This is a genomic window from Rhodoferax sp. GW821-FHT10B06, assembly GCF_059415605.1.
The window spans coordinates 1-114,654 of sequence record NZ_JBWKNO010000005.1; the positions used below are offsets into that span (position 1 = coordinate 1).

Genomic DNA, 114,654 nt, shown 5'->3' on the forward strand with positions numbered 1-114,654 from the left:
ACCGCACCGGGGCAGATTACGGTGCATGCTTCGCAGAAGGTGTTTGAGGGGCCGGGGCGGGTGGGGTATCCGCTGCCAAGCTTGCCGCAAGGCGAACTCGAATTGCACGAAGGCGCGCATTTCTCGCTCTGAGTTAGCACACAGGCGCAGTGAACTTCCGATAACTGTATCTTGCCAAATTGAATCAATATGCTTATAAGCCCTCCATTTCTGATTGCCCAAGCTGCAAATCAGACTGAACACGACTGGATAAATACTTGCATGGCCGGCGGCGCATTTGGAGATGGCGGCTTCCCTGTTAGCGCATATCTCGGCTGGCACGGCGGTCTACATCTGGATGCACCAATGAATGGCAACGTGGCCGAACAAGTACGTGCCATCGCAGACGGAACCATCGTCTACGTGCGCCAACCTACTGGACGACCCGACGATACCGTGACACCACACCCACAGATGTACCGAGGTCAATGGACAGACAACGGCTTAATCATCATCCGGCACGACACAGAAATTGGTGAAGGCGACAACGGCAAAGTCAGTTTCTTTTCCATTTACATGCACCTACGGCATATTGAGAGCACCGTAGCGGCTGGCCGCAACACATACCGGAAAGCGGTTATCGGGGACGCTGGCCACATTTATGGTGTACAAAACAAAATCCATTTTGAAATTGTCTGTGACGACGCCAACTTGGCACGCCTAACTGGCCGAGCCAATGGCGATCTTGCGCTAACAACCAACGGACGTACCGATGCCATCTATGGCCAGATGTATTTCCACTTGCCTGCAGGAACACCCGTCTTTGCAGAAAAACCACTTGACAACAATGCCAGTGCAATGCACCAGCCGCCTACGCCACACGGCCAGCCCAAACCACCAGCAGTAGCGCTCCAAGCCTCGTACACCAGCACCGAAGCGCTGATCGTAGGTCTGCGTTATGCACAAGGCCAAGGTGACGCAAACAACAGAGGCTCGGCCTACCTATGCACGTTTCAGCTTGATGGCTCCGTTATTGGCCCGGCATCTAACAGCAACGCGGCTGCCCCCGACGAAGCTACCGCTGCACTGGTGGAGGCAGACGCGGAATACAAGCTCTACACCAGGGCAACCCAAATCAGCGAAGCCTACCCCACAGGCGCTCGACCGGCGCCCAGCGCGGTCTATGAGCTACTACGATTCGGCAGGGTCATTGGCCCAGACGCACTGACACCTGCCACCGTTCCCCATTGGCGAGAGGTTCGTTACCCAGGCGGACAAGGCTGGGTCAACCTCAATGCAGCCAATATCCATAAATTCAGCGATGCAGACTTTCCGCACTGGAAAGACTGGAAACACATTGCCGACGACACAGACCCAGATTGCCGTTGCGATTCAGCCCTGCTGAAAGGCCTGTTACGAAACACGCCCAATGAGCAATTGACAGACGCTGAACTCCGAGCTCGTGCCGCCTTGCCAGCCAAAGCTGCAAAGCTCAAGAAGACCATCTGCAAATTTCCTACGGAGTGGGATGCAAGCACTGTTGATGTGCGGTGGGGATGGCTAAAAACCGTGGACGCCAACCCGCTGAGTGACGACGATTTTGAAGTGCTCCGCGCGCACATTACCGCTATGGCGTTCTGGCAAGCCGCCAGTCCAAGACTGATTGGACCACCCGGTGCAAACAATGCCCCGGGCACGCCTCTGCCTGCTATGCACTGGCACTTTGAGCCAAGGGAGTTTATTAGGCACTTTCGGATGTGTGGGTGGTTGAGCAGAGATGAATTGAAACGCATTTATCCTGACGCGAAATTTCCGACGCGAGCGCTAACAACTGAAGGGCTAGGGAGAAATCCAAATTCCGTACGAGATATGTACCGGCTAGAAATAAACAAAGTCATACGAAAATACTTAATTAATTCACCTATTCGCATGACCCATTTTTTTGGCCAAGGCGCAGTTGAATCCATGTATCTATGCTTAATGGTAGAGGGATCGGCAAACTTCAGTCGCAACCCCACGCACGCAAGTTTTCAACCGGAAACAAACGGATATTACAACCCTGCGCAGCCAAATTATTTATTTTATCTAGAAAACAGATTAGGCAATATCGAAACCGGAGATGGTCCGAAATTCAGAGGGCGAGGAATGAAGCAACTTACTGGCAGAGATAATTACAGTAAATATTGGGTATATAGAGGCTGGCTCAATCCAGATTCATTCAGAAAACCCTGGTGGAACCCGGCAAGACCAAATATCGCACCAAACATAAATCATCCTGAAAATTTATCATTAAACTCATTTAATGCAATAGATGCAGGTGGATGGTATTGGGAAGCAGGAGCATCGAGCAACGGGTTCAGATCTATAAATTCAATTATTACAAGTCCTACAATCGACCGAACATCAGTTCGAGAAGTAGCTAGAGCCATTAACGGAATTAATCGTTCGACAGGGGATCCAAACGGTCTAGCCGATCGACTAACCGCAACAGAAGAAATAGCAAAAATAATTACGGATACGCCATGAAAAAAATATTCACCCATATCTACTACATACCGTTTTTGCTTTCATGCAATTTAGTGCACTCAGAAACAATTCTTGAGAATCCTAGATTTTCCATCGAAAAAATAGAGGTCAATGATTTATTGGTAAAAAATAAAAAATACAATTCAGATTACACCAGCACCCAATGTATTCAATTTTTCCAAAAATCAAACCAAAAATATATGGGTGATATGTGCCTAAGCAGCAATCTTGATTTCTTGAAAGACATGGGTATAGAAAATAATATCAATGACTCCAATCCACCCGAAGAAAAATATACAATATCAACAGGCACATCTCAATACCCCATGAATGCCTCCAGCAATTCCTCGAAGAAATTATTCAGCGCTTTAATAGATTGCGATATAAAAAATGGCGTCATCTATCGCCCAACAGCAACTTGCTGGGCCACGCTTTACCCCCTAAACAAAGAGACATATATTTATAGTAATTTTTATACAAAAAATGAAATTACCAAAAAAACAATAACACCAGAATCGACAATTATTGAAATTTGGAAAAAACTAAAAGTAATCGACAAAACCCCGTGAACTACGTGACTCGAAAAATAAAATGGGCCGTTCCAATCTTAGGAGCAGTAATTTTATTATCCAGCATAGTAAATGCAGAAACAACCTCTCAAACATTGTGTTTTGCGAGTCAGAAGAACAAGCGCATAGAACTTGTTTTGCGGAAATATCTCGACACAGATATTCAACAAGAAGTTGGCGCACTTGTAAAATACAGCACATCAAAGAACACGATCCCACTTGTCTACATTGATGACAGTACAACTGATGAGTTCATGGACTACGAATTGCACTGGCTAGAGTTATTTGATGAGAAAATAACTGGCGAATATCGTCTTTTGAAACCTAAAAATGCAACTATTTTTGGGGCTTACGTGATATATAAAAATATCAAAACCGGGAAAGAGGTTGTTTTTTCCCCTTCAGGCAAATCGGACAGCGACTGCGTTGCAATGCTTAGATAACGTACCACTTTTATACAATTTCCAATACATTTGTAATACCGGCGATTAGCCAAGCATGTGACTCAGGTCCATCACAGCCAGCGCAGTTGCTGGAAAGGCCTCAGCACCGTGCGTCCCGGCATCCGCTTCGCCGGCATAGGCAGTCCATACCAAGACAGCGCCAGCAAAGACCCGGAACTGCTCGCACTCTGCGTCACCATCATCGGCATTAACAGCCTGTCCCGCCCGGCCCAGGAAGCCCTGGCCGAACTATTCGGCCTTATAGACCAGTTGCTACTGCAGCTGTGGGATGAGTTGCTGCAGCAACTAGCGGTGCAAAACACAAGCGCCGAATTGGCCACTGGCGCAGGTAGTGCCGGCGTCAACTGCTGCAAATTTCATAGCGAATGCACGCCATTCCACGGGGATCTGATCCCCACGCCAGCCCCCATCGCCTGGTTGGGGGTTAAGCATTCTCTGCATAAATGCGCCTTGCATCCCATCCCGATCCGCACCACCACATCCCCACCAAAGTTATGCAGGGCATCCTTAACTATTCACCCGCTTCTTCAGCCATCGCATCAAGCCACCCACCACGGGCAGCTTTTCGTACAGCTCCTCGGCCGCATCCCAGTAGTCGCGGTGTAGGGTGATGCGGCCGTCCGGCCCCAGCTGCAGGTGCGATCCGCCGTGGATGGTCTGGGTGACGGTGGGGCTGAAGCTTTTGAAGCGGAACTGGAAGTCCCAGGTCAGGAAGCACTGCGGGCCGCTGCTGATACGCTCTAGCACCACGAAGCGCGGCCCATCCAGGGTGTCGAACATATGGCGGTAGATGCCCTGGATGGCGGGTAGGCCTTGCACGTCTTTGAACGGGTCCTTGAAGCGCGCGTCGGCGGCGTAGATGTCGCCGCAGCGCGCCACCGAGGTGGGGGTCAGCGTCTCGAAGAAATCGACGATGGTCTGGAGGGGCGACTTAGTGTTGCACATGGCGCATAGTGGTGGCCTTAGGGGCCGGGTTGTGGTTCCTAAAATCCTCGCCAAATAACCTCTTGGCCCAATGCGTAAATACGGCATTTCACTTTGCTAGATTTTTGGCACCTGGCCAGGGCTCTTTCCTGGATGTCTTGGGGATCGCCAGGTTTCACCTGATCGCTTGCGGAGGCGGCTCCCCACGTACCAAAAGGACCTAGAGCGAATGCCCGGGGCGACGTGCTCGTCACAAAGCTGCGGTACCCAGCGGTGCCATCGGGGCCGAGCCCTGGCACCGTAGACGCGTCGGCAATATGGGGAAGAGTAAATGCCTCCGGTGCAGGCATGCGGATGGTTGCCACATCTAGAACCCTGTCTTCCCGCATTGTTTCCAGAATCTTTTTCAAAGCCTCATCGGCGACCTGGCCCATGAGTTCTGGTGTGTCTATACGGCCATTGGTTGCTACGCCGGAACTCCAAAGCAAGCCAGCTTTACGGCTGTAAAGCTCTGCTGCCAGCACGAGGTGGTGCACGCTGGAGTTGTACCTGTATTTTTCCTCGCGAATGCGTAGAACGTAGCCGCAGCAATCAAACGCCGAAGCCAACAAGGATGCGTTCGGTTTAATTTCCAACTCGATTCGCATGGTGGGTATCTGAATACCATTTTCCAAAAAGATGGGCTTGATGCGTTGCTCCAGAATTGGAAAGAGCATGCGGGAGTAGCTATTCGCACGCTCAACTTCGTGGGCATCTCCCTCTTGAAAGCTAGCGCGTTGAAAGTAGACAGCCATGCGCTGGATAGGCTCACCGGGGGTCTTTGCAGACCTGGTGGTAACAGTGGCAACGTTGGTGGTACTGCATGCGCTGAGCAGAACCGTAAGGACAAGCAAGCTGACCGCAATGCTTCGATGCAAGAAGTGCTTCATAGAATAAATACGTGGAAAACGATGGAATTTCAGAAAGCAGGTTTTTTTGAGCTTAACCAGCAACCGGAAAGATAGCGCCAGCGTCCATGCAAAGCGGCGCTGAAGCTAGAAAGATCCGCCGTGTGCGGTTTTAAAGCCCCGTCATGCCGCGTACTGCCCGAAAGTAGGCGCTGTAGGGTAGCAGGCGCAGGGCCTTCATCCACAGGGTGAAGCGTTTCGGGAAGTGGATTTCAAACGCGCCTCTTGCCCAGCCGGCCAGCATGGCGGTGGCGGCCTGCTCGGGGGTGATCAGGGCTGGCATCTGGAAGTCGTTCTGCGCGGTCAGCGGGGTTTTGACGAAGCCGGGGCAGACCAGGCTCACGCCTATGCCTTGGTCATGCAGGTCCAGGTACAGGGTCTCGGCCAGGTTGATCAGCGCGGCCTTGGTCGGGCCGTAAGCCAGGCTTTGCGGCAGGCCGCTGTAGCCGGCCACGCTGGCGACCAGGCTGATGTGGCCGCTGCCCTGGCGCAGCAGTACGGGCAGCACTGCGTCGAGCATGTGCAGCACGCCCACGTAGTTGACCTGCAGGTGCTGCTGCATCTGCGCCAGGTCGAAGGCGGTAGCGCGTTGGGCGCGGTAGTAGCCGGCGCAGTAGACCACGGCGTCGATACGCCCCAGTTGGCCCAGGCTGAGCGCGGCGGCCTGCAGAGCGGCGTGGTCGGCCGTGTCCAGCGGCAGGGCACGAGCGCCCGGGTGCTGGTCCACGAAGCGCTGCAGTGCGTCCGCCTGGCGGGCCGACACCACCACCTGGGCGCCCTGGCCGTGCAGCGCCTGCGCCGTGGCCAGGCCGATGCCGCTGGAGGCGCCGATCAGCCACACGGTTTTGCCGTGCCAGTCGGTGATGCGAGGGTTGAGTGACATGCTGCCTACTATGGTTTTGATAGCTGCCTGCGCAGGTTATGTGTGCGCTAGCGGCCGATTTGGCTTAACGTTTCGTGAAGGACAAAGTTACGTCGCCCAGGTGAATGCCGAGCTTGGACATGCGGGCCTTGTTCAGCATCACGCGCTCGGTGACCAGGTACATCCAGTCGTCCATTTGCACGTTGTAGACCGAGCCGTCCACCGGCAGCGCCAGGGTGTAGTTCCAGTGGAAGGCGTTGCCGTTTTCTTCGCCCAGGGCCGCGCCCACCACGTCGTCGGCCCGGCCGCTATACCTGACAGTACCGTGGCCATCGGCCTCGCGGTGCAGCCGCCAGATGCGCTTTTGCGTGCTGCCGTCGGAGTAGCTGAAGGTTTCGTCCAGCATGCCGTCGTCGCCGCTCCAGCTGCACGCCATGACCACGGTGAAGCGCTTCACCACCTTGCCGGATCGGTCTGTGAACACGCCGTAGGCGTCCAGCGTGCCGTTGAAGTAGCTGCGCAGGTCCAGCTTCGGTGTTTGGCCCGCGTAGTCGGCCACCTGGGGGCCCGCGCAGCCGGCCAGGGCGGTGATAGCGGTGGCGGCGAGTAGAAGACGGCGTTTCATGGGGATACCTCGGGGGTTGGACGGACGATGAGCCAATACAGAGCGGCGGCGGCCAGGGCTTTCAACACGCAGGGCAGCAGGCAGTAGACGGCGCTGAGGGCGCGCAGGGCGGGCGCGTCCTGCGCGCCGGGTGTGTAGCCGGCCAGGGCCAGCAGCGGCAGGGCCAGGCCGGCGGCCAGCGCCAGGTTCAGCTTGGTGGCGAAGTTCCACCAGCCAAAGTACAGGCCGGTGGCATTGCTGCCAACGCCGCCATGCTGGGCATCTTTGACCACGCCCGCCAGCAGCGCGCTGGGCAGGGCCAGGTCGGTGCCCAGCGCAGCACCCGAGGCCACGCAGACCAGTAGAAAAGCGGTGCTGTCGCCCGAACCCAGCAGGCTGGCGCCGATGAAGGTGGCCACCGACAAGCCCATGCCGACCAGCCAGGTGCGCGCCAGGCCCAGGCGCTCCACCACCTTCAGCCAGAGCGGAATGGACAGCGCCGCGCAGATGAAATAGGTGGCTAGAAACAGCGGCTGTAGGGCGGCTGCGGCCTGCAGCCGGTCTTGCACAAAAAACAGCACCAGGGTGGCAGGCACGGCGCTGGCAATGCCGTTCAGCAGAAACACCGCCAGCAGCCGGCGAAACGCCGGGTTGCGCCAGGGTTGCCACAGCGCTGCGGGGCTGGCGTGCGCAGCCGCTGCGTGGGTGGAGGGCGCAACCGAGCGGCTCCAGGCCCACCAGCCGGCAGCCAGGCCCAGCACCAGCAGACCCACGGTCGCGGGCAGGCCCAGCAGCACCGGGGCTACGCTGGCCGTGACCACGCCCACCAGGCCCAGGCCTTCGCGCCAGGCCACGATGCGGCTGCGCTCGGCCTCGCTGCCACCCAGCAGCGCGGCCCATGACTGGTGCAGCACGCCGAGAGTGCTGTAGGCGGTATAGGTCAGCACCAGCAGCGCGCCGGCCCACAGCAGCAGGCCCTGCGGTGTGCTGGCCCTGGGAAAAAACAGGCCGGTAAAACCCAGCGCCATCAGCAGTGCGGCGCCCGCCGCCACCGCCAGCACGGCACGGTGCGAGGTGGCAAACAGCCGGTCGCCCCAGCGGCCCAGCAGTGGGTCCACCACGCCGTCCAGCAGCCTGGCTGCCAGCAGCAAGGGGCCCAGCAGGGCCAGGGGCACGCCCAGGGTGGTGGCGTAGTGGTTGGGTAGCACCACGTACAGGGGCAGCGCCACAAAGGCCAGGGGCAGGCCCATCAGGCCGTAGAGCAGGCCGTTGCGCGGGGTGAAAGCGGCGGAGGATGTCACGGCGTGGCGGTCAGCAAGGCCTTGCGCATGGCCGGCTCGGAGGTCTGGGGTGACAGCCAGATGCCGAAGAACAGCGCGGCAAAGTTGCCGTCGCGGATTTCGCCGGTGGGCTGGCCATTGGTCAGGAAGTGCGCGGTCTGCGTTTGCGGCTCGTAAATGCCCAGGATGCGGTCGCCCTTTTTGACATCCGGGAAGGCAGCCTCCAGCTTTTGCTGCCAGGCCTGGGCCTGGGCGTCGGGAATGCTGGCGCTGCGGCGCATCTCGCCTATCGAGCGGCGGGCGATGTCGGCGCGGCTGAAATCACGCAGGTAGCGCAGCTCCAGAGCGAAGGGCGTGTCGGCATAGCGCGCGGCCTGGAAGCCGGGCGCCACCCAGAGCTGGGCGTCATACACCTCAAAGCCCCACACGCGTAGGCGCGTGCTGCCGCTGAGCGTGGCTTGCGGTACGGCCTGGGCCACCGGTGCGGGCAGGTCTGCCGCCCACAGATTCAAGCAAAAAAGGCCTGCGGCGCAGGCAATACCTGCGCAGGAAGCTACTTTTTTAATAGCGTGTACTGAACTAGATTGATGTTGCCCTTGTCGAAGGCGGCTTCGCAGTAGGCCAGGTAGAACTCCCATAAGCGCATAAACCTTTCGTCAAAACCCAGTTGCAGCACCTCGGTGCGGGCGGCCAGAAACTTGTCGCGCCAGCGGCGCAGGGTCTCGGCGTAGTCGGGGCCGAAGGCGAACTCGTCCACCACCTCCAGCCCGGCCGCGGTGGCTTCGCGCTTGAACTCGCGCGGGCACGGCAGGCAGCCGCCGGGGAAGATGTACTGCTGGATGAAGTCGGTGCTGCTGATGTAGCGCTCGAACAGGCTGTCGTCGATGACGATGCTCTGGATGCAGGCGCGGCCGCCGGGCTTGAGCAGGCGGGCCACGGTCTGGAAGTAGGTGGGCCAGTATTCGCGGCCCACGGCTTCCACCATCTCGATGGAGCAGATGGCGTCAAACGGCGCGTCGGCGATGTCGCGGTAGTCCTGCAGGCGCAGGTCGGTGCGGCTGCCTAAGCCCAAGCGCTCGCCCAGCTGGTGCATGCGCTGGTTGGCAAAGGCCAGTTGCTCGGTGCTGAGGGTGACGCCTGTGACGCTGGCCTTGAATTCCACCGTGCCCATCTCGGCCAGCGCGCCCCAGCCGCAGCCTATCTCCAGCACGCGGTCGCCCTTTTGTACGTTGGCCATGCGCAGGGCGCGGCGCACCTTGGCGTTTTGCGCCAAGCGCAGCGGCTGGTCCAGCGCGCCCTCGAACCAGGCGGACGAGTAGTTCATGCTGTCGTCCAGCCACAGGCTGTAGAAGGCATTGCCCAGGTCGTAGTGGGCGTGGATGTTCTTCTGGCTGTTTGCCTTGGTATTGCGGTTCAGCAAGTGCTTGATGCGGTACCACAGCCGGCCTATCCAGTGGCCGTAGACCACGTCCTCAATCTCTTGCCGGTTGCAGATGAAGACGGTCAGCAGGTCGGTCAGGTTGGGCGTGGTCCAGTCGCCAGCGATATAGGTTTCGGCCACGCCGATGTCGCCAGACTTGAGGGCTGCCGCGCAGACGTTCCAGTTCTTCAACGTCATGGCCGCGGTGGGGGCGTCGCCGTGCTGCTGGTGGTTGCCGAAGACCTGCATGCTGCCGTCGGGCAGCTGCATGGTCAGGCTGCCATGGCGCAGGCGCTGCAGCAGCTGCAGGGCGCTGCGGGCGGCGGCCGGCGCGTCGGAGGGAATGGCGAAGCGTGGGGCGGTGGTGCTGATGGGCATGGGCTCTATCTCGTCACAAAATCTTGGGGTGGCTGGGGCTTGCGGAAGAAGGGCACGCGCTGGCGCCACAGCTTGAAGGCTTGCCAGTGGATGCGGGCCATGACGCCCAGGGTCATGGCCGGGTAGCGCCACAGGGCGCGGCGCATGCTCGCGGCCGTCAAGGGTTCCAGCGTGCCGCTGACGCTGGTCTCGATCAGCGCGCCCTGCACGTCGTCGTAGTCCACCCGGGCCACGGTCTTGTCGCCGGCCCGCATGAAGCGGAAGCGGTAGCCGCCTTCCACCGGGCAGAACGGCGAGACGTGGAACACCTTGGCGGCGTTCAGCTCTAGGCCATAGCGGGGCTGGTCCAGCACATAGCAGTGGCGTTCGCCAAAGGTGTTGTTGACCTCGACCACGATGGCGCGCAAGGCTCCATCGGCGCGGTGGCAGTACCAGAAGCTCACCGGCTTGAAGGTGTAGCCGAACACACGCGGGTAACAGTGCAGCCAGATTTCGCCATCGGCGTCTGCAATGCCTTCGCGCTGCAGCAGCGCTTCGACCCAGGCCAGCGCACTGCCTTGACCGTCGCCGTGGTCGGCGTCATAAAAGCTCAAGGCCGCGCGGCGGTTGATGGCCAGCGGGCTGCCGGCCAGCGAGCGCATGGGCAGCATCAAAAAATAGGTGGGGTAGGCAAAGGCATGGCGCACCGGCCGTAACCGGGTATGCCGCACTTGGCCAAAGCCGATCAATGGTGCCCCCACGCTTCTCACTGCGTGTAGTGCGCTGCCCCCCGAGGGGGTCGTGCCTGTGGCGTTCATACCCTCGCCTTGATCTGCTCGGCCACGGCCAGCCCGGCTTTCAGGCCGTCTTCATGGAAGCCGTAGCCCATCCAGGCGCCGCAGAAATAGGTGTTCTGCTGGCCCTGCAGCGCCGGCATGCGTTTTTGCGCCGCGATGGCGGCCAGGTCCAGTACCGGGTGTGCGTAGTCGTAAGTGCCCATGACATGGGTACGCGCGATCTCGCGGATTGGATTCAAGGAAACCACCACCGGCTGTTCCCACGGCAAGGGTTGCAGCTTGTTCAGCCAGTAGTGCAGGCACACGCGGGATGCTTCGGTCTCGGTGGCCGGCGCGCGCTCGTAGTTCCAGGCGGCCCAGGCCACCGGGTTGCGCGGCAGCACCGAGGCGTCGGTGTGCAGCACCGCCTGGTTGGCGTGGTAATGGATGGCGCCCAGGGTGGCGGCCTCGGCCTGCGTGGGCTGGTCCAGCAGGGCCAGGGCCTGGTCGGAATGGGTGGCCAGCACCACCTTGTCGAAGCGGTCGCTGCGTTGGAAGCCGTGTTCCTGGCTGGCGATGAACACGCCGTCGGCGCGGCGTTCTATGCGCTGCACGGGGCTGTGCAGGCGCTTGTCTTGGATGCGGGCCGTGATCTTGTCCACATAGTGGCGCGCGCCGCCGGTCACGCTCCACCACTGGGGCCGGTTCAGCACCTGCAGCAGGCCGTGGTTATGGCAGAAGCGCACCATGGTGGCCACCGGAAACTGCAGCATTTGCTCCGTGGGGCAGCTCCAGATGCAGCCCATCATGGGCAGAAAGTACCAATCGCGGAAGGCGCTGCCAAAGCGGTGCTGGGCCAGGAAGTCGCCCAGTGGTTGCGCCAAAGCTGCATCGTTGTTGCCCAAAGCCAGCTGGGTGCAGAGCTTGTTGAAGCGCAGCAAGTCGCGCAACATGCCCCAGAAGCGCGGGTTCCACAAATTGCTGCGCTGGGCGAACACGCTGGACAGGCGGCTACCGCTCCATTCCAGATGCTGTGGCCCGGGGATCTGGGCCGAGAAAGACATATCGGTCTTGCTGGTGGCCACCTCCAGCTGCTGGAACAGCGCAATCAGGTTCGGGTAAGTGCGTTCGTTGAACACCAGAAAGCCAGTGTCCACCCCATGTGTGACCGGCCCCTGCGGCGTGGGCAGGGTCAGGTCCACCGTGTGGGTATGGCCGCCAAAGTAGCTGCCCGCTTCGAACAGGGTGATGTCGGCGTGGTCGTGCAGGGCATGGGCCACGGCCAGGCCGGAGATGCCGGAGCCGACGATGGCCAGTCGCATGCGCGCTGTCATGGCCGACCGCCAGCAATGAGGGTGAGGAAAGTGGCCGCGAAGCACCCCGGAGCGAACAAGGGAGTGAGGGAGGAGGAGAACCGCCCTGGGGCATCGTGTCCACGCGCAGAGCGCGGACTGCTTCGCTGCCAATAAAAACAGGTTGCGCGCATAGCGGCAACACGGGTAGTGACAGCGGCTGGGGCTAAAAAGTTCCCCCAAGCGTACCGGGCTGGCGACATTGCGGGAAATAGGACTGTGGATCGCATGGTGCGATAATATACCAATCAGTCACATTGCGACCAGTAAGTTATATTTAAGTCGTTACAGGTTTGTTTACTTGATGGTTTTGAGAATAAATGTCATCTGCACCGCCTAGAATGAAACCAGCTATGAAGGACTGCCATGCTCTACCCTGAACTTTTCAAGCAACTCGAAGCTGTACGCTGGAATATGGAAAAGGATGTTCCCTGGGCCGACTTCGATCCGGCGCTGCTGACCGAAGAGCAGGCCCAGACCATCAAGATGAACGCCATCACCGAATGGGCGGCCTTGCCGGCTACCGAGATGTTCCTGCGCGACAACCAGGACGACAGCGACTTCTCGGCATTCATGTCGATCTGGTTCTTTGAAGAGCAAAAGCATTCGCTGGTGCTGATGGAGTACCTGCGCCGCTTCCGCCCGGACCTGGTGCCCACCGAAGAAGAGCTGCACGACGTGCGTTTCGAGTTCGACCGGGCCCCGCCGCTGGAAACCCTGATGCTGCATTTCTGCGGCGAGATCCGCCTGAACCACTGGTACCGCCGCGCCAGCGAATGGCATTCCGAGCCGGTCATCAAGAACATCTACACCAAGCTCAGCCAGGACGAGGCCCGCCACGGTGGCGCCTATCTGCGCTACATGAAGCGCGCCATCGCCAATGTGGGCAACGAGGCGCGCACCGCCTTCACCAAGGTGGGTGTGCTGATGGCCAGCGCCCGCCGCACCGCCCAGGCCCTGCACCCAACCAATCTGCATGTGAACGAGAGCCTGTTCCCGCGCGACACCATCCAGAGCCGCCTGCCCAACCCCGAGTGGCTGGAGCACTGGCTGGACACGCAGATCAAGTTCGACGCGGTGTGGGAAGGCAAGGTGGTGGACCGCATCCTGCACAACCTGAGCCTGCTGATGGACCGCAGCTTCAAGACCGTGCAGGAGCTGAACCGCTACCGCAAGGAAATCACCCGGGAACTGGCCGAAGCCACCCCTCCCGTAGCATCAGCCTAGCGTCGAGGCGAGCTATTATCTTTCCAGAGATACCGCAGAACCGGCTCCGCCGGGCTGCTGGTATCGCCCCCTGCAAGGGGGTTGGCGAAGACACGCAGTGCGTAGCCTGGGGGTGTTCTATATCAGCGCCAGCAGCTTGTGCAGCTGCACTTGCACCCGCACGTCGCGGTGCAGCACATGGGCCACGATCTTGTAGTTGGGGGTGTTGGTCTCGCGCACGATCAGCTCGCCGGTGGGCATGCCTTCGCGGTTCACCAGCACGGCCACGCGGGGGGCCGTGGTATTGGCGCTGCGGCGTATGACCGCCGCGATTTCACCATTCGCCAGGCGCACGAAGACCCCGGGTGAATACACGCCCACGGCCTTGATGATGGCCGCGCCCGCCTCGTCCACGTTCTTTTCCTCGTCGTAATAGCAGGCCTGCATGGCCGTGGTTGGCGGTATGGAGTCGCGCCCCACGCGCGGCGACAGCCGCGCAATGAAAGAGTCGGCGCGCTGGATCAGCCGGGACATGCGCAAGGCCACGGTCTTGGCGTCCAGCGGGCCGGGGGCGCGGTCATGGTGGTGGCGCACGGCCAGCAACCAGTCTTCGTTGTCCACGCCCAGGGCCAGCAGCATGGTGAAGGCGCGCTGCGGGTGTTGCTCCACCATCTCGATCTGTTGCGCCGTCATGGCTTGGTTTTGCACCGCCAACTGGTCTTGCAGTGCGGTCATGGCGATGTTCATGGTCAGCACGGCCCGGCCCAGCGTGGCGTCATGCTCGGGCGGCCAGTTCAGCACATCGCGCGCGGCCATGCTGCACACCACGTACACCAGCATGGCGTGGGTGGCGCTGTACATGTGCACCTCGGTGGCGGCCAGGTGCATCAGCGCGCACAGGGTGGCGTCGGGGTGCAGCTGCACCAGGTTGTGCAGCTCGTTGTACAGCTTGTCCAGCCGGGGCAGGAAGTTTTCGGCCTGCGGGTCGCGCAGCAAGGTGTTGGCACGCATCTGCAGCGCCGTCCAGTCCGGAATGCCCGAGGCTTCTGTGGGCTCGACCGGCGCCAGGTCGTCGGCACCCAGCTGCATTTCGGCGATGTGGCCCAGCGTGGTGTCTGTGCGCACCATGTCGTACAGCTTGCCCACATAGGCCCGGTGGTTGTCGGCTGCGTCCACGTCCACGCACAGCGTCATGCCGCGCGATGTCCAGTAGGTAATCTCCTCGCGGCGGGTGATGGTGTAGCCCTTGTTGGCCAGCAGCACGCCGTTTTCATTGCGCAGGGTGAATGGCAGCGGCTGCCCCAGGCGCAGGGTGCTGAGGTTGACGGGAATGAGGTTCATGGTGGCAATGCCTGGGTGTGCGCGGTCAAATCAGTTCCAGCAGTTGCTCCATGGGCACAGCGGCGCGTACATCGCGGCGCGCCACATGGCCGGTAATCTTGTAGCTGGACTGCTGGGTGTCGCGCACGATCCACTCGCCGGTAGGGAAGCCCTGCCGGTTGATCAGTACCGCGACCTGCGGTGTGGTGTTGTGGATGCCGCGCCGTATCACGGCCGCAATCTCCTGGCTGGCCAGCCGGACCAACGTGCCCGGTGCGTACAGGCCCACGGTCTTGACCAGGGCGGCGCCGGCTTCATCGGACTGCGCGGCCGCCACCGGTGGCAGACATAGCCGGCCCAGGCGCGGCGACAGGCGCGCCGCATAGATGTCGGCGCGCTGTATCAGGCGGGCGATGTGCAACGCCTCGCTGGCCGGCGGGCCGGGCGTGCGGTCGTGGTGGTGGCGTACGGCTTGTAGCCAGTTCTCATCGCTCACGCCCATGCTGCGCAGCATGCTGCAGGAGCGTTCGGCATGCTGTTCCACCGCTTCCATCTGGGCCACGCTCAGCGGCTTGGTCTGCAGCACCAGGTCGTCCTGCAGGGCCGACATGCTGATGTTCATGGTCAACGCGGCCTTACCCAGGGTGGCATCGCGCTCGGACGACCAGTTCAGGGTTTCGCTGGCGGCCAGGCTGCACACCACGTAGACCAGCATCGCGTGGGTGGCGCTGTAGCTGCGCATCTCGGTGGCCGAAAGGTGGATCAGCGCAAACAGCGTGGCATCCGGATACTGCTGCACCAACCCATGCAGCTCCTGATAGAGCTGCTCCAGCCGCGGCAGGAACTGCGCGCTCTGGGTGTCGCGCAACAAGGCATGGGCCTTTTGCTGCAGGGCTGCCCAGTCGGGCAGATAGGTGGGAGATGGCGGCATGGTGGCAAAGATTATCTATTCAGGTATCGACAAATCAACTCTCCTCTTGAGCAGGTACTGAGCCTGCTAGCATTTGACCATGACGTCAATGCTCGCTGTACCTGCTTTCTTGCAAAAAATATGCCCCCGGGAAGATGCGCAGGCCCAATTGGCCCGCCTGCCCCGCCCCTGGGTGTTCACCAACGGGGTGTTTGACATCCTGCACCGCGGCCACGCCACCTACCTGGCCCAGGCCCGGGCACTCGGCGGCAGCCTGGTGGTGGCGCTGAACAGCGACGCCTCGGCGCGCCGCCTGGGCAAGGGCCCGGACCGTCCGCTGAACAACGAGACCGACCGCGCCGTGATGATGGCCGCGCTGGAGTCGGTCAGCCTGGTGACCTGGTTCGATGAAAACACCCCGCTGGAGCTGATCACCGAGCTGCGCCCCGACATCCTGGTCAAGGGCGGCGACTACGACATGCAAAAGCTGGCCGAGACCGCCGTGGTGCAAGCCTATGGCGGCACGGCGCTGGCCATACCCTTTGTAGACGGCTACTCCACCACCGCGCTGGTACGCAAGATCAAGCAGCCGCATGGCGCCTGAGCCGCTGCTGCAGCGCGTCTGGCAGACGCTGCGTAACGACACTTTTCTGCAGATCCTGTTGCTGGCCCTGGTGGGCCTGAGCTGGGCCACCCGCACGCCCTTGCGCACCTACCCGACCCTGGTGGACTGGCCCACCATCGCCGCCCTCACCGGCCTGCTGGCCTTGACCAAGGGCGTGGAAAGCAGTGGCGCGCTATACCGCCTGGGCCACTGGCTGGTCGGCTACATGACCAGCGAACGCGCCGCCGCCCTGTGTCTGGTGACCGCCGCCGCCGCGCTGTCTACCGTGCTGACCAACGACGTGGCGCTGTTCGTCATCGTGCCGCTGACCCTGGGCATCTGCCGCATCACCCCGCTGCCCACGACCCGCCTGGTGGTGTTCGAGGCGCTGGCCGTCAACGCCGGCTCGGCCCTTACGCCCATCGGCAATCCGCAAAACCTGTTCCTGTGGCAGCTCTCGGGCAGCTCCTTTGGCCAGTTCGTCTGGCACATGCTGCCGCTGGTGGCCATCCTGATGTTGCTGCTATGGGCGGTGACGGCGCTGGCCTTCTCTGGCCGCGAACTCAAAACCAGCGACCCCGAGTCCGAGCACGCGCTCAGCCGTCCGCTGCTGGCCGTGTCCCTGCTGCTATACCCGGTGTTCCTGGTGCTGACCGATATGCACTACGCCCCCTGGGCCTTGCTGGCCGTGCTGCTGTGCCTGGGCCTGCTGCGCTGGCGCGTGCTGGCGCAGATCGACTGGGGGCTGCTGCTGGTCTTCGTGCTGATGTTCATCGACCTGCGCCTGCTGGCCGGGCTGGACCTGGTGCAGCACGCACTCGCCGGCTGGGGGCTGCAGCAGCCCATGCACCTGTTCTGGGCTGGCATTGCTGCCTCGCAGGTGGTCAGCAACGTGCCGGCGGCCATCGCCCTGGCCGAGTTTTCGAAGGACTGGAAGGTGCTGGCCTACGCCGTCAATATCGGCGGCTTCGGCCTGATGGTCGGCTCGCTGGCCAACCTGATCGCCCTGCGCATGGCGCCAGACAAACGCGCCTGGATCAGCTTCCACGTCTGGTCCATCCCTTTCCTGGTGGCCGGTGCGGCCTTGGGCTGGCTACTGCTGTTTGCTATATAAAAGGTAGCTACTGGCGCAGGTGGAATCTGCGCTAGCGGCCATTTTTATTCAAATGACCGCCGGGGTTCTTCAGCCCTCTGCTACTTCGGGTGGTTGCAGCCGCGTGCTGATGCCATACAGCGTCAGCAAGCCCAGCACATGGCCAATCGCCACGCCCGGCTCGCCGGACTCCACGCGGGCAATGGTCTGCACGTGCACGCCCAGCCGGGCCGCCGCTGCCGCCTGCCCTTCGCCTGCGGCGACGCGGGCCTGCTTGGCTGCCGCGCCCATGTCCTTGATGGCCTGCACCGCGTCGTCAGGGATGTGGGGAGAGATTCGTTTGCCTTGGGTCATGGCTGGATTGTCTACTCAGAGCGCAGCACCGCCCCGGCCCGTTCAATAGCCGGGTACGAACACCATGGCAATGCTGACCCACACGCCGAAGCTGAAGTACGGCGTTAGCCACAGTGCGTCGGCCCGCCATGCCGCCCAGTTGCCACTGGGCACACGGCGCTGCCAGGCGTCGCGCGCGCCCTGGCCCAGGCGCATATAGGCCAGGCCGTGGGCGCGGCCATGCTGGTAGCGGCGCCAGTACATCGGCACGTCCACGCACAGCACATAGGCCACGAAAGACAGCGCGCCCAAGATGCCGGCGATGGCCAGCGCCTGCACCCAGCCGCTGCTGCCCAGGGCCACGGCGCCCAGCAGCGTCGCCATCCACGCAAAGCCCGCTGCCCACAGCGAGGACTCGACCGCCTGGGTAATGTGGTTCAGCGTCAGCACGCTGTGCCAGCAGAAGCCCTGGGCCACCGCCATGAACACCGGTATCGCCCAGGCCGCAGTCTGCACCCAGGCGATGCCGGCATGCAGGCCCAGCTGGTGCACCAGCAGCCCCAGCTGCAGCGCAAAGCACACCTCCGCCACCGTGGCCGCGCTGCGGCCCAGGAAGATGCTGGACAGCCGCGTGTCCACCACCACCAGCCGCTCCAGGTCCACCCGCGGCAGCACCGAGCGGTAGGCGCACACCAGCACGTAGACGCCAGACAAGGCCAGCTGCAGCCCGGCGTAGATACCGCTGCCCGGCCCCATTTGCAGCACGGCCAGCCACAGGCACACATTCAGTACCGCAATCGCACACAGCGCCCGCCACCAGGATAGAACCCCTATATCTGCTTCGATGGGGACTAGCGAAAAAGTGTGGCGGTTTGATGACATGGGAGCCAGGGTAACCGGGAGGGGGTTGGCGAGGCAAGCGCTTTTGCTTTAGGCGGTGGGCGTAGGCGCGCAAATTAGTTTCTTACTTGAGGTTAAAGAGGGCCCTTGGTACTCATACATCAAGATGTTTCTGAACAGAGCACTTAATGACGGCGGTAAGATGACGCTCTGAGTACAGCTTGGCGAAACTGCGGAGTTGTTGGGTATAAAAAAGCAGGTTGGCTGAGGATTACAGATATGTATGAAGAAGTTTGCTACGGGAAGTCATTTCTGAAGCAGGTGGTAGTCAGGATCGATTTCGCTGCCCCACTTGAGAAGTTGGACAAGGGACCACCGACTCGACTCGTCAATCCAATAGCCAAGAACTTTCCCATCATCGAACCTGCTGATGTCGTGACGCAGGAGGTTGCTGTCAACACCGACGGCATTGCCCATCGTCAAATTACGGAACGCCAGTGGAACTATTTCAGCCGCGAACGGGACAGGCAACTGACGTTATCGTCATCGGCTGCGTTTATCCAGTACACGAAGTACACGACATACGAGGAAACCAAGGAACAGTTTGGCGCGTTGGTTGATGCCCTTGGTGCAGTATTTCCAGGGACCATGATTGCCCGTTTTGGGCTGCGTTACATCAACCAGATCGATGGGCTGGTTGAGGACGCAACGAGGTGGAGCGACTACATCAATGATGAACTTGTAGCAGCCCGTGGTTTTTTCTCTGATGATGAGGCTTTGACTCGCCTAGTTTCTATCAGCGAACTGAAATACGGACAGGTTGGTATTCGCTTTCAGTACGGGATGCCAAATCCGGACTTTCCCGCGCCCATCAAGCGGCCTCTGTTCGTAATCGACATCGACGCGAGTGTGGCTGAGGCGCACGAGCTGAACCACACAATGGCCTACATGGACGAAGCACACACTCGAGTGCAGTCACTCTTCGAGCGAAGTATAAAAAGGACCTTGCGGGAGAAGATGAATGGCCAGCAACCCGTTCAGTAGTGACTATGTCGCGTCCCCAGTGACCCAAGCCGCCCTTGCGCAACCTGCCCCTGTTCACGCGCCTGAAGTTACGGGAGCTATCGAGCAGTCTATAAGTGTTGACATATCGTCAGGGTTCAAGATGACGCCAATTCCGATGGTGAGCGGAAAGCCAAAGCGAGTTATCCTTCGAGGAAAGGTTACGCGTGACTAACATAGTCGTTCAAAAACGGCGACTGTCACGAATCTCGCAGGGCGACATATTCCGTGACGTTGAATGCATCGAGTACGCTGTGGAGAAGCGGGGTATCGTTGAGGTCAGCAAAATCATCTTTCCGCTCGTTGTAGTGCTTACACAGGATTGCGACCTTGAACAAGACTTCAACGGACGAACCAAGGAAAGACAGGGTAACAAACTGCTCTCGGTACTCGTTGTACCGCTCTACAACGCTGAGCACGTTTTCACTGGTGAGCACCTAAGCGATCTCCAAATAACCGGCACGACCATCAACAGGAAAGCCACGGAAGGCAAGACTCTGATGCAGAACGAGCGGCCGAGATATCACTACATCGATTTCCCTGCTCACGTGCCAGCGGTAGCGTCAATTGCGGACTTCAAGCACTATTTTTCGGTGCAGACCGCGTACCTAGAAAAGATCCGGAAAAGGACTTTCGTTTGCCGATTGGACGACCTTTTTCGAGAGGACCTGTCCCAGCGCTTTGCGGCGTATCTCGGTCGGATCGGATTACCTTCCGTGGTGTCTTAGCTGAAACATCCATGCATGCACTCGCCAGGCTGGCCGCATCCGTTTCTATAGGATAAACAGCCCCATGTGCAAGCCCGCTGGAACGCCTAGTCCGGAACCATTGCCGCTTGAAACAGATCGCCTCATTCTGCGTCCCTGGCGCGGCAGTGATCGTGAACCTTTCGCGGCGATGTCATCTGATCCCGAGGTGATGGCATATTTGCTCCCCTTTGCTTCACCAGAGGCTGTGGACAGCTGGATCGCTCGGCAGCAAGCGCATCTGGCGACGCACGGTTTTTGCCTGTGGGCCATAGAGTCCCGAGATACCGGCGAATTCATGGGGGCGGCTGGTCTGCTCCGCATTGGTTACCAGGCCCATTTCGCTCCCGCTGTGGAAGTGGGCTGGCGTTTGGCTCGCCGATTTTGGGGCAAGGGATATGCCCCAGAGGCTGCTAGCGCGGCCATCAACTTCGGGTTCGATCGTCTCGGACTTCAGGAGATTGTGGCCAACACTGTGCCAAACAACAGCAACTCACGCCGGGTCATGGAAAAGCTGGGTATGGCATACGACCCCGCGGATGATTTCGACCATCCATTGGTGCCCGCAGATAGCCCGCTGCGTAGGCAAGTGCTGTACCGCCTGTCACGCGAACGCTGGGCTAGGCTTTCGGAGATAGGCATTTAAATCGGCCCAGCAGCTTCCGGCCGATACGCAAACCTAACGCAGATGCCCCGGCACCCGCTTCTCCAACAGCGCCACCAGCTCCGGCTGCATGAACTGGTAGTTGTCCGGTATATCCAAACACACCACCTTCTTTCCGCCCAGGTGCCGCTTGAACCGCTGGACCAGTTGCGTGCGGTGCCGCTTCTCCATCACGCAGATGATGTCGGCCCACTCGACCTGGTCCGCGCTCAGCGGGCAGTCTGCGTCGGGCGCCAGGCCGGCGGAGTCGGTTTCCACGCCAGGTACGGTGGAGAAAACTTGCTCGGCCGTGGGGCTGCGCAATCTGTTGCGGCTGCAGATGAAGAGTACGCGTGGCATGGCTGGCGCTGTATCCCTGGTTTAAACGGAAAAGGCCGCTAGCGCAGGAATTACCTGCGCCAGCAGCTCTTATTACGATAGCGCCTTGGGCTGTGGCGCCGGGGGCAGCTGGGCAGGCCCCGGGGCGGGTTTGCTGCGCAGCTTCGCACCCATGCGCCGGAACCAGTGCTCCAGGTCGTCGATGTAGGTGAACACGGCCGGCACCACCAGCAGGCTCAGCACCGTGGAGGTGATGAGGCCGCCGATGACGGCCACCGACATGGGGCTGCGGAAGCTGCTGTCGGCGGCGCCCCAGCCCAGTGCGATGGGCAGCATGCCGGCGCCCATGGCCAGGGTGGTCATGATGATGGGGCGGGCGCGTTTGTGGCAGGCGTCCAGCAGGGCTTCTACGCGCGTCATGCCGTGGTCGCGGCGCGCCACGATGGCGTATTCGACCAGCAGGATGGAGTTCTTGGTGGCGATGCCCATCAGCATCACCAGGCCGATCAGCGAGGGCATGGAGAAGCTCTTTTGCGCGATCAGCAGGCCCACGAAGGCGCCGCCCAGCGACAGCGGCAGCGCGCACAGGATGGTGACGGGGTGCAGAAAGTCCTTGAACAGCAGCACCAGCACGATGTAGATGCACAGCACGCCGGTCAGCATGGCCAGGCCGAAGCTGGCGAACAGCTCGCCCATCACTTCTGCGTCGCCCACCTCCACCACTTTCACACTGGGCGGTAGCTGCTGGATGGAGGGCAGCTTTTGCACGGCGGCGGTCACGTCGCCCAGCGGCAGGCCGGACAGCTCGATTTCAAAATTGACGTTGCGCGTGCGGTCGTAGCGGCTGATGACGGCCGGGCCGCCGGTGGTCTGTAGCGTGGCGACCTGGCCCAGCATCACCGGGCCTTTGCTACCCGGCACGGCCAGGCGTTCCAGCACGGCCAGGTCTTTGCGCGCGGCGTCGTCCAGCTTCACCAGGATGGGCACCTGGCGCTGCGACAGGTTGAGCTTGGGCAGGGATGTGTCGTAGTCGCCCACGGTGGCGATGCGCAGGGTTTCGCCGATGGCGTTGCTGGTGACGCCCAGGTCGGCGGCGCGCGCGAAGTCGGGGCGCACGGCGATTTCCGGGCGTATCAGGCTGGCGGTGGAGGCCACGCTGCCCAGGCCGGGAATGGTGCGCAAATCCTTGCCCACGGCCATGGCGGCCTCTTGCAGGGCCACCGGGTCTTCGCCGCTGAGCACCAGTACATACTTCTCGCCCGAGCCGCCCAGGCCCACCTTGCTGCGCACGCCGGGCAGGGCTTCCAGCGTGGCGCGCATGCGGTTTTCAATCACCTGTTTGCGCGGCCGTGCGCCGCGGTCGGTCAGGGTGATGGTCAGCGTGGCCTTGCGGGTTTCGGCGGTGCCGGCGGGGGCAAACGGGTCGCCGCCCACACTGCCGCCACCCACGGTGGTGTAGATGCTTTTCACATCCTCCAGTTGGGCCAGTAGCAGGCGCGCCTGCTCGGCGACCGCACTGGTTTGCGCCAGGGTGGAGCCGGGTGGCAGCTCCAGCGTGACTTGGGTTTGCGAGTTGTCGTCGGGCGGGATGAAGCCGGTGGGCAGCAGCGGGATCAGCATCACCGAGCCGATGAAAAACAGCGTGGCGCCGACCATGGTCAGCACCCGGTGCTTCAGGCACCAGGCGGCCCAGCGCATGTAGACGCGCAGCCAGCCGGGCTCCTTCTCGGCGGTGACGATGGGCTTGAGGATGTAGGCCGACATCATCGGCGTCAGCACCCGCGCCACCACCAGTGAGGCCACCACGGCGAGCGCGGCGGTCCAGCCAAACTGCTTGAAGAACTTGCCGGCAATGCCGCTCATGAAGGCCGTGGGCAGGAACACCGCCACCAGGGTGAAGGTGGTGGCGATGACGGCCAGGCCGATCTCGTCCGCTGCCTCCATGGCCGCCTGGTAGGGTGTCTTGCCCATGCGCAGATGGCGCACGATGTTCTCTACCTCGACGATGGCATCGTCCACCAGAATGCCCACCACCAGCGACAGCGCCAGCAGCGTGATGACGTTGACCGAGAAGCCCAGCCAGGCCATGCCGATGAAGGCCGGAATGACCGACAGCGGCAGCGCCACGGCCGACACAAAAGTGGCGCGCCAGTCGCGCAAGAACAGCCACACCACCACCACGGCGAGGATGGCGCCCTCGTACAGCAGATGCATGGAGCCGGTGTATTCCTCTTGCACCGGCGCCACGAAGTTGAAGGACTCGGTGAGCGTGACGTCGGGGTGCTGGGCCTTGAGTTCATCCAGCGCCTTTTCTACCGCTGCACCGACGGACACCTCGCTTTCGCCCCGGCTGCGCGAGACTTCAAAACCGACTACCGGCTTGCCGTTGAGCAAGGCGGCGGAGCGTTGCTCGGCGGTGCTGTCGCTCACGGTGGCCACCTGGTCCAGGCGGATGCGGCGGCCGTCGCTCAGCGCCAGCTGCAGCTGGCCCAGCTCCTGCGCAGTCTGTACCGTGGCCAGGGTGCGCACGGGTTGCTCGCCACTGCCCAGGTCGGCACGGCCGCCAGCGCTGTCCAGCTGCACCAGGCGCAGCTGGCGCGAGATGTCGGCGGCGGTGGCGCCCAGGGCCTGCAATTTGAGCGGGTCCAGCGACACGCGCACCTCGCGCGTCACGCCGCCCACGCGGCTCACCGCGCCGACACCGCGCACGGCCAACAGCTTGCGCGTGACGTCGTTGTCGACAAACCAGGACAGGGCTTCGTCATCCATCTTGGGGCTGGTGATGGTGAAGGCCAGCACCGGCTGGGCCGCCATGTCCATCTTGGCGACGATGGGGTCGCGCACATCGGCGGGCAGGTCGCTGCGCACCGTGGCCACGGCGGAGCGCACATCGTCCACCGCTTCTTGCACCGGCTTCTCCAGCCGGAACTCGGCGGTGACGACCACGCCGCCATCCTTCACCGAGGTGTAGATGTGCTTCAGGCCCTGCACGGTGGCGATGGAGTTCTCGATCTTGCGGGCCACCTCGGTTTCCAGCTGCGCCGGCGCGGCGCCGGGCAGGGACGCGGTGACGGTGACCGTGGGCAGGTCGATGTCTGGGAAGTTCTGCACCTTCATCGCGTTGAAGGACAGCAGGCCGGCAAAGGTCAGCATCACGAAGAGCATGACCGCCGGAATGGGGTTCTTGATGGACCAGGCGGAGACATTCATAAATGCTCCTTATTTGCTAGCTGCTACCGCAGGAGCTGCCTGCGCTGCGGTCGTATTGGGCTTAGAAGGCTCCAGCACGCGCACCAGGTCGCCGTCGTTCAGGAAACCGGCGCCGCTGGCCACCAGCTGTACGTCGGGCGGCAGCGGGCTGAGCAGCTCGACCCGGTCGCCGATTTGCCGGCCGGTTTGCACCTTGATTTGCGTGACGCGCTTGTCGGCGTTCAGCCGGTAGACGTAGCTGAAGGCGTCGCGCACCACCACGGTGGTTTGCGGTACGGTCAGCGCATTCGTCTGGCCCAGCTCGAACGCGCCCTTGGCGAACATGCCGGCTTTCAGGGCATTGCCCGCAGGCAGGTCCACATAGACCAGGCCGGCGCGGGTTTGCGTATCCACCGTGGGGGCGACCATGCGCACCTTGCCTTTGACCGGCGTGCCGTTGGCCGTGCTGACCTGCACGTTGGTGCCCGCGCGTATGCGTTCCAGCTCGCTGGATGTGACCTCGGCGCGCCACTCCAGCCGGCCCTGGCGCACCATGCGGAACAGCTCGGTGCCGCTGCCCAGCACGGCGCCTACGGTGGCGCTGCGCGCGCTGATGACGCCGCTGTCGGGGGCCAGCACCGTGGTGTTTTTCATGCGCTGCTGCTGCACCACTACCGTGGCCTTGGCGGCCTCGACGCGGGCCTTGGCGACCTGCTCGGTGGTCAGGTACTGGTTGATCTGCTGCTCGCTCAGGGCGCCGGTGCTTTGCAGGGTGCGGGCGCGGGCGGCGTTGCCGGCGGCGTCCAGCGCATTGGCCTGGGCTTCCAGCAGATTGGCCTTGGCCTGGGCCAGGTCGGCCTGCACGCTCTCGGCGGCGAAGGTGGCCAGCACCTGGCCGGCACGCACTACGTCGCCTACATTGGCGCGCACCTCCTGCAGGCGCAGGCCGGCGGCTTCGCTGCCGATGCTGGCCTCCTGCCAGGCGGCGACGTTGCCGTTGGCGCTGAGCTGCAGCGGCCAAGCCAGTGCCTGTGGCTGCACGGTGGTGACGCTGAGCGCCGGCTTGGGCTGGGCCTGGGGCTTGTCATCCGCCGCTTGGGAATTGATAGAAAAAAGGCCTGCAGCGCAGATAGACAGTGCGCAAGCAGCTGCGAAAACGATAGCGTTGGGTTTGAAAGTCATGCTGTGTCCAAAGGGATGTCAGGGCTGGCGGGCGGTGGTGGTGCTGGCGGCGGCATCCGGGCCGGCCCAGCCGCCGCCGACGGCGCGGTACAGGGAGACCCAGGCCAGCAGGCGCTCGCGCTGCAGGGCGATGACGTTGGTGTCGGCGGCCAGGGCGTTGCGGCGCGCGTCTTCGAGTTCGGGCAGGCTGGCCAGGCCTGCTTTGTAGCGGGCCTGGGTGGCCTCGTACGAGGCCTGGTAGCCGGCGGCGGCGGTCTGGGTGTCGGCCATGCGCTCGTCGCTGCTGCGCAGGTTGACCAGGGCCTCCTCTACCTCGCGCACGGCCTGGCGCACCTTGGCCCGGTACAGGGCCACGGCCTCGGTGTAGCGGGCCTGGGCGGCCTCGGTATTGGCGCTGCGCACGCCGCCGTCCAACAGCGGCAGCGACAGGCTCAAGGGGCCTATGGACCAGGTGTTCATGTCCACATTGCCGCCGCCGGTGCGGTAGCTCAGGGCGCCGATGTTGCCGCTTAAGGCCAGGCGCGGGTAGCGTTGGCCCTGGGCGTTGCCCACGTCGAAGCTGGCGGCAGCTACGTCGCGCTCGGCGCTGAATACATCGGGCCGCTGGGCCAGTGCCTGGGCCGGGATGGACGCTATGGAAAACAGGGCTATCTGCGCAGAAGGTGCGGGCGCTGCAGCCAGTTTTTGTGCCAAGTCTGCCTCGGGCAGCGCGGTCAGCGCCACCATGGCTTTCAGGTACAGATCGCACTGCGTGAGCTGCTGGTTGAGTCGGTTATTCGCCTCGGCGGCACTGGCGCGGGCCAGTGCGTCCACCGCCGGAGCGGTGAAGCCGGCGCGGGTGCTCAGGTTGGAGAGGCGGGCCGTCTCCTGGCGCGAGCGGGCGTCTTCACCGGCCAGGCCGCGCAGCAGGGCGCAGGCGCGCACATTGACGTACTGGTTGGCCACCTCGGCGGCCACCGACACGCGGGCGTCATGCCACAGCGCCTGGGCGCCCTGCTGGCGTGCCTGGGCGGCGTTCAACGCGGCACGCTGGGTGCCAAACAGGTCGATCTCCCAGGCGGCCTGCAAGCCGCCTTGCAGCGTGGTGGCCACCGGCGTGGCGGGTTGTGAAATACCCCGGCTGGCGCTGGCCGATGCGTCCAGCGTGGGGCCCAGCGCGGCGCCTGCGCCCACGGCGGTGGCGCGGGCCTGGGTGATGCGCGAGGCGGCCGAGGCCACCGTGGGGCTGACGTTTTGCGCGGCTTCAATCAACTGCACCAGCAGCGGGTCGTCCAGCCGCTGCCACCAACTGGCCAGGTCACCCAAGTCGCCGTGGTGCGCCACATTGGAAGGGAGTGGTGCCTGCCACTGCGCGGGGGCCAGGGCCGCGACGCTGGGGGCTGGCGGCGGCGCGCTGGCACAGGCTGCGAGCCATAGCGGTAGAGCGCACAAGAGAAACCAACGGGGCACATGCATGCAGAAAGCTCCTGGGGGATGGGGGGCCATCGTCTATCGTAATGGGGGGAACCTGGCTTGTAGAAAGCCTGGCTGGCATATGTCCGCCAAGGGGTGGACGCCGCGCCGCCATGGTGCCAGAGACGGCGCTTGGTGTTTTCGCAGCCGCGTATCGGATTGTGTCGATTTATGTCAAAACCACAGGTTCTCAGGCGGCCGGGGGGCCCACCTGGTCGCGGTGGCAGACGCGGTTGCGGCCCAGGTTCTTGGCGGCGTAGAGCGCTTCGTCGGCCTGTATCCGCAACAGGTTGGCGTCGCCGCGCTGGCCGGTTTCGCAGGTGGCGATGCCGATGCTGAATGTCAGGTAGCGGTCGGTGGGCGAGCTGTCGTGCGGCAGGGCCATTGCCGCCAGGGCCAGCATGCATTTGTCTGCCATGGCGATGGCGCCCGCCGCATCGGTTTCGGGCAGCAGCAGGGCGAACTCTTCGCCGCCTATGCGGGCCGGCAGGTCTTGCTGGCGGCAGAGGTCTTTCAGCAGCGTGCCGACTTTTTGCAGGGCCACATCGCCCATGGGGTGGCCATACAGGTCGTTGTAGCGTTTGAAGTGGTCCACGTCCAGCACCAGCAAGGACAAGGGGGCGGGCCGGCGCGCCAGGCGCACGATCTCGTAGGCCAGGCGCTCGTCGAACTGGCGGCGGTTGGCGATGCCGGTGAGCGCATCGGTACTGGACAGTGTCTCCAGCGCATCCACCTGGCTGTGCAGCACCTGCAGCAGGGCGTTCACCCCCTGGGTCAGGGCGCCGATTTCATCGGGCCGCTTGGCGGTGAGTATGCTGTCCCAGCGCCGTGAGGAGGTCATCATGGCCAGATCGGCCTGCAGCTGGCGGATGGGGCGCACCAGCCAGTGGTGTATGGCCAGCAGCAACACCAGGCCGGTGACCAGGGCCAGCGCGGCGAGCTGCCAGGCCACCTCTTGCAGGATGCGCTGGGCCTGCAGGGCCAGATTGCGCGCCAGGTTCATGTGCACGGTGGAAAGGGGCCTGTCTTCCAGGTCGCGCAGCAGGTAGTGCAAGGTGATGTTCTGGGGCTCGTAGGTGGCGTGCACCTGGCGGTTGCTGAAGTATTTGAACTTGGGCAGCTCCCAGGCCAGCTCGACCGCGCTGGGGCTGTTGGGCTCCTCGGCGTGCGGTTCTATGGAAAAGGCGGCGCCGGCGTTTTGCGCGATGACGGCCATGGCGCCGTCGTCCAGCTCCTGCACCATCACCACCAGGCCGGCGGCAGCGCCCTGGCCGTCGCTGTGCACGATGGGCGTCCAGCACACGGCGGACAGGATCTTGCCGGCCTGCGTCAGCCCGCATTCGGTGGGCCTGGACTGCCAGAGATGGGCGGCCCAGCGGCGCTGCAGGGGGGCCAACACCTGCTCTGCATGCACCAGGCTGCCGTCACTCTGGGGGCGCCTGCCCATACCAACCAGCTGGCCCTGCTGGTCTACCAGCAGCACGGCGTTCAGATGCGAGGTCAGCATGGCGGCATCGCTGAGGTTGCTGTCTTCAAAGGCTTTGCTGCGCTGCTGCATGTGGCTGTACAGCTCGTCCCAGAAAGCCCAGTCGTGGTTGAGGATGCTGAGGGCTGCGAGCTGCTCGTCAAAGCCGCTGGCCACGCGCTTGACGCTGTCCTGGGCAAAGTGTTTTTCGATGGCGTCGAAGGCGGGCAGCAGCTTGCTTTGCATCAGCATCAGGCCCAGCCCGCCCATCAGCCCGAATACCAGCACAAACAGGGCGACGATGCGCGGACCTATACCAAGCCCGCTCTGGGCCAGCCGAGCAAGCGGACCTTGTCTCAATGGGCCCATGGCGCAAACGCGAAGGTATGCATAGCGGCACAGCTTAGCGCTGTATCGGGGGCATAGCAATGCGGACAAAAATCTGGCGGGAGGGGCCGCCGGACTCAGGGCTCAGAGGTCTTAAACGGTGCTTGGCCAAACACCGCATGCCACAGCGCCAGCACCGCGTAGAAGCGCTGGTGCGGATCGCTTGGGCCGAGCACGCAGCGTGCGCGCGTCATCCGGTATGGATGCTATGAAAAACGGAGCTATCTGCGCAGAAGCTGCGGGCGTTGCAGCCAGTTTTTGTGCAAGGTCCGCCTCGTGCAGCGCCACCATGGCTTTCAGGTACAGGTCGCACTGCGTCAGCTGCGGTTGAGTCGGTTATTCACCTCGGCGGCACGGGTGCTCAGGGCTGACAGGCGGGCCGTATTCCGCCCTTTGGGTTGGGCTGCAATTGGGTGTGTAGCGTGCACCATCCAATGTGTGAACGGTCTGACGGTGACAAAACTCAATAAACGTGCGGAGCTTCGGGTGAGACCAAGCGGTCAGCTGCCGTTTCCAGGATCAGTCCAGTGTCAGGACCACTTTCACGCTGGCGTCGGCATCGGCCTTGTCGATGTAGCCCACCAGCTTGGGGTCGGCGGCGACCGCTTTCTTGACAGCGGCGGCGTCGGACACTTCCTTGGGTGGCATGCCCCTGCCACTGAAGACTATGCGCGACCATGCGGCCTTTACCTGTGCGGCGTCGCGCTCGGTGGCCTTCTTGTAGAAGTGATCGCGGGTGGCATTGCCTTCGGGCAGATCGAGCGGATGCAGCTCGGCCGAACGGCCCAGGTAGATGTTGGCGATCTGCTCCTTGCTGAGCGGGCTGGCGCTGGGCGCCATGACGACTGCCACTTGGGCATGGGTCGAGCTGCAAAACAGGCTAGCCAATGCGAGGATCAGCGCAAGTTCAACGGATGATGGTTTCATGGTGTTCTCTCGGCGGTGGCGTCAGAACACGAAGTCGATAGCGACACTGACGAGGTTCAGCTTGCCGCCGGGCTGGTAGCTGGATGATCTGTTGACCAGTTGGCCAAATGAATTCGATCCAAGGTCGATGTGGTCGTACTGCAGCTTGGCGGCGGCGTTTTTCATGAAGTCCCAACGCAGGCCCAAAGTGATGCTCTTTTGTGTCGGGGCCGGGACGCTGTTCGCCAGGCCGATCACGCCGCCGTTGAGTGCGGTGGCGCCGGCAGCCAGCTGAGGCGGCAGTCCTGCGGTGGATATCCCGGATTCATTGAGCTGGGGCGTTCGGGTTGCCGCGAGCGTGGCATAGGGTGTCCACGCGCCGACCCGATAGCCCGCGGTGACGTAGCCGGAGTTGGAGTTGCCGAATGCGTCACCGGCAATGAGGCGCACGTACTCGCCCGCGAAAAACCAGCGACCAGTGTCGTGCGAAACGCCAATGGCCAAGGTCTGCCGGGACAAGTCCTTGAGGCGGTACTTCTGCGCCAATGCATAGGCCTGCGCACCCGCTGCCTGGATGCTCGGGACGGGGATGGCCGAGGCCGAGGCGCCGAAGCCGTTCAGCCCATCCTGCAGCTGTTGCACCGACGACGAATCGATGTCTGCCTTGACCAAGACATAGCTGACACGCACGCTCGTCGCGCCCATCTCGAGCGTGTTGTTGATGCCCCAGCTCGATTTGGCCCTGGCAGTGACGTCGAGGGGTAACTTGGCCGTGCTGCTGCCGTAGAACGCGGACAGGCTGTTCACCGCGTCGCCAAAGTGCGACACATGGGTTGCGTCCACGCCGTCGTTGCTGGTGAGCGTGTTGATGAGGTAGACCTCTTCCGGCGGGCGCACCGAGGGGTTTGCGTAACCCACGAGGCGTGTTTCCGACACCATGAAGCTTGGCATCGCGATGCGGCCCACACGCACACGCAGCGCGGGCGAGAACTGGTACTGGACATTGGCCCACTCGACCTGCGGTGTCCAGCTGTTGTCGTACTGGTGCTGGGCCACGACCTGCACCACGGACGACAATTCGGACGTGAGCCTGGCCGTGACCTGGCCGCCCAATCTGCTGTCCGGGCCGAAGCTGGTGGCCTGGGTGCGGCCCGCGCCACTGGGCTGCTGGTTGCTGCCTACGAAATCGGCCTCACGCTCACTTGAATGCACGGCTGCGAGCGTGCCGAAGCCGCTGAACGACCAGATCGAGGGGTCGCCTTCGGCGGCCTGGGCCGCCCCGGCCAATGCCAGCGACAGCGCGGCCACAAGCGGCCGCAACCGAATATTCGTCATATGGTCTTCCCAAGAACCCTGGTATACCCCCCGGTATCGGTATGGGGTAAATAATTTCAGGTGCTTTGTACTTCGCCTGAGGATACACGCGCTTCCGCCTCAAGGATGCCGCATAGACCTTTCGGTCGCCGCCGGGTTATCCTGACGCGACATCATCGCTGGGGCCGAGGCCCAATAGGTCTGGGAGGTATTTGGAGACTGCAATGAAACTAAAGATACGCAGCGTTGCGCAGGCGCTTGTCTGGCTCCGCGCCGCCGGTGCTACGGCCAGGTTGCGGCGTTACCTGGCGCGGGTTACCGAGCCGGCCATGCTGTTTCCGGCGATCACGATTTTGGTTCTGGGCGTTGTCTGGGGCACGACCCTGAATCTGGTCAAGGTCGAGCGTGCGGCCGCCGAACATGCCGCGGCCGTATCGAGCGACGAACTGGCTGAAACCTACGAAGCGCAGGTGGTGCGCGCATTGCGCGAAATCGACCTTACGCTGAAGTTCGTCAAGTATGCGTATGAACTCAGGGGCAGACAGGCCGTATTGCAAGAGCTGAAGGACAAGTCGTTGTTGCCGCCCGCACTGTTGTTTGTCGTCAGCATTGCGGACAGCACGGGCAATGTTGTGGCGAGCACCAAGCCGTCCACGGCGGTCAATATCGCCGATCAGGACTACTTTCAGATCCCGCGCCAGGTCGATACCCTCTCGATCGGTCAGCCGCCGCACGGCCCAAGCGTCGGCGAAGGCAAACTGCATTTCAGCCGCCGGCTCGACACAGCGGACGGACGGTTCGCCGGCATCGTGACGATTGCCGTGGACGCAGCCTACTTCGTCAGCGGCTACGAGACGTCCAAGCTGGGCGAGCATGGCGTGCTCGGCATTCTGGGAATCGACGGCGTGTTCCGTGCCCGGCGTACCGGAGAAGCAGTCTCTGCCGGCGACACGCGCGGCTATACCGCTGTGCTGCCGGCCGCGAATCAGGCAAGCCGCGAAGCGGAACTGTCCACCAACGCCTGGGATGGCGTGCTGCGCTACACCAGCGTGCGCCAGCTCTACGAGTTTCCGCTCGCCGTGATCGTCGGGCTATCGGTGGACGAACAGCTTATCGCCACGCGCCAGAGCCTGCACACCTACCTGTGGCGGGCTGCCGCCGCCAGCTTCATACTGATCCTGATCGCCGCCGTGTTAAGCCGCATGGGCCGCCAATTGGCGGCCAGCCGCTTGCGTGTCGTCGAAGAGCAGCTGGCCCACGCCGCGCGCGTCGAGCACCTTGCGTACCACGACAGCCTCACGGCGCTGCCGAATCGAAGCCTGTTCAGCAAGCTATTGGGCCAGAGCATCAACCAGGCGCATCGCTACAACAAGCGGCTGGCGGTGATGTTTCTCGATCTGGACCGCTTCAAACAGATCAACGACACCCTGGGGCACGAGGCCGGTGATCAGCTGCTGCAGGAGGTTGCGGCCAGGCTCAAGGCTTGCCTGCGCGACAGCGACACGGTCGCCCGGCTGGGCGGCGACGAGTTCGTCGTGCTGCTGCCGGAATTGGCGGAGGAAGCGTACGTCGCTACCGTGGCGCAGAAGATTCTTTCCGCCGTGGCGCGACCGTTCGTGCTGCTCGGCCAGGAGTTTCGCATCACCGCCAGCATCGGCATCAGCGCCTACCCGCAAGACGGCCTGGACGAGCAAACCCTGACGAAGAATGCCGACATCGCGATGTACCAGGCCAAGGAAGAAGGCAAGAACAATTTCCAGTTTTATTCCGAGGCACTGAACGTCAACTCGCTCGAACGGCTCACGCTGGAGTCAAGCTTGCGACACGCCCTGGAACGCAGCGAGTTCGAGCTGCATTACCAGGCCAAGCGCGACATCCGCAGTGGCCGCATCACCGGCATGGAAGCTTTGTTGCGCTGGCAGCATCCCGACCTGGGCGTCATCGCGCCGATGCAGTTTATTCCGGTCGCGGAAGAAACTGGTCTGATCGTCCCTATCGGGAAATGGGTGCTCAAAACCGCCTGCCTGCAAAACATGGCTTGGCAGACGCAGGGCCTGCCGCAGCTGAGTATGGCCATTAACCTGACGGCACGGCAGTTCTTTGACGACGGTCTGCTGCCCGACCTGGCGACGGTGCTCGCGGCTACCGGCATGGACGCACATCTGCTGGAGCTGGAAATCGCCGAGAGCCTTCTGATGCGCGATGTCGAAAGAAGCCTCGGCATCCTAGCCGGACTCAAGGGCATGGGCATACGGATCGCCATCGACGACTTCGGCGTCGGTTACTCGTCGCTCGCGACGCTCCAGCAATTCCCGCTCGACACCATCAAGATCGATCGCTCCTTCATCCGCGACGTTGCCAGCCTCGACGAGGACAAGGCGCTGACCGAGGCGATCATCGCGATGGGCCGCACGCTGAGCCTGACCGTCGTGGCCCAGGGCGTGGAAACGAAGGCGCAGGCCGACTTCTTGCGCCTGAACGCCTGTGACGAATTCCAGGGCTTTTATTTCGATGTGCCCATGCCGGCGGATCAGACATCGATGTTGCTGCAAACACAGAAGGATGTTGCAAGCGGTGAGGCCAGGTAGGCAGTCTGACCAGGCTCTTCGGCGTCTTACTGTAACTGCCGATGCCTTGAATCGAACCTAACCAAAAACGGTCGACCACAGCGCCAGCACTGCGTCCCGCTCGGCCTGCAACGGCTCGGGGGCGACCTGGGTGGGGGTTTCATTCAGGCGTGCGTGGTGCTGTACCTTGCGCAGCACGCGGTAGGCATTGGCGGCCGCCACGCCTACGCCCGGGGGCAGCAGGCCCACGGTTTCGGCGCGCTGCAGCAGGGCGATATTGCCCACGTTGTCTTGCAGTGCCGGGTGTTGGGCCGCGTGGGCCAGCACCAGGTACTGCACGGCGAATTCGGCGTCCACCATGGCGCCGGGGCTGTGCTTCACGTCGAAGTTTCCGCCGCGCACCGGGTGGGCGCCACGTACCTTGTTGCGCATGGCCACGATCTCGGCCTGCAGCGCAGGCAGGTCGCGCGGCGCGGTGATGACGGCCTGGCGCACGGCGTCGAAGCGCTGGCGCATATCGGCCGGGCCGAGCACGCAGCGCGCGCGCGTCATGGCCTGGTGCTCCCAGGTCCAGGCGGTGTTGCTGCCACGGCCTTGCTGGTAGCTGGCGTAGGCGTTCAAGGTGGTGACCAGCAGGCCGGAGTTGCCGTTGGGGCGCAGCGCGGTGTCGATCTCGAACAGGTCGCCCTCGGCGGTCTTTACGCTCAGCCAGTTGATCAGCTTGCGCACCAGGTTGGCATAGGCCTCGGGGGCGCGGTCGTCTTCGTCCTCGTAGACAAAAACAATGTCCAGGTCGCTGCCGTAGCCCAGTTCCTTGCCGCCCAGCTTGCCGTAGCCGATGACGGCAAAGCGCGGTTCGTCCAGGTGGCGGTTTTTCAGGCGCTGCCAGCACCAGCGGGCGGTGACGCGCAGCACCACATCGGCCAGCGCGCTCAGGTCGTCGGCCACCTGTTCCACGCTGGTGCGGCCTTCCACGTCGCGCGCCAGAGTGCGGAACAGCTCGGCATGGTGGGCGCGGCGCAGCAGGTTGAGCAGGGTTTCGTCGTCGTCTTCCTGGGTGGACTGCAGGGCGGCGCGGCGGGCTTCGAGTTCGGCCTCGAATTCGGCGGGCACAAAGCGCTCGGACAGCATGGTGTCCGCGGCCAGTTCGTCGATCACGCCCGGGTGTTGTTGCAGGTAGCGGGCCGGCCAGCGGGCCGCGCCCAGTAGGCGCAGCAGGCGCTGGTGGATGGCCGGGCGCTCCAGCAGCAGGGCCAGGTAGCTTTCACGGCGCAGCAGGGATTCGATCCAGTCCATCCAGCGCAACGCGCCTTCTTCGCTGGCCGTGCCGTCGCGCAGCCAGCCGGCGGTGCGCTGCACCAGGCGCGACAGGCGGGCGCGGGGAGCGTCACGCAGCGCCTGGATGCGGCTGTTTTCGGCCCATTGCAGCAGGCGCGCGCGCAGAGGTTCTTGCAACTGTTCAGCCAGGGTGGCCAGGTCCGGGACATTGCCCAGGTCGTTACTGCCCATGCTCTTGGCGCCTTTGCAGCTGCCGCCCTTGCATTCTTTATTGCCCGCGCCGCCCAGCAGGGTGTCGAACTCTTGCGCCACGCGTTCACGGTGGCTGTCCAGCTCGCACAGGAAGGCGCAGCAGTCGGGGTAGCCCATGGTGTGGGCGATCCAGGCCAGGTCTTCGTCGGCGGTGGGCAGCACATGGGTTTGCTGGTCGTCCAGGTACTGGATGCGGTGCTCCACCCGGCGTAAGAAGGAATAGGCCTGGGCCAGTGCGTCGGCCGTGGCCTGGGGCATCAGGCCGGCGCGGGCCAGGCGCTGCAGCGCGTCCAGCGTGGGGCGGGTGCGCAGCTCGGGGAACTGGCCGCCGCGCACCACCTGCAGCAGCTGCACGGTGAATTCGATCTCGCGTATGCCGCCACGCGACAGCTTCACGTCGTTCGCGCGTTCGGGCCTGCCGGCGCTACGTCGTGCCGAGTGTTCGCGGATCTGCTGGTGCAGGTTGCGCAGGGCGTCGAACACGCTGTAGTCCAGGTAGCGGCGGAACACAAAGGGCAGCACCACGCCGCGCAGCGCGCAGGCGTCCTGGATGCATGCGCGCGGCGCCACCACCCGGCTTTTCAGCCAGGCAAAGCGCTCCCATTCGCGCCCTTGCTGCTGCAGATAGTCTTCCAGCGCGTCCAGCGACAAGGCCACCGGGCCGGAGTTGCCATGCGGACGCAGCGCCAGGTCCACGCGGAACACAAAGCCGTGCTCGGTGGTGTCACCCACCAGGGCGTAAATGGTCTTGACCGCTTTGCCGAAGTACTCATGGTTGGAGATGCGGCCCCGGCCCTCGGGTGTGCCGGCGGTTTCGCCCTCGGTGTTGTAGATGTAGATCAGGTCGATGTCGCTGGACACATTCAGCTCGCGCGCCCCCAGCTTGCCCATGCCGATGACCCACAGCTGGGCGCGCTGGCCGTCCGGGCCCAGGGGCATGCCGTGCTGGGCGTCCAGGGTCTGCTGTGCGTAGGTGCAGGCGGCGTCCAGGGCGATTTCGGCCAGCACGGTGACCGCGTGTGTCACCACGGCCAGCGGAGCCTGTTCGTCACAGTCCAGGCTGACCAGGCGCTCCATCACCAGCTGGCGCAGGCTGCGCAGGGCGGCGCCGAGTTCCAGGCCCTGGGCCAACAGGGCAGCCAGGGTGGACTGCATGGTTTCAAACACCGGCGGCCCAGGCGGCAGCAGATCCAGCTGGTCGGCATAGCGGCGGCGCAGGCGCTGCACAAAGCGCGAATGCTCCGACAGAGGGGAGGTGGGGGGCTGGCTTATTAACAAAACTTCACCGTTTCGCTGAGGCTGCGCCACAGGGGGGCGAAGCATGGGAGTGATAATTCTTGTTGCATCCATGTGTCCAATGACTGAATCTAAGCCCCAACCTACGCGTCTGCTGCGACTGGCTGCCAAGGCAGCGCCCTGGGGCCTGGGCCTGGTAGCGGCGGCGTGGTTGGTGTTGGCCATCGCTTGGGGGGCCTTGCACGGCTGGATTGTGCCGCGAATCGGCGAGTTTCGCCCGCAGCTGGAAGCGCAGGCCAGCCTGGCTGTGGGGTTGCCAGTGCGCATAGGCTCGATTTCTGCACATTCCACGGGCTGGATACCGTCGGTGGAGCTGCACGACGTGGCCATACTGGACCCGCAGGGCCGTGAAGCCTTGCGCTTGCCGCGCGTGTTGGCTGCCTTGTCGCCCGCCTCGCTGCTGAAGCTGGGGTTTGAACAACTGGTGATAGACCAGCCCGAACTGGATGTGCGCCGCAGCGCCGATGGTCGCCTGCTGGTGGCCGGGCTGGATGTGTCGCGCGGCGACAGCCAGGACACCCGGGCGCTGGACTGGTTGTTTTCCCAGACCGAGCTGGTGGTGCGCGGTGGCACTGTGCGCTGGACCGACGAGCAGCGCGGCGCCCCACCGCTGGCTTTGAGCGCGGTGGACTTTGTGATGCGCAACAAGGGCCTGCGCCACAGCCTGCGCCTGGACGCGTCGCCGCCGGCCGAATGGGGTGAGCGCTTCAGCGCCATGGCCCAATTCCGTCAGCCGCTGTTGAGTGTGCACCGGGGCCGTTGGAAGGAATGGGATGGCCCGGTGTACGCCAGCCTGCCCCGGGTGGATGTGTCGCAGCTGCGGCAATACACCGACCTGGGCCTGGACGTGGCTCAGGGTGTGGGGGCTTTGCGGCTATGGGCCGAGTTGCAGCACGGCAAGCTGCAGGCCGTCACGGCCGACGTGGCCCTGGCCAATGTGCGCGTTCAACTGGGGGCCGATCTGCAGCCCCTGGCCTTGCAGCAGCTGCAGGGCCGCCTGGCCGGGCGCCCCCTGGCTGGCGGCGTCGAGTTCAGCACCGAGGGTCTGCAGTTCACTACCGACGCGGGCGTGCAGTGGTCCGGCGGCAACGTGTTTGCCCGGGTGCAAAAAAATCAGGGCCAGCTGCGCGCCGACCGCCTGGACCTGGCGACCCTGGCGCAGATTGCCGAGCGCCTGCCGCTGGGCCCGGATGTCCATACGGCGCTGGATACCTATGCCCCCAAAGGCCTGGTTGAGCGCATCGAGGCCAGCTGGCAGGGCGATGTGGCGGCGCCCACGCAGTTCCAGGCCAAGGGCCGCGCGACGAACTTGGACGTGGGTGGTGCTGCGGTGCTGGGCGTGCGTGGCGCCACTCTGGACTTTGACGTGAACCAGGCCGCAGGCAAGGCCAGTCTGCAGATCGCCCAGGGCGCACTGGAGCTACCCGGCGTGTTTGAAGAACCCGTGCTGCCGGTGGACCAGTTGTCGGCCGGCCTGGCCTGGAAGATCGATGGCAAGGCGTTGTCTGTGCAGGTGAGCGATATGCGTTTTGCCAACCCCGACCTGGAAGGCACGCTGCAGGCCAGCTGGCACACCAGCGACCCGGCGCGCTCCGGCAGCCGTTCGCGCTTCCCCGGCGTGCTGGACCTGCAAGGCCAGCTGAGCCGGGCCGAGGGTGCACGCGTGCACCGCTACCTGCCGCTGTCACTGCCCGAGACGCGCCACTACCTGCGCGAAGCCCTGGTGGCGGGCAGTTCGGACCGGGTGAAGTTCCGCGTCAAGGGAGATCTGCACGACTTCCCCTTTCTGAAGCCACAGCAGGGCGAGTTCCGTGTGGTGGCCGAGGTAAAGAACGCCACTTACGCCTACTCGCCGCCCAGCCTGCACCCCGCGGGCAGCCTGCCCTGGCCGGCGCTGGAACAGTTGTCGGGCGAGCTGGTGCTGGACCGCAGCTCTCTGCAGGTTAACCGTGCCACCGCCGTGCTGGCCGGTGCACCGAACCTGCGCATCAGCCAGGCCGAGGTGCAGATTGCCGACGTGGAGCATGCCGTGGTGGTGTTCAAGGGCCAGGGGCGCGGCCCCCTACCCGATATGCTGGGCGCCATGGCGCGTTCCCCGCTGGCGGCGCTGACCGAGCATGCGCTGGACCGCGCCAGCGGCACCGGCATGGCCGATATCCGCCTGCAGCTGCAGCTGCCGATAGACAAGATCGAGCAGAGCAAGATCCAGGGCAGCCTGGTGCTGAATGGCAACGACTTGCTGGTGGTGCCAGGCACCGTGGGCCTGGAGAAGGTGCGTGGCGTGGTGAACTTCACCGAGTCGGGCTTTACCGTGGCGGGCGGCCAGGCACGTTTGCTCGGGGGCGAGGTGCGTATTGACGGCGGCACGCGGGCGCCGGTGGCGACTAACAACCCGACTGCCGCTGTGGCCTCGCGCGACGTGGGCCTGCAATTCCGCGTGCAGGGCGTGGCCACGGCCGACGGCCTGCGCCAGGCCCCGGGGCTGGGTAGCTTGTCGCGCTTGACTGCTCGCATCAGCGGCAGCGCAGCCTATTCCGCGGTGCTGGGCTTGCGCCAGCAGGTGCTGGAAGTGGCCGTCAACAGCACGCTGCAAGGCATGGCCCTGGACCTGCCTGCGCCCTATAAAAAGTCGGCCGAGGTTGCCATGCCCTTACGGTTTGAGAACGCCCTGCTGCCCAGCCCGGCTGGCACGCTGCGCGACCGCCTGTCGCTGGACCTGGCCGGTATCGGCAGTGTGGCCTATGTGCGTGATGTGAGCGGACCCGAGCCCCGCGTGCTGCGCGGCAGCATGGCCGTGGGCCTGCCAGCGGGCGAGACGGTGGCCATGCCGGAAGAAGGCGTGGCCGCGAACATCCGCGTGGACAGCATCAACACCGATGCCTGGGACCGTATTTTGGCTTCCACCCCTGGCGCCACCGGCCTGGCTGCGGTGGACCCGAACGCGATCGCCTACCTGCCCACCGTCTTGAACTTGCGCGCCAATACGCTCACCGCCCATGGCCGCACCCTGCACCGCCTGGTGCTGGATAGCACCCGCCAGGGCACGACCTGGCATGGGAATGTGGATGCCGAGGAGCTCAATGGCTATGTGGAATTTCGCCAGCCTGGCGGCGGTAGCCCCGGCCGCGTCTACGCCCGCCTGGCCCGCCTGACCCTGACGCCCAGCGCCAGCACCGAGGTCAACACCCTGTTCGACGAGCCCACCGAGAGCGTGCCGGCGCTGGACATCGTGGTGGATGAGCTGGAGCTCAAGGGCAAGAAGCTGGGCCGGGTGGAGGTGGATGCGGTCAACCGCGGCATGCGCGACTGGCGGCTGAACAAGCTCATCATCACCACCCCGGAGGCCCAGCTTAGCGCCACCGGCAACTGGACGGCGCTGGCCAGCGCGGCCCTGCCCGCGGCGCCGGGCCTGGCATCCGGCTATATGCCGCACCGCTCGGTAATGAACTTCAAGCTGGACATCAATGATGCCGGTGCCCTGCTCACCCGCCTGGGCATGGCCGGTGTGATCCGGCGTGGCAAGGGGCAGATGGAGGGCCAGGTGGCCTGGGTAGGCTCGCCCCTGTCGCTGGACTACCCCTCGTTGGGTGGGCAGTTCAATCTGGAGGTGGAAAACGGCCAGTTCCTCAAGGCCGACCCCGGCCTGGCCAAGCTGCTGGGCGTGCTGAACCTGCAGGCCCTGCCGCGCCGGTTGACGCTGGACTTCCGCGATGTGTTCAGCGAAGGCTTTGCGTTCGACTTCATCCGTGGCGATGTGCGCATAGACCAGGGCACGGCCAGCACCAACAACCTGCAGATGAAGGGCGTGAACGCCGCCGTGCTGATGGAAGGCAGCGCCAGCATCCCGAACGAAACGCAGAACCTGAAGGTGGTGGTGGTGCCCGAGATCAACGCCGGCACGGCTTCGCTGGTGGCCACCGTCATCAACCCGGCCATCGGCATAGGGTCCTTCCTGGCCCAGTGGTTCCTGCGCCGCCCCCTGACCGAGGCCGCCACGCAGGAGTTCCATATCGACGGCACCTGGGCCGACCCGAAAATCACCAAGGTGCCGCATAAGGTCTCGGAAAGCAAAGCCGATCTGCCACCCAAGCCAGGAACCACGCCATGAAAGTTGCCGCCATCCAGATGGTCTCCAGCACCAGCCTGACGGCGAACCTGGAGCGTGCCGGCCAGCTGCTGGCCGAGGCGGCCGCAGGCGGCGCGGAGCTGGCTGTGCTGCCCGAGTACTTCTGCCTGCTGGGCCGCAAGGACACCGACAAGCTGCAGATCCAGGAAGCCTATGGCAGCGGTCCCATCCAGGACTTTCTGGCCCGCAGCGCGCGCCAGCTGGGCATGTGCATCGTCGGCGGCACGCTGCCGCTGACCGTGGGCGATGGCAGTCGCGTGCGCAACAGCAGCCTGGTGTTTGACGCCAGCGGCGCCTGTGTGGCGCGCTACGACAAGATCCACCTGTTCCGCTTCGACAACGGGCAGGAGCGCTTTGACGAGTCGCGCGTGCTGGAGCCCGGCAGCGAGCCTGTGTTGTTCGAGCTGGTGGCGCGCGACGGCCAGCGCTGGCGCATCGGCTTGAGCGTGTGCTACGACCTGCGCTTTCCCGAGCTGTACCGGCGCTACGCTGCCCAGGGCGCGGATGTGCTGCTGGTGCCCAGCGCCTTCACCCACACCACCGGCCAGGCCCACTGGGAGCTGCTGCTGCGCACCCGCGCGGTGGAAAACCTGGCCTATGTGCTAGCCCCGGCCCAGGGCGGCCTGCACGAGAACGGCCGCCGCACCTGGGGCCATAGCATGCTGGTGGACCCTTGGGGAACCGTGCTGGCCCAGCATGCCGAGGGTGACGCCGTGGTGGCCGGCCTGCTGGACGCCGCGCAACGCGACAGCTACCGCCGCCAGCTGCCGGCGCTGGAGCACCGGGTTCTGTGAAAACCCTGCGCTGGCCACGCGGCCCGGCGGGACACCGCTGGTTTTTGTGGGGGCTGCTGCTGGGCTTGATGCTGCTGCTGCTGGTCACCCTGGTGTGGCTGGCCGGGCGCTTTGAAGCCAGCCAGGTGCAGGAAAAGCTGGAGCGCGACGCCGCCGATGTGGTCAACGACATCCGCAGCGGCCTCACGCGCAATGTGCAAAGCCTGCAGGCCCTGCATGCGCGCGACCCCTCACCGAGTATCTGGACCGACAACGCCACCCAGTTCATGGGCGAGCACCGCGAGCTGCTGCGCGTGGAGTGGCGCACCCCGGCGATGGACACCCTGGCCGCGGTGGATTCGCCGTTTCGTCCGCCCGCGTTCGACATGCTGGGCCGTGGCTATGCCCAGGCCGATGTAGCCCTGGGCTGCGCCACGGCCCGCCGCTTCAATGGCGCGGCCTATTCCACGAATTACTTTTTGCCGCAAAAGGACGGCCTGGGCATGGAGGTGATGGAGGTCTGCCTGCCCTTGGCCTCGGGCGGTGGTATCACCGGTTATGTGGTGGCGACCTATTCGCTGCCGGAGATTCTGGCCGGCCTGGTGGGCCGGCAGCTGACGCGCAGCCAGGAGGTGTCGTTTGCCGAGGCTGACGGCGCGCGCCTGGCGCTGAACGGCGTGGCGCGGCGTGGCACGCCGGTGTTCACCGCCCGCCAGCTGCTGGACCTGCCGGGCAACACCCTGGTGGTGCGGCTGGACAGCTGGCGCGGCGCGCCCGGCGTGTTCCCCAACCTGATGATGGCCCTGGTGACGCTGATGTCGCTGGCGCTGATCACCGTCACCGTGCTGCTGGCGCGCGACACGCGGCTGCGCCAGCGGGCCGAGCGCGGCCTGGCCGAGGCCCTGGCGTTTCGCAAGGCCATGGAGGATTCGCTGCTCACCGGGCTGCGCGCGCGCGACCTGCAGGGCCGCATCACCTACGTCAACCCGGCGTTTTGCCAGATGGTGGGCTTCAGCGTGGAAGAGCTGGCCAACCATGCCATGCCCGCGCCTTACTGGCCGCCCGACCTGGCCGAGGAATACCAGCAGCGCCAGGAAGTGCGCCTGGCCGGCAACGCGCCGCCGCGCGAGGGCTTCAGCTCGGTCTTCATGCGCAAGGACGGCACCCGCTTCCCGGTGCTGATCATCGAGGCCGCCCTGATCGACGCCCAGGGCACGCAAACCGGCTGGATGAGCGCGGTGGTGGACCTGACCGAGCAGCGCCGGATCGAAGAGCTGTCGCGCACCAGCCAGGACCGGCTGCAGGCCACGGCCCGCCTGGCCACCGTGGGCGAGATGGCCTCCCTGCTCAGCCACGAGCTGAACCAGCCGCTGGCCGCCATCTCCAGCTACGCCACCGGCTCGTTGAATTTGCTGCAGGCCGACGCGCTGGACGGCGCCGATCTGGCCATGGCCATGCGCCGCATTGCCGAGCAGGCCGAGCGCGCCGGCAAGGTGATACGCAGCGTGCACGACTTCGTGCGCCGCCGTGCCGAGTCGCGCGAGGCCGTGGCACCGCAGACCTTGCTGGACGCCATCATGCCCCTGGTCGAGCTGCAGGCCCGCAAGCTGGGCGTGCAGGTGCAGACCGAGCTGCCGGCCCATCTGCCGGCCGTGCTGTGCGACCGCACCATGGTCGAGCAGGTGCTGCTGAATCTGGCCCGCAACGCCATGCAGGCCATGGACCAGCCGAACATTACCCAGCGCCTGCTGGTGCTGCGCGTCAGCCTGGCCGGGGCCAGTTTGCGCGCCTCTCAGCCCAGCGGCTGGCTGGAGTTCGCCGTGCTGGACCAGGGCGACGGCATACCCGAAGACGTGGCCCAGCGCCTGTTCACACCCTTCTTCACCACCAAGCTGGAAGGCATGGGCCTGGGCCTGAGCCTGTGCCGCACGGTGGTCGAGCAGCATGGGGGATTTTTGGGATTCGAGGCCAACTATCCGCGTGGTACCGTGTTCCGATTCACCCTGCCCACGGTGAAGTAAAGCGAGTCCCCATGCAACCCATACAAGACGCCACCGTATTCATCGTGGACGACGACGCCAGCGTGCGCGACGCGCTGTCCTGGCTGCTGCGCTCGCGCCGCCTGTTCAGCGAGAGTTTTCCCAGCGCCGAAGTGTTCGACGCCATGCTGGGCCCCGACTTCACGCCGCGCCAGGCCTGCTGCGTGCTGCTGGACGTGCGCATGCCCGGCATGAGCGGCCTAGCCTTGTTCGACAAGCTGGTGGTGCGCGGACTGCATAACGCCATGCCGGTGATCTTCCTGACTGGCCATGCCGATGTCCCTACGGCCGTGGATGCGGTGAAGCGTGGGGCCTTTGACTTCTGCGAAAAGCCGTTTTCCGACAACGCGCTGGTGGACCGCATCGAGCAGGCGCTGCAGCAGTCGGCCCAGCATCTGCAGCGGCTGCACAGCCGCAGCCAGCTGCAGACCCGGGTGGACGAGCTGACCGAGCGCGAGCGCGACGTGATGCGCCTGGTGGTGCAGGGCCTGCCGAACAAGCTGGTGGCCGATCAGTTGGACATCAGCGTGCGCACGGTGGAGGTGCACCGCGCCCGGGTATTCGACAAGATGGAAGTGAAGTCGGCCGTCGAATTGGCCAACTTGCTACAGAAGATGTAGCTGCTTGCGCAGATTATTCCTGCGCTGGAGGCCTTTTTTCCTCAGAGTCCTTGGGCTCGCTGGGGGGCTGGATAATCTCCCTTATTTCCCCATTGCTGCGGCCCGAGAACATGGTCCACCAGACTATCAGCACCAGTAACAAGCCCGCCCCTAGCGCTTCAAGCAATAGCAACACCATGAACCGACTCCTTCAGCAATCTGTGATGGCCGCGATTGTAGGAACCCTGGCCGCCTGCGCCACCCGCATGCCCGACTACACCCCCGAGCCCAGCCCGCCCGCCACCCCGACTGCGCCTGAAGCGCCGCCCTTCGTGGTACCGGGCGACACCGGCCCGCTGCCCGCGCCCATCGTGCAGGGCAAGAGCCGCTGGACCCCCGTGCGCTGGGCCGAGCTGCCCGGCTTCGCCCAAGACCCGCTGCATGAAGCCTGGAACGCCTGGATCAAAAGCTGTGAGCGCCCCAGCCCAGTACACGCCGCGCTGTGCAAGGACGTGCGCCGCCTCAGCATAGGCACGGGCGACGAGCAGCGCGCCTGGATGGTGGCCCGCTTCCAGCCCTACCGCGTGGAGCCCCTGCAGGGCAGCGCCGAGGGCCTGCTGACCAGCTACTACGAACCGCTGATGGACGCCACGCGCAACCCCACCAGCGCCTCTGCCGTGCCTCTGTACCGCCCGCCCGCCACCCTGGGCCAGCGCAAGCCCTGGTACACCCGGCAAGAGATGGACACCCTGCCCGAGGCCAAGGCCCAACTGGCCGGCCGTGCCATCGCCTGGCTGGCCGACCCGGTGGACGCGCTGGTGCTGCAGATCCAGGGCTCCGGCCGCCTGCGCATCACCGAGGCCGACGGCAGCCAGCGCCTGGTGCGCCTGGCCTATGCCGGCACCAACGACCAGCCCTACAAAAGCGTGGGCCGCTGGCTGCTGGACCAGGGCCTGGTGCGCGACGCCACCTGGCCCGGCATCAAGGCCTGGATCGCCCAGAACCCGCAGCGTGTCAACGAGCTGCTGTGGAGCAACCCGCGCATGGTGTTCTTCCGCGAAGAGGTGTTGTCTGAATTTGACGCGGCTTTTGGTCCGCGCGGCGCCCAGGGCGTGGCGTTGACCCCAGGCCGATCCATCGCGGTGGACCCGGCCAGCATCCCCTACGGCACCCCCGTGTGGCTGGCCTCCAGCGGCCCCAACGTGCAGCTGCAAAAGCTGGTGCTGGCCCAGGACACCGGCAGCGCCATCGTCGGCGCCGTGCGTGCCGACTACTTCGCGGGCTGGGGGCCCGAGGCGGGCGAATTGGCCGGCCGCCTGAAGCAGCCGCTGAAGCTATGGGTGCTGTGGCCTAAGTAGGTCGGTGCGTTGCAACCGCCGCGCTGCGTTCGGGGGCTCATAGTTCACACCCCTGCCGCAGGCGGAGTGTTTTGCGCCAGCCAGGTATCAAAAGCCTCCTTGGCGTTGCGGCGCAGGGCCAGTTCGTAGGTGTCTTTGTCGCTCAGGTAGAGGCAGTGGCGGATCACGGTGTAGGGGTTGAACTTGAGGCTGTCATTGCGGTCCTCGAAATACAGCTTGTACTTCTTCACCGTCCCGATCTGGTGGCGCACGATGGAGTTGAATTCGCTGCGGTTGATCTTGGGCGACCAGGACTTGATGCTCTCCACGAAGCTGTCCACCTTGGCCGGCTCAAAGCTAAAGTCTTTGAAGAAGTGGTTCACGATTTTCAGAAAGGTGAAGGCGTTGAGCTCGCTCTGCGCATGGCCGTCGCGTGCGGTGGTGCGGGTGTCGGGGGTTGCTTCCGCCACGGCCGATTCATCCGGTGCGGACTGCAGGCCGGCTTCCGTTTCATCGCGGATCTGCCGAAACTCGCGGTCAGCCAGTTCGAATAATGCCGCCAACACATTGATGCGCCGCTTGAGCGGGCTGGGGATAGACTTTTTGTACTTGATCTGGTGGTCCAGCACGCTCCAGGAGTCCTGGATGATGGTGCGCACCTGCAACTCAAACTGCCTGATATGCAGCGTGGCGTCGGGCGTCAGGCCCACATCCTCGGCCCGAAAACCCAGGTCCAGGTGCAGGCCCTTGTAGCCGAAGGAATCGTCGGTGCCCTCCACCTTGGCGATCTTGTCGGAGATTTCGATCACGCTGAAACTTGGCCGTATCTGTTCTGCAATCTTCCAGATTTCGTCCTCGTACAGGCACACGACGCGGATGCCAATCAGGTCCGTCAGATGGTCCTGGATCGCATAGGGCTGGTTGGCTTCTTCCAACGCATAACGGTATTTGTTGGTGAATTTGCGCAGGCACTCATCGCGGTCTTTGATCCGCCCCTCCACCTTGACCCCCGCGACACCGCCAGCACCGCCCAGCAACTCGGCGATACGACTTTGCAAGCTCTGGCACATGGTGTCGAGCAGGGACGCCTGGTTGGAATAGAACGCCGTGAAGAGCTGCTCTTCCTGGTCAAATTGGAGTGATGCCATGGTCAAGAAATGGGAACGTGGTGGTCACCGTCAGGTGTATTGTGGATGCGTGCCCGCATCATAGAACCCATGGCTTCGCCCCCCGTACCTGGCGCTGCATGGTGCAGGGGACGGATCGATAATTGCTCTTAAATTAATAGCTGATTGCGCAGGTATATTCTGCGCTAGCGGTCGATTGGGTTTGTAGGCGCTGCTTGACTTGTGGACGCCATAGGTATCCCTGGCCGGGATATGCGGCCAGGGATCGCATGGACGTCAGAAGCATCCACATCACCTCAAACCGCATAGAAATATCTGGAAGAAAAAGAGGCCTCCAGCGCAGGTTCCATCTGCGCTGGAGGCCCATTTTTGACAACGCGGCGAGCCGCTCAGAACTTGTAAGTCACACCCACGCCCAGGCGCGATGCGTCCAGCGTAGCGCTGCCGTCTGCGCGATCCACTTTCAGCTTGCGGTAGGCGGTGTACAGCCGGGTGCTTTTGGACAGATCGTAGGTGCCCATCAGGCTCAGGCCGCTGGCGTCCACTACCTTCTGGCCTGTGCCGTTATCGGTCACGGCGCTGGCGTAGCCTATGGCCACGGTGGCTGCGCCAAACGGGGCGTCCAGGCCCAGCTGCCATTCCCTGGACTTTTGCGTGCCGGTGACGCGCTCGTCGCTTTGGCGCTGCATGGCGCCGACCAGGCGGGCCGGGCCGAAGTTGTAGTGGCCGGCGACCAGGTGGAATTTGTTGGCGCCAGTGGTGTAGTGCTCCAGCTGGCGCGCATAGCCTATGCGCAGCGGGCCGGATGCGTATTCCACATGGCCGGTGAGCATGCGGGGCGCATCGGTGGCGGTGGTGGCGCCTTCGGGGGCGCTGTAGCTCAGTGAGCCCTTGACCGGGCCGATGAAGGGGCTGGCGTAGTAGACCGTGTTGTTGCCGCGCGCCAGGTAGTCGCTGCCGGTCACGGCGGGCAGGCCGTTGGCGGCGGTGCTGCCCGCACCCCAGACCTGGCCGGTCGAGGCAAAGCCCGACGAGTCGTACAGCTGGTTGGTGGAGCCGCGCAGTGCGTCAAACGCGGTCAGCATGCGGCCCAGGCGCAGCTCGCCAAAGTCACCGGCCAGGCCCACGTAGGACGCGCGGTTAAAGCCGTTGTCCGAGTTGGAGACCTTGCTGACGCTGCCATTGTCGATGCTGATGCCTTGCTCCAGCACGAACCTGGCCTGCAGGCCGCCGCCCAGGTCTTCGGAGCCGCGCAGGCCCCAGCGGCTGGCCTGCGCGCCGCCGCTGTCCACCACCGAGCCCGTGCCGGGCGGTGTGGCGCCTACCTTGTGGTTTGTCTGGCCCACCCAGGCATCGACGATGCCGTACAAGGTGACGCTGGATTGGGCCGAGGCGGCGCCGGCGAGGCTGGCGAGGGCCAGGGAGGCGAGTAATTTGGGTTGCATGGACGGTGTCTCCGATGGATAAAGTTATTAAATTAGTAGTACGTCAGTCGTCAGATGACTTGGGCGATACTAAAAACCGGAACAACAATCTGCCATCGGTGAAAACCCTTGAGGTCAGGCGTCTTGGCGGCCTGCGCGCCGCCTGCGGGTGGGGTTCGTCCGCTCAGCCCTGGCTGGGCGAGCTGCTGCGCATGCGCTCGCGGCTATTGCTCAGGTGCATGAACATGGCGGCGCGGGCGGCAGCGGCATCGCCGCGGGCGATGGCGTCATAAATGGCCTCATGCTCGCGCTGGGTGATGGCTTTGCCGCTTTCCAGCAGGGGTTGGGCCTCGCCGAAGCGGGCCGCGGTCTTGTCGACATTTGTACTGTTGGTCGCCACCGCCCCGTCGGACGGGTTGCGGCGGATGGTGGCATTGCCCAGGCTGCACAGCACTTCTTCAAAGTATTCGTTGCCGGTGGCGGCGGCAATCTGCACGTGGAACTGGAAGTCGTGTTCGGTGGTGCTGCCGCCAACGCGGCGTTGCGCATCGAAGGCGTCCAGCGCGGCGCGCATGGCCTGCAGGTGCTCGTCACGGCGGCGCATGGCGGCCAGGCTGGCGGCCTCGGACTCCAGGCTGATGCGCAGCTCCAGCATGGCCAGTTTCTGGCGCACCTGCACGTCGGGGGATGCGATGGCCAGCAGCGGCTCGGGGGCGGGCGTGGCCAGTACAAAAGTGCCCACGCCTTGCCGGGTTTCGACCAGGCCGCGCGCCTGCAGGCGCGACATGGCTTCGCGTACCACCGTGCGGCTCACGTTGAATTCGCGCATCAGGCTGGGCTCGGGCGGCACCCGGTCGCCTGGCTTCAGGGCGCCGCTGTGGATGCGCTCGGACACGCCGTCCACCACACGCTGGGGTTGGCTTTTGGCACGCAGAGGTTGTTCTTGCAGCAGGGTGCTCATGGACGGGCGTTCGGGTGGATAGCTGGCAACTATAACGCTGCCGTGTGGCTCGCCTGACGACTGATGCACAAGCCCCAAGAGCAGGTTTTACAGAGAGACCAAGGGTTTGTACCAGGAATACACGTCAGACGTGTTGCCTAGAATTATGCAAAGTCTGACGACTGATGAATAAAAAGGATGGATATGAAAATCGTAAGCGTGCACGGCACGGAGTTCAGCTTCCCCACCCGCCGTTCGGTGGATTCCGCGGGCCATTCCCATCCCGGCCCCGAAGGCTTGGGCAAGATGGCCATGCTGACCATCACCACCGATGAAGGCCATAGCGGCTACGCGTTCGCGCCACCCGAAGTGATTCGCCCCCATGTGCTCGAAGCCTTTGTGCGCAAGGTGCTGATCGGCCAGAACGCTTTCAAGCGTGAATACCTGTGGCAGGGCCTGGAGCACTGGCAACGCGGCAGCGCCGGCCAGCTGACCGACCGCGCCCTGGCCGCCGTGGACCAGGCGCTATGGGACCTGGCCGGCCGTGCGCTGGGCCAGCCGGTGTACCGCCTGATCGGCGGCTACCGCGACAAGGTGCCGGCCTATGGCAGCACCATGTGCGGTGACGAGCTGGAAGGCGGCCTGTCCACCCCCGATGAATACGCGGCCTTTGCCGAGAAGCTGGTGGCACGCGGCTACAAGGCGCTGAAGCTGCACACCTGGATGCCGCCGGTGTCGTTCGCGCCCAGCGTGGCGATGGACATCAAGGCCTGCGCCGCGGTGCGCGAAGCCGTGGGCCCGCATATCCCGCTGATGCTGGATGGCTACCATGACTACAGCCGCATGGACGCACTCACCATCGGCCGCGCGTTGGAGAAGCTCAACTTCACCTGGTTCGAGGAAATGATGAACGAGCAAAGCATGGCCTCGTATGCCTGGCTGGCCGACCAGCTGGACATCCCCATCGTTGGCCCGGAAAGCCTGTCCGGCAAGCACCACAGCCGTGCCGACTGGGTCAAGGCCGGAGCCTGCGACATACTGCGCGCCGGCGTGCCGGGCGTGGGCGGCATCTCGCCCACGCTGAAGGTGGCGCACCTGGCCGAATCGTTTGGCATGCAGTGCGAGGTGCACGGCAACGGCGCGGCCAACCTAGCGGTGTGCGCGGCTATCAAGAACTGCCGCTGGTACGAGCGCGGCCTGCTGCACCCCTTCCTGGACTACGACGAAGTGCCGGCCTATCTGAACACCCTGGCAGACCCGATGGACGCCGAGGGCTATGTGCATTTGTCGCAGCTGCCGGGCCTGGGCGAAGACATCAACTTCGACTACATCGAAGCCCATACACGCCTGAAGTATTGACGCGGCGCCGGCCCGTCAATCCCGAGGAGACAAGTCAATGCATAACAATAAATGGTGGTGCCCCGCAGCGCTGGCGCTGTGCCTGCTGGCCACCGGCGCCGGGGCGAAAACGCCGGTGGACCAGCTGATCGTCGGCTTCAGCATGAACAATCTGCTGTCGCTGGACCCGGCCGCCGCCACCGGCAACGACGTGGTGGAAATCAACACCAATCTGTACGACTACCTGATCGAGCTGGACGCCAACAACGTGGGCCAGATCCAGCCCGGCCTGGCCGAGCGCTGGACGGTCGCGCCCGACCGGCGCAGCATCACCCTGAATCTGCGCTCCGGCGTCAAGTTCCAGTCGGGCAATGCGCTGACCGCCGCAGACGCGGCTTGGTCGCTGCAGCGCGTGCTCAAGCTGAACCTGGCCATGGCCTCGCCCTGGAAGAGCTATGGCTTCAGCGCCAAGAATGTGGAGAAGATGGTGCGCTCCACCGACGCGCAAACCCTGGTGATCGACCTGCCCAAGCCCACCGACCCGAAGATGGTGCTGTTCACCCTGGCCACCTCGGTCAGCGCCGTGGTGCTGGACCGCCAAGCCGTCATGGCCCACGAGGTGAACGGCGATATGGGCGCGGCCTGGCTGACCACGCACGCCGCCGGCTCCGGCCCGTTCTCCTTGTCCGAATGGCGCGCCAAGGACACGCTGATCATGAAGCGCTTTGACGGCTACTGGCGCGGCCCGGCCAAGATGAAGCGGGTGGTCATGCGCCACATGACCGAATCGCAGTCGCTGCGCCTGATGCTGCAGCGCGGTGACCTGGACGTGGCCTCGGGCATGTCGGTGCCCGACCTGGAGGCCATGAGGCACAACCCCGACGCGGTGGTGCAGGCCATGCGCCGCGGCACGCTGTACTACGTGGCCGTGAGCATGAAGGACGCCAAGTTTGCCGACCAACGTGTGCGCCTGGCGCTGCGCAAGCTGATCGACTACGACGGCATCAACAGTGCCGTCATGCCCAACTATGGCGTGCCCAACCAGCGCCCGGTGCAGCTGGGCCTGGCCGCCACATTGCCCAGCCCGGCCTATGTGCTGGACGTGGCCGGCGCGAAGAAGCTGCTGGCCGAGGCCGGCTTCCCCAACGGCTTCAAGACCAGCATCCGCGTGCTGGCCGACCCGCCCTTCATCAACATCGCCACCAGCCTGCAGTCCACGCTGGCGCAGGCCGGCATTGATGCCAGCGTGCTGTCGGGCACCGGCAACCAGGTCTACGGCGCCATGCGCGACCGCAAGTTTGAAATTCTGGTGGGGCGCGGCGGCGGCGGTGTGGAGCCGCACCCGCACGGCAGCCTGCGCGCCCTGGTGCTCAACCCCGACAACAGCGACGCGGCAAAGCTCACCAACTTCCAGGGCTGGCGCACATCGTTCTTCAACCCCGAGCTGAACGCACTGATCGCCAAGGCCGAGGTCGAGCCCGACGAAGCCAAGCAGACCGCCGAGTACGAAAAGGTGCAGCGGCTGTACGAAACCGAGGTCGGTGCCATCCAGCCCATCTCGCAAATGGTGGACACCGTGGTGGTGCGCAAGGATTTGCGCAACTACCAGGGCCATCCATCGGCGACGACACGCTTGCGTGACGTCTACAAGCAGCGTTGAGCCCAGCCCCCTTATTCCGGAGACATGCTCTTGTCCTCTTCCAAAACTTCCAAGCTCTTGCGGGCGCTAGGCCAGCGCGCCTTCAGCGTGGTGCTGACGCTGCTCGGCCTGCTGCTGCTGACCTTTGTGATTGGCCGGGTCATGCCACTGGACCCGGTGCTGTCCATCGTCGGCCCCGATGCCGATAAATCCACCTATGAGCAGGTCTACAAACAGCTGGGGCTGGACCGGCCGCTGACCGTGCAGTTCGGCTACTACCTGCGCGACCTGCTGCATGGCGACCTGGGCAAGGCCATGCTCACCGGCCACAAGGTCACCGAAGACCTGGTGCGGGTGCTGCCCGCCACCGTGGAGTTGGCCACCATGGCCATTCTGCTGGGCGCCTGCATAGGCATTCCGCTGGGTGTGTACGCCGCCACCCGGCGTGGCCAACTGGCCGACCATGTGGTGCGTGTGATCAGCCTGTTTGGCTACTCCACACCGGTGTTCTGGTTCGGCATGATGGGCCTGCTGGTGTTCTATGCCTGGCTGGACTGGGCTGGCGGCGCGGGCCGGGTGGACCTGGCTTTTGACGGCATCGTGCCCACGCGCAGCGGCCTGCTGCTGGTCGACTCGGCCCTGGCCGGCGACTGGGAGGTGTTCCGCAGCGGGCTCAAGTTCCTGATCCTGCCGGCCAGCATTCTGGGCCTGCACTCCATGGCCTATATCAGCCGCATGACGCGCAGCTTCATGCTGGCCCAGCTGTCGCAGGAGTACATCACCACGGCGCGGGTCAAGGGCCTGTCCGAGCGCGGCGTGGTCTGGCGCCATGCGTTTCGCAACATCCTGGTGCAGCTGCTGACCATCGTGGCCCTGGCCTATGGCGGCTTGCTGGAGGGTGCGGTGCTGATAGAGACCGTGTTCGCCTGGCCCGGCTTCGGCCAGTACCTGACCAGCAGCCTGCTGCTGGGCGACATGAATGCCGTGATGGGCTGCGTGCTGGTAGTGGGAGTGATCTTCGTCACCCTGAACCTGGTCTCCGACGCCCTGTACCAAGTCTTTGACCCGAGAACACGCTGATGGCCACGCTTACCTACGACCCCACACATAACGCGACGCCGCAATCCGCCGCCCAGGCGATGCGGCAGAACCTGGCCCGCGGCACCCGCCGGCTGCTGCGCAACCCCATGACCGTCGCCGGCATGGTGGTGGTGGCCCTGCTGCTGCTGGTGGCGCTGTTTGCACCGGTCATCGCCACGCACAACCCTTTGCTACAAGATTTGAAGAAAGCGCTGCAGGCGCCGTCTGCGGCGCACTGGTTTGGCACCGATGAATACGGGCGCGACATCTTCAGCCGTCTGGTGCACGGCTCGCGCATCTCGCTCTACATCATCCTGCTGGTGACGGTGATCGTTGGCCCGGTCGGCCTGGCCGTGGGCAGTATGGCCGGCTATTTTGGCGGCTGGGTGGACAACCTGTTCATGCGCATCACCGACATCTTCATCTCCTTCCCCAGCCTGGTGTTGGCCCTGGCCTTCGTGGCCGCGCTGGGCCCTGGGCTGGACCACGCGGTGATCGCCATCGCGCTCACCGCGTGGCCGCCGATTGCCCGGCTGGCGCGGGCTGAAACCCTGTCGCTGCGCCATGCCGATTACGTGGTGGCGGCGCAGCTGCAAGGCGCCTCCAGCAGCCGCATCCTGCTGCGCTATATCGCGCCCATGCTGATGTCGTCGGTGGTGGTGCGCCTCACCATGAACATGGCCAGCGTGATCCTTACCGCTGCCGGCCTGGGTTTTCTGGGCCTGGGCGCGCAGCCGCCGCTGCCCGAATGGGGCGCGATGATCTCCAGCGGCCGCCGCTACATGATCGAATGCTGGTGGCTGGTCGCCGCACCGGGCGCCGCCATCATGCTGGTGAGCCTGGCCTTCAACCTGCTGGGTGACGGCCTGCGCGATGTACTCGACCCGCGCAGCGAATAAGGACCATGCATATGTACAACCCCCCTGCCGCCGCACTGTCCGTGGCCCCCAAGCTGCAGGTTGAAGACCTGCACATCCACTTCGCCACGCCCGAAGGCCCCATGCACGCGGTACGCGGTGTGTCCTTCAACCTGTCGCGCGAAAAGCTGGCCATCGTGGGCGAGTCCGGCTCGGGCAAGTCCACCGTGGGCCGCGCCCTGCTCAAGCTGCATCCGCGCAGCGCGCGCATCGAAGCACGTAAGCTGGCCTTCGACGGCGTGGATCTGCTGAACGCCAGCCCCAAGACCATGCAGGGCATACGCGGCCAGCGCATGTCCATGATCATGCAAGACCCCAAGTACTCACTGAACCCGGTGGTGCGCGTGGGCCAGCAAATCGCCGAGGCCTATCTGGCCCACCACAAGGTGCCGCGCGTTGAAGCCTATGAGCGTGCGCTGGCCATGCTCGAATCGGTGCATATCCGCGAGCCGCAGCGTGTCTTCAACCTGTACCCGCACGAGGTTTCGGGCGGCATGGGCCAGCGCATCATGATCGCCATGATGCTCATCACCGAGCCCGAGATCTTGATTGCCGACGAGCCCACCTCGGCGCTGGATGTGTCGGTGCGCTTGCAGGTGCTGGCGGTGCTGGACGAGCTGGTCAGCCAGCGCGGCCTGGGCTTGCTGTTCATCAGCCACGACCTGAACCTGGTGCGCCACTTCTGCGACCGCGTGCTGGTGATGTATGCCGGCCGCGTGGTCGAAAGCATTGCCGCCGCCGACCTGGACCGCGCCGAACACCCCTACACCCGCGGCCTGCTGGGCGCTCTGCCCAGCCTGGAGCAACGCCGCCCCCGCCTGCCCGTGCTGCAACGCGACCCGGCCTGGCTCACCACCTGAACCGGCAAGCAAAGGAAACTTCCATGGCCATGATCGACGTCAACGGACTGCACCTTGCCTTTGGTGCGGTGAATGTGCTCAACGATGTGCAGCTGCAGGTACGCCAGGGCCAGTCTTTCGGCCTGGTGGGCGAATCCGGCTCGGGCAAGACCACGGTGCTGCGCTGCCTGGCGGGGCAGTACAGCCACTGGACCGGCAGCGCCCGCATCGGCAACCATGCGCTGGACCACAAGCTGGGCCGCGCCCAAAAGCTGGCCCAATGCCGCGAGGTGCAGATGGTGTTCCAGGACCCCTATGGTTCGCTGCACCCGCGCCACACCATCCACACCGTGCTGGCCGAGCCCCTGCGCATCCACGACATGGACCGGGAGCGTGAGCGCATCGACAGCATCTTGGCCAAGGTGGGGCTGAACAGCAGCTTCCGCTTCCGCTACCCGCACCAGTTGTCGGGTGGCCAGCGCCAGCGCGTGGCGATAGCCCGCGCGCTGATCCTGGAGCCGCGTGTGCTGCTGCTGGACGAACCCACCTCGGCGCTCGACGTGTCCGTGCAGGCCGAAATCCTGAACCTGCTGGCCGACCTGCGCGAGCGCGATGGCCTGACCTACCTGATGGTGACGCACGACCTGGGCGTGGTGGCCCATCTGTGCGACCAGGTGGCGGTGATGCAGCACGGCCGCATCGTCGAATCGCTGAGCGTGGATGCACTCTGCAGCGGCGCCGCCCAGCACCCCTACACCCGCATGCTGGTGGAAGCCAGCCACTCGTACAGCCGTAACGCGGCAGACGCACTGGCTGCTGCAGCGTGAGACAAGGAAGCCACTGGTGTTGAACCGCCGCCATGTTCTTGCCGCCTCCTTGGTGGGGTCGCTGGCCGTTTGGTTTGTATGCGGTTCTCGGTAACCCCGCGCGCAAGGCCATGGGGTCAGATCCGAATTGCGCTCAGTCCGCTTATCGGAGTCCACGACGTCTATCCGCATTTCGGCTCTGACCCCAGGGGTGGGTAGACGCCCACTCTCAAATTGATAGCTGGTGACGCAGGTATTTCATGCGCTAGCGGCCGATTGGGTTTAACCTTTTAAAAAGGTTGATGCCTTTGGTATCCCCTGCCGGGCGCACATCCCGGCCGGGGATCGCAGAGACGCCCACAGCGATCCGCGCCACACTACGCAGCATAAAAATCTTCAAATCAAAAGACGCACTCAGCGCAAACTCCACAAGCACAAGAAGCTACAGAAAGTAGAGCGCTTTGCAGCTGCATATCTGACGAAAACCAGGGCCTGCGTTCAGCCAATGTCCTGGTGGACGCAAAGATAGTTGCCCTCGGTGTCCTTGAACCAGGCTGCCTTCTCCGCACCCAGCACGCACACGTGGTCCACGGTCTTGAAGCCGGGCAGGTCGTAGTCCTCGAACACCACGCCGGCCTTCTTCAGCCCCGCCACGCTGATGGCAATGTCTGGCACCTGGAAGCTGATCGCCGTGTGCTCCGCCTTGGTGCCGTCCGGCCGGGGAAACAGCGCCAGCGTGCTACCGCCCACCTGGTAGATGAACTTGCCGTCGGGTTGGAAACCACTGGGCGTCAATCCCAGGCAGCGTTCGTAAAACGCTCGCGCCCGCTCCATGTCGATCACCGGGAGCATGGTTGACACAGAAGCATTGGCTAGCATATGCAGTCCTTTCGCTCTAGCGGCTGGCGCTGGTGCAAGGCGATCAGCGCTTTCTTAGCATAGGCGCCAAGTTGGCAAACTACCAGTCGGCGGTGCAGCTTGGGTGCTGGTCAGTACGCGCAAGTGGACGTACATCCCGGCCAGGCATCGCATGGACGCCAAGCGCCATCCGCACCCTTTCATTCAGGATAGAAAGCTTCAAATAAAAACAGTCTCCAGCGCAAATAGCACCTGCGCGAGAAGCTATGAAAAATGCAGCGCCGGGCTATAGTGCTTCATCGCTTGCACCGGGCAATACACGCCCTTTGTATAGACCCACATCCACCCCCCATGCCCAAACTGAATCTCAGCGCAGAGGCCAGTCGTCTGCCCATTCCCTGGCGGTCCACCGTGCTCGGCAGCGCCGCCGGCGCCAACGTCAAAGTGCTGCGCATGGACGCCACGGCCTATCCACCCGAAACCCACCCCTTCGTCGAAGCCCTGCTGGTCGTGGACGGCCACATGAACCTGGAAATCGACGGCCAGCTCATCTGCGTGCAAGCCGGCGAGGTCTTCCTGGTGCCCGCCGGCCAACCCCACGCCGTGGCAGCAGGCAGCCAGGGCACGCTGGTCATCATTGACCAGTGATGGCTCTTTCTGCATATCGGAGACTTCAAATGAAAATGGCTTTGACGCAGATTCCATTTGCGTGAGAGGCTATGAAAAACAGAGCGAATCTATCCTTTTCTTCTGAACAAATGCATTTGGAGGATGGACTAGTTAAAAGCGATGCCGGGCTATAGTGGGTTATTTTTTTGGCGGTGCTCATTTCGGGCTTTGGTGCTTGTACGAAAAGCAGGTTCGCCCTTGCAAACAATAAAACTGAAAATCACGCTTTCGCTATGTCCACAGAGCATCCACCAGAAACAATCCGAACGCTGATGTCACCAAAAATCTGGCTCGGTCCATACGCAATCGTGGTTGCAGCGCTGTACCTAGGAGGATATTGGGGAGCGTTTCATATCAACGCGCTCGAATACGTCACCCTTACCGAAGTTGTCAAAGCCACTGTCTATCCAATTGCTTCTGCATTTGCAGCGTTTGCAATTGGTGCGGTAATTGGCGAATTCCTTGCCCCGATCCATCAATTACCACCTGGCGGCGGTGTAAACACAAAAACCGGAAAGGTGCTTCGCAAAATCATGCCGGTAGTTGCCATAGCTTACACCGCGGGAATTGCGCTTTACCTCATCTTTGGGCCTGTAGAAAAGTGGCGATTCATCTATATTCTTTTTGCAATCACTGTGTATTTGCCTCTTAGGGCCACCGAATTGTTGGCTCAGGAACTAAAAAATGACGGAGCGCGTTCTATAGCAATCTTTCTCTTGGCTGCGCTTCCTCCATTTGCATATGGTCGCGGTGTTCTTGAGGCTAATGATGTGTTGTCTGGCCTAAGCTATGCAACTGTCATCTCCGAGGTTCCGGGTCATGAAGTAGCTTCTGGAACCAAGCCGAGCGATCGGCTCCGGTATATCGGGAGGCTAAATGATCGCTACATACTTTTCGATCCAGTTGCTGAATCAACTCTCTTCGTGGCGGCGTCCGAATTGAAAATACTCACTCTTAAGCAGAAGCAAACTACGGACACCATGCATGTCGCATCACCGTCGAGCAACGCTGAAAGTGCGTCTATTCATCTGTCGACTAGGAGTTCGGGATTGGCAGCAGAACCAGATAGCACTGCTGGTCAAAATCCAAAATGACTATCGAAACGATGACTGCCAGACCTTAAGCCTTGCACACTGGAGATTTTTGGCCTACACCTTTTAAGCTCTTCATTCGGCGGTCATAAACTTAGGGACATGCATTTTTATTTCCTGTCCCGTGCCCTCGGAACCCTCCCATGATCGTCCGAGACCGCCCCTCTGGCCTGCGCCTGTTCCTGTTGCTGCGGGGTTCGGTGCTGCCGCGCATCCTGCCTTCGTTGCTGGTCAACACCGTGATCGCCATCGTGGTGACGCTCACGCACGGTGATCTGTTCACGCACAAGATCACGCTGACCACCATCCCGTTCACGCTGATCGGCCTGCCGATTGCGATTTTTTTGGGCTTTCGCAATACGGCGGCCTACGACCGGTATTGGGAAGGCCGCAAGCTGTGGGGCGAGATCCTGCTGCGTAGTCGCAACCTGGCCCGGCAGTGCACCAGCTTGCTGGCCTATCCGCAGCCTGTGCAGGCCAGTAACGGCCTGGACGACCTGCGAGTGCGCATGGTCTACCGCTGCATTGCCTATGCGCATGCGCTGCGCCACTACCTGCGCGGCAGCAGCGCGGTGGACGACACGCGGCGCTTCCTGCTGCCTGCCGAGTCGCAGAAGATGGGCGCGTCGTCCAACCCGCCCGACTACCTGATGCAGCGCATGGGTCTGGACCTGCAGCAAGGCCTGCAAGAGGGGCGTATCGATCCCTGTCTGGCCGCGTCTATCGACGCCACGGTATCGGCCATGGCCGGTGCGGGCGCGTCCTGCGAGCGCATCAAGGGCACGCCCATTCCGTTCTCCTACACGCTGCTGCTGCACCGCACGGCCTATCTGTACTGCTTCTTGCTGCCCTTTGGCCTGGTGGATTCGATCGGCTTCATGACGCCGCTGGTAGTGGCCATCGTGACCTATACCTTCTTTGGCCTGGACGCGCTGGGCGACGAGATCGAAGAACCGTTTGGTTTGGAGCCCAACGACCTGCCGCTGGACGCCATCTGCCGCAGCCTGGAAATCAATCTGCGCGAGTCGCTGGACGACGTAGATATTCCCCCGGCGTTGCAGCCGGTGGACTTCCGTTTGAGCTGATATGCTCTGCTTTTTATAGCTTCCAGTGCAGATAATACCTGCGCCAGAGGGCGATTCAGCATATAGCCCTCGGGGCCCTATTTACTGCACAGCCCCCGAGCTCCCCCCCAGCGCCAGCACCAGCGTGGCGTGGTTCACATACTGGTTCAAACGGTTTTCGGCCACGGCGATCTCGGCCGTGCGGCGGCTGTCTTGCGCATCCAGCCAGGGGCGCAGGGCGACGGAACCGGCGCGGTAGCGGACTTCGTACAGGCGCTCGGCCTGGATGGCGGCGTCCAGCGCTTGTTGTAGCAAGACGGCTTGCTTGCGGTACTGCTGGCGGGCGGACAGGGCGTTGTCCACATCGCCCAGGGCGGTGTACAGCGTCTGGCGGAAGTTGACCACGGCCTGGTCGCGTTGGGCCTGGGCGACCTGGATGCTCAGGTCCATGGTCTGCTGGTTCAGGAACGGTAGGCTCAGCGCTGCGCCCAAGCTGCCAAACGGGTTTTGCAGGATGTTCGCCAGCGAAGCGCTGGAGGTGCCCAGCGCGCCGGTGAGTGTCAGCGCCGGGTAGTAGCTGGCGCGGGTGGCGTCGATCTGCACATGGGCTTCGCGCAGGCGCAGCTCGGCGGCGCGCAGGTCGGGGCGGCGCGCCAGCAGCTCGGCAGGCAGGCCGGCGGCCACCTCGGGCAGCGGGCTGTTGGGCAGGGTCTGCAGGGTTTGTAGCGAGGCAGGTACCGGCGCAGCATCGAACAGCAGGGCCAGGGCGGTGTTGGCGGTGACCACGTTTTGCTGCAGCGTGGTCTGGGTGGCCTGCAGGTTCAGCAGGCTTTGCCGGGCCTCGGCCAGCTCCAGCCCGCTGGTGGCGCCCGCGCTGGCCTGGGCTTGCACCAGGGTCAGGGTCTTCTGCGCATTGGCAATGCTTTGCAGATTGGCGGCCAGGCGCTGCTGGGCATAGCCCAGTTGCCAGTACAGCTGGGCGGTGGTGGCCACCAGGGTCAGCGCGGTGCTGGCGCGGTCTTGCGCGGTGGCGCGGGCTTCCCACAGGGCCACGTCGCGCTGGCTACCCAGCTTGTTCCACAGGTCTAGCTCGTAGCTGACGCCCAGGCTGGTGCCACTGCTATGGGTGACTTGCTGCGGGTTGTTCAGTGTGCGGGTGGCCGTGCCGCTGAGGCTGCCGCTGAAGACTGGGCGGTTCTCTGCCAGGCCGGCCTGCAGTTGGGCTTCGCGCAGCTTGATGGTGGCGGCGGCCAGGTTGTTGTTGCGCGCCAGGGCCTGGGCGATCAGCTGGTCCAGCACCGGGTCGTTGAAGGCTTTCCACCAGGCGTCGTTGCTGACGGCCTGGCTGGCGTCCGCGTACTTCCATTGGCTGGAGACCGTGGTGGCGGGCGGCGTGTAGGCGGCCTGCTGGGTGGCGCAGCCGGCCAGCAGCAGGGCGCACAGCAAGGCGGGAGGGAAGGGACGGGTTTTCATTCGCGGGCCAGTGCTTCGACGGGGTTGAGCTGAGAGGCGTTGCTGGCCGGCAAAAAGCCGAACACGATGCCGATGAGGGTGGAGCAGACAAACGCGGCCACCATGGAGGCGGTGGAGTAGACCATCTGGAAGCTGGTGCCGGCCATGCTGAAGCCCCAGCCTATGGCCAGCGACAGGCCTATGCCCAGCACGCCGCCCACCAGGCAGACCAGCACGGCTTCGATCAGGAACTGCTGGCGGATATCGCTCTGCCGCGCGCCCACGGCCATGCGCACGCCGATCTCACCGGTGCGCTCAGTGACCGACACCAGCATGATGTTCATCACACCAATGCCGCCCACCACTAGCGATATCAGCGCGATGGCGGACACCAGCAGGGTCAGCACCTGGGTGGTGCTTTCAATGGTCTGGCGGATGGTGTCGGTGTTCAGCACATAGAAGTCCACCACGCCGTGGCGTTTTTTGAGCAGGCTGTTGATGCCGGCCTCGGCAGCCTTGGTGGAGACATCGTCGCTGACCCGCACGGTAATGGAGCGCAGATAGCTCTGGCCCAGCACCCGGCGCAGGGCGGCGGTGTAGGGGATGTAGACGTTCAGCGCCTCGGCGTTGCCAAAGCCGGACTCGGCCTTCTTCGCCACGCCGACCACCTGGAAGGGCACGCTGCCCAGCAGGATCACCTGGCCCACCGGGTTGGGGTCGGTGGGGAACAGCTGTTTGCGGGTGTTGTCGTCTATCACCACCTCTTGCGCCAGGTTAGTGATGCTGGCGGGGTTGAAGAAGCGGCCCTGCGCCAGCTGCACGCCCTTGACGCGGAAGTACTGCTCGCCCACGCCGTTGATATTGCCGGTCACGGCCACGTTGCCAAAGCGCAGCGTGGCCGAGCTGGAGGCCGTGGGCGTGACGCTGTCGGCATACACCTGCTGGGCCAGCGCGTCGGCGTCGCCCGGCACCAGGGTGCGCACGCGCGCCGCGCGCTGGTCGCCAAAGCCGGCGCCGGAAAAGATTTCAATCGTGTTCGTCCCTATGGAGCTGATGTTCTTCAGCACCTGCTGGCGCGAGCCCTCACCCAGCGCCACCACCGACACCACGGAGGCGATGCCGATGATGATGCCCAGCATGGTTAGAAAGCTGCGCAGCGGGTGCGAGCGCAGCGCCAGCACGGCCATGCGGAAGGCCTCGGTGAAGCGGCCCCACACCGCGCCCCAGCCGGCGCCGCCCGCGGGGGGCGCGGCCAGCACGGGCGCCACGCTGGCGGGCCGCACTTGGCGGTCGGCAATGATCTCGCCGTCGCTGATCTCGATGATGCGCTGGGCGTGTTCGGCCACCTGCATGTCGTGCGTCACCAGAATGATGGTGTGGCCCTCGGCGTGCAGCTCCTGCAGGATCTTCATCACCTCGGCGCCGCTATGGCTGTCCAGCGCGCCGGTGGGTTCGTCGGCCAGGATCACGCTGCCGCCGTTCATCAGCGCGCGCGCAATGCTCACGCGCTGCTGCTGCCCGCCGGATAGTTGGCCGGGCTTGTGGCGCATGCGGTCGGCCATGCCCAGGCGGGTCAAGAGTGCAGCGGCGCGGTCATGGCGCGCGGTGCTGTCTTTGCCGGCGTAGACGGCGGGCACTTCCACATTGCCCAGCGCGTTCAGGTCGCCCAGCAGGTGGTAGCGCTGGAAGATGAAGCCAAAGTGTTCGCGCCGCAGTTCGGCCAGCGCGTCGGGCTCCAGCTGGCCGGTCTCGCGCCCAGCCACCCGGTAAGAGCCGGTGGTGGGCCGGTCCAGGCAGCCCAGGATGTTCATCAAGGTGGATTTGCCCGAGCCGGACGCGCCCACGATGGCGATCATCTCGCCCGCGTGGATTTGCAGGTTCAGGTCTTTCAGGACGGTGATGGTCTCTTCGCCCGCGGGGAACTCGCGCCGCAAGGCGGTGAGCTCCAGCAGCGGGCTGGCAATTGCTCCGGTAATTGCGCCGGCATGTGCGCCGGTGTGGTTGCTGGCCATGCCTACATGCCCATGGGGGGACGCATGCGGGGAGCGCCAGTGCTACCAGCAGCAGCTTCGCTGACCACCACCTGGTCGCCGGCCTTCAGGCCTTCCAGAATCTGCGCGTGGATGTTGTTGTTCAAACCAACCTTCACGGCACGCGGTGTGGCCTGGCCGTCCGGGCCCAGCACGCGCACCATGGTGCGGCCCTGCTTGTCGCGCTCACCCAGCGCGGCCGAAGGGATGCTGAGCACCTGCTTGGCCTCGTCCAGCACGATGTTGACCTGGGCCGTCATGGAGATGCGCAGCTGGCCGTCGGGGTTGGGCACGTCCAGCAGGCCGTTGTAGTAGATGGCGGTGGCGCTGGTGGTGGTCGAGGTGCTGCTGCTGGTGGTGGTGTCGGTCAGGATGGAGTCGGGCGCGGGCTCCACTGTGCGCAAGGTGGTGCTGTAGCGCTTGTCGGGTGCGCCGAGGATGGTGAAGTAGACCTTCTGCCCGGGCTTGACGCGCACCACGTCGGCCTCTGAGATTTGCGCCTTCACGGTGATGGTGTCCAGCCGCGCCAGCTTGATGATGGTGGGCGTGCTCTGGTTGGCGTTCACGGTTTGCCCTTCGAGTGCCACCAGGGCGACCACCACGCCGTCCATGGGCGCCAGGATCTGGGTGTAGCCCAGGTTCAGCTGGGCGGTGTTGACGGCGATCTGGGCCTGGGTGATTTGCGCCTGCTGCGCGCTCACATCGGCGCGGGCGGTGTGCAGCGCAGCATCGGCGGTTTCAAAGTCGGCACGCGAGCCTGCGTCGGCCGCCAGCAGGGTTTGGGCGCGCTGGAAGGCCAGCTCGGCCTGCTTCTGCGTGGCCTGTTTGTAGAGCAGCTGGGACTGCACATTGGCCAGCGCGGCCTGGGCGGTGCGCAGGCTGTTTTGCTGGGTCAGCGAGTCGATCTCGGCCACCAGCTGGCCTTTTTTGACCACGTCACCCAGGGCTACTTTCAGCGACTTGATCTGGCCGGATGCCTGCGCACCCACGCTGACCTGCTTGAAGGCCTGCAGCGTGCCCGAGGCCAGCACCGCCTGCTCGATGTCGGCCAGGCCGGCGGTGGCGGTCACGTAGTCGGGCTTTTTGGCGCTGGGGAAGAAGACCAGTTTGGCGGCGACGGCCAGCACCAGCAGAAAAATGGCGGCCAGCGCGTAGCGCAGAAGTCGGGACTTGGGCATGGAGTGAGGGTGTGTGGTAGCAGCGGCTTACTTTACATAAGCCCCGTCACATGCCTGCCAAGCCCCGGCAAAGCCTTTGTAAAGCAAAGGCCGGAGGTTTGCCCCGGCGCGCTTGAGCTTGCTACTGCGCTATGGTTTTTGCGAAAAATTCATACAAGAAAATAACCCACTAGCGCAGGTATAACCTGCGCTGGCAGCTATCAAAAAAGTACTGATTTTTGATAACTTATGCGTTTGCAAACCGATCACGCCACCATCGTTTTTGGTGATCATCACCTTGGCCGGGCCAGTGGCCCTTGTACTGGCTGGGGTCGCTGATGTTGGCGGTGTTCTCATCCGGGTGTTGGATGTTGATGAACAAGGCCTTGCCATCGGGCGACTCGGCCGGCTATGCGGTTTTTGCGTGTGACGCCTTGTGCCTGCGTCGGGCCTGCTGCCAGGCGCGCTTGATGGCTGGGCTGAGCCACAGTGCCTGCATGGCTCCGTAGGCCGTAAGCGCCAAGGCGGCGCCCAGCAGCGGCAGACCCACCAGCAGCGGCCAGCCCATGGCCTGCACCCAGCCCAGCAGGCCCTGCATCCAGTCGGCGGCGCCATCGCCCATGCTGGGCAGTGGCGGCAGGGTTTGCGTGCCGGGCAGCACCCACTGGCCGATCTGAAAGGCCAGCAGGTACAGCGGCACGATGGTCAGCGGGTTGGTGTAGCAGGTGGCCAGGGCACCGGCAATCGCATTGCCGCGCAGCCAGGCGCAAGCGGCAAAGGTGGCGGGCACCTGCAGCGGGCCGGGGATCAGCCCGCAGAACATGCCTATGGCCACGCCCAGGGCCAGTGGGCGGCGGTTGAAGTTGAACACCTCGCGCCGGTCCAGCCAGGGCCGCATGCGCTGCAGCAGCGGCCCGTGCAGATGGGCCAGCACCCGGGGCTCCAGGCCACGCAGCCAATGGCGCAGGGTGTGCGCGTAACTGGCCATCAGTGCGCCGGCGGGCTGGGTTTGCGCGAGGTGATGAGCGAGGCCACGATGGACGCGGCAATCAGCAGCGCCGTCACCAGCAGGGCGTAGCCGATCGGGATCTTCACCAGGTCGATCAGTAGCATCTTGCCGCCGATGAATACCAGCACCAGGGCCAGGCCATAGGCCAGCAGGTGGAAGCGGTCCGCCAGGTCGGCCAGCAGAAAGTACAGCGCGCGCAGGCCCAGGATGGCGAAGATGTTGGCGGTCAGCACGATGAACGGGTCGCTGGTAATGGCGAAGATAGCGGGGATGCTGTCCACCGCAAAAATCACGTCGGTGGTACCTATCAGCACCAGCACCACGAACAGCGGCGTGTAGTACTTGACGCCGTTGACCTGGGTGGACAGCTTCTCGCCGTCAAACGCGTCGCTGATCTTCATGCGGCCGCGCAGAAAGCGCAGCACCGGGTTTTGTGCAATATCCGGCTCCTTGCCGGCCGCCAGCCACATCTTGGTGCCGGTGAACACCAGGAAGGCGCCGAACACATACAGCAGCCAGTGGAAGGTGGCCAGCAGCCAGGCGCCCGCCAAAATCAGGATGGCGCGCAGCACGATCGCGCCGATGATGCCGGTGATCAGCGCGCGCTTCTGGTATTGGGCTGGCACGCCGAAGTAGCTGAAGATCATCAGGAACACAAAGATGTTGTCCACCGACAGGCTCTTTTCCACCAGGTAGCCGGTAATGAACTGCATGGACACGGTATTGGCCACCGTGCGGCTCTGGCTGTAGTCCAGGTAGGTCCACAGCAGGCCCACGAACACAAAGGCCAGCGAGAACCACAGCACACTCCAGCCGGCGGCTTCTTTCATGGTGACCTGGTGCGCGCCCTGGCGCTCCATCACCCAGAGGTCGATGCCAATGGCCACCACCACAAAGACGGCAAAGCCGACCCACATCCACCAGGTTCCGATTGTTTCCATGCCGCTGCTTCCTTTCTTCGTATGCCAGACCCCGTGCAGATCTGCCGGGCGCCAGGGCGTAAGTCTAGGGGTAGACTACTTCCGAGAAAACATGCTTAAACCATAGCGTATCTTCGGAAATTACGAAATGTGCGGCCGGCACCGCCTGGTGGTTTGCCCCGCTTATGCGGCTACGGTGCGCCGGCTGGTCCACCAGCCTTCCAGGCTGTACACCACCAGCGCGGCCCAAATCATGCCAAAGCCCGCCAGACGCGATAACTCGAAGGGCTCGTGGAACAGCCACACGCCGGTGGCGAACTGCAGGCTGGGTGAGATGTATTGCAGGATGCCCATGGTGGACATCGGGATCAGGCGCGCGCCAGCGGCAAACAGCAGCAGGGGCACGGCCGTCATGGGCCCGGCAAACACCAGCAGGGCGATGGTGGCACTGTCGCCCTGCGCCAGCACGCCCTGGCCTTGCCAGGTTGCCCAACCCAGCATGACGGCAGCTATTGGCGCCAGCAGCATGGTCTCCAGCGCCAGGCCTTCCAGCGCGCCCAGGTGAGCCACCTTGCGCAGCAGGCCGTAGAAGCCAAAGGTCAGCGCCAGCACCAGCGAGATCCAGGGCAGGTGCCCGGTCTGTACCGTCAGCCACAGCACGCCACCGGCGGCCACCGCCACCGCCAGCCACTGGCCGGGCCGGGGCCGTTCACCCAGAAACACAAAGCCCAGCGCCACGCTGACCAGCGGCAGGATGAAGTAGCCCAGGCTGGCGTCCACGATGTGCTGGTGCTGCACCGCCCAGACATAGACCAGCCAGTTGCCCGACAGCAGCAGCGCCGACAGCGTAAATGCTCCCAGCACCTTGGGTTGGCCGCGCAGCGCGCGCATCCAGGACCAGCGCTTGAGCACGCCCAGCAGCAGCAGCACAAACACCAGCGACCACAGCGTGCGGTGCAGCACCATCTCCAGCGCTGGCACCTGGTTCAGGTGGTGGAAGTACAGCGGGAACAGGCCCCAGGCCGCGTAAGCCAGGGTGGCGTAAAGGATTCCGGGATGCATGGCGAAGGGGGGTAAAAGACGGTGGGCAGCGTGGCTACCCAAAATGACTGGCCCGCAGACCACTACATAAATTGTAGCTACCTGCGCAGTATTTATCTGCGCTGGGGGCTTGCTTCTTACACAGATTGGATGGTGACGAACTTGCGCACCGGGCTGGACAGCACCAGGGACGAGGTCACCGCACCATGTACCGCCAGCGCATCCACCACGCGCTGCAGGTCCTTTTTGTCGAATTGCATCGGGGTTTCCGATGGGCCATCGGCCTGCTGTTTGAGCGTCGGCCCACCTCCGTATCAGCTCCAGCAGATCAAGCCTGGGGTCTTAGCTCAACCGGGTTGGCACCGCCTGCCCGTGCCGGCGCCGGAAGGTGTCTGATGGCCGCTCGCCAAACAGCGCACGGTAGTCGTTGGCAAAGTGGCCGAAATGCCAGAAACCAAAGCGCGTGGCCGCCTCGGTTACCGAATCGGCCTCGCCCATGATCTGGCGTACGCGGTTCAGCCGCTCGGCGCGCAGGTAGGACACCGGGTTCAGGCCCAGCGCATCCTGGAAGGCGTACTGCAGGCAGCGCCGGCTGACACCGAGCAGGGCCACCAGCTCGGCCACCGACAGCGGGCAGTCGCGGGCCGATTGCTCTATGTGCGAGCGCGCTGCCTGGGCCAGGCGCCAGTTGCGGTTGGCGCTGGGCGGAGTGGCCGATTCCCGCAGCGGCTCGGTCTCCAGCAGATCCAGCAGGCCATAGACCAGCGACTTCTCGAAGGCTTCGCAGACCTGCGGGCTGTCCAGTAAATCCGGGTCTTTGCCCACCGCGTCAAGCATGGCGCGCAGCAGCTGGCGCAGCGCGTCCATGCGTTCGCCGGGCATGTCCAGCACGGTGGCCCGCACACCCAGCTTGCCGGCAATGCAGGCCAGGGCCTCGCGCAGTGCCGGGTTGGCAAAACGCTGCGGATAGAACTCGATATCCACCACCACATGCTTTTCGGGCGAGCGGAACTCGAAGCCGTCGGCCCCCGAGAACACATGCAGGCCGTTGAGATGGCTGCGCTGGCCGCACAGCAGCGAATGCCCTTCTAGCTGCAAAGGCACGCCGATGGCCACGCAGCCGGGCGACAGTGCACCACGTTGCAGCACCGCACGGTTCAGGTGTTCGACCACGATGTGCACCGCCCCGGTGTCGATGGCGGTCACGCTGCCATCGAAGGCGCCGGGCGACAGCTGGCAGTAGGACTGGTTCCAGCCGTGCAGCACCGCCGCCTGCTCGTCGGTGTCGCGGCAGCGGAAAACCTGGAAGTGCGGGGTGGCAGCGGGGTGCATGGGTGCGAAAGAAGTGGCCTAAAAGATTAAGCAAGTCTTTTGCCAATTCGGGATAGTGCCATCGCCACGGAATTTTTAGACTGGGGCGAACCAGCATTCCATTCGACTTAAAGGAGTTATTCCATGGCAGGCAGATTGGCGGGCAAGACGGCCCTTATTTCCGGTGGCGCTACCGGCGCGGGCGGTGCGGCATCCAAGTTGTTCGCGGCAGAAGGCGCGCGCGTGGCGGTGGTCGACATCAACGTCGCCGCCGGCGAAGCGGTGGTGGCCGAGATCATCGCTGCAGGTGGCGAGGCCGCATTCTTTGCCGCCGATGTATCGCGGCGCGACCAGGTGGAGATCGCCGTGGCGGCCGCCAGCGCGCGCTTCGGCACCATCTCCGTGCTGTTCAACCACGCCGGCACCATCACCGTGAAGCCGTTTCTGGACACTACGGACGAAGACTACGACCGCTTGATGGACATCAATGTGAAGAGCATGTTCATGGTGACCCGCGCCGTGCTGCCGCAGATGCTGGCCGCCGGCAAAGGCAGCATCGTTTGCACCGCATCCATCTCGTCGGTGGCGGCCACGCCGCTGGAGGTGCTGTACTGCATGACCAAGGGCGCTTGCGCGATGCTGGCGCGCGCAGTAGCGGTGGAGTACCGCGACCGCGGCATACGCTGCAATGCGGTCTGCCCCGGCTTCATCGACACGCCGCACGGCCAGCGCGAGATCAAGGCCCTGGCCGCGCACGGCTTCGACGCCTCGGTCGAGGCCTTGTCGGTTCAGCAAGGCCGCCTGTGCCAGCCCGAAGAGGTGGCCAAGGCCGCGCTGTTTCTGGCAAGCGACGACGCGAGCTTCGTCAACGGCGCGCACCTGTTCGTCGACAACTGCTTCACCGCTGCTTAATTTTTTTCATTCCACTGCAGAAAGGTAGGTTCATATGAGTGCCATCTCTCCTCCCGCCATGGATGCGGACGTCAAACTCCTGCATGAAATGGGCTATGCCCAAGAGCTGTCGCGCCGCATGGGGCGCTTCTCCAACTTCGCTGTGTCGTTCTCTTTGATCTGCATCTTGTCGGGCGGCATCACGTCCTTCCAGATGGGCCTGTCGGCCGCTGGTGGCGCGTCCATTGGCTTGGGCTGGCCGTTGGGCGGCCTGTTCGCCATGGTGGTGGCCGCGTCTATGGCGCAGATCGCTTCGGCCTACCCCACCGCTGGCGGCCTGTACCACTGGGGCTCCATCCTGGGCGGCAAGGCCTGGGGCTGGATCACCGCCTGGTTCAACTTGCTGGGCCTGGTGTTCGTGGTGGCGGCGATCAACTTCGGCACCTACGACCCGTTCTTCAAGACCTTGATTGCGCCGATGTTTGGCGTAGCACCCGAGTCGCTGGGCTGGGTGCACCAGACGATCTTTTTGAGCGTCATCACCGGCCTGCAGGCGCTGCTGAACCACCGCTTCATCAAGCTGGCTAGCCGCATCACCGACCTGTCGGGCTACCTGATTTTTGTGGTCACGGTGGTGCTGGTGGTGTCGCTGGTCGCCTATGCGCCCGGCAAGCTGGACTTCAGCCGCCTGTACACCTTCACCAACCTCACCGGTACGGATGGCAGCGCCTGGCCGCAGCAGACGCTGGTGATGGCCTTCTTGTCCGGCCTGCTGCTGACGGCCTACACCATCACCGGGTTTGACGCCTCGGCCCATACCGCCGAAGAAACCCGCGACGCCGCCAAGAACGTGCCCAAGGGCATCATCAGCTCGGTGCTGTGGTCGGTGCTGTTTGGCTATGTGATGGTGTGCAGCTTCGTGCTGGTCATGCCCGACCTGACGGCGGGTATGAAGATGGGCACTGGCTTCTTCGAGGCCATCCTGGCGCCTATTCCCACCGCGCTGCGCGTCACCATCGAGGTGCTGATGTTCTTCATCAACTTCGTCTGCGGCCTGGCTGCCGTCACTTCCTGCTCGCGGATGATGTATGCCTTCGCCCGCGACGGCGGCCTGCCCGGCTCGCGCTGGCTCAAACAAGTGCACCATGTGCAGCGCACGCCCGGCACTGCCATTTGGGTCACCGCCGTGCTGGCGATTTCCATCACGCTGTATGGCGATGCCTTCACCGTGCTGAGCGCCGGCAGCGCCGTGTTCCTGTTCATCTCCTACGCAATGCCTATCGCCGCTGGCGTGTTCGCCGAGGGCAAGACCTGGACCAAAAAAGGCCCGTTCAATCTGGGTGCCTGGTCCAAACCCTTCGCCCTGCTAGGCACCGTGGGTGCACTGGTGCTGGCCTATGTGGGCATGCAACCGCCGAACGAAAAGGTGGCCTATGTGACCGTGGCCTTGTTGGTCGCGCTGCTGCTGATCTGGTTCGTCTTCGGCGTGCGCAAGCACTTCGCCGGCCCACCCATCGGCAAACGCATCGCCGAGCGCCAGTCCCACATGGGCGAGATCGAAGCCGAGTTCGCCACGCAGGAGAGTAGAGGCTATTTTGCTATATTAAAGTAGCTGCTAACGCAGGTATTCACTGCGCTAGCAGCCAAAATGATGTACATGAAAAACGCGCCCTAGGGCGCGTTTTTATTGGGGGCTCTTAGGCTCAGGGCGCAGTGCTTGCCGCCAAGGGTTTGGCTGCTGCATCGTCTTCTTTTTTCCAGACGACGACGCCATTGATGGCATACAGGTGGCAGGGTTCGGTACTGATGCGGTTGCAGTTCGCCATCACCCGCTCAGCCGGATCTTGCAGTGGGCCGCCGTCAACGGAGCGCATGCCATTGGCCCAGGCATATTTGCCAGACATGGACAGCGCAAAGGCGCGCGGTGCAGACTTCTTCAACCACTCCCGGTACTGTTCACGCGCCTTGTCGTCAATGTAGGGAATGGCGTCTACGTCGTCGATGTTGGCGAAGCCACTCCCCAGGTAGGCAATGCCCGTCATCTTGGTCGCGGGGGCAGCAGCAGTGTCCGATGCCGCGGGTTTGGCCGCGATCACCAGGCTTTGTTGCGCACGTACCGTCGATTTGTCCAGGTCCGCCGTTTTGGTATTGCCCGTGAGCTCGTTCAGCGTGAGCTCGGCAAACTTTTCGTACATCCAGTTCATGCGCATGCTGTCTTGCCCGCCGCCCCAGCCGCCTAAACCGTAGGAGGCATTGACCTTGAATGCGTGCAGCTGGCGTCCGGCGGCATCCACGATCTGCACCCGCCCACTCATGGAGTCGGTGCCTGCCAGGATGCCCAGCAGCACCGCCGATACGGCCGAGCGCACCCGGAAGTCCTCGATGGTGATATTGATTCTGTAAGGCGCGTCGCTGCGCAGCAGGTTGTTGGCGTCCAGGCGGGTTTCTATATACCGGCCCAACTCCTTGGTGCTGAATTGCGGGTTGTCGGCCTGCAGCTTGCGGGCATCTTCCGTCAGCGCCAGTTCCACGTGGTTGTAGCTCAGCCCCAGCATGCTGCCCGGGGCTGTGGTCTTGCCGCCTTCCCGCTGCACCGTGCCTGCGCACCCGGTGAGCAGAGCTGCCAGCGCAAGCAAAAGGCCCGCGCACCATTTCGTATTCAACATGCCATCTCCCTTGTTTTGTATGTCCACGTGGTTTTATTTTCGGCACTAAACGTTGCGGCCGGATGTAAAAAACGCGCCCGAGGGCGCGTTTTTCTTGGGGGCTGAGAAGCCGATTACTTGGCCACGACGCGGGCCATTTCCAACACTTTGTTGGAGTAACCCCATTCGTTGTCGTACCAGCTGACCAGCTTGACGAAGGTGCCGTCCAGGGCGATGGAGGCTTCAGCGTCGTAGATCGAGGTACGGCTGTCACCACGGAAGTCGGTCGCAACGACCTTGTCTTCGGTGTAACCCAGAATGCCCTTCAGCGCGCCTTCGGATTGCGCCTTCAGCTCGGCATTGATCTCGGCGATGGTGGCCGAGGTGTTCAGCTCCACCGTCAAGTCCACCACCGACACGTCGCTGGTGGGCACGCGGAAGGCCATGCCGGTTAGCTTCTTGTTCAGCTCAGGAATCACCACGCCCACGGCCTTGGCAGCGCCAGTGCTGGAAGGAATGATGTTTTCCAGAATACCGCGGCCGCCGCGCCAGTCTTTGTTCGAAGGGCCGTCCACGGTCTTTTGCGTGGCGGTGGCGGCGTGCACGGTGGTCATCAGGCCGCGCTTGATGCCGAACTTGTCGTTGATTACCTTGGCCAGCGGGGCCAGGCAGTTGGTGGTGCAGGACGCGTTGGAGATGATGGCCTGGCCAGCGTAGCTCTTGTCGTTCACGCCAAACACGAACATGGGGGTGTCGTCCTTGGAAGGAGCGGACAGGATGACCTTCTTGGCACCTGCGTCAATGTGCTTTTGTGCGGTTTCCTTGGTCAGGAACAGGCCGGTGGATTCAACCACGATGTCGGCGCCGACTTCGGCCCACTTCAGGTTCGCGGGGTCGCGTTCTTGCGTCAGGCGGATCGTCCGGCCATTGACGATGAGCACGCCGTTGTCCACCGAGACTTCACCCTTGAAGCGGCCGTGCACGCTGTCGTACTGCAGCATGTACGCCAGGTAGTCGGGCTCCAGCAGGTCGTTAATGCCAACGATTTCCACGTCGTGGAAGTTTTGGATGGCGGCACGGAACACCATGCGCCCGATACGGCCGAAACCGTTGATACCAATCTTGATTGTCATTGTCTTATCTCCAGTAGTTAAATCTCAACCCAGCGATGGTAGGCCCGGTGTGCACCGGGCCTACGCCGTTTACTTCTTCTTACGCAGGACTTTTTCGACCGTCATCGCCACGTTCTCGGAGGTGAAGCCGAAGTGCTTGAACAGCACTGGTGCGGGGGCCGATTCGCCGTAGGTGTCGATGCCGACCACGGCTGCGCAGCCGTATTTCCACCAGCCGTCGGTGACGCCCATTTCGACCGCGATGCGGGGCAGATTGGCCGGCAGCACTTCGGTTTTGTAGGCTTCGGATTGGCGGTCAAAAACCGTGTTGCTGGGCATAGAGACTACGCGGACAGCTATGCCTTTGGTAGCAAGCAGGGCCTGGGCAGCGATTGCCAATTGCACTTCGGAGCCGGTGGCGATGATGACGGCCTGGGCCTTCTTCTTGATGCCGACGGCTGCGGGTTCGGACAGCACATAGGCACCGCGGCTGATCTCGCCCAGATCCGCCTTGGCGGCGTAAGCGATGTTCTGGCGGCTCAGCAACAAGGCCGAAGGACGGTTCTTGTTTTCCAGGGCCACGGCCCAGGCCACGGCGGTTTCGGCCGTGTCGCCCGGACGCCAGACGTCCAGGTTCGGGATCAGGCGCAGGCTGGCGGCATGCTCGACCGACTGGTGCGTCGGGCCGTCTTCGCCCAGACCGATGGAGTCGTGGGTGAACACGTGGACCACACGCAGCTTCATCAGCGCAGCCATGCGGATGGCATTGCGGCTGTAGTCGCTGAAGGTCAGGAAGGTGCCGCCGTAGGGAATGAAGCCACCGTGCAGGGCCACGCCGTTCATGATGGCGGCCATGCCGAATTCGCGCACGCCGTAGTTGATGTGGCGGCCACCGTTGCCGACGCCGGTGTGGCTGTCGAAACGCAGGCTGGGCGTGCTCTTGGTGTTGGTCAGGTTCGAACCGGTCAAATCGGCCGAACCGCCCAGCAGTTCAGGCAGGGCCGCGGTGAAGGCTTCCAGCGCCAGCTGCGATGCCTTGCGGGAGGCCACGGTTTCGCCCTTGGTGTGGGCGCCGATGACGGTGTCCACGGCGGTCTGGGCAAAGTTCTTCGGCAGATCGCCCTTCATGCGGCGCAGCAGTTCCTTGGCTTCAGCGGGGAAGGCGGCCTTGTACGCAGCAAACTGGGTGTTCCAGGCGGCTTCGCGGGCGGCACCGGCGCTCTTGGCGTCCCAGGCGGCAGCGATGTCCTTGGGGATGGTGAACGGGGCGTAAGGCCAGTTCAGCACTTCGCGGGTCAGCTTGATTTCCTCGGCGCCCAGCGGTTCGCCGTGCGCCTTGGAGGTGTTGGCGCGGTTCGGGCTGCCCTTGCCGATGTGGGTCTTGCAGATGATCAGCGTGGGCTTGTCGGCCGATTTCTTGGCATCGGCGATGGCTTGCGATACGGCGGCGGTGTCGTGGCCGTCGATCGGGCCCAGCACGTTCCAGCCGTAGGCCACAAAGCGCAGGGCGCTGTTGTCGATAAACCAGGGGGCGACCTGGCCGTCGATGGAGATGCCGTTGTCGTCGTACAGCGCGACCAGCTTGTTCAGCTTCCAGGCGCCGGCCAGGGCGGCGGCTTCGTGGCTGATCCCTTCCATCAGGCAACCGTCGCCCAGGAAGGCGTAGGTGTGGTGGTCGACGATGGCATGGCCTTCGCGGTTGAACTCTTGCGCCAGCAGCTTTTCCGCCAGTGCAAAGCCGACGGCATTGGTGATGCCTTGGCCCAGCGGGCCGGTGGTGGTTTCCACGCCAGGCGTGTAGCCGAATTCGGGGTGGCCTGGGGTCTTGCTGTGCAGCTGGCGGAAGTTCTTCAGCTCAGCTATCGGCAGCTTGTAGCCGGTCAGGTGCAGCAGCGCGTACAGCAGCATGGAGCCGTGGCCGTTGGACAGGATGAAGCGGTCGCGGTTCAGCCAGTTCGGGTTCTTGGGGTTGTGTTGCAGATGCTCGTCCCACAGGGCGACAGCCATGTCGGCCATGCCCATGGGCGCGCCGGGGTGGCCGGAGTTGGCCTGTTGCACCGCGTCCATGGCCAGCGCGCGGATGGCGTTGGCCATGGCGGTGGTGGGCTTTGCAGCAGCCGGAGCCGCAGCAGGAAGAACCGCCACTTCGGGGGTGTTTTCGTTCAGGGGGGTGTCGGCCATCGAGGTCAGCTCCGGAGAAAGTTCGGGGTGGATATTCTGGTAAGCCCGTTATTTTACGGGGCTGACACCTTGCGCCTTGTGCTGCCCTGGTAACCCGGAGCGGGTGCGGCAAAGACAGCACAATAGACAACCCCTCGCCCACACACCCATAACCGCCATGCCGCTTGCCAAAATTGAAGTCCGCCGCAGCCGTCCTGCTGCCGAAGTTGCCGCGCTGATGGAGGCGGTCTACCTGTCCATGCGCGAAGCCCTGAAAGTGCCGGAAGACGACCGCCAGGTGCGCTACATCGAGCACCGCCCCGAGCACTTCTGGGTGGCACCCGGCAAGACCGAAAACTACACCCTGGTCGAGGTGATGATGTTCCCCGGCCGCAGCATCGATGCCAAGCGCACGCTGTACCAGGGCATCGTGCAGCGCTTGGGCACACTCGGCATTGCGCCGCTGGACGTGTTGGTGGTGCTGACCGAGCCAGTCAAGGAAAGCTGGGGCGTGCTGGGTGTACCGGCCTCAGACACCACACCCAAGGTTTAAGCCTTTTAGGCCGCTAGCGCAATAACCATCTGCGGCAGCAGCTATTTATTCAATAGCAAATGCAGCCGTAGCATGACCCGCCCGATAATCCACACCATGCCCGCCCACCCCCTGATTACCCATGCCATCGTGCTCGCCGCAGGCCGCGGCGAGCGCATGCGCCCGCTGACCGACCACACGCCCAAGCCGCTGTTGCCCGTACAAGGCAAACCGCTGATCGTCTGGCACCTAGAAGCGCTGGCGGCAGCTGGTGTGCGCTTCGTCGTCATCAACACCGCCTGGCTGGAAGAGCAGATCCCCGCCGCGCTGGGCGATGGCTCGCGCTGGGGCCTGCAGATCAGCTATTCCATGGAAGGCCGCGACCACGGCGGTGCACTAGAAACCGCCGGTGGCATCCGCAAGGCGTTGCCGCAGTTGGGAGATGCTTTCTGGGTGGTGGCCGGCGATATCTATGCGCCAACCTTCCGCTATGAGGCCAGCGCCGCCAATGACTTCGCCCGCAGCAGCGCCCTGGCCCAGCTGTGGATGGTGCCGAACCCGCCCTACCACCCGCGCGGCGACTTCGGCATTGCCGACAACGGTCTGGCGCTGGACGGCCCCGGCCCCGACGGCCAGCGCTGGACCTATAGCAGCCTGGCCCTGGTGCGCGCCGAACTGTGCCGCGCCGTGCCCCTGGGCAGCAAGGCCGCGCTGGGCCCGCTGCTGTTTGACGCGATACGCCAGCAGCGCATCACCGCATCCCGTTTTGACGGCCCCTGGCACAACGTGGGCACCCCCGAACAACTGGCCGAACTCCACTGAAGCGACACACCATGAGCACCCACATCTACGCCCAACGCCGCGCCCAACTGGCCCGTGAAATCGGTCCCGGCGGCATCGCCATCGTCCCCACCGCGCCCGAGCAGCAGCGCAACCGCGACAGCGACTTTCTGTACCGTGCCGACAGCTATTTCTACTACCTGAGCGGCTTCACCGAGCCAAATGCCTGGCTGGTGGTGACCGGCGAAGGCCAGTCCACCCTGTTCTGCGCACCAAAAGATCTGGAGCGCGAAATCTGGGACGGTTTCCGGCTCGGACCGGATGCAGCGCCCGCAGTGCTTGCGGTGGATGCTGCGTTTTCCGTAGCAGACCTGGACACCCAGCTGCCCCGCCTGCTGGAAAACCGCAGTGCCGTCTGGACCCCGTTCGCCACCCACAAGGGGCTGGAAGGCCGTGTCGATGGCTGGTTGAACAAGGTGCGCGCGCGGGTCCGCTACGGCGCCTTGTGCCCGGATACCCAGCGCGACCTGTGCAGCGTGCTGGACGAGATGCGCATGTTCAAGGACGCCAGCGAGCAGGACACGATGCGCCGCGCCGCACAGATCAGCGCCGGCGCCCACATCCGCGCCATGCAGCTGTCGGCCCGCATGCTGCGCGCCGGCCAGGACGTGTTTGAGTACCACCTGGACGCCGAACTGCTGCACGAATTCCGCCGCCAGGGCTCGCAGTACCCGGCCTACGGCTCCATCGTTGCCGCGGGCGCGAATGCCTGCGTGCTGCACTACCGCGCCGACAAGGCCCCGGTGCGCGACGGCGAGCTGGTGCTGATCGACGCGGGTTGCGAGCTGGACGGCTATGCCAGCGACATCACCCGCACCTTCCCGGCCAACGGCAAGTTCAGAGGCCCGCAGCGCACGCTGTACGAGCTGGTGCTGGCCAGCCAGGATGCGGCCGTCGCCGCCACCAAGCCCGGCGCCCGCTTCACCGACCCGCACGACGCCACCGTGAAAGTGCTGGCCCAGGGCATGCTGGACGTAGGCCTGCTGGACAAGAACAAGGTCGGCACCGTGGACGACGTGATCGCCAGCCGTGCCTACTTTGCCTACTACATGCACCGCACCGGCCACTGGATCGGCATGGACGTACACGACTGCGGCAGCTATGTGGAGGCGTCGGAAGTCGGCGCCAGCAGCCAGCGCAAGGACCCGCTGAGCGGCGAAACCATCACCAACCGGCCGAGTCGCATCCTGCAACCCGGCATGGCGCTGACCATCGAGCCCGGCATCTATGTGCGCCCCGGACCCGGCGTGCCCGAGGCCTTCCACAACATCGGCATCCGCATCGAGGACGACGCCATCGTCACCGCCACCGGCTGCGAACTGATCAGCCGCGGCGTGCCGGTCGATCCGGACGCGATCGAGGCTCTGATGCGGGATTAAGCAGCTTTTACGGCTCTACGCTATAATAATGATCTCGGTAGATGGGCTTCGCCATGGAGCTCCGCGATGCAACCCAACACATCGCACCACCACGCCGAGCCTGCACCCCCGAGTTTGTCCGCACCCTGTCATGCTGTGCGGACCCAGGGCTCCAAGTGCTTTGCGCGCAAAACCCCTCCCCACCGGGTGCTGCGCAAGACCTGCCTCCAGTGCAATTCCATCGGAAGCCTGTCTAAAACCCGCAGTGTGACAAGACGTATTTCTGGCGCGCCCATTAGTAAGGCCGCCTTGTTTTCCATAATGAATAAAAATAATTCGATTGCTGCCGGCAAATATTTGCTCTCGCCGCTGACCCGTGAACAGGCCGATGGCCGTTTCGGCTCCTCCGTGTCGATCCGTAATGGCTCGCACGACCGCGTCATGCGTTTCGTGGCCCTGTTCGACGATGCCACAACCGCGACACAATACGCAGTTGAGCAAGGTTTGCAGTGGGTGCGTGCGCGCCACTCCAATCCAAGCGCTGCACACGCTTAAAAATTAGTTAGTTACTTAGATACTGTCTCATCCTCAAGGAATTTATCCATGGCAAAAGAAGAACTGATCGAAATGAAGGGCCTTGTGTCCGAAGTCTTGCCCGACTCGCGCTTTCGCGTGACGCTGGAAAACGGCCACGTACTCATCGCTTATACCGCCGGCAAGATGCGCAAGAACCACATTCGTATCCTGGCGGGTGACCATGTGTCGCTGGAACTGTCGCCTTACGATTTGTCCAAGGGCCGCATCACCTTCCGTCACATTGCCGGCCGCGCTCCGACGTCTACGCGTTTCGCCTGATACCGGCGTACGCAAAACCCCGTACGGAGGCCGTCGTTGGACGGCCCCTACAATCGCAGTCCCTTTGACACAGTGACTGCCCGGCATATTTCCAGTCGGCGGCCATGGCAGGAGACGCCAGATGAGCAATACCACGGTGAATGCCGAAGAAAAACGCGCTGAGTTACGGCGTGCAGCCCTTGAATACCACCAGTTTCCTAGCCCCGGAAAAATAGCCATTGCGGCGACCAAGCAGTTGGTCAACCAGCATGATCTGGCGCTGGCCTACTCGCCCGGTGTGGCGGCTCCTTGCGAGGAAATCGTCAAGGACCCGAACAACGCGTTCAAGTACACCAGCCGGGGCAACCTGGTCGCCGTGATCAGCAACGGTACGGCCGTGCTGGGTCTGGGCGACATAGGGCCACTGGCGTCCAAGCCGGTGATGGAGGGCAAGGGCGTGCTGTTCAAGAAGTTCGCCGGCATCGACGTGTTTGACATCGAAATCGATGAAAAGCACGACCTCGACAAGCTGGTGGACATCATCGCTTCGCTGGAGCCCACCTTCGGCGGCATCAACCTCGAAGATATCAAGGCCCCGGACTGCTTCTACGTCGAGCGCAAGCTGCGCGAACGCATGAAGATCCCCGTGTTCCATGACGATCAGCACGGCACGGCGATCTGCGTGGGCGCGGCCCTGCTAAACGGCCTGAAGGTGGTCGGCAAAGACCCCAAAGACGTTAAGCTGGTGACCTCTGGCGCCGGTGCTGCTGCACTGGCCTGTCTGGGCTTGTTGGTCAAGCTGGGTATACGCCGCGAAAACATTTACGTGACCGACTTGGCCGGCGTGGTCTATGAGGGCCGTACCGAGCTGATGGATGAAGACAAGATCATCTACGCCCAGAACACTTCGGCGCGCACCCTGTCTGAGATCATCGAAGGAGCCGACGTGTTCCTGGGACTGTCGGCTGGTGGTGTGCTGAAAAAAGAAATGGTTGCCAAGATGGCGGCCAAGCCTGTGATTTTTGCGTTGGCCAACCCCAACCCCGAAATCACCCCTGAAGACGTGAAGTCTGTGCGTAGCGATGCCATCATCGCCACCGGTCGCACCGATTACCCGAACCAGGTCAACAACGTCCTGTGCTTCCCCTACATCTTCCGAGGTGCTTTGGATGCGGGTGCCTCCACCATCACGTTGGAGATGGAAATTGCCGCCGTGCATGCGATTGCCGAGTTGGCCCAGGCCGAGCAAAGCGAAGTGGTGGCCGCCGCCTATGCCGGCGAACAGCTGGCGTTTGGCCCCGAATACATCATCCCCAAGCCGTTTGATCCGCGGCTGATGATCAAGATTGCGCCTGCCGTTGCCAAGGCCGCTGCAGACAGCGGCGTGGCTCTGCGTCCCATTGAGGACATGGACGCCTACCGCAACCGGCTGCAAAGCTTTGTCTACGCTTCCGGCACGACCATGAAGCCGATCTATGACGCGGCCAAAAATGCAGCCAAGAAACGCGTCTGCTACGCCGAAGGTGAAGAAGAGCGCGTGTTGCGGGCCGCCCAGATCGTGGTGGACGAAGGTCTGGCCCGCCCCACGCTGATCGGGCGTCCGGCCGTGATCGCCGAGCGGATCAAGAAATTTGGCCTGCGTCTGCGCGAAGAACTGGATTACGACGTGGTGAACGTCGAGCAAGACCACCGTTACCGCGATTTCTGGCAGACCTACCACCGCATGACCGAACGCAAGGGCGTGACGGCACAAATGGCCAAAATCGAAATGCGCCGTCGCTTGACGCTGATTGGCAGCATGCTGCTGCACAAGGGCGAAGTGGATGGCATGATTTGTGGCACCTGGGGCCACACCTCCATCCATTTGCACTACATCGACCAGGTGATCGGCAAGCGCGCAGGCGGTTGCCCCAGCACTCCACAAGATGTGCCCATCTATGCCTGCATGAACGGCCTGATGCTGCCGGGCCGCCAGGTGTTCCTGGTGGATACCCACGTCAACTACGACCCCACGGCGGAAGAGTTGACGGAGATCACGGTCATGGCGGCCGAAGAAATGTTGCGCTTTGGTCTCAAACCCAAAGCTGCGTTGTTATCGCATAGCAACTACGGCCAAAGTAATCAGCCCAGCGCGGTCAAGATGCGCCGTGTTCTGGAGCTTTTGCAGACAGAGGCTCCATGGCTGGAGGTGGACGGTGAAATGCACGGCGATATCGCGCTGGATGGTGCAGCCCGCGCCGCTACTATGCCGAACAGCCCGCTGGTAGGTGACGCCAACTTGCTGGTATTCCCGAATATCGACGCGGCCAATATTGCCTACAACCTGTTGAAAATGGCGGCGGGCGGCAATATTGCGATTGGCCCCGTGCTGTTGGGAGCGGCTAAACCCGTGCATATTCTGACCGCCAGTACCACTGTGCGCCGTATCGTGAATATGACGGCTTTGACGGTAGCCGACGCTAACGTGGTTCGATAAAGCCTAATTCGCCAGCAAGTGCTAACTTTGTTGGTGTAAAGACTTGTGAGGGGCTGCCCAAATTTTGGGCAGCCCCTTGCTTTTTTGGTGCACATACGGCACACTTACGCCTTGAAATTTACGGGTTAACCCGAAGTTCTCCAAAGGCTCATTCCCGCATGGTTCTAAATGTCCGTGGCTCTGCATGCAGGCGTGTTTTTGCTTTCCTGCTATTGGCTGTTTCTGTCTTGTGCACCCCATTGGGGCATGCGCGTCAGGCTGCTCCGCAGGAAATTGGTGAGGTCATCGGACTCTCGGCACTACCCTCGCAAGGCCAGGCAACATATGCGCTGATCAAGCAGGGCGGTCCGTTTCCTTTTGATAAGGATGGCGTGGTCTTTGGGAACCGTGAACGTATTTTGCCGCTCCAGAAGCGTGGATATTACCGGGAGTACACCGTGAAAACGGTGGGTGCCGGTAACCGGGGTGCTAAGCGAATTGTTTGTGGCGGGCCTGCCAGAACGCCAGATGCATGTTTTTATACCAGTGACCATTACGCCAGCTTTCGTCGCATTGTCGAATAGAGCGTAAGAGGCTGCTCCCTCAGAATTTTGAAGCCGGGGTAAATTAGATGATTGAAAAGAAAGCGGAGACGGATATGCCTCTTCGCAATGTAAGAACCAATATCGTGCAGTCTATTCGTGCCTTCAGGGTGCAAGATTTGCAAGATGCTGCTTTGGGTCTGGGCCAGCATTTCCTGTACGCGAACCTGGCGAACGCCCAGAGCAAGCAGGATGTGTTGGACATGATCGCCCAGCAGTTCACCTTTCCGACCCATTTCGGCAAGAATTTTGATGCGCTGTACGACTGCATGACAGACCCGTTGCATAAATCGGGCCCACAGCCTGGATTTGTGGTGGTGCTGGAGCAAATTCCTGCGCACGCCAAGTTTGACAAGGAAGCCCGTGAGCAACTGCTCGACATTTTCCGCGATGCCGCAGACTATTGGGGGGACCGGAAGATTCCGTTCCGATGCTTCTATTCTTTTCTGTAGCCCGTTCTGCACAAAACAGCCAAGCAGAACGGGCGAACGAGGCAGGCAGCGATGCCGTCTCGGGCATTGAATTGAACAGTGAATCCGGCGAGAAGATGCCTACCGACAAGTTGGTAGATGTGTCGCCTCTGGCCTTGCGTATGAGCAGCCCGTTTAATGCGGGTTACTGGCTGGCCGCAGCCTGATTCGGAGGCGCGTTGCATGCTGTAAGCTGCAGTCGCTTCCATCAAAAAAGCCCGTCTATGACGGGCTTTTTTTATGTGTGTGCCAGGCTGCTTGCCAGTGTCACATATTCCTCCACCGGGACTTCTTCGGCGCGGCGTTTGACGTCGAAGCTGCCGCTGAAGGCCTTGGTTTCCAGCCATTGTCCCAGGGTGTGGCGCATGATTTTGCGGCGCTGGCTGAACGCCACCTGAACGATCTCACTCAGCAACTGCACGTCCACGGATGCGGGCTTGGTCAGGGGCACCATGCGCACCACGGCGCTGTCTACGCGCGGTGGCGGATCGAAGGATTCGGGTGGTACAAACAGCACGTTTTCCATCGCGTAGCGCCATTGCAACATGACGCTGAGGCGGCCATAGGCGGCGGTGCTGGGACGCGCTACCATGCGGTCGATGACTTCTTTTTGCAGCATGAAGTGCTGGTCTTCGACGACATGGACCGCATCCAGCAGGTGGAATAGGATGGGGGTGGAGATGTTGTAGGGCAAGTTGCCGACTACCCTGACTTTTTTCGCCGGGTTTGCTATGGAATCCGTAGCTGCTACCGCAGGTAGAAACTGCGTAAAGTCCACTTTCAATACGTCAGATTCCACCACCGTCAGCTGGGGGTGCTGGCGCAGGCGCTGGGCCAGATCTCGGTCTAGCTCCACCACCGTCAGATGGCCTAGCCGTTCGACCAAGGGCTGGGTCAGTGCCGCCAGGCCGGGGCCGATCTCCACCATATTGTCGCCAGGCTGGGGGGCAATCGCATCGACGATGGCGTCGATGATGCCGTTGTCGGACAGGAAGTGCTGGCCGAAGCGTTTACGGGGGATGTGCTTCACGGCGTATTCATGGTCATTGCGGGGATTCGCGGTATTCGACGTAGGCACGTGAGCGCAGCTCGTCGATCCAGCGGGCGTAGGCCTCGTCCAATTTCTTCTCGCGCACTAGGCCACGGACCATTTCGCGCTGTTCACGCTGCGACAGTGTGGCGGTGCGGCGTTCCAGCAGCTGCACCAGGTGCACGCCAAAGCGGGACACAAAGGGCGGGGCAATCTGGCCGGGCGTCAGGTTGTTGAGCACCTCTTCAAATTCCGGCACGAATTGGCCGGGACTGGCCCAGCCCAGGTCGCCCCCCTGTGCGGCGCTGCCATCGGCTGAGTTTTCCTTGGCCAGCTGGGCAAAATCGGCCTGCTTGTTCTGGATACGTCTTTTGAAGTCGTTCAGGCGTTCAAGGGCTGCGGCCTCGGTCAGCCGTGGGCCGGTGCGCAGCAGGATGTGTCGGGCATGTTGCTGGACGACGGCCGTGGCCACGCCACCCTGGCGCTTGTCGAGCACCTTGAGCACGTGGAAGCCTGCGCCAGAGCGCAGCACCGGGCTGATGGCGCCGGTATCCAGGCCTTGCACAGCGTTGACGAACAGCTCCGGGTAGCGATCTGCACTGCGCAGGCCGAGTACGCCACTGTTCTTGGCATGGTCAGGGGCGTCCGACAGTTCGCGGGCCAGGGCGGTGAAGTCTTCGCCTGCCAGCGCACGTTCGCGGATTTTTTCGGCCTTGGCCTGCAGTGTTGCGACTTGTTCGGGAGTTGCGTTTTCAGGTACTTCCACCAGCACCATGCCCAGATTGAGCTCCAGGGCTGACGCGTCGGTTTTGCCTTGCTGGTCACGCAGGTATTGGTCCACCTCGGCGTCGCTCACGCGCTGGCGGCTGTCCAGTTCGCGGTCTCGCAGACGGGTGATCAGGATCTGGTTGCGCAGCTCCTCGCGGAACTGGGTGGGGACCATGCCGTCCTGCACCAAGCGGCGGCGCAGCTCGGTCACGCTCAGCTGGTTTTGGCGTGCCACGTTCTCTTCTGCCGCGTCAACGGCCGAATCATCGACCTTCACACCGGTTTCACGCGCCAGCTGCAGCTGGGCTTTTTCAACGATCAACCGTTCCAATACTTGGCGGACCAGTTCGGGTGTTGGGTTGGCGGCTTCACCTTGTTGCGACATCTGCTGCAAGGCGCGGCCCACCCGGACGCGGACTTCGTTATTGGTAATGGGCTCGGAGTTCACCACGGCAACAATGAAATCGGCCTGACGGGGGCCTTCGGGTGCACGGGCCGTCAGGGGGACGCTGCTGCTGCCGGTCAATCCGGTGCCGGATGGCGACGCAGGGCGCAGACCTTGGGCAGATACGGACAAGGCCGCCAGTGCCGCCAAGCCCAGGAGCGTCGTGCGAAATAAACGGTGGTTCATGGTTGGGGTGGAAGTGAGTGGACTTGCTTCGCGGAGAAGGCGTGGCCTTCCTCTGCTGGTGCAGGTCGGTGGTTAGTCGTATTGGCTGAAGCGGCTGGGGGTGGTGATCTGCTCGCGCAGATACTGGTAACGGGGAATGTTTTCCTTCAGGACCGACAAGGGGTTGTTGCCAACGCCCAGGCGTGTAAAGCCGACAAACTCCAGCTGGAAGGAAATTTTCTGGGTGGATGTGGTGGTGCTGGTCTGGGTTCTGTCTAGCACCACGCGGCCAACCCAGCAACCGGCATCATATTCAAAGCCCATGACCGCGTTGACCATCTTGCGGTCATACATGCTGTAGTTCAGGCGACCCACGCTGTACCAGCGCCCCTCAGTCTGTCCGGAGCTGTTCTTGCCGTTCCACAAATCGCTGATCGGCCATTGCCAGCCCAGGTCGATCTGTTCGCTGCCATCGGTGGCCGTTGACGTGGAATTGCGTTGGTACCGGTAATTGGCGCTGATCACGCGGAAATCGCCCGGATTCCAGCGTCCGCCAATGGTGGAGCGCTCGGAGCGGCGGGTCTGCGGGTTGTACTGTACGGTGCTGTCGAAAGCCCAGCGCTTGTCCCAATTCAACTGGGTGCCGACCAGGAAGTCGCTCCAGCGGTCGGTTACGGTGGAGCCACCGGGCAGTGTGACTTTTTGATCCTTGAAGCGTAGCCGCTGGGCGAAGCTGAAGCGGGCCAGCTCTTCGCTGGTGTCGGGCTCCAGGAAGCGGGTGGTCACACCCAGGGTCAGCAGATTGTTGTCGGCAATGCGGTCATTGCCGGAAAACGAGTTTTCTGTATAGACCGTGGCGAAGTTGAAGTCGTTCAGGCCGGTGTCGTAGACCGGCAGCATGCTCTGGTCGCGGTAGGGCGTGTTCACATAGAACGCGCGCGGCTCCAGGGTCTGGGTGAGTGCCTTGCCCCAGAAATTGGCGGAGCGTTCGAACACCAGGCCGCTGTCCAGGCTGAAGGTAGGAACCGTGCTGCTGGCCGAGGTGGCGCCGTTGCTACTCAACGCGGTATCAAACTGGTAGCTGGTGGCATGCAGCTGGACCTTGGGCGTCACAAACCAACCTGGCGCTACCCAGGGGCGGCTGATCTGTCCCAGCGCGTAGCCACGCTTGGCATTGGGTTGCCCGGTCAGCGTGCGGTCCGCCGAGAACTCGGTGTAGTCGGTTTCCAGCGATGCATCTATGCCGCCCACGTCGTAACGTGCGTACTTGGCGTTGAGTTCGGGCAGCCGGTCGTAGGGCGGAACAATGATTGAACTGGTGCTCTGCAGGGTTTGCCATTTCAGCGTGCGCACGCTAGCGCTGAAATTGTCTTTGGCCCAACTCAGGGTTGCGTCATTGGACAGCAGGCGCTGCGTCAGCGTAGTAGACGAGCTGCCAAAGTCGGTCCAGTAGTTATCGTCACTGACCCGGTTCAATGCCACGTTTAAGCCTAAGCCGCCGATACCGGAAATTCCGGTCTGGACGGTTCCCGAATGCGTCGCAGCAATGCCCCAACGGGATTCGCCGCGTAGCTTGTCACCGGGCAGGTAATTGGCCTTGACTTGACCCTTGTATTCCGGCTCCAGGTAACGGAACTCGCCGTCCAGATTTACGCCCCGGCTGGTCATCACCGTGGGGGTGATGGTGGCGTCGCGGTTGGGCGCGATGTTCCAGTAGTAGGGAACCGTCAGCTCCGCGCCGTTGGTGCTATCCAAACCTATGCTGGGCGGCAAAAAGCCCGATTTGCGCTTGTCCGTCAGCGGAAAGCTCATGGCTGGGAATGCCAGTATGGGCACGTCCTTGAAGCGCAGCACCGCGCCATCGGCCACGCCGACTTCTTCCTCGGTATCTATGCTGATTGAAGTGGCGCGCAGTATCCAGTCGGGCAGCCAGCTCGGGCCGGGTTGGCGGCGGCAGGTACTGTAGGTGGCGTTTTGCAGCACCATGCGGTTGTCGTCCACGAAATCGGCGCGGTCGGCCTCGCCATAAGCGCCGTTCTTGATGAACTGGTAGTGCGGCTGGACGAAAAAGCCCTCGAACGAATCCACCTTCAGCTCCAGCGCCGGGCCTTCGTAGATATTGCCAGCGCGGTTGATGCGCACATTGCCGCGCGCCTTGACCAGATCGTCGGGCTGGTAGTACTCCACCCGGTCGGCCTTCAGCACCATATCGCCTTTGCGCATCTCGGCATTGCCATCGATCACGGTGTCCAGGTCGGGCCGGCCCAGAGTGTGGTCGCCAGAGAAGAAGCTGGGCATCTGCTCCCGCATCTCTTGGGGAATCTGCTCCTGCAGCAGGGGCGTAGACTTCAGGACCAGGGGCGGTTGGGCGTCCTCGGCGCGTGCCGTGGCCGAACACAGCACGGCGGCGACAAGTGCCACAGGCGTCAGGGTAAAGCGGCCGCGGCGGGTGCTGCGCTGGAATTCAGGCATCAGGGCAGGCATGAAAGAGGTGGATCGGTCGGACGAAAGGGTTGTACACAGAGGCGGGCCAGCTATACAGATAAGCCGGATTTGTAGAATGGATTATCCATGAGCCCTACCTCCACTCCAGCGTCTCCCACTTCTTTACCCGATTCCGGTCCCATCGTTTGGGCTGATGCTGCGCGCGCAAGCGCCTTCCATGCCTGGCTGGAGCAGATCAGCGGCACCCACCAGTTGCAAGCGCAGACCCTGCAGCTGGCCGCGGCCGACGCCGGTTTTCGCCGTTACTTCCGTCTGCAAAGCGCCCACGGCAGCTGCATCGTCATGGACGCGCCTCCCGACAAGGAGAACTGCGAGCCCTTTGTGCGCATCGCCAGCTTGTTTGCCCAGGCCGGCCTGCTGGTGCCCGAGGTGCTGGCCTGGGACCAGGCCCAGGGCTTCATGCTGCTCAGCGACCTGGGCACGCAGACCATGCTGCAGGCCCTGCAGTCTGATCAGCCACCGCCAGCTGCCGGCCTGTTCACCCAGGCGATAGACACCCTGGTGACGCTGCAGCTGGCCTCCCAGCCCGGCGTGCTGCCGGTGTACGACGCGGCTGTGCTGCAGCGCGAGCTGGCGCTGTTCCCCGACTGGTACATCGCCCAGCACCGCGGCATTACCCTGGACGATAGCCAGCGCGCCACGCTGGACAAGGTATTCGCCCAGATCGTGGCCAACAATTTGGAAATGCCCAGCGTCTACGTGCACCGCGACTTCATGCCGCGCAACCTCATGGTCGGTGGCGAAAAGCTGGGTGTGCTGGACTTCCAGGACGCGCTCTACGGCCCCATCACCTACGACATCGCCTGCCTGACGCGCGACGCCTTCCACAGCTGGGAAGAAGACTTTGTGCTGGACGTCACCATCCGCTACTGGCAAAAGGCGCGCAAGGCCGGCCTGCCGGTGGGCGACGACTTCGGCGCCTTCTACCGCAGCGTGGAATGGATGGGTCTGCAGCGCCACCTGAAGGTAGCCGGCATTTTCGCCCGCCTGACCCTGCGCGATGGCAAGCCCAAATATCTGGCCGATACGCCCCGTTTCATCGCTTACATCCGCGCCACCGCCGGCCGTTACCGAGAGCTGACGCCTTTGCTTCGCCTTGTCGACAAAATCGAAGGCACACAGGCGACTACGGGTTTTGCCTACGGAAGGATGTAGCCAGCGACTGGTTTGGCGCTACTTTATACATGGTGCCTTTGGCGATTCGCATGTATAAAGTGGTAGCAATTTTTCACGGAGCTTCGACTATGGCATACGGTACCCGGATGTGTTCGGTCTTAGGTTTCTGTCTGGTGGTAGCGCTTCCGGTATACGCACAGTCAGCCCCCCCGCCGAGCAAGCCAGCGGCAGCTGTGGAGCAGAGCTTGGACGCCATGCGACAGTTGGTTGCCGATGCAAGCAAGCACGGTGCTCCCTGGAACGGACCCGAGTCCGGTCCGGTTGCGTACGCAGGGGCCACCGTAGCGATAGTCAGTGAAGATCTGCGCAATGGGGGTATTCTCGGCGTCGGCAAGGGTATCCAGGAAGCCGCAAAAACAATCGGCTGGAACACCAAGATTTACGACGCAGGAGGAACGCCTGCAGGGCGCGCCAAGGCTCTTTCCTCAGCGCTGGCTTTGAAGCCGGATGGCGTCATCCTGGTCGGCATCGATGTCAAAGAAATTCAAGCCCAACTGGCCCCATTTGAAGAACGTAAAGTGCCTATGGTGGGCTGGCACGTCGGCCCCAATGCCGGCCCGATTGTCGGCAGTCCGATCGCCATGAACGTATCCACCAACCCGCTGGATGTGGCGCGTATCACGGCCATGGCGGCGGTGGTCGCGTCCGAGGGGCGGGCAAGTGTAGTGGTCTTCACCGATAGCAACTTCGAAATCGCCATGGCCAAGTCCAATGCCATGGCGGATGTCATACGTGCCTGCAAGGGCTGTCGCTTGCTGGAAATCAAGGACGTAGCGATTTCCAAAAGTGCCGAATTGATGCCTGCAGCGACGCAAGACCTGCTCAAACGCTATGGCACGCAGTGGACCCATGCGCTGGCCATCAACGATATTTACTTTGACTATGCCGCGCCAGAGCTGACCAATGCCGGAAAATCCAGCAAAAGCGTCAACATGCTTTCCGCCGGCGATGGCAGCGCCGCCGCCTTCCTGCGCATCCGGGCGGGCACGTTCCAGACCGGCACGGTCTCCGAACCACTGAATCTCCATGGCTGGCAGCTGGTGGACGAATTGAATCGTCTGTTGGCTCGCCAGCCGGTCAGCGGCTACATCGTTCCTGTGCATTTGGTCACGGCCGACAACATCGCCTTCGACGGCGGCGCACAGCGCCAATACGACCCTGACAACGGTTACCGCAACATCTACCGGCGCATCTGGAAACGTTAAGAACACACGCCGGAATTTATTGCTGAATATGCACTTACGGCTACCCCGGTCTCTGCGCAACCAGTTCATACTGGCCCTTTCGGCACTGGCGCTGCTGGTTTTGGCTGGCGGTGTGACTGCTGTGTATGCCTTGCGCGTCAATACCAATGCCACCCAGTTATTGGCCGAAAAGCGTCTGGTGCAGATGCGGGATGCGCAAGACCTCGTCCGGCGCACCTTGCTCATCGAGCGCGAAGCCTACCAATTGACCGCTGCTGAATCTGTCGACGAGATGCGCGAGAGCTATGCCGATGTTCTCAAGCAGCTGGAGTTGTTCGACCACACCATAGACCGTCTCGCCGCGGCCGACGACGATCTTGGTGTACTTGACCTGCACGAGTCCAGCCAGTTGTTTCGCAATACCGTGAATATCGTTGGGCAATTGCAAGAAAGCAAGCTGCAAACCACTGGGCAAGCACCACCTAAAACCAGCGCCGAAGCAGACCAACAGTTCCACACGGAACTGCGCAATCAAGCGGGTCAGATGGTGGAAACAACCCAGGCTCAATCTGACCGCGTCACGCAGGACTACCGAAATGCCATGCTGGCATTGGCAGAAACCTCTCAGAAGAACCAGCGCTGGGTCACGGTGTTACTGTCAGCCAGCTTGTTGCTGGCTTGGCTGGTAGCGCAAAGTTTTCTCGGCAAACATGTGCTGGCGCGTCTGCAATTGGTTAGCAAAAGTCTGCGCAAAACCGAAGTGGGCGAGGGGCGGTTTGTCGTTCCAGTACAAGGCAGTGATGAGATTGGAGCCATGGCGCGCGCCGTTGAGCAGTTCCAGGAGGACCGCCAACAACTGGCTTTGGCCAACGCTGCGCTGCTGGTCGAAAAAGCCCGGCAAGAAGAACTCATCCGCAAGCTTGCGCAAGCCCATAGCCAGTTGCTGCAATCGGAAAAATTGGCCTCTATTGGGCAGCTCGCTGCTGGCGTGGCGCACGAAATCAATAATCCCATCGCTTTCGTGAACTCAAACCTGGGCACCCTGCAAGGCTATGTGGAGGATATTTTCAAAATCCTGGCTGCATACGAACAGGGCGAGAAGGAGTTGAGCCCCGCCACCCAGAAGACCATGAACAACTTGAAGCAGGAGGTCGACATCGTCTATTTGCGTGAAGATGTGGGTAGTCTCATGGCCGAATCGGTGAACGGTTTGCAGCGGGTCAAACGCATCGTGCAGGATCTGCGGGACTTCTCCCATGTGGACGAGACAGATAAACAATGGGCTAACCTGGAATCTGGCCTGGACAGCACATTGAACGTGGTGTGGAGCGCGCTCAAGGACAAGGCCGAGGTGGTCAAGGAATACGGCGCCATCCCGGAAATCGAGTGCATCCCCTCGCAAATCAACCAGGTGTTCATGAATCTGCTGATCAACGCCGGGCAGGCCATCGAAGAGCACGGCCGCATTACCTTGCGCACCGGCCAGGATGCCGAAAATGTCTGGGTCGAGATACAGGACACGGGCAACGGCATACCTCCTGAGCATCTGGACCGCATTTTTGACCCTTTCTTCACCACCAAACCTGTTGGCACGGGCACCGGTCTAGGCCTCTCTATCTCCTACGGCATCGTTAGCCGGCATGGTGGACAGATTGAAGTGACAAGCCAGCCTGGAAAAGGCGCCACCTTCAAGGTGCTGCTACCGCGGAATGCCGTTTCCGCACGGGCGGAAGCACATTCGGAAGTGGTGTGAACAAGGGCCGCGCCAGCGCCAGACCGGGAAACCGCATAATTACCCCCTCTCGCAACATGCAAGCCGCTACATACCCAATCCTCTGGGTCTGAGGGGTGCTGCCCACGCCAAGTTTTTTGCGCCAGTTTCTGGTATTTGAACTAGCCATTGAAAATGGCATTTCCGCACATCCAATAAAGCTTTATAGCTACATAAATAATAGCGTTTACCTGTATGCCCCGTTTTTACTGCCCTGCCCCTTTGGCGACCGGGGCTGTTCTTGATTTACCCGCCGGTGCTGCCCGCCACGTGCAGGTGCTGCGCATGCAGCCCGGCCAGAGCATCACCCTTTTCAACGGCCAGGGTGGCGAGTTTGAGGCCACGATTGAACGCATGGGCCGCAGCGATGTGGCCGTGAGTGTTACTGCCCATGACCCGGTGGAGCGTGAAGCAGCGCGCGCGGTGCACATCGTGCTGGCCATGCCCGCCAATGACCGCATGGACTGGCTGGTCGAGAAAGCTGCCGAGCTCGGGGTGGTCAGCATCCAGCCCCTAGTGGCCGAACGCAGCGTGCTGCGCTTGAACGGTGAACGCGCCGACAAAAAGCGTGCCCACTGGTTTGCCGTGGGCGTAGCCGCCTGCGAACAATCCGGCCGTAATCGCGTGCCCGAGGTCTACCCCGTGCGCAGCTTTGCCGACTGGGTGGCCACGGCCGACGCCGGCCTGCTGCTGTCGCTGCGGCCTGGCAGCCAGCCAATGCTGAATGCGCTACCTGCCAGCGGCCCCATCCACTTTCTCAGCGGCCCCGAAGGCGGCCTCAGCCCTAGCGAGGAAGACGCGGCCATCGCCCGCGGCTACCGCCCGGTGACCCTGGCCAACCGCGTGCTGCGCGCCGAGACCGCGCCCCTGGCGGCGCTGGCCCAACTCCAGTTCTGACGATGGAAGACACGACGCTCCCCGACAGCGACACCACGCTGTCGGATTACTTCCGTGATGCTGACTTTGCCGCGGAATCGCTGCTGGCCTTCCGCATCGACGCCCAGGGCGCGCTGATCGACGCTCTGCGCGCCCTGTTCCACGGCCCGGCCGGTCTGGTGCGCCTGCGCCTGTGGGTCTTCATGGGCCTGCTGGGCCAGAGCGAAGCCAGCCTGAGCCGTGATGACATCAACGAGCTGTTCCACGCCGTGCGCCCGGAAGCGCTGGACACCGTGTTCAAACGTTTCCGCGACACCGGCCTGCTGCTGTGGGACGAAACCCAGCGCCGCACCAGCCTGACCCCGCTGGCGCAGCAGCTGTCTGCCGTGCTGGGCGTGCTGAATACCGCGCCGCCGGCCGATGGCGAAGACGGCGACCTGGCCAGCCTGCTGAGCCAGGTGGTCGGTGCCGACCAGCTCGGCACGCTGGACGCCGCCCAGGTGCAGATGCTGCAAGCCCAGCTGGGCCGCCTGCATGCCGAGTTCGAGGACGCGATTGCCAGCGGCTCCGAATTCCGCCTGCGTGAGGCGCGCAAACGCTACGACCGCGCCGCGCGCCTGATCGACAAGGCCTCCACCGCCATCACCGCCATCATCAGCCACGCCCACGGCCATGTGGTGATGGAGCGCGCCGCCCGGGCCCTGGGCCAGGCGCAGAGCCGCTTGCTGGCCATGGCCAGCCAGTTCAACCGCGCGCTGCAGCAGGTGGACCGCCAGCGCGTCACCCTGGGCACCACCGGGATCACCAGCACCGACGTGAAACGCTGGCTGCAGACCGTCGCCGCCCCCGAACATTTGCTGCAGGACGCGCTGGCCTGCCCGGTCGCGCCCGTCATGCTTGCCCCCCATGAATTGCTGGATGTGACCGAAGCAGAATTTGAACGCGACCGCCCCACGCTGGCCCTGTCCGATGCCCTGCCGGTATCCCAGGCCGCGCCGCTTGGCGAACTCAGCGCCGTGGCCTTGCCGCAGGCGCTGGCCGATCTGTCCGAGCTGCTGGCCAGCTGGAACACCGACGGCACCGAGCCCCGCACCGCCGTCCAGGCCTTGCTGGGTGCTGAGCCACTTGAAGCCGCCTATGCCGAGGTCGCTTACAAGGCCCAGCTGCTGCCGCTGCTGGGCGACGCCCAGGCCTGCCTGCTGCCCGGCGCCACCGGTGACCTGGCGCGCCAGCCCTGGCGCGTGGAATGGAGCACCGAGTTGCTCGACCTGCAGCACCCCGTGCTGGCCCAGGTCAGCGCCGGTGCGCTGCACCCGGTGCTGCCTCCGAACGCATCTATTGAGAAGACCTCCCCATGACCGACGAAGCCGCCCTGCTGGTCGCCGAGCTGCTGGCCCGCCGCAGCCTGCCGCGCACCCATCCCCGCGTCCGCAAAGCCCTGGTCAACGCCGAGCTGTTTGCCCAGGTAGAGCAGCGTCTGGCCGACATCGGCCTGCGCTGGATGGACAACATTTACGCCGAACACGTCAGCCTGGCCCTGCTGCCTGCCGCGCAAAGCACCGTGATGGGCGAGGCTGGCATCAACGCCAACAACAACCTGGAGCTGCCGCGCGACGGCCAGGCCCTGCTGGTGGTGCTGTGGGCGCTGATCATCCTGCCCAAGCGCGAACGCCAGACCAGCCGCGCCCCGGTGGCCGAGACGCAGAACGATATGTTCGCCAGCAGCAAGCCGCTGCCGCCGGTGCGCGACGTCAGCCCGGTGCTGTCGTACAAAGCCCTGCTGGAAGACTACGGCACGCAGCTGGGCAAAAAGACCCGGCTCGACGGCAACCTGAAGCTGCTGGAGCGCCACGGCTTCATCCTGCGCCGGCAAGACGATATTGCTGAAGGCCCGTTGCTAGACGTGCTGCTGGACTACGACATCATGGCCCCGCGCATCCTGGACGGCGCCCTGGCCGACGTGCTGGCCCGCGAGCAAGCCGCCCGCCTGGCCGCTGAAGCCCAGCTGGCTGCCGAAACCCCTACCGAAGACTGAGCCCATGTTCCATCTGCAAAGCCTTGAGCTGGTCCACTGGGACTACTGCCAACGCGTCAGCCTGCCGCTGGACGCCAGCATCATCACCATCGCCGGCCCCAACGGCTCCGGCAAGACCACCCTGCTGGATGCGCTACGCACCCTGCTGGGCCTGAAATGCTCGTCGCCACGCGACTTCAAAACCTATGCCCGCCACGCCGGGGCCAACGTAGCCTGGCTGCGCGCCGTGGTGGACAACCGCCCGCATAACCGCCAGACCAGCAGCCGCCCGTTTGCCAAACGCCTGCTGTACAGCGACCAGGTCACCCTGGCCTGCCGCATCGAACGCAACGGTGGCGACTGGCAGCGCCGCTACATGGTGCTGGAAGGCGACGTCAGCATCGAGCAACTCAGCGAAAAAACCGAAAAAGAGCTTGCCACCATGGGCATCGAGGCCTGGGGCAAAACCCTGTCCGCCGCCGGCCTGTCGCCTGCGATTGCCAAGGTGCTGTCGCTGGAGCAGGGACAGACCGACCGACTCTGTGAATTCAGCCCGCGCGAGCTGCTGCGCCTGGTGTTTGACGTGTTTGGCGACCAGGAGGTGCTGAACCACTACGACACCGCCCGCGAACACCAGCAGCAGCTGGCCCGCGAGATGGAGCAGGCCAGCCACGAGTTGGACCACAGCAAGGCCCAGCTGGCCGAGCTGCAAAGCCGCGTCAGCAACTACCAGAACTGGCAGCACAAGGTGCAGGAGCACGAGCGCCTGGCCACCGAGGTGGTGCCGGTGCTGGAATGGCATATCCAGCGCCAAAAGCTCACCGAGCGCAGCCGCGAGCAGCGCCGCCAGCGCCAGCATGCAAGCCAAAACATCGCCCAGCGCAAGCAGGACAATGACAAGCTGCTCTCTTTATTGGAGCAACGTAGCCAGGCCGAAGACAATGAAGCCCGCCTGCTGCGCGAGCGCGATGCGGCCAATGTGCAGCGCGAAAACTGCCGCGACCTGGAGCGCCCGCTGGAGGACCTGGTCAAGCGCGAAACCGAGCTGCTGGCCCTGGTGGACAAGGAAAGCGACGCCGAGGCGCTGAACGCCCACCTCAACACCCTGCACAGCCAGCAGGCCGCGCTACAGGCCAAGCACAGCGCTGTGCTACAGAAAAGAGAGCTGGTTGCGCAGGCATTGTCTGCGCTGGAAGGTCAAAACACTCCTCCCCACCCGGAAGACGCCCGGCGCCTGCGCCAGCGCTTGCAGGCCGCCAAGATCGGCCACAGCTTCCTGGCCGAGGTGGTCGAGGTGCGCGACGAATACTGGCGCGCCGCGGTCGAAGGCGTGCTGCGCCCGCTGCGCTGGATGGTGCTGCTGGAGAAAAATGACGACCTGGCCCAGGCCGATACCATCGCCAGCGCCGACCGCTACCGCCACTACATCACCGCCCCCGGCGACCCGGTGCCGACGGCGGACGCGCAATCTTTGTTGGCGCAGACGAAGTTCGACGCCAAGCTGCCGCGTTGGCTCATCCAGCAGCTGCAAAACCTGCGCTGCGTGGACAGCCCGGCCGAGGGCCGCAAGACCAGTGGCAGCTGGATCACCCCGCAGGCCTATAGCTTTGACGGGCGCGGTGCGCGCTCGGTGTGGGTGGAGCCGCGCGACCACCAGTTCGGTGCCGCCGCTCTGGTAGCCCGCCGCGACGGCCTGGAGCGCGACCTGCGCCGCCTGGACGGCGAACTCGGCCCGCTGACGCAGGAGCTGATGGCCGTAAAACGCCAGGTCAAGGACATCCAGAAATCGCTGGAGGGCCATAGCGCCGCCGAAGAGCTGGCCCGCCGCAGCGAAGAGTTCGCCGCTGCCCGCGAAGCATGGCCCGGCGCCAAGCAGGCCCGCATCGCTGCCGCCCAGCATTGGCAGGCGCTGGACAAGGCCTATGGCGACGCCAAGACCCGGTACCAGCAGGTCGACACCCAGTACCGCCAGACCGAGCAGGCCCTGCGCCAGAAGCACCAGGAGGCCGACCGTCTGATCGCCGAGCTGGCGCAGCGCCGCAAGCAGCTGACCGTGGATGTGGACAACTCCAACACCCGGCGCGGCCAGATCCCGCCGCAATGGCGCACGCCCGAGCTGCTGCAGTCCCTGGTGAAGAATTACCAGAACGACACGCAAGCCCGCCTGCGCCTGCAGTCGGTGCACGAGGAATTGCAACTCGACACCTGGGAAAAAGACGCCACGGTGGAAGAACGCTACCGCCGCATGGAGGTGCTGGTGCGCGAGCAGGGCCTGAACCTGGGCGACCACCAGGCCAAGAATGCCCAGGCCGCCATTGCCGTGCACAACGCCCGCGAGAGCTATATCGAGGTGCTGCGCACCACCGTGCGCCGCTACCGCAAGAACATCCAGGAACTCGGCGAACTGGCCGGCGTGGCCGTGAATGCCGACCTGCCCGCGCTGGAAAACAGCGACACCGTGCTGGCCCAGGCCGGCCTGAAGGTGCACTTCAACTTCGACGGCAAGGGCAGCATCGGCATGAACGACGGCGAGGCCTCGGGCGGCCAGCAGGTCATCAAGTCGCTGATCCTGCTGGTGGCGCTGCTGAAGGACGACGAAACCGCCTCCGGCGGCTTTGTCTTCATCGACGAGCCCTTTGCCCATCTGGACGTGCGCAACATCCAGTTGGTCGGCCACTTCCTGCGCTCCACCCAGGCGCAATACGTGCTGACCACGCCTATCACCCACAACCTGGAAGTCTTCGAGCCCGCCGAGATCACCCTGATCACCAGCAAGAAGCCGAAGAACGCCAAATGGGCACCGCCAATCGCGGTGGCCAAGCGGCGGGGGATTCCGGCTCCGGTGTAATACTTGCCGCCATGGATTTCCAAAACGAACTCGCCAGCCACCGCACGTATTTGCTGCGCTTTGCGCGTCTGCAGCTGCGCAACGATGCCTGGGCCGAGGATGCCGTATCCGAGACGCTGCTGGCCGCTTTAAGCAAGCCGCAGTCCTTTGGCAGCAAGTCACAGCTCAAGACCTGGCTGGTCGGCATCCTCAAGCACAAGGTGCTGGACCTGTTTCGCAGCCATGCCCGCGAGGTGTGTTTGGACAGCGAGGGCGAAGAGACTGGCGCGGAAGAGCTGGAGAACTTGGTGTTCAAGGCCGACGGACATTTCGCGCAGACGCCCGCAGACTGGGGCAACCCCGAGCAGGACCTGCATTCGCGGCAGTTTTTTCTGGTGCTGGAGGCGTGCACCGATAAATTGCCGGCGGTGTTGGGTCGTGTGTTCCTGATGCGCGAGTGGCTGGAGCTGTCCAGCGAAGAAATTTGTAAGGATCTTGGCCTGACGCCGACCAATCTTTACGTCCAGTTGCATCGCGCCCGTTTACGGTTGCGTGAATGTCTGGAGCTCAACTGGTTTGGCACATCAAAGGAGGCCACGTGATCCCGCTACGGCGCACCTGCAAGCAAGTTGCAGCCATTCTGATCGCCCGTGAGGACCGCGCCATCACGCTACCTGACAGTGTGGCTTTGCGCCTGCATTTGATGGCGTGCAAAGCCTGTCCACGTTTCGAGCGTCAATTGCTCACCATGCGCAATGCCATGCGGCAATGGCGCCATTATGCGGACGACGTGGAAACCGACGCTTAGGCGACAGAATTTGCCCCCTGTATGGGCCCGCCAGCAACAGCTGCACAAGTATTTTTGTGCTTATGGGCCAGATGTAGCATAATCAATTGGTTCAGCCGCTTCAACGGCTGCACGGGTTTGCGGTGAATGGTCAGTTTCGCGTCTGCTTTAGTCTTCAATGGTTTGTTGATTGCGGTTATCGGACTCCATCGCGTTTTGCGTTTTTTTGAGGAGTCCTTTCATGGGCAACAAACTTTACGTGGGCAACCTGCCCTACTCTTTCCGCGATGAAGACATGCAACAGGCTTTCAGCCAGTTCGGCTCCATCTCCAGCGCCAAGGTCATGATGGAACGTGACACCGGCCGCTCCAAGGGTTTCGGCTTTGTCGAAATGGGCAACGATGCTGAAGCACAAGCTGCTATCAAGGGCATGAACGGTCAGTCCATGGGCGGCCGTAACCTGGTTGTCAACGAAGCCCGTCCGATGGAGGCTCGTCCTCCCCGCACCGGCGGCGGTGGCGGCTACGGTGGTGGCAATGGTGGCGGCGGCTACGGCGGCGGCAACGGTGGTGGTTACGGCGGTGGCCGCAACAGCTACTAAATCTTGCCAACAGGAGGTTTTGCCTCCTTTCGCAAATTTGAAAAAGGGCCCAGAGGGCCCTTTTTTATTGCCTGCGTATTTTCGTACTTACAGCCATCGTATTTTTTAGTTGAAATCTTTTGATCTAGTCGCATAATGCAAAAGTGTGGGTTCAAAATCCACACAAGTTTGCGGTGTCGGTCAGTTTCGCGTCCTTGCTTTCGGTTGATTGCGTTTTCGGAACTCCATCGCTTTATTAATGTGTTTTTGAGGAGTCCCTTGATGGGCAACAAACTGTACGTCGGCAACCTGCCTTACTCAGTGCGCGACAACGATCTGGAGCAATCTTTCAGCCAGTTTGGCAGTGTCACCAGCGCCAAAGTGATGATGGAGCGTGATACGGGCCGGTCGAAGGGTTTCGGTTTTGTGGAAATGGGCAGCGATGCCGAAGCACAAGCCGCTATCAATGGTATGAATGGTCAGCCTCTGGGTGGCCGTAGCTGCGTTGTGAACGAAGCACGCCCCATGGAAGCCCGTCCTCCCCGTAGCGGTGGCGGCGGTGGTTATGGCGGCGGCGGTGGTGGTGGTTACGGCGGCGGCCGTGGCGGCGAAGGCGGCGGTGGTTACGGTGGCGGCGGCGGTGGTCGTAGCGGCGGTGGCGGTTACGGCGGCGGTGGTGGCCGTGGTGGTGAGGGTGGCGGTTACGGCGGCGGCGGTGGTCGCAGCGGTGGCGGCGGTGGTGACGGTGGTTTCCGTAGCCCCTACGGTTCCGGTCCCCGCAGTGGTGGCGGTGGCAATGGCGGCGGTGGCCGCGGCGGCTACTGATATATCGGCTGCACTTTGCAGAATTGAAAAGGCTCTTATGGAGCCTTTTTTGTTGCCTATCGAAAATGCGTTAGGGGTTTTCTGAGGGCGTTGTCTGCCTGGGTTTGCGTGCGCGGCCTACCAATAATTTATCAAATACCGCGTTTGGCAGCAGGCGCAGGACTTTGGCGACGACACCCATCTGCCAGGGAATGACACGGTAGCTATTGCCAGCCTGGATGGTCTGGAATGCCTTGTCCGCAAAGTCTTGCGCTTGCATCAGGAACGGCATTCCATAGCCGTTTTTCTGGGTTAGCGGCGTATCCACATAGCCGGGGCAAATGGTGACAACTTTGACCCCACTCCCGCGCAGCTCACCGCGCAGACTTTCGCAATAGCTGATGACGCCTGCATTGCTGGCGCAGTAGGCGCCGTGGCCAGGCAGACCGCGGATGCCGGCCACACTGCCTATGCCAACTAACGCCCCGCTGCCGCGTTGCTGCATGGCATGGATGAAAGGGTGAAAAGTGGCTGCTGTGCCTACGTTTTTGGTGGCAAAAGTTTGCGCCATGATGGCAAGGTCTTCGTACACCGCAGTGTCTACGCCGACGCTGGCTCCCGCGCAGGCGACCACCACGTCTGGCACACCTTGCTGGGCGATGCAGGCCTTGCCGGCCGCTACGATGCTGTCTGTTACTGAAACGTCTGCACTATATATTTGATAGCTGCTTGTGCTGATTCCATTTGCGCTAGCCCATGATTCAATGACTGAAGTGCGACGGGCAACCAGGGCCAGGCGATAGCCGGCCTGGAAGTAGCGTAGTGCCAGAGCCTGGCCAATGCCGCTGGACGCTCCGGTAATGAATGCCAGTGGAGACGAGGACATCGGTTTACTTATTGGAAGGTGCGGGAGCGGGTACCAACAGGCCACGCACGCGCCCCTGGAGTTGCATCACGCGGTCTAGATTGTCGTAGTCCATGGAGTCGGCCGTGAAGGTGTCTGTGCCACGGGTGATGACCACCGGCAGGTTGGAGCGGACGCGCTCGGTATTCAGATAGGCGTGCAGGAAGTCGCTGCGCAGCTCCAGGCGCGGCTGGACAACACCGCTCTTGTCGGTGGCGGCGTCACGGACCACGATGGCGTTTTGAAAGAGCTGTACTTCTGAGCCGTCGCCATTGCTGAGGCCTCGGTCGCCGCTGGCCGTGGTAACCAGGCCGTCCGGGTTGACTGAGCGGATCCGGACTTTGTCGATTTCGATGGTGTCGGTGTCTGGAAAATGGCGGGCTTCCACCCCCATGACTTCGCTTTTCAAGCGTCCGGTGGAATCGAAGGTTTTGACCGAAAATTTTCGCATGAAGTAATCGGGTTCGTGGGTGGCCGCAACCGGTGCAGTTGCTGGCGCAAAGATGGGTGTATTGCGCACCAGCCAATAGGTACCCAGCGCCAAAACACCCATCAACAGAACGGGCAGGTAAATGGAAACTTGCTCCCAGGCGGCACGCAGCAGGGATTTCACGCTGTGTACTCTTCCAGTAGGCGCGCATAGTGGCCGCTGGCCACCAGCAGCAGATCGCAAAATTCGCGGGCCGCGCCCTGGCCACCAGAACGCTGGGTGGTGTATTGCGCCGCTGCCAGTACTTCGGCTTGGGCATTTGCTGGGGCGCAGGCGATAGCGCTACGGCGCATAACGGGCAGGTCGGGCCAGTCGTCGCCCATGGCCGCAGCCTGTGACCAGTCCAGGCCGAGTGCTGCCAGCGTTTGTTCAGCCGCCGGGCGCTTGTCCTCGGTGCCGAAATGTACGTGGGTGATGCCCAGCGCCTGCAGCCGATTGCGCAGCGGCAGGGAGTCGCGCCCGGTGATGACGGCGGGCGTGATGCCGGCTTTCTGCAACAGCTTCAGGCCGTGGCCGTCCAGTGTGTTGAAGCGCTTGAGGGTTTCACCGGCTTCTGAAAAATACAGGCCACCGTCGGTCAAGACGCCGTCAACATCGAAGAAGGCGACGCGGACGTTCTGGGCGCGCAACAGCAGCTCTGGCGCGAATGCGATGGCAACGGCGGCCATCAGATGACTTTGGCCCGCATCAGGTCGCCAATATGCACTACGCCAACCAACGTGTCCTCTGCATCCACGACCAGTACGCAGGTGATGCGGTGTTGTTCCATCAGCTCGGCGGCTTCTACGGCCAGCGCATCGGGCCGAATGCTGCGTGGGTGGCGATGCATCACGTCTTGGGCACGCATGGCGCGCAGATCAACGCCGTTTTCAATCAAGCGTCGCAAATCTCCATCGGTGAATACACCCAGCACCTGCTGTTGGGCGTCTACCACTGCGGTGATGCCTCCCTTGGCGCTCATTTCACGCATCATGTCGCTGAAAGCGGTGTCTGGTGCGACGCTGGGCACAGCGTCACCTGAGCGCATCACGTCGCTGACATGGGTGAGCAGTTTGCGGCCCAGCGCACCGCCAGGGTGAGAGCGCGCAAAGTCTTCGGCCTTGAAGCCACGTGCATCCAGCAGGGCTACGGCCAAGGCGTCACCCAGGGCCAGCTGGGCGGTGGTGCTGGCTGTGGGCGCCAGGTTCAGCGGGCAGGCTTCTTTGTCCACGCCACCGTTCAATATCTCGGTGGCATGCTGGGCCAGTGTGGATTGCAAATTGCCGGTAATGGCGATCAGGGGCACGCCCTGGCGCTTGAGCACAGGCAGCAAGACGGTGATCTCTGCGCTTTCACCGCTGTTGGAAATGGCCAGGACGATGTCCATCGCGCGGATCATGCCCAGGTCGCCGTGGCTGGCTTCGGCCGGGTGCACGAACAGCGCGGGCGTGCCGGTGGAAGCGAGTGTGGCGGCAATTTTGCGGCCTACATGGCCACTTTTGCCCATGCCCATGACGACGACGCGGCCGCGCAGTGTGAGGATCATCTGCACCGATCGGGCGAAGGAGTCCGTGAGGCGGCGCTTCAGGTCCGTGACGGCTGCAGCTTCGATATCCAGGGTGTCAAAAGCTTTGAGTAAGGCGCGCGCGGGATCGAAGGAAGCAGTGGTCGGCAGTACGGATGTCATGCTGTCGATTCTATCGGCGTGCATGCTGCCGTTCTTTTCGAGGGAATGCGCATTTCCCTTGTTAGCATGCTGGCATGACCGCTCTGGAATTGACACTGATGTACCTGCTGGCCGCCGTGCTGGGGGTGGTGACGTTCCGCTCGCTGAAGCTGCCGCCCATGCTGGGTTATTTGGTGGTGGGTGTGCTCATCGGCCCGAATGCGCTGGCGCTGGCGCAGAACTCTGAGGGAATCAAGCACCTGGGTGAGTTCGGTGTGGTGTTTCTGATGTTTGTCATCGGGCTGGAATTCAACCTGCCCAAGCTGCGCGCCATGCGCGGTCATGTGTTTGGCTTGGGCTTGTTCCAGGTGGCCGGCACCATGCTGATCGCCACGTTTGCCTCACTGATGTTTGCCACCATGGCGCCCACGCTATGGCGCATGGAGTGGCGTACTGCCTTGGCGCTTTCGGGCGCGCTGGCCATGAGCAGCACGGCCATTGTGGTGAAGCTGATGGCCGAGCGGCTGGAGCTGGAGTCGGAGCATGGCAAGCGCGTGATGGGTGTGCTGCTGTTCCAGGATTTGGCCGTGGTGCCCTTGCTGGTTTTGATTCCGGCCTTGGGTGCATCGCCTGAAGAACTGCTGATGTCACTGGCTCTGGCGTCCATCAAGGCGGCGGCACTGATTACCGTGTTGTTGGTCGGCGGGCAGAAGGGAATGCGCTGGTGGTTGACGATCGTGGCGCGACGGCGGAGCGAAGAGCTGTTTGTGCTGAACCTATTGCTGATCACCCTGGGCCTGGCCTGGTTGACCGAGCTGGCGGGCCTGAGCCTGGCCCTGGGGGCGTTTATTGCGGGCATGCTGATTTCAGAGACCGAATACAAGCACCAGGTGGAAACTGACATACGGCCGTTCCACGACGTGCTGCTGGGCTTGTTTTTCATCACCATCGGCATGCTGCTGGACTGGCGCCTGGTGCTGGAGCACTGGTCCCTGGTGCTGTTGCTGGTGACCTTGCCGGTGTTGTTCAAGCTGGTTCTGGTTGCGGCGCTGTCCAAGTCGCTGGGCGGCACGGCGGGTGTCTCCTTGCGTACTGGCCTGTATCTGGCCCAGGCGGGTGAATTCGGTTTTGTGCTGCTGACCTTGGCCCAGGAAAACAAGCTGGTGCCGGCCTCGCTGTTGAACCCGATTCTGGCCAGCATGGTGCTATCCATGCTGGCAACCCCGTTCATCATCATGTACAGCAACCGTATCGTGATGAAGCTAGTGAGCAGCGAATGGTTGCAGCAGTCGCTGCAGATGACCACCATTGCCCGCAAGTCCATCAATGCCAACAAGCACGTGATCATTTGCGGCTATGGGCGTTGTGGGCAAAACCTGGCGCGTATGTTGGAGCGCGAGAGCATTCCCTATATGGCGCTGGACCTGGACCCGGACCGGGTGCGCAAGGCTGCCGCGGCTGGCGATTCTGTGGTGTTCGGCGATGCGGCGCGGCTGCAGGCTTTGATGGCCGCCGGCCTGGCCCGGGCCAGCGCGGTGGTCATCACCTACCTGGATGTGCCGGGTGCCATGAAGGTGCTGGCCAACACCCATACCCATGCACCCCAGGTGCCGGTGATTGTGCGCACCCAGGACGATCACGACCTGGAAAAGCTGCGCAATGCAGGCGCCACCGAAGTGGTGCCCGAGGCCATCGAGGGATCTCTGATGCTGGCCAGCCATGCCCTAGCCCTGGTGGGCGTGCCCATGCGCAGGGTGATACGGGTAGTGCAGGACCAGAGAGACGCGCGCTACAACCTGCTGCGTGGCTACTTCCACGGGGCCGACGATGACGGCGTGGACGAATTGCGCCACGAACGGTTGACGACCGTGACCCTGACCATCGCCGCCAAGTGCTTAGGCAAACCGCTGGGTCGTCTGGCTCTGCACGCGATGGGTGTGCGGGTGGTCAGCTTGCGCCGGCACAGTGGCAAAACCGAGCTACCCGGAGACGATGTGCTGCTGGAAGACGGTGACACCCTGGTCTTGTCCGGCAAGGCGGAGACCCTGGCGTTGGCGGAAGAGAAGTTTCAAAAGGGTTAAACCGGAAGGCGGCGCAGCCGCGCAAGGCACAATAGTGGCCCTCCCCATTTTTGGTTGATTTCCCATGACAAGCTTTAGCGTCAACGCCTACCTTAAGGCCCATATGCGCACGGTGCCTGATTGGCCTGCGCCGGGCGTGCAGTTCCGGGACATCACTCCCTTGCTGCAAAACCCCCAGGTGTTTCGCGTGATGATCGATGCGTTTGTGCACCGCTACATGGACCCGGCCCTGCGCCCGGATGTGGTGGCCGGGCTGGACGCGCGTGGCTTTATTCTGGGTGCGGTGGTGGCTTACGAGCTGAATATCGGCTTTGTACCCATCCGTAAAAAGGGCAAGCTGCCGTTCACCACGGTGGAAGAAACCTACGAGCTGGAATATGGCAGTGCCACGGTGGAGCTGCACACCGATGCTGTTAAAGCCGGCGACCGAGTGCTGCTGATAGACGACCTGATCGCCACTGGCGGCACCATGATGGCCGGCAAGAAGCTGCTGGAAAAACTCGGTGCCACCGTGGTAGAAGGCGCGGCCATTGTGGATTTGCCCGAGCTGGGCGGTTCTACCAAGCTGCAGGAAAGCGGGCTTCCATTGTTCACCCTGGTGGATTTCGCCGGGCACTGAAAGTCTGCCCAGAACCCGGCTTATTTGCCGATACAGAACTGCGAAAAGATCACGCCTAGCAGGTCGTCGGCGCTGAAGGCTCCGGTGATTTCGTTCAGGGCGTTCTGCGCCAGGCGCAGTTCTTCGGCCAGCAGGTCCAGTGACTGGGCTTGGCTGGCCAGATGCGCCACCGCCATCTCGATGTGCTCGTCCACATGCTGCAAGGCGTGCACATGGCGAGCCCGGGCGATGAAAACCCCCTCGGGCGAGGTTTGCCATCCGGCCACTTCCAGCAGTTTGTGGCGCAGTTGGTCCAGCCCGGTGCCGATCTTGGCGGACAGGGTCAGCGCGTCTGTACCGGTGGAGGTGGCTGCATCCGATTTGTTCCAGACATCGATGACCGGTACGCGGGACGGCAGTTTTTGTGCCAGTTCGGCGCCAATGGCGGCGTCTGCTTGCTGGTAGTCTGCTAGTTGGGCGCGGGTCAGGTCGTGTAGGAACAGCACCGCGTCGGCCGCCGCGATTTCCGCCCAGGCGCGTTCAATGCCTATGGTTTCGATGGCGTCATCACTGCTGCGCAGGCCGGCGGTATCGATGATATGGATGGGCACGCCTTCGATCTGGATGGTTTGCGCGACTTTGTCGCGGGTAGTGCCAGCGATGGGGGTGACGATGGCCAGTTCTGCCCCTGCCAGCGCATTCAGCAGCGACGACTTGCCCGCGTTGGGTTGGCCGGCAATCACTACCTTGATACCCTCGCGCAGCAGTGCGCCCTGGCGTGTTCGCTGCATTACCGCGGCCAGGCGTTGCTGCAGTTTTGATAGCTGCCCGTGCGCGTCCGCCTTGCGCAAGAAGTCGATTTCTTCCTCGGGAAAATCCAATGTGGCCTCGACCAACATGCGTAGGTGTACCAGGCCATCGCGCAGGCTGTGGATCTCCTGCGAGAACTCGCCAGACAGGGATCGTGTGGCACTGCGCGCGGCGGCCTCAGTGCTGGCGTCTATCAGGTCGGCAATCGCCTCGGCCTGGGCCAGGTCGATCTTATCGTTCAAAAAAGCGCGCTGGGTGAATTCGCCCGGCTGGGCCGGACGTATGCCCATGGCGGCGCCGGCTTCCAGGCAGCGCGCCAGCAGCAGCTGCAGCACCACTGGCCCGCCATGGGCCTGCAGCTCCAGCACGTCTTCGCCGGTATAGGAATGCGGTGCCGGGAAGTGGATGGCCAGGCCTTGGTCTATGGCTTGGCCGGCCGCGTCGCGGAATGGCAGGTAAGTGGCTTCGCGGGCTTTCAGCGGGCGACCACACAGGGCTTCGATGATGGGTGCGATCTGTTTGCCGCTGACCCGCACAATGCCGACCGCACCACGTCCGGGAGCGGTGGCGATGGCGGCGATGGGATGGTCGTGGTGGGCAGGCATGGAATAGCAGCTTATAGAAAAAAGGCCGTTCAACCCGGAGGTTGAAGCGGCCTTTGGATGTCAATCGGGCAGTATTGCTGCCCGTACCGCCCTTAGAACTTGGGCAGGTGGAACTTCGGTGGCACACCCATGCGGGTATTGATGATCCATTGCTGGGCAATGGACAAGGCGTTGTTGGTAATCCAGTACATCACCAAACCGGCCGGGAAAAAGAAGAACATCACCGAGAAGGCCAGTGGCATGAACCACATCATCTTGGCCTGCAGTGGATCCGGCGGAGCGGGGTTCAGCGAGGTTTGCAACATGGTCGTCAAAGCCATGACGATGGGCAGGATGTAGTACGGATCAGGCGAAGACAAGTCGTGGATCCACAGCGCCCAGGGTGCGTTGCGCATTTCCACGCTGGACAGCAGTACGTTGTACAGCGCGATAAACACCGGGATCTGGATCATGATGGGGAAGCAGCCGCCCATGGGGTTGATCTTTTCCTCGCGGTAGATCTTCATCATGGCCTGCTGCATTTCCTGCGGCTTGTCCTTCAGGCGTTCACGCATTTCGGTGATGCGCGGGTTGATGGCCTTCATCTTGGCCATGCTGGCGTAGGCCTTGGCATTCAGCCAGTAGAAAGCGATCTTTAGCAGCAGTACCAGGGCCACGATGGACCAGCCCCAGTTCTGGATCACGCTGTGCAACTGGTCCAGCAGCCAGTACAAAGGCTGGGCCAGGATGGTCAAGCGACCATAGTCTTTTACACGTTCCAGACCGGGCGAGAGCTTTTCCAGTACTTTTTCGAGTTCAGGACCCACGAACATGCGGGCTTCCACTGTCTTGCTGGCACCCGGTGCGATGTCGTTCATGGGGGTAATCATGCCGACCGCATACAGATTGGTGTCCACCTTGCGCATGAACAGGTCGCGCTGGATGCCGTCTCCCAGCAGCCAGGCGCTGGCAAAGTAGTGCTGCACCATGGCAACGTAGCCGTTGCTGGATTGCTTTTCGATGTCGACCTTGTTGTTTTCGATGTCCTTGAAGTCCACCTTTTCGTACTTCTTGGCTTCCGTATAGACCGCTGGGCCGGTAAAGGTCGAGTAGAAGGAGGATTCGCCCACGGGCTTGTTGCCGTCGCGTACCAGTTGCAGGTACAACTGGGGCGACACGGCGGTGGTACCGGTGTTGACGACTTCGTGCTTTACGTCCAATACGTAGGAGCCGCGGGTGAGGGTGAAGGTCTTGACCAGTTTTACGCCGCCCACATCAGGCGATTCGAAGCGCAGCACCAGGTTTTGCGCGCCGTCTTTCAGGCTGCGGTCGCCAGGTACCAGCGTCATGACCGTTTTGTGGCTGGGCAGCGTGGCGCCTACGGCAGAGCCGGCGCCGGCGATCAGGCCGGTTTGGGCCACGTACACGCGTTCCTTGCTGTCGTCGAGCAAGACGAAGTTCTTCGACTTGTCGGTCATGTCCACCTGGTTCAGCAACTCGGAGCGGACCAGGTTGCCACCTTCGGTATCGAAGGTCAGCTTGAGCACGTCAGTCACTACTTCCACGCGTTCCTTGGCTGCTGCTGGAGCACCGGCGGTCACGGGGAGCTGGCCTGCAGCAGGGGTGGCTGGCACGGCGGCCACTGGGGTCGGAACGCTGGACGCGCCAGACGCAGGGGCGACAGCTGCCGGAGCAACCTTGGATGCAGGCGTCGGGAAGAAGGTGGCTTTATGGCCGTTGTAGACCTGCCACTGGTCCCACAGCAAGACCATGGAGAAACCAAAAATCACCCATAGGATGGTCCGGCGAATATCGTTCATGTAAAGGACTACTTATGTGAGGAAGAGGAAAGCAGATGGGCGAATAGCGCAGGACGTTTTTGCGGCACAGGGTCCAAGCCGCCGTCACACCAAGGATGGCAACGTGCCAGACGCCGTAACGTCAGATAAGTTCCTGCGGATGCTCCGTGCTGTTCCAAGGCCTGCAATGCATACACAGAGCAAGTGGGTTCGAAACGGCAGGCCGATCCCAGCCAGGGACTGAGCAGCAGACGGTAGCCACGTACCAGCGTGATCAAGGCAGCGCGCATCATGGCATAGCACCGGCGACGGCCCTGTCGAAGAGTTGCTCCAGCTCGGTCCGCACGGCGTGCTTGAGCTGGTCGGACGTTGCGCTGATGAAAACCTTGCGGTCAAAGCCGCTGCGCAACCGCACCACATGGGCGGCATGCGGAAAGCGCGGCTCAAAAACTTGGATCACCTGGTAAATCTGGCGCTTGATGGTGTTGCGGGTCACGGCCCGCTTGGCCCAACGCTTGGGCACCATGGCGCCCAGCCACACGCCATCCATAGCAAAAAGGGCCTGCGGTCGTGACGACTCGGGCCCTAATGGAGGTGGCGGTGATGTGCTGGCCATGGAAGTTGGCACTGGACGCGCATCCAATGCTGCACGGTGCAGCGCGAAATGGGCTGTCCGTGCAACCGTTTTTCCTGCCAATACAGCCTGGAACTGCGCTCGCGTTTTGAGTCGCTGCACGTCAGGTGTTGGGCCGAAGTAGAAAAATCGGGAGCGAAGGTGCGCGCCAACCGGGGCGCAGGCTTAGACAGCCAGGCGCTTGCGGCCCTTGGCGCGACGTGCGTTGATGACGGCACGGCCACCGCGGGTTTTCATGCGGACCATGAAACCATGGGTACGGGCACGCTTGATTTTCGATGGCTGATAAGTGCGTTTCATGATGACTTCCTAGAAGAGTTCGGTACAGCAACTCCCCCAAGGTAAACCCGAGGTACATCGCTAAAAAAAGAGGGCTTAACGCCCTTGGTGGCCCCTGAAGCGCAATCCACGCTGGGCTTTTGCAAGCACTGCTGGGGACTGCGCTGGTCCGCCTTCTTGGGTTTTTGCGTGCAGCCGCAAAAATAACCTAAGGCGAATTTGGCCAGGGAAACCCGGCATTATGGCAAATAATCGGCCGTCTGGCAATACACTGCTGCATCGAGGGCGGAGGGGTGAGATGCCTGTCTCATATCGGCGAAATTGTGGATAAGGGATGGATAAATTACAATGGTCGGTTCGCCGATCCCTAATTTATCCACAGAAGTAGAAACAGAATAATGACCGAGGGAACCCATGCCCATGTTGGCGCAGGAAGTAGTGCCGGGCACAGTCTCTGGCAAGCCTGCGTAGAACAGCTGGCACAGGAACTGCCAGAGCAGCAGTTCAATACCTGGATCAAGCCCTTGGTGGCGCAGGTGACTGACGACTTCTCCAAAGTGACCTTGTTTGTCGCGAATCGCTTCAAGCTGGACTGGATCCGTGCGCAGTACGTAGGCCGTATCAGTGCCTTACTGGAAAAGCTGTATGGCCAGATTATTCCGCTCGAGTTAGCGCTTACTCCTCGCGAAGCGCAGGTGCGCACATCCATCGCTGCCTTGGTGCCTCAAGGCGTTGGGGCGGTTTCCGAGCCGGTCGTAGTGGTGGGTGAAGACCCCGCGCAGGCGCAATTCAAGAACCGACTGAACACCGCCCTGACCTTTGACACCTTGGTGGAGGGTACGGCCAACCGCATGGCGCGGGCTGCGGCCATGCACGTTTCCGGCACGCCCGGCCAGTTGTACAACCCGCTGTTCATTTATGGCGGCGTGGGTCTGGGCAAGACCCATTTGATGCACGCCGTGGGCAATCGCCTGCTGGCCGATCGGCCGGATGCAAAAGTTCTCTACATCCATGCGGAACAGTTTGTTTCAGATGTGGTTAAAGCCTACCAGCGCAAGACTTTCGACGAATTCAAAGAGCGTTACCACTCGCTGGACCTGTTGCTGATTGACGACGTGCAGTTCTTTGCCAACAAGGATCGCACGCAAGAAGAGTTCTTCAACGCCTTCGAAGCCCTGCTGACCAAGAAGTCGCACATTGTGATGACCAGCGACACCTATCCCAAGGGGCTGGCCGACATCCACGAGCGCCTGGTGTCGCGCTTCGACTCCGGCCTGACGGTGGCCATCGAGCCGCCCGAGCTGGAGATGCGCGTCGCGATTCTGATCAACAAGTCGCGCGCCGAGGGCACAGAAATGCCCGAGGAAGTGGCATTTTTCGTCGCCAAAAACGTGCGCTCCAACGTACGCGAGCTTGAAGGCGCGCTGCGCAAATGCCTGGCTTATTCGCGTTTTAACCAGAAGGAAATGTCGATCCAGTTGGCGCGCGAAGCCTTGCGTGACTTGCTGTCCATCCAGAATCGGCAGATTTCGGTAGAGAACATCCAGAAGACGGTGGCCGACTACTACAAGATCAAGGTCGCGGATATGTACAGCAAGAAGCGCCCGGCCTCAATCGCCCGGCCGCGCCAGATTGCGATGTACCTGGCCAAGGAGCTGACGCAAAAGAGCCTGCCCGAGATCGGTGAACTGTTCGGCGGGCGCGACCACACCACGGTGCTGCACGCGGTGCGCAAGATTGGTGGTGAACGACAACAGCTTACCGAGTTGAACCAGCAATTGCACGTGCTGGAGCAAACATTAAAGGGTTAGAACTTACGCAGCGTCCCCTATGCTGCCCTCTGGGCGCACAGGGGACTTGCGTAAGTCCTGAAGGCTAGTCAAAAGTGCAGGTAAAAACAGGGAAAATCACGCCTTGGTCGAAATCGACACGCTGGTTTCTCGCAAAGCTTATTTATAAACACACGGGGTTGACATGATCGTTTTGAAGGCAACACAAAGCAAAGTGCTCGCGGTTCTGCAGTCGGTGGCCGGCATCGTTGAACGGCGCCACACCTTGCCGATTCTGGCCAATGTGATGCTGCGCAAAACTGGCGGCACCGTGCAGCTGACCACCAGCGACCTGGAAATCCAGATCCGCACCAATGCCGAACTGGACGGCGACGCCGGCGACTTCAGCACCACCGTGGGTGCCCGCAAGCTGATCGACATCCTGCGCACCATGCCCGCCGACCAGACCGTGAGCCTGGAATCCAGCCAGAACAAGCTGATCCTCAAGGGTGGCAAGAGCAAGTTCACACTGCAAACCCTGCCGTCTGAAGATTTCCCGCTGGTGCAAGAAGCCGCCAGCTTCGGCCCGGTGTTCAGCGTGCCGCAAAAGGTGCTGAAAGCTCTGCTGAGCCAGGTGTCGTTCGCCATGGCCGTGCACGACATCCGCTACTACCTGAACGGCATTCTGTTCGTCGCTGAAGGCAACCAGCTCAGCCTGGTTTCCACCGACGGCCACCGCCTGGCCTTTGCCTCGGCCGCGCTGGACGTGGAAGTGCCCAAGCAAGAAGTCATCTTGCCGCGCAAGACCGTGCTGGAAATGCAGCGCCTGCTGAGTGACGCCGAAGGCGCGATCGAGATGCAGTTCGCCAGCAACCAGGCCAAGTTCAGCTTTGAGGGCATGGAGTTCGTCACCAAGCTGGTCGAGGGCAAGTTCCCCGACTACAACCGCGTGATTCCCAAGAACCACCACAACCACATCACCCTGGGCCGCCAGGCCTTCCTGTCCAGCCTGCAGCGCACCGCCATTCTGACCAGCGACAAGTTCAAGGGCGTGCGCCTGAACGTCGAACCTGGCAGCTTGCGCGTGGCCTCCAACAATGCCGAGCAGGAAGAAGCCGTGGACGAGCTCGACATCGACTACGGTGGTGACACCATCGAGATCGGTTTCAACGTGACCTACCTGATCGATGCCTTGGCCAATATGGCGCAAGACATGGTGACGATCTCGCTCAGCGACGGCAACAGCTCTGCGTTGCTGACCATCCCCGAGAACGAGACCTTCAAATACGTGGTCATGCCCATGCGGATTTAACTGCTATATAAAACGTAGCTACTTCCGCACTATCCATCTGCGCCAGAGGCAGATTTACCTTATAAATATTGCGGCATCTGGGGGGGTATTCCCCCCGACACGCACAGTACGCCATGACCGAAGAAAACAAGCCCGTCCCCGCAGCCACCGATGCCATGGACGCCGTGAACACCGGCGACAGCACGGTGGACAGCTCCAACTTCCAGCCCACGATCGACACCAACCAGGCCGGCGCCACCGAAGCCTACGGCGAAGGTTCGATCCAGATCCTGGAAGGTCTGGAAGCGGTGCGCAAGCGCCCGGGCATGTACATCGGCGACACCTCCGACGGCACCGGCCTGCACCATCTGGTGTTCGAGGTGGTGGACAACTCCATCGACGAATCTTTGGCGGGCCACTGCGACGACATCCTGGTCACCATCCATTCCGACAACTCGATCAGTGTGGTCGACAACGGCCGTGGCATTCCCACCGGCATCAAGATGGACGACAAGCATGAGCCCAAACGCTCGGCCGCTGAAATCGCCCTGACCGAGCTGCACGCCGGCGGCAAGTTCAACCAGAACAGCTACAAGGTGTCTGGCGGTCTACACGGCGTGGGCGTGAGCTGCGTGAACGCGCTGTCGAAAATGCTGCGCCTGACCATCCGCCGCGACGGCAAGATCCATGTGATGGAGTTCAGCAAAGGCTTTGTGCAAAACCGCCTGCTGGACACTGTGGACGGCGTTGAGGTTTCGCCCATGCACGTGATTGGCGACACTGAGAAGCGCGGCACCGAGGTGCACTTCCTGCCCGACACCGAGATCTTCAAAGAGAACAACGACTTCCACTACGAGATTTTGAGCAAGCGCCTGCGCGAACTCAGCTTCCTGAACAACGGCGTGAAGATCCGCCTGAAGGACGAGCGCAGCGGCAAGGAAGACGACTTCTCCGGCGCCGGTGGCGTGCAGGGCTTCGTCAACTTCATCAACAAGGGCAAGTCGGTGTTGAACCCCAACATCTTCCACGCCATGGGCGACCGCCAAAGCGACCAGGGCACCAACATCGGCGTGGAAGTGGCGATGCAGTGGAATAGCGGCTACAACGAGCAGGTGCTGTGCTTCACCAACAACATTCCGCAGCGCGACGGCGGCACCCATTTGACAGGTCTGCGTGCGGCCATGACCCGCATCATCAACAAGTACATCGACGACACCGAGGTCGCTAAAAAAGCCAAGGTCGAAGTCACCGGCGACGACATGCGCGAAGGCCTGACTTGCGTGCTGAGCGTGAAAGTACCCGAGCCCAAGTTCAGCAGCCAGACCAAGGACAAGCTGGTTTCCAGCGAAGTGCGCGGCCCGGTGGAAGACATCGTTAGCAAACTGCTGTACGACTACCTGCAGGAACGCCCCAACGATGCAAAGATCATCGTCGGCAAGATCATCGAAGCCGCCCGCGCCCGTGAAGCCGCCCGCAAGGCCCGCGACATGACGCGCCGCAAGGGCGTCCTCGACGGCATGGGCCTGCCCGGCAAGCTGGCCGACTGCCAGGAAAAAGACCCCGCAGGCTGCGAAATCTACATCGTCGAGGGTGACTCCGCCGGCGGCTCCGCCAAGCAGGGCCGCGACCGTAAGTTCCAGGCCATCCTGCCCCTGCGCGGCAAGATCTTGAACGTGGAAAAAGCCCGTTACGAAAAGCTGCTGACCAGCAATGAAATCCTGACGCTGATCACCGCCCTGGGCACCGGCATCGGCAAGGCCGGTGGCACCACAGGCAACGACGACTTCAACGTCGCCAAGCTGCGCTACCACCGCATCATCATCATGACCGATGCGGACGTTGACGGCGCCCACATCCGCACCCTGCTGCTGACCTTCTTCTACCGCCAGATGCCCGAGCTGGTCGAACGCGGCCACATCTACATCGCCCAGCCACCGCTTTACAAGGTCAAGGCCGGCAAGGAAGAGCTGTACCTGAAAGACGCCAGCGCACTCGACGGCTTCCTGTTGCGCATCGCCCTGGTCCATGCCTCGGTCTACACCGGTGGCGAGAACGGCAGCACCCTGAGCGGCGACACCCTGGCCGAGCTGGCGCGCAAGCACCAGGTCGCTGAGGCCGTCATCGCCCGTCTGCAAGCCTTCATGGATGCCGAAGCCCTGCGCGCCATTGCCGACGGCGTGGCCCTGAACCTGGACACCGTGGCCGATGCCGAAGTCTCTGCCGCCGCGCTGCAAAAGCGCCTGCTGGAGCTGGGCAGTGGCGCCGAAGTGGCCGGCGAATTCGATGTGCGTACCGACAAACCCATCCTGCGCATCAGCCGCCGCCACCACGGCAACATCAAGAGCAGCGTGCTCACCCAAGACTTCGTGCACGGCGCCGACTACGCCGCCCTGGCCGAAGCCGCCAATACCTTCCGTGGCCTGCTGTCCGAAGGTGCCAAGGTCCAGCGCGGCGAAGGCGAGCGCCAGAAGGAAGAAAAGGTTGGCGACTTCCGCCAGGCCATGGCCTGGCTCATTTCTGAGGCCGAACGCACTACCAGCCGCCAGCGCTACAAAGGCTTGGGTGAAATGAACCCCGAGCAGCTCTGGGAAACCACCATGGACCCCACCGTGCGCCGCCTGCTGCGCGTACAGATCGACGACGCCATCGAAGCCGACCGCGTGTTCACCATGCTGATGGGCGACGAAGTGGAGCCACGGCGGGAATTCATCGAGACCAACGCCTTGCGGGCGGGGAATATTGACGTCTAAGATTCTCTTGAATAGAGCTTAGATAATAATGAAATCAACAACTTAGGCATCTTTTGATGGATGTTGATGGTTTAGATATCAGCGTTTATCCTTCCTGTCGCTGTATCTTTTAAACAAAAAATGCCCGGCTCAACCGGGCATTTTTCTTGTGTCGACCAA

General features: G+C 62.7%; 97 protein-coding genes and 1 pseudogene. 50 read left to right on the forward strand and 48 right to left on the reverse strand.

Annotated elements, in window-relative coordinates; translation table 11 throughout:
- The first annotated feature begins 261 nt into the window (after positions 1-261).
- The 3 genes from AC07O2_RS09485 to AC07O2_RS09495 are packed head-to-tail and all read left to right on the forward strand — an operon-like array spanning position 262 to position 3,517.
- Complete coding sequence (locus AC07O2_RS09485) at positions 262-2,505, forward strand: M23 family metallopeptidase (RefSeq protein ID WP_495075492.1); 2,244 nt, start codon at positions 262-264, stop codon at positions 2,503-2,505.
- On the forward strand, positions 2,502-3,074 hold the full coding sequence (locus tag AC07O2_RS09490; RefSeq protein ID WP_495075493.1) for a hypothetical protein: 573 nt from the start codon (positions 2,502-2,504) through the stop codon (positions 3,072-3,074). Before AC07O2_RS09485 ends, AC07O2_RS09490 begins: the two co-directional genes overlap by 4 nt.
- Positions 3,071-3,517 carry a hypothetical protein gene (locus AC07O2_RS09495; protein WP_495075494.1) on the forward strand — a complete coding sequence of 149 codons (447 nt, stop codon included), beginning with the start codon at positions 3,071-3,073 and terminating at the stop codon, positions 3,515-3,517. Before AC07O2_RS09490 ends, AC07O2_RS09495 begins: the two co-directional genes overlap by 4 nt.
- Before the next feature lie 528 nt (positions 3,518-4,045).
- Here AC07O2_RS09495 and AC07O2_RS09500 read toward each other — a convergent pair.
- From AC07O2_RS09500 to AC07O2_RS09540, 9 genes are all read right to left on the reverse strand, one after another.
- Complete coding sequence (locus tag AC07O2_RS09500) at positions 4,046-4,483, reverse strand: nuclear transport factor 2 family protein (RefSeq protein WP_495075495.1); 438 nt, start codon at positions 4,481-4,483, stop codon at positions 4,046-4,048.
- Between the two features lie 38 nt (positions 4,484-4,521).
- Positions 4,522-5,391, reverse strand: a complete 870-nt coding sequence (locus AC07O2_RS09505) for a hypothetical protein (RefSeq protein WP_495075496.1) — start codon at positions 5,389-5,391, stop codon at positions 4,522-4,524.
- Between the two features lie 130 nt (positions 5,392-5,521).
- Complete coding sequence (locus AC07O2_RS09510; protein ID WP_490591799.1) at positions 5,522-6,292, reverse strand: SDR family NAD(P)-dependent oxidoreductase; 771 nt, start codon at positions 6,290-6,292, stop codon at positions 5,522-5,524.
- A 64-nt stretch (positions 6,293-6,356) separates the two neighbouring features.
- Positions 6,357-6,896, reverse strand: a complete 540-nt coding sequence (locus AC07O2_RS09515; protein ID WP_495075497.1) for a DUF3833 domain-containing protein — start codon at positions 6,894-6,896, stop codon at positions 6,357-6,359.
- Positions 6,893-8,176 (reverse strand): MFS transporter, encoded by a 1,284-nt coding sequence (locus tag AC07O2_RS09520; protein ID WP_495075498.1) that lies wholly within the window; start codon positions 8,174-8,176, stop codon positions 6,893-6,895. Before AC07O2_RS09520 ends, AC07O2_RS09515 begins: the two co-directional genes overlap by 4 nt.
- Entirely contained in the window at positions 8,173-8,667 is a 495-nt protein-coding gene (locus AC07O2_RS09525; protein ID WP_495075499.1) for a chalcone isomerase family protein, read from the reverse strand. The genes AC07O2_RS09520 and AC07O2_RS09525 overlap by 4 nt, the downstream gene beginning before the upstream one ends.
- Positions 8,668-8,708: 41 nt before the next feature.
- Complete coding sequence (locus AC07O2_RS09530; RefSeq protein WP_495075500.1) at positions 8,709-9,953, reverse strand: class I SAM-dependent methyltransferase; 1,245 nt, start codon at positions 9,951-9,953, stop codon at positions 8,709-8,711.
- Between the two features lie 5 nt (positions 9,954-9,958).
- Positions 9,959-10,750 carry a DUF1365 domain-containing protein gene (locus tag AC07O2_RS09535; protein ID WP_495075501.1) on the reverse strand — a complete coding sequence of 264 codons (792 nt, stop codon included), beginning with the start codon at positions 10,748-10,750 and terminating at the stop codon, positions 9,959-9,961.
- Positions 10,747-12,030 (reverse strand): NAD(P)/FAD-dependent oxidoreductase, encoded by a 1,284-nt coding sequence (locus AC07O2_RS09540; protein ID WP_495075817.1) that lies wholly within the window; start codon positions 12,028-12,030, stop codon positions 10,747-10,749. Before AC07O2_RS09540 ends, AC07O2_RS09535 begins: the two co-directional genes overlap by 4 nt.
- 396 nt (positions 12,031-12,426) lie before the next feature.
- Between AC07O2_RS09540 and AC07O2_RS09545 the strand changes: the two genes are divergently transcribed.
- A complete protein-coding gene (locus AC07O2_RS09545) occupies positions 12,427-13,287 on the forward strand; it encodes a ferritin family protein (protein WP_495075502.1) in 861 nt (286 codons plus the stop codon).
- Positions 13,288-13,404: 117 nt separating this feature from the next.
- On the opposite strand, the gene AC07O2_RS09550 is transcribed toward AC07O2_RS09545, so the two are convergent.
- Together AC07O2_RS09550 and AC07O2_RS09555 are read right to left on the reverse strand one after the other, a co-directional pair.
- Positions 13,405-14,607 (reverse strand): HD-GYP domain-containing protein, encoded by a 1,203-nt coding sequence (locus AC07O2_RS09550; protein WP_495075503.1) that lies wholly within the window; start codon positions 14,605-14,607, stop codon positions 13,405-13,407.
- A gap of 25 nt (positions 14,608-14,632) precedes the next feature.
- A complete protein-coding gene (locus AC07O2_RS09555) occupies positions 14,633-15,517 on the reverse strand; it encodes an HD-GYP domain-containing protein (RefSeq protein ID WP_495075504.1) in 885 nt (294 codons plus the stop codon).
- A gap of 88 nt (positions 15,518-15,605) precedes the next feature.
- Here AC07O2_RS09555 and rfaE2 point away from each other — a divergent pair, with 88 nt between their 5' ends.
- Together rfaE2 and AC07O2_RS09565 are read left to right on the forward strand one after the other, a co-directional pair.
- On the forward strand, positions 15,606-16,100 hold the full coding sequence (gene rfaE2 / locus AC07O2_RS09560) for a D-glycero-beta-D-manno-heptose 1-phosphate adenylyltransferase (protein ID WP_495075818.1): 495 nt from the start codon (positions 15,606-15,608) through the stop codon (positions 16,098-16,100).
- Positions 16,090-17,214, forward strand: a complete 1,125-nt coding sequence (locus AC07O2_RS09565) for an SLC13 family permease (protein ID WP_495075505.1) — start codon at positions 16,090-16,092, stop codon at positions 17,212-17,214. The genes rfaE2 and AC07O2_RS09565 overlap by 11 nt, the downstream gene beginning before the upstream one ends.
- A gap of 69 nt (positions 17,215-17,283) precedes the next feature.
- Here the strand turns inward: AC07O2_RS09565 and AC07O2_RS09570 are convergent, their stop codons facing one another.
- On the reverse strand, positions 17,284-17,547 hold the full coding sequence (locus tag AC07O2_RS09570) for a helix-turn-helix domain-containing protein (RefSeq protein WP_495075506.1): 264 nt from the start codon (positions 17,545-17,547) through the stop codon (positions 17,284-17,286).
- 42 nt (positions 17,548-17,589) lie between these two features.
- Positions 17,590-18,408: a hypothetical protein gene (locus tag AC07O2_RS09575; protein WP_495075507.1), complete on the reverse strand. Its 819-nt coding sequence runs from the start codon at positions 18,406-18,408 to the stop codon at positions 17,590-17,592.
- Positions 18,409-18,645: 237 nt separating this feature from the next.
- Here AC07O2_RS09575 and AC07O2_RS09580 point away from each other — a divergent pair, with 237 nt between their 5' ends.
- The 3 genes from AC07O2_RS09580 to AC07O2_RS09590 all read left to right on the forward strand — a co-directional run bounded on the left by AC07O2_RS09580 (position 18,646) and on the right by AC07O2_RS09590 (position 20,820).
- A complete protein-coding gene (locus AC07O2_RS09580; RefSeq protein ID WP_495075508.1) occupies positions 18,646-19,410 on the forward strand; it encodes a TIGR04255 family protein in 765 nt (254 codons plus the stop codon).
- A gap of 185 nt (positions 19,411-19,595) precedes the next feature.
- Positions 19,596-20,156, forward strand: a complete 561-nt coding sequence (locus AC07O2_RS09585) for a hypothetical protein (protein ID WP_495075509.1) — start codon at positions 19,596-19,598, stop codon at positions 20,154-20,156.
- Positions 20,157-20,220: 64 nt separating this feature from the next.
- On the forward strand, positions 20,221-20,820 hold the full coding sequence (locus AC07O2_RS09590; RefSeq protein ID WP_495075510.1) for a GNAT family N-acetyltransferase: 600 nt from the start codon (positions 20,221-20,223) through the stop codon (positions 20,818-20,820).
- Positions 20,821-20,853: 33 nt separating this feature from the next.
- Here the strand turns inward: AC07O2_RS09590 and AC07O2_RS09595 are convergent, their stop codons facing one another.
- From AC07O2_RS09595 to AC07O2_RS09625, 7 genes are all read right to left on the reverse strand, one after another.
- A complete protein-coding gene (locus tag AC07O2_RS09595; protein WP_495075511.1) occupies positions 20,854-21,177 on the reverse strand; it encodes a low molecular weight protein tyrosine phosphatase family protein in 324 nt (107 codons plus the stop codon).
- Between the two features lie 72 nt (positions 21,178-21,249).
- On the reverse strand, positions 21,250-24,366 hold the full coding sequence (locus AC07O2_RS09600; RefSeq protein WP_495075512.1) for an efflux RND transporter permease subunit: 3,117 nt from the start codon (positions 24,364-24,366) through the stop codon (positions 21,250-21,252).
- Positions 24,367-24,375: 9 nt separating this feature from the next.
- On the reverse strand, positions 24,376-25,527 hold the full coding sequence (locus AC07O2_RS09605; RefSeq protein WP_495075513.1) for an efflux RND transporter periplasmic adaptor subunit: 1,152 nt from the start codon (positions 25,525-25,527) through the stop codon (positions 24,376-24,378).
- Positions 25,528-25,545: 18 nt separating this feature from the next.
- On the reverse strand, positions 25,546-26,982 hold the full coding sequence (locus tag AC07O2_RS09610; protein WP_495075514.1) for an efflux transporter outer membrane subunit: 1,437 nt from the start codon (positions 26,980-26,982) through the stop codon (positions 25,546-25,548).
- A gap of 187 nt (positions 26,983-27,169) precedes the next feature.
- Positions 27,170-28,813: a GGDEF domain-containing protein gene (locus tag AC07O2_RS09615; protein ID WP_495075515.1), complete on the reverse strand. Its 1,644-nt coding sequence runs from the start codon at positions 28,811-28,813 to the stop codon at positions 27,170-27,172.
- 537 nt (positions 28,814-29,350) lie between these two features.
- Positions 29,351-29,758, reverse strand: coding sequence for a hypothetical protein (locus AC07O2_RS09620; protein ID WP_495075516.1), 408 nt, complete (start codon positions 29,756-29,758; stop codon positions 29,351-29,353).
- A 21-nt stretch (positions 29,759-29,779) separates the two neighbouring features.
- A complete protein-coding gene (locus AC07O2_RS09625; protein ID WP_495075517.1) occupies positions 29,780-31,072 on the reverse strand; it encodes a hypothetical protein in 1,293 nt (430 codons plus the stop codon).
- Between the two features lie 203 nt (positions 31,073-31,275).
- Here AC07O2_RS09625 and AC07O2_RS09630 point away from each other — a divergent pair, with 203 nt between their 5' ends.
- Positions 31,276-33,639: a bifunctional diguanylate cyclase/phosphodiesterase gene (locus tag AC07O2_RS09630; protein ID WP_495075518.1), complete on the forward strand. Its 2,364-nt coding sequence runs from the start codon at positions 31,276-31,278 to the stop codon at positions 33,637-33,639.
- A 57-nt stretch (positions 33,640-33,696) separates the two neighbouring features.
- Here the strand turns inward: AC07O2_RS09630 and glnE are convergent, their stop codons facing one another.
- Entirely contained in the window at positions 33,697-36,471 is a 2,775-nt protein-coding gene (glnE, locus tag AC07O2_RS09635; protein ID WP_495075519.1) for a bifunctional [glutamate--ammonia ligase]-adenylyl-L-tyrosine phosphorylase/[glutamate--ammonia-ligase] adenylyltransferase, read from the reverse strand.
- Positions 36,472-36,505: 34 nt separating this feature from the next.
- Here glnE and AC07O2_RS09640 point away from each other — a divergent pair, with 34 nt between their 5' ends.
- From AC07O2_RS09640 to mltA, 5 genes are all read left to right on the forward strand, one after another.
- Positions 36,506-40,552 carry a YhdP family protein gene (locus AC07O2_RS09640; RefSeq protein WP_495075520.1) on the forward strand — a complete coding sequence of 1,349 codons (4,047 nt, stop codon included), beginning with the start codon at positions 36,506-36,508 and terminating at the stop codon, positions 40,550-40,552.
- Positions 40,549-41,364, forward strand: a complete 816-nt coding sequence (locus AC07O2_RS09645) for a carbon-nitrogen hydrolase family protein (RefSeq protein WP_495075521.1) — start codon at positions 40,549-40,551, stop codon at positions 41,362-41,364. Before AC07O2_RS09640 ends, AC07O2_RS09645 begins: the two co-directional genes overlap by 4 nt.
- A gap of 5 nt (positions 41,365-41,369) precedes the next feature.
- The gene (locus AC07O2_RS09650) at positions 41,370-43,364 is read left to right on the forward strand and encodes a two-component system sensor histidine kinase NtrB (protein ID WP_495075819.1); all 1,995 of its coding nucleotides are present in this window, start codon (positions 41,370-41,372) and stop codon (positions 43,362-43,364) included.
- An 11-nt stretch (positions 43,365-43,375) separates the two neighbouring features.
- Positions 43,376-44,002, forward strand: a complete 627-nt coding sequence (locus AC07O2_RS09655) for a response regulator transcription factor (protein WP_495075522.1) — start codon at positions 43,376-43,378, stop codon at positions 44,000-44,002.
- A gap of 110 nt (positions 44,003-44,112) precedes the next feature.
- Positions 44,113-45,339, forward strand: a complete 1,227-nt coding sequence (mltA, locus tag AC07O2_RS09660) for a murein transglycosylase A (RefSeq protein WP_495075523.1) — start codon at positions 44,113-44,115, stop codon at positions 45,337-45,339.
- Between the two features lie 44 nt (positions 45,340-45,383).
- Here the strand turns inward: mltA and AC07O2_RS09665 are convergent, their stop codons facing one another.
- The 3 genes from AC07O2_RS09665 to AC07O2_RS09675 form a co-directional block, all read right to left on the reverse strand.
- Positions 45,384-46,466: a GTP pyrophosphokinase gene (locus AC07O2_RS09665; protein WP_495075524.1), complete on the reverse strand. Its 1,083-nt coding sequence runs from the start codon at positions 46,464-46,466 to the stop codon at positions 45,384-45,386.
- Between the two features lie 368 nt (positions 46,467-46,834).
- Positions 46,835-47,890, reverse strand: a complete 1,056-nt coding sequence (locus AC07O2_RS09670; protein ID WP_495075525.1) for a porin — start codon at positions 47,888-47,890, stop codon at positions 46,835-46,837.
- 163 nt (positions 47,891-48,053) lie between these two features.
- Positions 48,054-48,830, reverse strand: a complete 777-nt coding sequence (locus AC07O2_RS09675) for a FadR/GntR family transcriptional regulator (RefSeq protein ID WP_495075526.1) — start codon at positions 48,828-48,830, stop codon at positions 48,054-48,056.
- Positions 48,831-49,013: 183 nt separating this feature from the next.
- On the opposite strand from AC07O2_RS09675, the gene AC07O2_RS09680 reads away from it, so the two are divergent.
- From AC07O2_RS09680 to AC07O2_RS09705, 6 genes are read left to right on the forward strand one after another with little or no spacing between them, the layout of a single operon-like run.
- Complete coding sequence (locus AC07O2_RS09680; RefSeq protein WP_495075527.1) at positions 49,014-50,168, forward strand: mandelate racemase family protein; 1,155 nt, start codon at positions 49,014-49,016, stop codon at positions 50,166-50,168.
- A gap of 37 nt (positions 50,169-50,205) precedes the next feature.
- Complete coding sequence (locus AC07O2_RS09685) at positions 50,206-51,807, forward strand: ABC transporter substrate-binding protein (protein ID WP_495075528.1); 1,602 nt, start codon at positions 50,206-50,208, stop codon at positions 51,805-51,807.
- A gap of 24 nt (positions 51,808-51,831) precedes the next feature.
- Complete coding sequence (locus tag AC07O2_RS09690) at positions 51,832-52,866, forward strand: ABC transporter permease (protein ID WP_495075529.1); 1,035 nt, start codon at positions 51,832-51,834, stop codon at positions 52,864-52,866.
- On the forward strand, positions 52,866-53,765 hold the full coding sequence (locus AC07O2_RS09695) for an ABC transporter permease (RefSeq protein ID WP_495075530.1): 900 nt from the start codon (positions 52,866-52,868) through the stop codon (positions 53,763-53,765). Before AC07O2_RS09690 ends, AC07O2_RS09695 begins: the two co-directional genes overlap by 1 nt.
- Before the next feature lie 11 nt (positions 53,766-53,776).
- Positions 53,777-54,643: an ABC transporter ATP-binding protein gene (locus tag AC07O2_RS09700; protein ID WP_495075531.1), complete on the forward strand. Its 867-nt coding sequence runs from the start codon at positions 53,777-53,779 to the stop codon at positions 54,641-54,643.
- A 29-nt stretch (positions 54,644-54,672) separates the two neighbouring features.
- Positions 54,673-55,449: an ABC transporter ATP-binding protein gene (locus AC07O2_RS09705; protein WP_495075820.1), complete on the forward strand. Its 777-nt coding sequence runs from the start codon at positions 54,673-54,675 to the stop codon at positions 55,447-55,449.
- 477 nt (positions 55,450-55,926) lie between these two features.
- Here the strand turns inward: AC07O2_RS09705 and AC07O2_RS09710 are convergent, their stop codons facing one another.
- Entirely contained in the window at positions 55,927-56,307 is a 381-nt protein-coding gene (locus AC07O2_RS09710; protein ID WP_495075532.1) for a VOC family protein, read from the reverse strand.
- Positions 56,308-56,637: 330 nt separating this feature from the next.
- On the opposite strand from AC07O2_RS09710, the gene AC07O2_RS09715 reads away from it, so the two are divergent.
- The 3 genes from AC07O2_RS09715 (at position 56,638) to AC07O2_RS09725 (ending at position 59,131) form a co-directional block, all read left to right on the forward strand.
- Positions 56,638-56,934, forward strand: coding sequence for a cupin domain-containing protein (locus tag AC07O2_RS09715; RefSeq protein ID WP_495075533.1), 297 nt, complete (start codon positions 56,638-56,640; stop codon positions 56,932-56,934).
- 167 nt (positions 56,935-57,101) lie between these two features.
- Complete coding sequence (locus tag AC07O2_RS09720) at positions 57,102-58,049, forward strand: hypothetical protein (RefSeq protein ID WP_495075534.1); 948 nt, start codon at positions 57,102-57,104, stop codon at positions 58,047-58,049.
- 140 nt (positions 58,050-58,189) lie between these two features.
- The gene (locus AC07O2_RS09725) at positions 58,190-59,131 is read left to right on the forward strand and encodes a bestrophin family protein (protein ID WP_495075535.1); all 942 of its coding nucleotides are present in this window, start codon (positions 58,190-58,192) and stop codon (positions 59,129-59,131) included.
- A gap of 81 nt (positions 59,132-59,212) precedes the next feature.
- Here AC07O2_RS09725 and AC07O2_RS09730 read toward each other — a convergent pair whose 3' ends face one another.
- The 8 genes and pseudogenes from AC07O2_RS09730 to AC07O2_RS09765 all read right to left on the reverse strand — a co-directional run bounded on the left by AC07O2_RS09730 (position 59,213) and on the right by AC07O2_RS09765 (position 68,051).
- Positions 59,213-60,583, reverse strand: coding sequence for an efflux transporter outer membrane subunit (locus tag AC07O2_RS09730; RefSeq protein ID WP_495075536.1), 1,371 nt, complete (start codon positions 60,581-60,583; stop codon positions 59,213-59,215).
- Positions 60,580-62,526 carry a MacB family efflux pump subunit gene (locus tag AC07O2_RS09735; protein ID WP_495075821.1) on the reverse strand — a complete coding sequence of 649 codons (1,947 nt, stop codon included), beginning with the start codon at positions 62,524-62,526 and terminating at the stop codon, positions 60,580-60,582. Before AC07O2_RS09735 ends, AC07O2_RS09730 begins: the two co-directional genes overlap by 4 nt.
- 50 nt (positions 62,527-62,576) lie before the next feature.
- Positions 62,577-63,770 carry an efflux RND transporter periplasmic adaptor subunit gene (locus AC07O2_RS09740; RefSeq protein WP_495075537.1) on the reverse strand — a complete coding sequence of 398 codons (1,194 nt, stop codon included), beginning with the start codon at positions 63,768-63,770 and terminating at the stop codon, positions 62,577-62,579.
- 388 nt (positions 63,771-64,158) lie between these two features.
- Positions 64,159-64,737, reverse strand: a complete 579-nt coding sequence (locus AC07O2_RS09745) for a DUF2062 domain-containing protein (RefSeq protein ID WP_495075538.1) — start codon at positions 64,735-64,737, stop codon at positions 64,159-64,161.
- Positions 64,737-65,699 (reverse strand): TerC family protein, encoded by a 963-nt coding sequence (locus AC07O2_RS09750; RefSeq protein WP_495075539.1) that lies wholly within the window; start codon positions 65,697-65,699, stop codon positions 64,737-64,739. Before AC07O2_RS09750 ends, AC07O2_RS09745 begins: the two co-directional genes overlap by 1 nt.
- 162 nt (positions 65,700-65,861) lie before the next feature.
- Positions 65,862-66,740 carry an EamA family transporter RarD gene (gene rarD, locus AC07O2_RS09755; protein WP_495075540.1) on the reverse strand — a complete coding sequence of 293 codons (879 nt, stop codon included), beginning with the start codon at positions 66,738-66,740 and terminating at the stop codon, positions 65,862-65,864.
- Between the two features lie 116 nt (positions 66,741-66,856).
- A pseudogene (locus AC07O2_RS09760) lies at positions 66,857-66,961 on the reverse strand (Lrp/AsnC family transcriptional regulator); the annotation flags it as partial.
- A gap of 100 nt (positions 66,962-67,061) precedes the next feature.
- Complete coding sequence (locus AC07O2_RS09765; RefSeq protein WP_495075541.1) at positions 67,062-68,051, reverse strand: helix-turn-helix domain-containing protein; 990 nt, start codon at positions 68,049-68,051, stop codon at positions 67,062-67,064.
- Positions 68,052-68,174: 123 nt separating this feature from the next.
- On the opposite strand from AC07O2_RS09765, the gene AC07O2_RS09770 reads away from it, so the two are divergent.
- Positions 68,175-68,942, forward strand: a complete 768-nt coding sequence (locus AC07O2_RS09770; protein WP_495075542.1) for an SDR family NAD(P)-dependent oxidoreductase — start codon at positions 68,175-68,177, stop codon at positions 68,940-68,942.
- Positions 68,943-68,976: 34 nt separating this feature from the next.
- Positions 68,977-70,533 carry an amino acid permease gene (locus AC07O2_RS09775; RefSeq protein ID WP_495075543.1) on the forward strand — a complete coding sequence of 519 codons (1,557 nt, stop codon included), beginning with the start codon at positions 68,977-68,979 and terminating at the stop codon, positions 70,531-70,533.
- A gap of 91 nt (positions 70,534-70,624) precedes the next feature.
- On the opposite strand, the gene AC07O2_RS09780 is transcribed toward AC07O2_RS09775, so the two are convergent.
- The 3 genes from AC07O2_RS09780 to tkt all read right to left on the reverse strand — a co-directional run bounded on the left by AC07O2_RS09780 (position 70,625) and on the right by tkt (position 74,772).
- The gene (locus tag AC07O2_RS09780) at positions 70,625-71,587 is read right to left on the reverse strand and encodes a hypothetical protein (protein WP_495075544.1); all 963 of its coding nucleotides are present in this window, start codon (positions 71,585-71,587) and stop codon (positions 70,625-70,627) included.
- A gap of 113 nt (positions 71,588-71,700) precedes the next feature.
- Positions 71,701-72,699, reverse strand: a complete 999-nt coding sequence (gene gap / locus AC07O2_RS09785; protein WP_495075545.1) for a type I glyceraldehyde-3-phosphate dehydrogenase — start codon at positions 72,697-72,699, stop codon at positions 71,701-71,703.
- A 69-nt stretch (positions 72,700-72,768) separates the two neighbouring features.
- Positions 72,769-74,772 (reverse strand): transketolase, encoded by a 2,004-nt coding sequence (tkt, locus tag AC07O2_RS09790; RefSeq protein WP_495075822.1) that lies wholly within the window; start codon positions 74,770-74,772, stop codon positions 72,769-72,771.
- A 244-nt stretch (positions 74,773-75,016) separates the two neighbouring features.
- Here tkt and AC07O2_RS09795 point away from each other — a divergent pair, with 244 nt between their 5' ends.
- The 8 genes from AC07O2_RS09795 to AC07O2_RS09830 all read left to right on the forward strand — a co-directional run bounded on the left by AC07O2_RS09795 (position 75,017) and on the right by AC07O2_RS09830 (position 81,911).
- Positions 75,017-75,391 (forward strand): tautomerase family protein, encoded by a 375-nt coding sequence (locus AC07O2_RS09795; RefSeq protein WP_495075546.1) that lies wholly within the window; start codon positions 75,017-75,019, stop codon positions 75,389-75,391.
- A gap of 96 nt (positions 75,392-75,487) precedes the next feature.
- On the forward strand, positions 75,488-76,192 hold the full coding sequence (gene murU / locus AC07O2_RS09800; RefSeq protein WP_495075547.1) for an N-acetylmuramate alpha-1-phosphate uridylyltransferase MurU: 705 nt from the start codon (positions 75,488-75,490) through the stop codon (positions 76,190-76,192).
- 11 nt (positions 76,193-76,203) lie between these two features.
- Complete coding sequence (locus AC07O2_RS09805; RefSeq protein ID WP_495075548.1) at positions 76,204-77,589, forward strand: aminopeptidase P N-terminal domain-containing protein; 1,386 nt, start codon at positions 76,204-76,206, stop codon at positions 77,587-77,589.
- Between the two features lie 186 nt (positions 77,590-77,775).
- A complete protein-coding gene (locus AC07O2_RS09810) occupies positions 77,776-78,123 on the forward strand; it encodes a hypothetical protein (RefSeq protein WP_495075549.1) in 348 nt (115 codons plus the stop codon).
- 48 nt (positions 78,124-78,171) lie between these two features.
- Complete coding sequence (gene infA, locus AC07O2_RS09815; RefSeq protein WP_092757223.1) at positions 78,172-78,423, forward strand: translation initiation factor IF-1; 252 nt, start codon at positions 78,172-78,174, stop codon at positions 78,421-78,423.
- Between the two features lie 121 nt (positions 78,424-78,544).
- On the forward strand, positions 78,545-80,878 hold the full coding sequence (locus AC07O2_RS09820; protein ID WP_495075550.1) for an NADP-dependent malic enzyme: 2,334 nt from the start codon (positions 78,545-78,547) through the stop codon (positions 80,876-80,878).
- A 158-nt stretch (positions 80,879-81,036) separates the two neighbouring features.
- Positions 81,037-81,441 (forward strand): guanyl-specific ribonuclease, encoded by a 405-nt coding sequence (locus tag AC07O2_RS09825; protein ID WP_495075551.1) that lies wholly within the window; start codon positions 81,037-81,039, stop codon positions 81,439-81,441.
- Between the two features lie 47 nt (positions 81,442-81,488).
- Entirely contained in the window at positions 81,489-81,911 is a 423-nt protein-coding gene (locus AC07O2_RS09830) for a barstar family protein (protein ID WP_490591847.1), read from the forward strand.
- 256 nt (positions 81,912-82,167) lie between these two features.
- On the opposite strand, the gene rsmA is transcribed toward AC07O2_RS09830, so the two are convergent.
- The 3 genes from rsmA to AC07O2_RS09845 form a co-directional block, all read right to left on the reverse strand.
- Positions 82,168-82,959, reverse strand: coding sequence for a 16S rRNA (adenine(1518)-N(6)/adenine(1519)-N(6))-dimethyltransferase RsmA (gene rsmA, locus AC07O2_RS09835; RefSeq protein ID WP_495075552.1), 792 nt, complete (start codon positions 82,957-82,959; stop codon positions 82,168-82,170).
- 13 nt (positions 82,960-82,972) lie between these two features.
- Positions 82,973-84,358 (reverse strand): peptidylprolyl isomerase, encoded by a 1,386-nt coding sequence (locus tag AC07O2_RS09840; RefSeq protein ID WP_495075553.1) that lies wholly within the window; start codon positions 84,356-84,358, stop codon positions 82,973-82,975.
- A 72-nt stretch (positions 84,359-84,430) separates the two neighbouring features.
- Positions 84,431-86,821, reverse strand: coding sequence for an LPS-assembly protein LptD (locus tag AC07O2_RS09845; RefSeq protein ID WP_495075554.1), 2,391 nt, complete (start codon positions 86,819-86,821; stop codon positions 84,431-84,433).
- A gap of 87 nt (positions 86,822-86,908) precedes the next feature.
- Between AC07O2_RS09845 and AC07O2_RS09850 the strand changes: the two genes are divergently transcribed.
- The 11 genes from AC07O2_RS09850 to rbp (AC07O2_RS09900) all read left to right on the forward strand — a co-directional run bounded on the left by AC07O2_RS09850 (position 86,909) and on the right by rbp (AC07O2_RS09900) (position 98,882).
- Positions 86,909-87,997: an aminoglycoside phosphotransferase family protein gene (locus tag AC07O2_RS09850; RefSeq protein WP_495075555.1), complete on the forward strand. Its 1,089-nt coding sequence runs from the start codon at positions 86,909-86,911 to the stop codon at positions 87,995-87,997.
- A gap of 89 nt (positions 87,998-88,086) precedes the next feature.
- Positions 88,087-89,223 carry an ABC transporter substrate-binding protein gene (locus AC07O2_RS09855; RefSeq protein WP_495075823.1) on the forward strand — a complete coding sequence of 379 codons (1,137 nt, stop codon included), beginning with the start codon at positions 88,087-88,089 and terminating at the stop codon, positions 89,221-89,223.
- Positions 89,224-89,344: 121 nt separating this feature from the next.
- Positions 89,345-90,955, forward strand: a complete 1,611-nt coding sequence (locus tag AC07O2_RS09860) for an ATP-binding protein (RefSeq protein ID WP_495075556.1) — start codon at positions 89,345-89,347, stop codon at positions 90,953-90,955.
- A gap of 213 nt (positions 90,956-91,168) precedes the next feature.
- Complete coding sequence (locus AC07O2_RS09865) at positions 91,169-91,870, forward strand: 16S rRNA (uracil(1498)-N(3))-methyltransferase (protein WP_495075557.1); 702 nt, start codon at positions 91,169-91,171, stop codon at positions 91,868-91,870.
- Between the two features lie 2 nt (positions 91,871-91,872).
- Positions 91,873-93,207: a hypothetical protein gene (locus AC07O2_RS09870; protein WP_495075558.1), complete on the forward strand. Its 1,335-nt coding sequence runs from the start codon at positions 91,873-91,875 to the stop codon at positions 93,205-93,207.
- On the forward strand, positions 93,204-93,884 hold the full coding sequence (locus AC07O2_RS09875) for a hypothetical protein (protein ID WP_495075559.1): 681 nt from the start codon (positions 93,204-93,206) through the stop codon (positions 93,882-93,884). Before AC07O2_RS09870 ends, AC07O2_RS09875 begins: the two co-directional genes overlap by 4 nt.
- Before the next feature lie 4 nt (positions 93,885-93,888).
- On the forward strand, positions 93,889-96,711 hold the full coding sequence (locus tag AC07O2_RS09880) for an AAA family ATPase (RefSeq protein WP_495075560.1): 2,823 nt from the start codon (positions 93,889-93,891) through the stop codon (positions 96,709-96,711).
- 11 nt (positions 96,712-96,722) lie between these two features.
- Positions 96,723-97,292, forward strand: coding sequence for a sigma-70 family RNA polymerase sigma factor (locus AC07O2_RS09885; RefSeq protein ID WP_495075561.1), 570 nt, complete (start codon positions 96,723-96,725; stop codon positions 97,290-97,292).
- The gene (locus tag AC07O2_RS09890; RefSeq protein ID WP_495075562.1) at positions 97,289-97,498 is read left to right on the forward strand and encodes an anti-sigma factor family protein; all 210 of its coding nucleotides are present in this window, start codon (positions 97,289-97,291) and stop codon (positions 97,496-97,498) included. Before AC07O2_RS09885 ends, AC07O2_RS09890 begins: the two co-directional genes overlap by 4 nt.
- 220 nt (positions 97,499-97,718) lie before the next feature.
- The gene (gene rbp, locus AC07O2_RS09895; RefSeq protein WP_495075563.1) at positions 97,719-98,078 is read left to right on the forward strand and encodes an RNA-binding regulator; all 360 of its coding nucleotides are present in this window, start codon (positions 97,719-97,721) and stop codon (positions 98,076-98,078) included.
- Between the two features lie 261 nt (positions 98,079-98,339).
- On the forward strand, positions 98,340-98,882 hold the full coding sequence (rbp, locus tag AC07O2_RS09900; RefSeq protein ID WP_495075564.1) for an RNA-binding regulator: 543 nt from the start codon (positions 98,340-98,342) through the stop codon (positions 98,880-98,882).
- A gap of 70 nt (positions 98,883-98,952) precedes the next feature.
- Here the strand turns inward: rbp (AC07O2_RS09900) and AC07O2_RS09905 are convergent, their stop codons facing one another.
- Genes AC07O2_RS09905 through AC07O2_RS09920 form a run of 4 tightly spaced genes read right to left on the reverse strand, consistent with a single transcriptional unit; the run spans position 98,953 to position 101,921 of the window.
- Complete coding sequence (locus AC07O2_RS09905) at positions 98,953-99,747, reverse strand: SDR family oxidoreductase (RefSeq protein WP_495075565.1); 795 nt, start codon at positions 99,745-99,747, stop codon at positions 98,953-98,955.
- Between the two features lie 4 nt (positions 99,748-99,751).
- Positions 99,752-100,378 carry an LPS export ABC transporter periplasmic protein LptC gene (gene lptC / locus AC07O2_RS09910; RefSeq protein ID WP_495075566.1) on the reverse strand — a complete coding sequence of 209 codons (627 nt, stop codon included), beginning with the start codon at positions 100,376-100,378 and terminating at the stop codon, positions 99,752-99,754.
- Entirely contained in the window at positions 100,375-100,923 is a 549-nt protein-coding gene (locus AC07O2_RS09915; RefSeq protein WP_495075567.1) for a KdsC family phosphatase, read from the reverse strand. The genes lptC and AC07O2_RS09915 overlap by 4 nt, the downstream gene beginning before the upstream one ends.
- A complete protein-coding gene (locus tag AC07O2_RS09920) occupies positions 100,923-101,921 on the reverse strand; it encodes a KpsF/GutQ family sugar-phosphate isomerase (protein WP_495075824.1) in 999 nt (332 codons plus the stop codon). Before AC07O2_RS09920 ends, AC07O2_RS09915 begins: the two co-directional genes overlap by 1 nt.
- Positions 101,922-101,995: 74 nt before the next feature.
- Between AC07O2_RS09920 and AC07O2_RS09925 the strand changes: the two genes are divergently transcribed.
- On the forward strand, positions 101,996-103,981 hold the full coding sequence (locus AC07O2_RS09925; RefSeq protein WP_495075568.1) for a monovalent cation:proton antiporter family protein: 1,986 nt from the start codon (positions 101,996-101,998) through the stop codon (positions 103,979-103,981).
- Between the two features lie 64 nt (positions 103,982-104,045).
- Positions 104,046-104,600, forward strand: coding sequence for an adenine phosphoribosyltransferase (locus tag AC07O2_RS09930; RefSeq protein WP_495075569.1), 555 nt, complete (start codon positions 104,046-104,048; stop codon positions 104,598-104,600).
- A 20-nt stretch (positions 104,601-104,620) separates the two neighbouring features.
- On the opposite strand, the gene mnmE is transcribed toward AC07O2_RS09930, so the two are convergent.
- From mnmE to rpmH, 5 genes are all read right to left on the reverse strand, one after another.
- On the reverse strand, positions 104,621-105,994 hold the full coding sequence (gene mnmE, locus AC07O2_RS09935) for a tRNA uridine-5-carboxymethylaminomethyl(34) synthesis GTPase MnmE (RefSeq protein ID WP_495075570.1): 1,374 nt from the start codon (positions 105,992-105,994) through the stop codon (positions 104,621-104,623).
- A 92-nt stretch (positions 105,995-106,086) separates the two neighbouring features.
- Positions 106,087-107,793 (reverse strand): membrane protein insertase YidC, encoded by a 1,707-nt coding sequence (yidC, locus tag AC07O2_RS09940; RefSeq protein WP_495075571.1) that lies wholly within the window; start codon positions 107,791-107,793, stop codon positions 106,087-106,089.
- 8 nt (positions 107,794-107,801) lie between these two features.
- On the reverse strand, positions 107,802-108,065 hold the full coding sequence (gene yidD / locus AC07O2_RS09945) for a membrane protein insertion efficiency factor YidD (protein WP_495075572.1): 264 nt from the start codon (positions 108,063-108,065) through the stop codon (positions 107,802-107,804).
- A complete protein-coding gene (locus AC07O2_RS09950) occupies positions 108,062-108,508 on the reverse strand; it encodes a ribonuclease P protein component (protein WP_495075573.1) in 447 nt (148 codons plus the stop codon). Before AC07O2_RS09950 ends, yidD begins: the two co-directional genes overlap by 4 nt.
- A gap of 63 nt (positions 108,509-108,571) precedes the next feature.
- A complete protein-coding gene (gene rpmH / locus AC07O2_RS09955) occupies positions 108,572-108,706 on the reverse strand; it encodes a 50S ribosomal protein L34 (RefSeq protein WP_092757190.1) in 135 nt (44 codons plus the stop codon).
- 377 nt (positions 108,707-109,083) lie between these two features.
- Here rpmH and dnaA point away from each other — a divergent pair, with 377 nt between their 5' ends.
- From dnaA to gyrB, 3 genes are all read left to right on the forward strand, one after another.
- Entirely contained in the window at positions 109,084-110,496 is a 1,413-nt protein-coding gene (dnaA, locus tag AC07O2_RS09960; protein ID WP_495075574.1) for a chromosomal replication initiator protein DnaA, read from the forward strand.
- 163 nt (positions 110,497-110,659) lie between these two features.
- Complete coding sequence (gene dnaN / locus AC07O2_RS09965; protein ID WP_495075575.1) at positions 110,660-111,766, forward strand: DNA polymerase III subunit beta; 1,107 nt, start codon at positions 110,660-110,662, stop codon at positions 111,764-111,766.
- Between the two features lie 113 nt (positions 111,767-111,879).
- Positions 111,880-114,495 (forward strand): DNA topoisomerase (ATP-hydrolyzing) subunit B, encoded by a 2,616-nt coding sequence (gene gyrB, locus AC07O2_RS09970; protein WP_495075576.1) that lies wholly within the window; start codon positions 111,880-111,882, stop codon positions 114,493-114,495.
- Positions 114,496-114,654 lie beyond the last annotated feature (159 nt).

Excerpts from the sequence above, each read along its gene's own strand:
- AC07O2_RS09485 (WP_495075492.1), top strand. The coding sequence starts at position 262 with ATGGCCGGCGGCGCATTTGGAGATGGCGGCTTCCCTGTTAGCGCATAT.
- AC07O2_RS09490 (WP_495075493.1), top strand. The coding sequence starts at position 2,502 with ATGAAAAAAATATTCACCCATATCTACTACATACCGTTTTTGCTTTCA.
- AC07O2_RS09500 (WP_495075495.1), bottom strand. The coding sequence starts at position 4,483 with ATGTGCAACACTAAGTCGCCCCTCCAGACCATCGTCGATTTCTTCGAG.
- AC07O2_RS09505 (WP_495075496.1), bottom strand. The coding sequence starts at position 5,391 with ATGAAGCACTTCTTGCATCGAAGCATTGCGGTCAGCTTGCTTGTCCTT.
- AC07O2_RS09510 (WP_490591799.1), bottom strand. The coding sequence starts at position 6,292 with ATGTCACTCAACCCTCGCATCACCGACTGGCACGGCAAAACCGTGTGG.
- AC07O2_RS09515 (WP_495075497.1), bottom strand. The coding sequence starts at position 6,896 with ATGAAACGCCGTCTTCTACTCGCCGCCACCGCTATCACCGCCCTGGCC.
- AC07O2_RS09530 (WP_495075500.1), bottom strand. The coding sequence starts at position 9,953 with ATGCCCATCAGCACCACCGCCCCACGCTTCGCCATTCCCTCCGACGCG.
- AC07O2_RS09535 (WP_495075501.1), bottom strand. The coding sequence starts at position 10,750 with ATGAACGCCACAGGCACGACCCCCTCGGGGGGCAGCGCACTACACGCA.
- AC07O2_RS09540 (WP_495075817.1), bottom strand. The coding sequence starts at position 12,030 with ATGCGACTGGCCATCGTCGGCTCCGGCATCTCCGGCCTGGCCGTGGCC.
- AC07O2_RS09545 (WP_495075502.1), top strand. The coding sequence starts at position 12,427 with ATGCTCTACCCTGAACTTTTCAAGCAACTCGAAGCTGTACGCTGGAAT.
- AC07O2_RS09550 (WP_495075503.1), bottom strand. The coding sequence starts at position 14,607 with ATGAACCTCATTCCCGTCAACCTCAGCACCCTGCGCCTGGGGCAGCCG.
- AC07O2_RS09555 (WP_495075504.1), bottom strand. The coding sequence starts at position 15,517 with ATGCCGCCATCTCCCACCTATCTGCCCGACTGGGCAGCCCTGCAGCAA.
- rfaE2 (WP_495075818.1), top strand. The coding sequence starts at position 15,606 with ATGCTCGCTGTACCTGCTTTCTTGCAAAAAATATGCCCCCGGGAAGAT.
- AC07O2_RS09565 (WP_495075505.1), top strand. The coding sequence starts at position 16,090 with ATGGCGCCTGAGCCGCTGCTGCAGCGCGTCTGGCAGACGCTGCGTAAC.
- AC07O2_RS09570 (WP_495075506.1), bottom strand. The coding sequence starts at position 17,547 with ATGACCCAAGGCAAACGAATCTCTCCCCACATCCCTGACGACGCGGTG.
- AC07O2_RS09575 (WP_495075507.1), bottom strand. The coding sequence starts at position 18,408 with ATGTCATCAAACCGCCACACTTTTTCGCTAGTCCCCATCGAAGCAGAT.
- AC07O2_RS09580 (WP_495075508.1), top strand. The coding sequence starts at position 18,646 with ATGTATGAAGAAGTTTGCTACGGGAAGTCATTTCTGAAGCAGGTGGTA.
- AC07O2_RS09590 (WP_495075510.1), top strand. The coding sequence starts at position 20,221 with ATGTGCAAGCCCGCTGGAACGCCTAGTCCGGAACCATTGCCGCTTGAA.
- AC07O2_RS09595 (WP_495075511.1), bottom strand. The coding sequence starts at position 21,177 with ATGCCACGCGTACTCTTCATCTGCAGCCGCAACAGATTGCGCAGCCCC.
- AC07O2_RS09600 (WP_495075512.1), bottom strand. The coding sequence starts at position 24,366 with ATGAATGTCTCCGCCTGGTCCATCAAGAACCCCATTCCGGCGGTCATG.
- AC07O2_RS09605 (WP_495075513.1), bottom strand. The coding sequence starts at position 25,527 with ATGACTTTCAAACCCAACGCTATCGTTTTCGCAGCTGCTTGCGCACTG.
- AC07O2_RS09610 (WP_495075514.1), bottom strand. The coding sequence starts at position 26,982 with ATGCATGTGCCCCGTTGGTTTCTCTTGTGCGCTCTACCGCTATGGCTC.
- AC07O2_RS09615 (WP_495075515.1), bottom strand. The coding sequence starts at position 28,813 with ATGGGCCCATTGAGACAAGGTCCGCTTGCTCGGCTGGCCCAGAGCGGG.
- AC07O2_RS09620 (WP_495075516.1), bottom strand. The coding sequence starts at position 29,758 with ATGAAACCATCATCCGTTGAACTTGCGCTGATCCTCGCATTGGCTAGC.
- AC07O2_RS09625 (WP_495075517.1), bottom strand. The coding sequence starts at position 31,072 with ATGACGAATATTCGGTTGCGGCCGCTTGTGGCCGCGCTGTCGCTGGCA.
- AC07O2_RS09630 (WP_495075518.1), top strand. The coding sequence starts at position 31,276 with ATGAAACTAAAGATACGCAGCGTTGCGCAGGCGCTTGTCTGGCTCCGC.
- glnE (WP_495075519.1), bottom strand. The coding sequence starts at position 36,471 with ATGCTTCGCCCCCCTGTGGCGCAGCCTCAGCGAAACGGTGAAGTTTTG.
- AC07O2_RS09640 (WP_495075520.1), top strand. The coding sequence starts at position 36,506 with ATGACTGAATCTAAGCCCCAACCTACGCGTCTGCTGCGACTGGCTGCC.
- AC07O2_RS09645 (WP_495075521.1), top strand. The coding sequence starts at position 40,549 with ATGAAAGTTGCCGCCATCCAGATGGTCTCCAGCACCAGCCTGACGGCG.
- AC07O2_RS09655 (WP_495075522.1), top strand. The coding sequence starts at position 43,376 with ATGCAACCCATACAAGACGCCACCGTATTCATCGTGGACGACGACGCC.
- mltA (WP_495075523.1), top strand. The coding sequence starts at position 44,113 with ATGGTCCACCAGACTATCAGCACCAGTAACAAGCCCGCCCCTAGCGCT.
- AC07O2_RS09665 (WP_495075524.1), bottom strand. The coding sequence starts at position 46,466 with ATGGCATCACTCCAATTTGACCAGGAAGAGCAGCTCTTCACGGCGTTC.
- AC07O2_RS09670 (WP_495075525.1), bottom strand. The coding sequence starts at position 47,890 with ATGCAACCCAAATTACTCGCCTCCCTGGCCCTCGCCAGCCTCGCCGGC.
- AC07O2_RS09675 (WP_495075526.1), bottom strand. The coding sequence starts at position 48,830 with ATGAGCACCCTGCTGCAAGAACAACCTCTGCGTGCCAAAAGCCAACCC.
- AC07O2_RS09680 (WP_495075527.1), top strand. The coding sequence starts at position 49,014 with ATGAAAATCGTAAGCGTGCACGGCACGGAGTTCAGCTTCCCCACCCGC.
- AC07O2_RS09685 (WP_495075528.1), top strand. The coding sequence starts at position 50,206 with ATGCATAACAATAAATGGTGGTGCCCCGCAGCGCTGGCGCTGTGCCTG.
- AC07O2_RS09690 (WP_495075529.1), top strand. The coding sequence starts at position 51,832 with ATGCTCTTGTCCTCTTCCAAAACTTCCAAGCTCTTGCGGGCGCTAGGC.
- AC07O2_RS09695 (WP_495075530.1), top strand. The coding sequence starts at position 52,866 with ATGGCCACGCTTACCTACGACCCCACACATAACGCGACGCCGCAATCC.
- AC07O2_RS09700 (WP_495075531.1), top strand. The coding sequence starts at position 53,777 with ATGTACAACCCCCCTGCCGCCGCACTGTCCGTGGCCCCCAAGCTGCAG.
- AC07O2_RS09705 (WP_495075820.1), top strand. The coding sequence starts at position 54,673 with ATGATCGACGTCAACGGACTGCACCTTGCCTTTGGTGCGGTGAATGTG.
- AC07O2_RS09710 (WP_495075532.1), bottom strand. The coding sequence starts at position 56,307 with ATGCTAGCCAATGCTTCTGTGTCAACCATGCTCCCGGTGATCGACATG.
- AC07O2_RS09715 (WP_495075533.1), top strand. The coding sequence starts at position 56,638 with ATGCCCAAACTGAATCTCAGCGCAGAGGCCAGTCGTCTGCCCATTCCC.
- AC07O2_RS09725 (WP_495075535.1), top strand. The coding sequence starts at position 58,190 with ATGATCGTCCGAGACCGCCCCTCTGGCCTGCGCCTGTTCCTGTTGCTG.
- AC07O2_RS09730 (WP_495075536.1), bottom strand. The coding sequence starts at position 60,583 with ATGAAAACCCGTCCCTTCCCTCCCGCCTTGCTGTGCGCCCTGCTGCTG.
- AC07O2_RS09740 (WP_495075537.1), bottom strand. The coding sequence starts at position 63,770 with ATGCCCAAGTCCCGACTTCTGCGCTACGCGCTGGCCGCCATTTTTCTG.
- AC07O2_RS09745 (WP_495075538.1), bottom strand. The coding sequence starts at position 64,737 with ATGGCCAGTTACGCGCACACCCTGCGCCATTGGCTGCGTGGCCTGGAG.
- AC07O2_RS09750 (WP_495075539.1), bottom strand. The coding sequence starts at position 65,699 with ATGGAAACAATCGGAACCTGGTGGATGTGGGTCGGCTTTGCCGTCTTT.
- rarD (WP_495075540.1), bottom strand. The coding sequence starts at position 66,740 with ATGCATCCCGGAATCCTTTACGCCACCCTGGCTTACGCGGCCTGGGGC.
- AC07O2_RS09765 (WP_495075541.1), bottom strand. The coding sequence starts at position 68,051 with ATGCACCCCGCTGCCACCCCGCACTTCCAGGTTTTCCGCTGCCGCGAC.
- AC07O2_RS09770 (WP_495075542.1), top strand. The coding sequence starts at position 68,175 with ATGGCAGGCAGATTGGCGGGCAAGACGGCCCTTATTTCCGGTGGCGCT.
- AC07O2_RS09775 (WP_495075543.1), top strand. The coding sequence starts at position 68,977 with ATGAGTGCCATCTCTCCTCCCGCCATGGATGCGGACGTCAAACTCCTG.
- AC07O2_RS09780 (WP_495075544.1), bottom strand. The coding sequence starts at position 71,587 with ATGTTGAATACGAAATGGTGCGCGGGCCTTTTGCTTGCGCTGGCAGCT.
- gap (WP_495075545.1), bottom strand. The coding sequence starts at position 72,699 with ATGACAATCAAGATTGGTATCAACGGTTTCGGCCGTATCGGGCGCATG.
- tkt (WP_495075822.1), bottom strand. The coding sequence starts at position 74,772 with ATGGCCAACGCCATCCGCGCGCTGGCCATGGACGCGGTGCAACAGGCC.
- AC07O2_RS09795 (WP_495075546.1), top strand. The coding sequence starts at position 75,017 with ATGCCGCTTGCCAAAATTGAAGTCCGCCGCAGCCGTCCTGCTGCCGAA.
- murU (WP_495075547.1), top strand. The coding sequence starts at position 75,488 with ATGCCCGCCCACCCCCTGATTACCCATGCCATCGTGCTCGCCGCAGGC.
- AC07O2_RS09805 (WP_495075548.1), top strand. The coding sequence starts at position 76,204 with ATGAGCACCCACATCTACGCCCAACGCCGCGCCCAACTGGCCCGTGAA.
- infA (WP_092757223.1), top strand. The coding sequence starts at position 78,172 with ATGGCAAAAGAAGAACTGATCGAAATGAAGGGCCTTGTGTCCGAAGTC.
- AC07O2_RS09820 (WP_495075550.1), top strand. The coding sequence starts at position 78,545 with ATGAGCAATACCACGGTGAATGCCGAAGAAAAACGCGCTGAGTTACGG.
- AC07O2_RS09825 (WP_495075551.1), top strand. The coding sequence starts at position 81,037 with ATGGTTCTAAATGTCCGTGGCTCTGCATGCAGGCGTGTTTTTGCTTTC.
- AC07O2_RS09830 (WP_490591847.1), top strand. The coding sequence starts at position 81,489 with ATGATTGAAAAGAAAGCGGAGACGGATATGCCTCTTCGCAATGTAAGA.
- AC07O2_RS09840 (WP_495075553.1), bottom strand. The coding sequence starts at position 84,358 with ATGAACCACCGTTTATTTCGCACGACGCTCCTGGGCTTGGCGGCACTG.
- AC07O2_RS09845 (WP_495075554.1), bottom strand. The coding sequence starts at position 86,821 with ATGCCTGCCCTGATGCCTGAATTCCAGCGCAGCACCCGCCGCGGCCGC.
- AC07O2_RS09850 (WP_495075555.1), top strand. The coding sequence starts at position 86,909 with ATGAGCCCTACCTCCACTCCAGCGTCTCCCACTTCTTTACCCGATTCC.
- AC07O2_RS09855 (WP_495075823.1), top strand. The coding sequence starts at position 88,087 with ATGGCATACGGTACCCGGATGTGTTCGGTCTTAGGTTTCTGTCTGGTG.
- AC07O2_RS09865 (WP_495075557.1), top strand. The coding sequence starts at position 91,169 with ATGCCCCGTTTTTACTGCCCTGCCCCTTTGGCGACCGGGGCTGTTCTT.
- AC07O2_RS09870 (WP_495075558.1), top strand. The coding sequence starts at position 91,873 with ATGGAAGACACGACGCTCCCCGACAGCGACACCACGCTGTCGGATTAC.
- AC07O2_RS09875 (WP_495075559.1), top strand. The coding sequence starts at position 93,204 with ATGACCGACGAAGCCGCCCTGCTGGTCGCCGAGCTGCTGGCCCGCCGC.
- AC07O2_RS09880 (WP_495075560.1), top strand. The coding sequence starts at position 93,889 with ATGTTCCATCTGCAAAGCCTTGAGCTGGTCCACTGGGACTACTGCCAA.
- AC07O2_RS09885 (WP_495075561.1), top strand. The coding sequence starts at position 96,723 with ATGGATTTCCAAAACGAACTCGCCAGCCACCGCACGTATTTGCTGCGC.
- rbp (WP_495075563.1), top strand. The coding sequence starts at position 97,719 with ATGGGCAACAAACTTTACGTGGGCAACCTGCCCTACTCTTTCCGCGAT.
- rbp (WP_495075564.1), top strand. The coding sequence starts at position 98,340 with ATGGGCAACAAACTGTACGTCGGCAACCTGCCTTACTCAGTGCGCGAC.
- AC07O2_RS09905 (WP_495075565.1), bottom strand. The coding sequence starts at position 99,747 with ATGTCCTCGTCTCCACTGGCATTCATTACCGGAGCGTCCAGCGGCATT.
- AC07O2_RS09915 (WP_495075567.1), bottom strand. The coding sequence starts at position 100,923 with ATGGCCGCCGTTGCCATCGCATTCGCGCCAGAGCTGCTGTTGCGCGCC.
- AC07O2_RS09920 (WP_495075824.1), bottom strand. The coding sequence starts at position 101,921 with ATGACATCCGTACTGCCGACCACTGCTTCCTTCGATCCCGCGCGCGCC.
- AC07O2_RS09925 (WP_495075568.1), top strand. The coding sequence starts at position 101,996 with ATGACCGCTCTGGAATTGACACTGATGTACCTGCTGGCCGCCGTGCTG.
- AC07O2_RS09930 (WP_495075569.1), top strand. The coding sequence starts at position 104,046 with ATGACAAGCTTTAGCGTCAACGCCTACCTTAAGGCCCATATGCGCACG.
- mnmE (WP_495075570.1), bottom strand. The coding sequence starts at position 105,994 with ATGCCTGCCCACCACGACCATCCCATCGCCGCCATCGCCACCGCTCCC.
- yidC (WP_495075571.1), bottom strand. The coding sequence starts at position 107,793 with ATGAACGATATTCGCCGGACCATCCTATGGGTGATTTTTGGTTTCTCC.
- yidD (WP_495075572.1), bottom strand. The coding sequence starts at position 108,065 with ATGATGCGCGCTGCCTTGATCACGCTGGTACGTGGCTACCGTCTGCTG.
- rpmH (WP_092757190.1), bottom strand. The coding sequence starts at position 108,706 with ATGAAACGCACTTATCAGCCATCGAAAATCAAGCGTGCCCGTACCCAT.
- dnaA (WP_495075574.1), top strand. The coding sequence starts at position 109,084 with ATGACCGAGGGAACCCATGCCCATGTTGGCGCAGGAAGTAGTGCCGGG.
- dnaN (WP_495075575.1), top strand. The coding sequence starts at position 110,660 with ATGATCGTTTTGAAGGCAACACAAAGCAAAGTGCTCGCGGTTCTGCAG.
- gyrB (WP_495075576.1), top strand. The coding sequence starts at position 111,880 with ATGACCGAAGAAAACAAGCCCGTCCCCGCAGCCACCGATGCCATGGAC.